Origin of the sequence: Methylomonas sp. EFPC3 (assembly GCF_029643245.1) — a bacterium.
Lineage (GTDB): Bacteria > Pseudomonadota > Gammaproteobacteria > Methylococcales > Methylomonadaceae > Methylomonas > Methylomonas koyamae_B.
This window is the reverse complement of record NZ_CP116398.1, coordinates 1,612,455-1,727,797: the sequence shown is the minus strand read 5'-3', so window position 1 is coordinate 1,727,797 and position 115,343 is coordinate 1,612,455. Positions and strand designations below refer to the sequence as shown.

Below are 115,343 nucleotides of genomic sequence, written 5' to 3'. Positions count from 1 at the left end.
TGATGCAGGAAGACCAACTCTTCGCCGGTTCGATCGCCGACAACATCTGTTTCTTCGATCCGGAACCGGACCAGGCCTGGATCGAAACCTGCGCCCAACTGGCGGCGGTACACCAGGATATCGTGGCGATGCCGATGGCATACAACACGTTGATCGGCGATATGGGCACCGTATTGTCCGGCGGCCAGAAACAACGGGTGTTGCTGGCGCGGGCCTTATACAAACGGCCGAAGATTCTGGTTTTGGACGAGGCCACCAGCCATCTGGACGTGGCGCGGGAGCGCTTGGTGAACGGCGCGATTCAGCAATTGAAGCTGACCCGCATCATCATCGCTCACCGCCCGGAGACCATCGCCTCGGTGGACCGGGTGATCGATTTGCAGGCCCTGGCCCAGCGCGGCCGCTGCGAGGCGGTATCGCAGGCAGCGTAGCAGGTTCCGGAGCGGAAGCCTTGCCCGAAGGGGGCGAGTTCCTGATCAGAACCGGTCCGGGTGTCGCTTCCGCCCCGGACCGCAACCGAGGACACACGAAATGAAGACGTGGATAACTTATCTATTGCTTGCATGCGGCGTATGCGCCAGTACCGCCGCGGTTTCGGCGCCGGCCGACATCGCCAAACTATTCGGCCGGCTGCCGACCATTACCCGGTACGAACGCAGTTGCGTGCTTAGCGCGTCGACGCCTGCGGAATTAAAGGCTTGTATCAACAATTTGCCCAATACCGAATATTACAGCCGGGAACGGACCCGCAGCCTGGGGCGGCTGGATGCCTTGAACACCATCGTCGCCGATTTGAATGCGGTGCCGGATCTAAACCCGATCGAAAAATTCTGTTTGTTCACCTCTACCCCGGCCTGCATGGAAGCCTGCATTCAAGGCTGGGTCTGTTCCGCCGATTAGCGGCGCGAGTTTGAGTAAGGGAACGGTTTTCGGCTGCGCCATCGAGCGGACGCAGCCAAAAGCCGATGCCGGGCCGGCCATAAGGATTTGGCCGGCCCGGCCAGGGACGATGCTACCCAGCCGAACTCCGAACTTCGGCCAACTTCACCTCCGCTTCACGATCCCGACATCATGGTTTCACGGCTTGGGCGCATGCTAGGCAGCGTATTCAAACCTGTGGAGAACGACGATGCGAAACAAACTATGGCAAAAAGCGGCGGCAATGGCAGTACTGACGTTGCTGTTATTGATCCCGATCGGCATGGTCAAGGACCTGGCGAACGAACGCGAGAACCGGCAACTGCAGGCGGTGAACGATATCGCCGCCAGCTCGGCCGGCCCGCAAAAGCTGTTCGGTCCGGTATTGGTGGTGCCTTATCACGAAATTTGGAGCGAAGTCTCCGAAACCATCCGCGACCGTACCGCGGTGCGCGAGGTGCTGCAACGTAGCGAGCTGCGCTATTTACATTTTCTACCCGAGCAACTGCGCCTGACCGGCGAGCTGGCCACCGAGACCAAGCGCCGCGGCCTGTTCGAGGTCCGTTCTTACGTGGTGAATCTATCCGGCAAAGGCGAGATCAAACTGCCCGGCAGTTACGGCAATCCGGCGCCGTTGCACGGCGGCCGCATCCAATTCGGCACGCCTTATATCGGCATCGCCTTGTCGGATATGCGCGGGGTGTTGGCTGCGCCGGGTGTGGAGTGGGCCGGCAAAACCTATGCCTTCGAACAAGGTTCGAATTTGCCGCTGGAGGATGCCAGCGGCATGCACGCCAATCTGGAGCCGATGCCGGTCGAATTCGGCCCGATCTCGATTCCGTTCGGCTTCGATTTGAAGCTGCGCGGCATCGAAGCACTGGAATTCGTCCCGGCCGGCAAACATACCCAAGTCGAGCTGGCCTCGGCCTGGCAGCATCCGAGCTTTTTCGGCCGGTTTTTGCCTGACCCTAGCAGTCAGCAGACCGGCAGCGACGGCTTTCGCGCGGCCTGGAGCGTGGATGCCTTGGCTTCGAATGTGGGCCGCAATCTGAGTGGAGTTCGCCATATCGCCAGCTACGACAGTTTCGGCGTGCGCCTGATCGAACCGATCAATGTCTATTCCTTGTCCGATCGCGCCGCCAAGTACGGCTTTTTATTCGTGTGTCTGACCTTCGCCGCGATTTTTCTGTTCGAACTCCTGAAAAAACTGGCGATCCATCCGGCCCAATATGCCTTGGTCGGTTTGGCGTTGGCGATGTTCTTTTTATTGCTGCTCAGCCTGTCGGAGCATTTGCCGTTTGCTGCAGCGTATTGCCTGGCCAGCGGAGCTTGCGTGCTGCTGATTGCGGTCTATCTGAGCGCGGTGTTGCTCAGCGCGGCGCGCGGCACCGCGGCCGGCGTGTTGTTGGCGGCCTTGTTCGCCAGCCTTTACGGCTTGCTGGAATCGGAAGACAACGCGCTGATGCTGGGTTCGTTGCTGTTGTTTGCGGTGTTGAGCATCGCGATGCTGGCGACGCGCAAGCTGGATTGGTACGGGTTGGCCGAAACCGGCGCCGGTGCAAGCGGGAGGGAATCATGCTGATCGCCCATTTACCGGCCGGCTACATTGTTTCGGTACTGACTTACCCATTGGCTCGCGGGCAGCAAGTCGATTGTAAAACCTATCTGCGCTGCGGCATGTTGGGTGCGGTGGCGCCGGATTTCGACATGATTTACTTTTATCTGGTGGACGGCGGCATGCACCCGCACCACAGTTATTTCAGCCACTTTCCGCTGACCTGGCTGTTGCTGGTGGCGGCGGCCGCGGTTTATTACCGGCGCAGCGCGGACCGGCGCCTGCCGATACTGGCCCTGGTATTTGCCGGCAACGGCTTCCTGCACATGCTGCTGGATTACATCGCCAGCAATATTTACTGGCTGGCGCCGTTCGTATTGAAGCCGTATTCTCTGAGCTTGGTGGATCGGGTTTATCAGCCGTGGTGGCTGAACTTTCTACTTCATCGGTCGTTTGCGGTGGAAATCGCGATTACGGCAACCGCCTGGATGATCCGGCGGCGGCGTGGGTTGGCGGCCAATCCTGAACTGCCAGCGAAGGTTCTTAGTAACGCTTTACGCAAGCCGGTTGACTATCCGCCGAATTATCGGTCGTTGGAATCCAGAGGATGGCGGACTTTGCTTCTCGCCGGCAACGATGAGCGGACGACGTGGTATAAGGCGATTGGCGTAAGCGGCGGAAAAAACCGCAAACCGCCTGTCGCCCAACCGGCTCGGCGCTGGCTCGAGCGGGCGGCAAGCGAATGGATGATGTGTTGCCGGCGGCTTGGTCAGGAATTCCCGAAACAGAATCTGAGGAGAATTTTATGCTGGAAATCGTCTTAATCCTGGTCGCCGTGGCGTTGGCGGCTTTTGCCTTTATCGCCACGCGCGAACCGGATAGCTTCAGCGTCAGCCGTTCGTTGGCGATGGCGGCACCGGCATCGCTTGTGTTTGCCCAGGTCAACGAGTTGCGTAAATGGGATGCCTGGTCGCCTTGGGCCAAGCTGGATCCGAATGCGCAAAACAGTTTCGAAGGCCCCGACGCCGGCGTCGGCGCGGCGATGCGTTGGTCGGGCAACAATAAGGTCGGGCAGGGCAGTATGACCATCGTCGACAGCCGGCCGGCCAGCTTCATCCGCTTTAGTCTGGAGTTTGTAAAGCCCTTCAAAGCCAGCAATATTGCCGAATTCAGCTTTGACAGCGCCGGTACCGAAACCGTCGTGACCTGGACCATGTCCGGGCGCAACAATTTCGTCGGTAAGGCGATGAATCTGGTGATGAACTGCGACAAGATGGTGGGCGGCCAATTCGAACAGGGTCTGGCGGCGATCAAGCGGATCGTTGAGGCAGCATCTTGATGCTGGCGGATTGGATTTTGCGGTAGTGCCCAAGCTTTGCCTGGGCACTTCGGGTTGGAAGTCTGGCTTCCGTCCGGTTAAGCCTGGCCGGCGTTAGGTCGCCAAGCCTTCGGCCTCAAGCGATACGTCTTCCAGAAAACTCAAACAACCCAATTCTCGGGCGAATTCCTGAATTTCGCCGGCCATGTGAAAGTTCAAGATCGCGTTTGTTTTCAGATCGACAACCGCGTATTCGACCAGCGGATTTTCGCTGATTAACCTTGGCTGGTATTTTTGTAATTTCTTCGATTCCTTAGCCAACTTCCGATTGATCCTGGCGGTCAGTGCCCGAATTGAAACCAATTTTTTCATGCTCAATCTCCTTACGTTGTTAGGAGAGCTGAGTATAGCCCTGTTGACTGCGAAATACACGCGCCGCCGCCAATCGGGCGCGCCCGCCGCCGGCTCGCGGAGTGCGCCAGGATTCCCGGCCGCCGGAGCTGCCGGGAAATCCGGCGTTGGCTGTCGTTATTAACCCGGCCCCTAAAAAAATCAGTTGAGCTTGCCACTGCCAGACTTTCCAGTATGGTATTTGTGTATTTGTTCGATTGGTTTTGAAAAATGGGGGTGTCATTTAGCCATAGTTGAGCAGTTCCGTCTGGACCCAAAGTGGTAGTTGGCAACGTGATTATTTAATGCGCTTAAGCGGACGCACGAGCAAAGCAAGTGCCATTTTATATAATGCGAATTATGCGGACAAAGGACGAAGCGGAAGGCGAACCCACGCTGTTTGTCCGGATAATCCCTGAAATGGTCTAATAACCCCGGACACTTCTAAAGGCAGAATTTATACTGTTAGCAGAGGTGGTCATGAGTAACGACAAAAAACACAATCGGCCAAAATACAGCCTGGAATTCAAACAAGATGCCGCCAAACTGGTTCTGGAAAAAGGCTACAGCCAACAGCAGGCAGCCGATCATTTGGGCATATCGCAAAGCGCCCTAGGACGCTGGGTACGAGCGGAACGCAAGCCTTCGGCGAACGAATCGGCGGTAAAAAAGTCTTGTCTGAATCTGGGGGACCGTGACGAATTGATCCGCTTACGGAAGGAAAATGAACAGTTGCGAATGGAGCGCGAAATCTTAAAAAAGGCCGCAGTCTTCTTTGCGAAAGAAACCGAATAAAGTACGGGTTTATTCGAGAGCAACAGAAGACCTATCCAGTCACCGTACTGTGTCGGGTCATGGGCGTTGGCACTAGTGCTTACTACGAATGGTGCACCGCCTCACAAGGCAGTGATAAAAAGCGGCAGGATCAACAGCTTACCGATAAAGTGTGTCAAATCTTTACCGACAACAAGCAGTGCTTTGGTTCGCGTCGCTTAGCGGATCGCTTGCAGAAACAGGGTTTTGCCGTCGGCCGCTTTAAAACGCGGCGGATCATGCGGGAGTTGAAGTTAAAAGTTCGCTACCCCAAACGATTTAAAGTGACCACGGACAGCAACCACAGCGAGGCCATCTCCCCAAATCGGCTGGATCGCCAATTCAAGGTCGCTCAGCCAAATCAAGTGTGGAGCACGGATATTACCTATGTCTGGACGTTACAGGGCTGGCTGTATGTCGCGGTCGTTATCGATCTATTCTCCCGCCAAGTGGTGGGCTGGGCCATTGACGACCACATGCGGACCTCGCTCTGTGTCAAGGCATTACAAATGGCCTTCTGGCGTCGCAAACCGCCACCTGGTCTGCTGCATCACTCGGATCGTGGTAGTCAGTATGCGAGTCGAGAATATCGCCAACATCTGGCCGTGATGCGCATGGAGCAAAGCATGAGCCGAAAAGGCAATTGCTGGGACAATTCGCCGACGGAACGCTTTTTCCGTAGCTTGAAGCATGAACAGCTCAACTACGAAAAATTCAAAACCCAAGAGGCGGCAAAACTGAGCGTGATCGACTATTTGGCTTTTTACAACGGCCGTCGATCGCATTCAACATTGGGCTATCAATCCCCGATCGAATTCGAGCGGGAATTTTCGAGAGACGCTGCCTAAACAAGTGTCCGGTTTTTGTTGACCATTACACCCACGCATTATGTAACTTGGCATTAGGCTAGCCCATAAGATTTGTCAGGATGCACTCCCGCAACGGTGTGGGGATGAAAAGCATTTAATTTGTTGGGGTTCGCAAGCCCACACACAACATACAATTAACCCAACGTACGCGGTTAACTTCGCCCGTTGCCACCATACGCCTGCCTTCGGCAAAAGAAAATAAATTAGGCGGAAGAATCTTGCTAATCAATAAAAAATATGAATTGCTATAATCGCAAAGCACCCAAGTTGAGTTGGTTATTTGCGCCGATTTTGACCAACACGCGCTGGCCGATACGCACGGCGTTGTCATCCAGAGAAATAACGGTATCGACCACGCGCACATCTTGCCGCTCATTTGGGTCGTCGCTTTGCTTACGCTTGCCAAACATTTCGCCGATGCGGATTACTTTGCCGCGCCATTTCTGATTTGGGTTGGTTTCAGAAATGATTTCAGAAGGCATTCCCACCTTCACCGCATCAATGAACTGCTCGTCAATGTCTGCGCGGACGATACGGGCATTTGCGGGTGCGAGCTGAAACAGTTCCGTGACGTTAAGGGTTGACAACCCCACCCCAGGCTTGGCGCTACGGCTAATAATCCGGCCAGCAAACGGCGCACGGATATTGCGAACTTCAATCTCAAATTCTGCTTGCCTTAGCTGCGCCTTGGCAACCAACCCGGCAGCTCTGGCGGCATCCAGTTCTGCTTTCTGGCTTTTGGCATCGGTGCTTTTATTATCGACAATCTGTTTAGAGACGGCCCCTTCTCTGGCGGCGTTAACGTAGCGTACTTGATCGCGTTTGGCGAATTCATAGCGGGCTTCAAGCAGACTGACTTGGGCGGTTGCGCGTTGCAACTCTGTACGTGCCAACTCCACTTGAATTTCAGCTTGCCGTGTATCTTGCTTGGCTAGGATCTGGTCTATTTTTACCTCGGTGCCTTCTTCTACTAACACTTCTTGGATAATGCCATCACGCTGGGCGGCCAGCTTGATAACCCCGCCCTCCACATCGACACGGCCTTTGGCTACGGCAACATAAGCCGGATCGTAAGCCTTGACCTGCTTTTGCCCTTCATTGCCTGGGGCTTCTTCAAACATTAAAAATGTTGCCGCAGCAACCAACACCAGCAAACCGAAAAAAAACAGTCTCTTCTTAGTGATCATACGCGTGTTCCATGGATTTGAATCTTGCCGCCATATCTTTATCAGGGTGTGTGTCGGAATGAATCATGCCATCTTCCATCGATAGTACGCGGTCGGCATGGGCGATCAGGCGCTGGTCGTGGCTTACGCACAAGACTGTCGTGCCTTTTTCGTGCGCCGTATGCTGCAGGATATCCACCACATTCTGCCCGCTGACTTTATCGAGCGCAGAAGTCGGTTCATCGGCGAATAAAATCTTGGGCTCCTTTGCAAGCACCCGTGCAATGGCAACGCGCTGTTTCTCGCCGCCGGATAATTCCGCTGGACGCAGGTGCATCCGTGGCGCAAGCCCGACATGGCTAAGCGCCTCTTTCGCTTTTTGTTCGGCGGTGTGTTCGTCCAAGCCCAAATATTGCAACGGCAAAATCACTTGTTCCAGTGCAGACAGTGAAGGGAATAGGTTGAAGCCCTGAAAAATAAACCCGGAATTTTGCAAGCGGAAATCATCCATGCCATCATCATCAAGCGCCGAAAGACGTTGCCCTAGCACACTTATATCCCCACGGTCTTGCCGATTCAAACCGGACAGTAGCGCCAGCAACGTACTTTTACCGCAACCGGAAGGGCCAATGATAAGCGTCATTTCACCCGGATAAATTTCAATCGACAAACCTTTCAGGACGGCAATCGTGATGCTGCCAGTGGTAAAAGACTTGGCTAAATCTTTAGCGATAATAGAAGCTTGCTTTTGCATATTATCTGAGCAGAGCCGCCGGATCAGCCTTTTTGAGTTGCCTAAGTGCAAGCAAGCCAGAAAACAGCGCCACTGCCATCACTGAAATAGCGACCAACAGTACCAACGAGAAATTCAAGCCAACCGGCACGTAGTTTACCTGCGCGAGCCAAATGAGCGAGAAACTCAACACAAACGAAATGATCAGGCCAATAACCCCAACCCAAAGCGATTGCTCAAGCACCACGAACTTGAGTTTGACAAACACCACGCCAAGCGCTCTGAGCGTTGCGTATTCCTTGATGGCGGCGGCAACAGCGGCCATTAATGTTTGGCTAGTAATGACCGTACCGACAACCATGGCAATGATAGTGGAAAATAAAAAACCAATGCCCGCGCCGGATTCAAACAGCCAGAATAATGTACTCATCATCGAGAATTCATCTTTTGTCCATATCTCATAGCGCTTGAGGGAGCCGGTGGGCTTCAGTTGATCGCGGACGATTTCAGCGTATGCAGGGTTTTTCAGCTTAACCACAAAATAGGCGACTTCATCGCTGCTTTTCAAGCTGGCATCCAGGTTGCGCACGGTGGTTATGGAAGCAACGACATTGACTCCGCCCAAGGCTTTAAGGTCTTGGGTAAGCGCTACAATTTTGACCCGGTTTCCGTTGATTTCTGCATAATCACCGACGGTTGCATTCAACTTCTCTTGGTCGGCTTCATCAATCAGGATGCTGTTGGGTTCGTTGAGCAATTTTTTGGCCTCTGGCGTTAATACCTCCCGCATGACCAGGGAATCGGCATGGGTGAGGACACCGATCAGGAACACAGCAACCTTGCCAAGCCCCGGTTGCCGCCACTGACCCTGCCCCCATTGGAACGCTTCGACCTGCTTAACTTCTGGGTGCATGTGCAAAAACGCCTCGACATCATCGCTCACAGGCTGGCCTTGGTCGATGGACATTGTGCCAGGAAAGCCCACCCACAAATCCGCCCCTGTTTTGTCTATGTACACGGCGGTAGTAGCGAACATACCGATCATCAGCGCCGCCTGCACCAACACCAGCAACCCAGAGAACGCCACGGCGAAAATGGCAGGCAAATAGCGCCGCCATTCATATTGCAAGGAAGCGCGCGCCAGCGAGACTTTAGCAATCTTCATCCTCACCTTGTGGGCCTGGGTTATATTCCAAAATATCGCCCGGCTGGCATTCTAAGGCTTCGCAGATACAGTTAAGCGTGGTGAACCTGATCGCACGGGCTTTGCCGGTTTTTAGAATCGAGAGGTTTTGAATTGAAATGTTGGTGCGCTCCGATAATTCGTTCAGGCGCATTTTGCGTTTGGCGAGCATGACATCTAAATTGACGATAATGGTCATCATCGCCCCCTTACACGGTCATCTCTGCGTCTTTGTGCAATTTGATGGCGTAAGCAATCACTAGTCTCAGCGCAAGTATCACCCCGCCCAGCGCCAGTAAGACCAGTTCGAGATAGAAAGAAGGGTCCCAGTCTTTGAGATCGCCGATTTTATTCAGGCTGTAAGCGACGAGGTTGTACAGCGTAATCTCAATGAAAGGCCAGGCCATCAGCACAAAAGCAATACTTTTCATGATCTCGAGCGTACTCTCGACAAACATCTCGCCTTGGCGGAATTTGCGGATCAAATGGTGGATAAACGCCAACAGCAGCGCATAAAGCACGATGTTGATGCCCAGGTAAATACTTGCGAGAACTTTACCGGGCAGCGAGAATTCTTTAATTGGATGCGCGCTGCATTCGTCGCCGGTCTCGGTGAAGTAACCAAACTCAAACACCCAATACAGCCCGTAGCAAAGGGTGATGGGAAACAGCACCCACAAGATGCGGCAGAACAGGTCCAGTCGTACAAATAGCTTTAGTTCTTGAGGTTTCAGCATGGTCATCTCCTTAATATCAACACTATAACAGTAAAAAATTAATATTTCAATAAATATTTAATGATAAACATTAATTAACTAATTATTTGCGATAAGTTTGTGGTATAAGTATGCATAACTTCACTACCCACAACAGTTGGACATTGTTATGCGTTTACTGACCCCCATCATTATTTCAGTAGCACTTACAGGTTGTTCTTTACTCCATAAGCCACTGCCTGTGCCTGATAAATCCGTGCCGGACAAATTTATCTATCGCTTACAAGCGACACAGCCACCACAAAAATCTCAAAGTTGGTTGGCTGCGTTGCATGATCCCCTGCTTGCCGACTTGATTGCCAAGGCTGAACGTCAGAATCTTGGACTAGCCGAGCTCAAAGCGCGGCTGGTTGAAGCGGAAGCGACGCAAACAATTGATACCAGCACGCTGTTGCCACGGCTTGATGGTCAGGCAAGTGCTGATATTAATCATCGCCTTGGTCGTAAGGAAACCAACATCAACCCAAGCACTACACAACAAGGACGGACCTCAGGGACTTACACACTGGCCGCCAAAGCCAGCTGGGAAGTGCCGCTGTTTGGCCGTTATCAATCGGTGGTGGACGGGGCCAAGGCAAATGTTGCCTTGGCCGAAGAAGACATCAAGGCCGCCCAGCTTATCTTACGTGCAGAAATTGCCAGCGCTTACATCCAGTTACGAACCGCGCAGCAACGCCAGCAACTCATCAAATGGATTACTGATATTCAGGATCAGCTCGTAAAGTTGACCAAAGTAAGGCTTATTAATGAGCTTGCCAGCGCGTTTGATTTGGCGCGCGCCGAGCAGTCGGCAACGCAGACCAAGGCGCAACTGCCACAAACACTAGAAGATGAAGCCCGTGCCAAGCTGCGCTTGATGGCGCTGCTGGGGCAAACCACAATGGATGCAAGGTTGGATAAGCCCGATAATTTACCTGCCCCGTCTACTGTCAACATTAATATAACGCCTGCCAATTTACTCCGTTTGCGCCCGGATGTACGCCGCGCCGAAGCCGCTGTGCTTAGGCAATCGGCAGAGCTTGGCGTCGCCAAAGCAGACGTATTCCCACGGTTGACGCTAGAAGGCAGTATTGCCCTCAACGCCAATCTCGTGGGGGTTTCCCTGGTGCCGGGCGCAGGCGGCGTCGGCAATTTCGGGCCATCATTGACCGTCCCGCTCTTCGATTGGGGCCAGCGCTTTGCCAAGGTGGATGCGCGTTACGCGGGCCTGGTAGCTGAGACAGCACGCTACCGCCAAACCGTGATTAATGCCTATGAGGAAGCGGAGGCAAGCCTCAATGCCTTGGCACAACAGCAAGCACGACTGGCGCTAGCCGCCAACTCTGCCACTCAGGCAGAACAAGCCGCCAAGCTCGCCAATGTCCAACAAAGGGAAGGGCTGATTGATTTGTTAGAACAGCTCTTAGTCCAAGAAAGGTTGCTGTCAGCCAAGCAGGAAAAATTGGATGCTGCACAATCGGCGCTCAATGCCTACATTCAACTGCATCGTGTTTTTGCGGCAGGAGAAACTTTGTATAACGGAAGCTAAACAACTTGGCTTCGGTCATTCGTTAGTTTCTTAAAACTCAAACTTAAGAAATTGTTAGGGAACCTCTGATCAATGCTGTTTTTCAAGAAAAATCGATGTGCAACCCATTGATTTTATAGGCATTGAAATTCGAGATAACGAATTAATCAGCGGTTCCTTAGGTTAAAATTTACACACATTCGGGAGAGTAGCCATTAGGCTTACGCCTAGCAGGTTGGTGAAAAACCATATTTCAGACACTAATTTTGCTCAATAGAACCAGCATTTAGTGGGAAAAACAGCCTCATCGTCACTAAATATAGAGTCAGTCAAAGGCAAAAAAGAGTTTTTCACCAACCTGCTAACGGCCCTCGCAGAACCGGACTTGGAGCGTTACACCATCCGGCTCCCGGTTCAAGTCATCCACAACGGTTTTGGATATTGATGGGGCTACACTAAACCGGACACAATTTTTAAAATATCCGAAAAAAATTGTGATCCAAAATGAGCAGAGAAAAACCCAATACCTATACGGCAGCCCGGTAGATACCGTCTTAAACCCGCTCATGCAAGGGAAAAATTAGGATCAAAAGGTTTACCGGATTTCAAGATAGCGAAAGCCAGATGAATGAGCTTACGCATGGCGGCGCAGACGGTGAGCTTGCCGTTTTTGCCGTTGGCTTTGAGCCGTTCGCATGGGACGCGGATGGCTGGATTATGTTGCCAGGCGACCAAAGCGGGTAGATAGAGCGCTTTGCGCAACCGAGCGTCACCGGTCTTGGCAATACAGGTTTTGCCTTGCCATTGTCCTGACTGACGGATGGCGGGCGCGAGTCCGGCTTGGGCCACGATTTGTTTGGCATTGACGTAGCCGTGATGAGGGCTTAGAGCCACGAGCAAATAGGCGGTCGTCGCGGGGCCGATCCCCGGAATGGAGGTCAACAGGTCGCTTTGCTGTTTGAGATCGGGATTCTTGTCGATATGGTCCTGGATGGCTTGACGGGTGGCCTTTAGTTCGGCCGCCAATGTCGCCAGCACCGTGTTGATGGAAGGGACGATGGTGGTGTCAGCCGTCTCCAACCTGTTCTGCTCCATGCGCTGCATTTCCCCCAAGTGCTCTAAGCGACGCGTGAGGGCGTGCAACTGGCGCAGATTTGCGGGTAGTGGTTTCCAGGCGACCGGGTCGGCTTGCAGGGCATAGCGGGCAATCAGCTTGGCATCGGCTTTATCGGTTTTGGCGCGACTGAGTTCGCTTTTTCCGAAGGCATGAATTTGAGCAGGATTGACCACGCTGACGAAGTAGCCTCGGTCGGCGAGAAACTCTGCCAGGGGTAGGCCGTAAGCGCCAGTGGCTTCCATGCAAAGACGCGGGTCGGTGTCGCCAAAGCCGTCTAGCCAGACGGCAAACGCGGCAAAGCCCTCGGGATTGTTGGCAAACTTAGCATGCTTGTATTTGCCTTCGGCGAGCCGGGCCACGTCGAATTTAAGCTTGGCAATATCGATGCCAATGATAATGGAAGTCATGATCGCTACCTAACTGAAATAACAAAAATCGAACGCTGGATCAGAATGGACACTCGCAAAGTTCAGCCTTATGCATACAGGGTCAAGGTTAACCAAGCCCTTAGAATACCGTTCGAACTTTAAAGTGAGTGCGGGCGATGGAGAGAACTATCTACAAGGCAGGCTTTAAAGCCTCAGGGTGGGCACGTCTTCTCCATCGCCCTCCCGATGATCAGTCGGGGATTCTGCCTCTTTTTTCGGTCAGAATCGAGATATAAGGGTGGGCACGGTTTTGTGCCCACGCGGATTAAGATGAATCTTGCGCTACAACATTACGATGGCGATGCGATAGCATTTCGGTTACACCGATATTCAGAGGTTTCATGCCATTTCGAATAACGCATTACACTCGCCCTTCGCTGGTCTTATTGTGCTGTTGGCAATGGCTGTTGATGGGGATTTGTGCAGGTTTTGCCTGCTCTGTGCAAGCCAGCAAATATCTGCCGGCTTTTGAGCTCGCCAATCCCGCTTACCAATACGACGGGCAAGGTCGGACTATCAATCACACCAGCCCGCTGGGCAACTTCGAGCAAAGTTATCTGGGCGAAACCGGGAAACTGACCGCGCAGACCTTGAGCGGTACCGCTATCGGCAGCCAATGGCAGTACGACGGCAACCCAAACGACCGGCGCCTGACCGGCATCGTCAACAGCGGCGCCTCGCGGCGTTACGACTATGTCACCACCGCCAACAATATCATCAGCCAAATCCAGGAAACCGGCCCGGCTGCCGTGCCGAAACAGACCAAACGCTGGAACTACGCTTACGATGCCGCCGACCGCCTGTTGCAAGCCGATGCCAGCGACGGCAGCCAATACCGCTACGCCTACGACGCCGGCGACAACCTGACCGACATCGCCACGCCGACGGCCGGCACCGCGCTGACCGTCAACAGCGTCAACCAGATCAGCAGCGCCAACGGCGTGGCCTGTAGCTACGACGCCAACGGCAAACTCACCGACGACGGCATTCGCACTTACCAATGGGATGCCGGCAACCGGCTGCTGAAAATCTGCTTCAAAGCGAACGCTCAAGCGACGTGGCAGGACGTGGCACACTGCGGACAACCGTTAACTTGGCGGAACGATTCGGCGGCTTTTTTGACCGCGCTGGCGCAACTGGCGATAGAGCCCAAGTAGCGAATGCTGTCCTTGGCCGGCAACAGGGTGCAGGCCGCGTTGTGAACCAGATGGTCTCCGTTTGCTTGAGCATTGATTTCGACGTAAAACTCAGCCATGGTCTTTACCTCATAAAAGTAAGTTGGATTGCAGGTTGGGCCCGAATGTCGTCGACCGGTGCATCCCGCGCCAACGGCCTGGAATGACCTGGCTGGACTCCGCTCCGACACTGTTCGGGTGCGATTGGCTCGGAGCAAGCGCCATGCCACGTCGTGGTCGCGGAGCACGGCGGGACCGGAAACGGCCGGCGCAAAGTTTGCCGATGCCCGTTGGCCGCGGCGTTCCCGGCGGAGCCGGAGAAAGAAAGCCGATTCATTTTTCGCAAAACGCGGTCCGGTCATGCCGGGATCGTCTTGTCGCATTTCCTACAAGTGAGCTGGGTTTTGTCGACCGTCAAGGCCGGCTGGGCTGGTCCAGCCGTTTAGGTCTCACGGTGAAACCCGGTCTGCACGATCTTGCTATCTGGTGTGGTTTTTGCTGGTTCCGGAGTATCTTTCACTGCCTGGAATATTGGGATGCGCTACCAACCTCACTCAGACGAAATTGCTGCCGTTCCCGAGATGTCCGATGAAGAATTGCTGGAGTATTTTTTGTACCGCGTGTTCGAGACCGACGAAGTTTGGTGTCTGAAAGACGCCGGGCAACCGGTGCTACGCGACGTGGCCGGCCGGGACACGCTGCCGGTTTGGCCGTATAAAATCTTTGCCGAGGCTGCCGCCAATGGCGACTGGGAGGGGTTGCAGCCGGTGCCGGAATCGGTGGACTATTTTACCTATCAGACCCTAAATCGCGCGGCCGGCCAGGACGTGACGCTGGAAATCCTGCCGCGCGGTCCGGCGCCGGGCTGTTTGATTGCGCCGCAACGCTTGTTCGGTATGCTGGAAAACATGATGGAAGCGCGCGACTACACGGTAGGCGATTGAGCCGGCCGAGAAGGTGGTAGCCGCAGTCGAATCTCGCTGCGGCTAACCTGGCTTGATCGCGGCGGCGGCAGCGGCAAGCTCGCTGGCCGACAAAAGCGTGAACGGATAGCGCCGAAGCTGTATAAATAAGGCTTTCGGCCATTTCGGGTTTGGGCTTATGCAAGAAATTATGTACGACGTCAGCAGTCTGCTGATTGCATTGTTGTTGTTATTGTCGATGTTGCTGGCGATAGAGATCGGCTATCGTGTGGGCCTGCGCATCATGCCGACCGTGCGCGACGACTTCAAGGCCCATGTCAATGCGACCTCGGCATCGCTGGTCGGCATCCTGGCCCTGTTGTTGGGTTTTACCTTTTCGTTGTCTTTGCAGCGTTACGATAGCCGTAGCGAGGCGGTGGTCGACGAGGCCAATGCAATCGGCACCGCCTATTTGCGCGCGCAATTGCTGGCGGAACCGCACCGCGGGCAGAGCTTGGCCTTGCTGCGCGATTACCTGGATTTGCGGGTGCAGACCGGTAACGTCGACCTGACCGAGCGGGTGCGGCGTAAAGCCTTGATCGCCGAAGCCGGCAGAATGCAGGCCAGACTATGGGAATATGCCAGCCAGGCTAACGCCGCCGCACCGAGTCCGGTGACGACCGGCTTGTTCATTCCGGCGTTGAACGAGATGATCGACAATTTCGGCAAGCGCGACGCCGAGATGAACCGGCACGTACCGGAATTCGTGCTGTTGCTACTGTACGCTACTTTCCTGATGACCGGCGCTATCGTCGGTTACGCCACCGGCTTGTCCGGCCACCGCGCTTCTTTCGTCACCCATATCATGGTCGGCTTGATCGTGGTGTTAGTGTTCATCATTCTCGATCTGGACCGGCCGCACCGCGGTTTGATTCAGGTTAGCCAGGATAGCCTGACCGGTTTGCAGGCGGCGATTCGCGGTCAGGCCGGCGCCAATCCGGCGGAGTAGAGGCATGACGCGGCGCGCTGCGAAAATATCGGAATCGACCGGCATCGCCCCACCGCCGGACCGGCTGAGGCCCAGCCTGCACTGGTTCCATCTGCTCGCGCTCGGCGTCGGCGCCATCGTCGGCACCGGCATTCTGACCTTGATCGGCGTCGGTGCCGGCAAGGCCGGTCCGGCCGTGGTGGTGTCTTTCGTGTTTGCCGGCCTGGTCTGCGCTTGCGCGGCGCTGGCTTATGCCGAAATGGCGACTGCGATGCCGCAGGCCGGCGGCGCGTACACCTATGCCCGGCTCGTAATCGGCGAGCGGATCGCCTGGCTGGTGGGCTGGAGCCTGATTCTGGAGTATTCGCTGGTGGTCAGCGCCGTCGCGGTCGGTTGGTCGGGGTATGCCGCACCGTTGCTGCACGACGCGCTGGCGATTCCGTGGCACTGGATGCAAGGCCCCGAGGCCGGCGGCAGCGCCAATCTGCCTGCCGTGGCCGTCATCGCCGCCGTGGCGGCAGCTTTGATCTACGGCACCCGGGAAAGCGCAACTTTCAACGCACTGTTGGTAGGCTTGAAACTGGTCGCCTTGCTGCTGTTCGTCGTGTTGGCGGCGCGCGAATTCGACCCGGTCAATCTGCAACCTTTCATGCCGTTCGGTTTTGCCAAACAAACCGGCGCCGACGGCGTCGAGCGCGGTGTGATGGTCGCCGCGGCCATCATCTTTTTTGCGTTTTACGGTTTCGATGCGATCGCCACCGCGGCCGAAGAAGCCCGCGATCCGGAACGGGATCTGGCGCTCGGTATCGTCGGTTCGATGTTGGTCTGCGTGGCGATTTACATTGCTGTCGCGCTGGCGGCGTTGGGGGCGCTGAGTTACGAACGGTTTGCCGCCAGTCCGGAGCCGTTGGCCTTGGTGTTGCGCGAACTGGGTCAACCATTGGCGGCGCGGTTTCTGGGCTTGTCCGCGGTTGTGGCGTTGCCGACCGTGATTCTGGCGTTCTTTTACGGCCAAAGCCGGATTTTCTATGCGCTGGCGCGGGACGGCCTGTTACCGGCCGCGCTGGCCAAAATTTCCCGGCGCGGCACGCCGGCCGGCGCCACGGCCTTTACTGCGTTGCTGGTCGGCGCCATCGCCGGCACGTTTCCGCTGGCGGAGATCGCGGCATTGGCCAATGCCGGAACCTTGCTGGCGTTTAGCGCAGTCGCCGCCAGCATGCTGATCTCCCGCCGGCAAGGTCCGCCGCCGCCGGGCCGCTTCCGCGCGCCGCTGCCCTGGCTGACCGGCCCGCTCGCCATTCTGGGCTGCGGCTATTTGTTCGTCAGCCTGCCGTGGCAAACGCAAGCCTATTTCCTGATCTGGAATGCATTGGGCGGCCTGATTTACTGGATTGCCGCCAAACGCCGCCGCTCTTGAAGCTGCCGTAACCGGTATCATCTGTTCAGCTTTCATCTCCACCGTTTCCAAAGTCCCGCTTGCCCGGTAAGGCATAAACCGGAGGACCGTCGGCACCGGTAACCCTTAGCTTAACGTTCCCCAGCTTCAGCGCCGGTTCAGCCGCCGCGAACCCGCAATCGTCTTGCGGCCATACTACGGCGCCGATTTATTTTCAAGTTTAACTGAGCCGTAACATACCTCCCTTATTCTTTATCGCGTTAATTGCATAAGGTGCTGACAAAATCCAGAAAATACCGGAAACGTGCAGGAAATAGTAACCAATTTTACGGAACGTGCCGTGATGTCGCGGGGCTGGGTTGGCTTTTGTCGCATGATTATGGCGTCTAGCGAGGCGACGCCGGGCGCAATGCGGAAACCGATGGCGCGTAACGACAACACCGCAGGCCGCGACCGCCAACAATAGCCGGTGGCGCGGCTGATTCCTGTCCCTGCTTATGCTGCTTTCGGATATGTCTGTGAACAATTTCACGTTATTTGGGATAAGTCCGTTACTGATTCAAAGTTCCAAAAAAAATATCGTAACGCTGCATCGGCTAACGCTGAATTTGCACAGCAAACAACCCCGATTCGAAACGAAGAGAGCCTTAAAGAGTGAAACCCGTGACTAGCGATTCAATTGCATCCGTGCTCGGAGCCGAGCAAAAAAATGCCGATTCCGCCGCAGCGGCGCCGGTTGCCGATTTATTGGGTTTGCTGGAACACCGTGCCGAAATCCAACCCGATTTTCCGATCTATCACTACCTGCGCGACGGCGAAGACCTGGCGGAAACGCTGTCGTTTCGAGACGTGGCCTTGAAGGCGAAAACCGTGGCCGCGGCTTTGCAAGGCATCGCCGCCGAGGGCGAGCGGGTCATGCTGTTGTATTTGCCGGGTATCGAATTCATTACCTCTTATTTCGGTTGCTTGTACGCCAAGCACATCGCGATCCCGTTACCGCCGCCGCGCCAATCGCGCATGCTGCAAACCCTGGAAAAAGTCCTGGAAATTGCCCGTTCGGCGCAACCGGTGGCAGTGTTGACGACGCAGGCGGTCAAGGAAAAAGCGGAAGAACATTTCGGCAGCCTGCCCGAATTTGCGGCGATGCGCTGGCTGGCGACCGATACCCTGGATGCCGGGCTGGCTGACGGCTGGCGTAAACCGGACGTCGCAGCCGACGATATCGCCTTCCTGCAATACACCTCGGGTTCGACCTCGTTGCCGAAGGGCGTGATCCTGACCCACGCCAACCTGATGTGCAACATGCAGTACTTCGACCGCAGTGGGGTCCACAGCGCCGAGTCCCGATTGTTGACCTGGCTGCCGCCGTTTCACGATCTGGGCCTGATTTACGGCCTGCTGACGCCGGTCTATTGCGGCATGGCCTGTTACATCCTGCCCAACGCCGCCTTCGTGCAACGGCCGGCGCGCTGGCTGGAAGCGATCAGCCGCTTCGGCATCACCCATACCATGGGGCCGAACTTCGCCTTCGACCTGTGCCTGCACGGCGTCGGCGACGAGCAATTGGCCGGGCTGGACCTGAGCCGCTGGCAACACGCGCTGAACGGCGCCGAGCCGGTCAGGATGCAGACCATGCGCGCCTTCGCCGAACGCTTCGCCGCGGCGGGCTTCGATTTCCGCGTGTTCAGTCCCAGTTGGGGATTGGCCGAAGCGGCTTGTATCGTTACCGGTCTGCACTACGCCGGTAGCGGCCAGCACCGGCAGCAGCGGCCGGCGGCGGAAGAAGTCTGGGTCCGCGCCGCCGAATTGCAACGCAACCGGCTGGTATTCGCCAGCGCCGACGAGCCGTCGGCATTGTCGCTGGCCGGTAGCGGCTACCCGATTGCCGATACCGAATTGCTGATCGTCGACCCCGATACCCTGGCGCCATGCCCGGCCGATCGGGTCGGCGAAGTCTGGGTCCGCAACGGTGCGGTATCGCCGGGTTATTGGCAAAATCCCGAGCAGACCCAGGCCACCTTTCACGCCTGTGTGGCCGGCGACGATTCCGGCCGGCGCTGGATGCGCACCGGCGACCTGGGCTTTTTATACGCCGATCAACTTTATATCACCGGCCGCTTGAAGGACGTCATCATCGTCCGCGGCCAAAACCATTATCCGCAGGATATCGAATGGACGGTGGACAAGGCCCACCCGTTATTAAAGATGGGCGGCGCCGCGGCCTTCACCGTCAGCGCCGACGGCGAGGAACGCCTGGTGGTGGTCGCCGAAACCTCGCGCCGTTTCAAGGCCGAGCAGCATGCGCAGGAATTGTTCGCGGCGATCCGCAAGGCGGTGGCCGACGGCCACGAGCTGCAAACCGCCGCCATCGCGCTGTTGCGGGAAAGTGCTATCCCGAAAACCACCAGCGGCAAAATCCAGCGCGCGGCAACCAAGCGCGGCTTTTTGCAACAGAGTCTGCAGCCGTTGGCGCAATGGATCAATCGCAATCTGGAACGGCAACTGGCGCCAACCGAATCCGGCGCCGCCGCAACCCGGCCCGACGCCGAGGCGGTGCGCGCCTGGTTGCGGCAGCGGGTAGCTGAAGTGTCCGGTCTGGAGCCGGCCGAAATCGGTTGCGATGCCGCGTTCGGCGAATTTGGTCTGGATTCCAATTTATCCGTGCGCCTGACCGACGAACTGGAAAAAGCCTTCGGCTACGGCCGCTTGCCGGCCAATTTATTGTTCGACTATCCCAGCATCGACCGGGTCGTTGAGTATTTGTGCCGCGGCGAAGCCGAGACGCTCGCCAGCGAATCCGCCGCCGAAGCAAGTGCCGACATCGCGATCGTCGGCATGGCCTGCCGCTTTCCGGGGGCGGACGACACCGCGGCGTTCTGGGATTTACTGAGCGCCGGCACCAGCGCGGTGCGACCGCTGCCCGCCGAGCGCAAGGCCTTGCTGGCCGGCTTGGTGGACGATGTCGACGCGCTCGGCGCCGCCGGCTGGCTGGACGGCATCGACCTGTTCGATCCGGCGCCGTTCCATATTTCGCCGAAAGAGGCGGAGATACTCGATCCGCAGCAGCGCTTGCTACTGACCGCGGCCTGGACCGCGCTGGAACAGGCCGGCATTTCCCGCGAGGAATTGGCCGGCTCCGCTACCGGCGTGTTCATCGGCATCAGCGGTTCGGAGTACGGGCAATTGGCCTGGCGCAGCGACAGCAGTTTGGACGGCCACGCCGGCACCGGTACCGCCGCCAGTATCGCCGCCAACCGGCTTTCTTATTTTCTGGACTTGCGTGGCCCCAGCTTAGCAGTAGATACGGCCTGTTCCTCGTCGTTGGTGGCGGTGCACCTGGCCTGCCAAAGCCTGCTGGCCGGCGAGTGCGACACCGCTCTGGTCGGCGGCGTCAATTTGATGCTGAATCCGGCCTTGACTCGCGCCCTGGGCAAGGCCGGCATGCTGTCGGTGACGGCCGCCTGCCATAGTTTCGACGCCGCAGCCGACGGTTACGTGCGCGGCGAAGGCGTCGGGCTGGTGGTGTTGCGCCGGGAAACGCTGGCGGCCGGGCGCGGCAATCGGGTGCTGGCGTACATCGCTGGCAGCGCGATCAACCAGGACGGCCACAGCTTCGGCCTGACCGCGCCGAACGGCGTCGCTCAACGCGCCTTGTTACGCCGGGCCTATGCCGCTGCCAAACTGGAGCCGAATACGGTCGATTATCTGGAAGCGCACGGTACTGGCACCGCGTTGGGTGATCCGATCGAAGCCGGTGCCCTGGCCGAGGTGGTCGGGGCCGGCCGCGAGCGGCCCTGCCTGATCGGTTCGGTCAAGGCCAACATCGGCCATCTCGAGGCCGCGGCCGGTATTGCCGGCCTGATCAAGGCCGTGTTGTGCCTGCAACACAATGCCGTACCGCCGCTGGCCGGATTCAGTGCGCTGAATCCGCACATCCGCTTCGATGCCAAGGCGCTGGCGGTCAATACCGAACTGCGCCGTTTCGCTGCAGAACAGCCGTTGCGCCACATCGGCGTGACGTCGATGGGCTTTGGTGGCAGCAACGCCCACGTCGTGCTGCGCCGGGCGGAACCGGCCGTTGCCGCCGTGAATCGGCCGCAGCGTTCGCATTACGCCTTGTTGTTGTCCGCAGAGCGGCCGGCCGATTTGGCGGCATTGGCTGCGGTATACCTGGATTTTCTGCCAGCCGGCGCCGAGCGCTGGGCCAGCCTGTGTTATCAGGCCAACCGCGGCCGCAGCGGCTTGCCTTACCGCAGCGTGTTGCATGCCGCCGACAGCGGCGAATTGCTGGCCGGCCTGGCCCGGCTGGCGCAAAGCGGTCAGGCTGGGCCGGCGGCTGTCGTCGGCACGCCGAAACCGCTGGCCCTCCTGTTTACCGGTCAGGGCAGCCAATATGCCGGCATGGCCCGCGGATTGTACGCGCATGCGCCGGTGTTCCGGGCCACGGTCGACCAATGCGATCTGTTATTGAGCGGCGCCGGAATGGCGCCGGTGGCGCCGTTGTTGTACGGCCCGGACGCGCTGGATAGCGACCATCTGGCCGAAACCGCGACCGCGCAACCGGCGTTGTTCGTGGTCGGCTATGCGCTGGCGCGCTATTTCGAAAGCTGCGGCCTGGCTCCGGCCGTCGCGGTCGGCCACAGTCTGGGCGAATACGTCGCCGCCTGCTTTGCCGGGGCGATGTCGCTGGCCGATGCCTTGCGCCTGGTGGTGTTGCGCGCGCAACTGATGCAGCGCTGTTCCGACCGCGGCGGCATGCTGGCGATGCTGACCGACAAGGCCGCCGCTCTGGAACTGATCGCCGCCGATCCGGGGCTGGCGCTGGCAGCCGACAACGGCCCGGCCCAGGTCACGGTCTCCGGTCCGCTGCCGGCGCTGGAAGCGCTGACCGAACGTGCCAAGGCTGCGGGTATCGCCGTGCTGCCGTTGAAGGTCAAGCGCGCTTTTCATAGCGCCGACATGGAACCGATACTCGAAGAATTCCGCGCCGTCGCCAATCAGGTGGCGTGGCAAGCGCCGCGGCTGCCGGTGATCGGCAACCTGCACGCGGCGCCGGTAGCGCGCTTCGACGCCGACTATTGGGTCGAACATCTGCGCCAACCGGTACGCTTTAGAGAATGCATCGCCGCCGCCGAGGCGTTAGGCGCCGGAACGTTTTTGGAGATCGGCGCGCAACCGGCATTGGCTGCAATGCTGCGCCGCTTCGACCCGGCCCCGGCCGTCGTCTCCAGCCTGGATGCGCAGCGCCCCGACTGGCTGGCGCTGAATTCGGCCCTGGCCGAGTTGTGGCGCGCCGGTTACCGAGTCGATTTCGGCGCCGCTTGGGCCGGCGAAACCTTCGACCAGCTCGATTTGCCCGGCTATCCGTTTCAACCCAGCCGTTTTTGGCTCCAACCTACCACCAGGACACCCATGACGACCGCGACCGCCACCACCACGACCGGCGAACTTGCCCGTTTACTAGCCCCGTTGCTGAAATGCGCAACCGATGACATCGACCCCAACCGCTCGTTCCTGGAACTGGGCGCCGACTCGCTGGTGCTGGTGGAGTTTCTGCGTCAGGTGCAGGGCCGTTTCGGCGTGCAAGTTGCGATTCACAGTTTATTCGAAGACTTGCGCAGCCTGCAGGCGCTGGCCGCCTGGCTGGCGGAGCAGGGCGCTACTTTGCCGGCCGGTGCCGAGGCAGAGTCGGCCGCTGCCATTGTAGAGGTCGCTAGCTGGTTGCAACGACAGCTCGGCCTGTTGCTGAAACGCCCGGCCGACGAATTGGACAACCGGCGCAGTTTCCTGGAATTGGGCGCCGACTCGCTGGTGTTGACCGAACTGTTGCGCCTGGTTAGCGAACGTTATGCGGTCGACATCGGGATGGCGCGCTTGTTTGCCGAGCTGTCCAGCATCGACACGCTGGCGCCGGCGATTGCCGCCGCCAGCCCGACACTCGACGCCGAGCCGGCCGCCGTAGCGGCATTACCGGCGGCGGCCGAATCGGAACAGGCGCCGTTACCGTCTGCCGCACCCGGCGCCGCAGCCCCAGGCGACTGGCACGGTTTGCTGGAGCGGCAACTGGATGCGTTCAACCGGCTGGTGCAAGACCAACTTGGCTTGTTGCGCGGCGGCGTCTCTTCGCCGTCGCAACCGGCACCCGCGGTGCCGGCATCCAGCCCCAGTCCGGCGCCGGCAGCGGCTCCGGCTTTGCGCCCGGCAACGCCGTTGCCGGCCACCGGTAATGCCGCGGCGGCCGGCTTGAACCCGGCGCAACAACAACATCTGCGCGAACTGGCCGCCGCCTACCAGGCCAAGCACGCCGGCTCGAAACGTTATGCCGAAACCTACCGCGAGGTGTTCGCCGATTACCGCAGTTCGCTCGGCTTCCGCCAAGCGACCAAAGCGATGATCTTCCCGCTGGTGGTCAAAACCGCGGCCGGTTCCCGGATTTACGACCTGGACGGCAACGAATTCGTCGATCTGACCATGGCCTTCGGTTCCAGCCTGCTCGGCTACAACCCGGAGTTGGTCAAGCAAGCCTTGGCCGCCCAGCTGGCGGACGGCATCCAGGTCGGACCTAAAAGCCCTCTGGTCGGCGAGGCGGCGCAGTTGGTGCGCGATCTGACCGGCTGCGAACGGGTGGCTTTCGCCAATTCCGGCACCGAAGCGGTGATGACCGCGGTGCGGCTGGCTCGTGCCGTCAGCGGCCGCACCCGCATCGTCCGCTTTGCCGGCTCTTACCACGGCCATTCCGATACCATGCTGGTCAAGGCCGGCGGCGAGGGTGGCAGCGGTTTGCCGATCGCGCCCGGTGTGCCGCTTTCGGTGGCGCAGGACGCCATCGTGCTGGCCTACGGCGACGAGGCCGCGCTGGCAACGATCCAGCGCCATGCCGGCGAACTGGCGGCCATCGTGGTCGAGCCGGTGCAAAGCCGCCGGCCCGGCCTGCAACCGCGCGAGTTTCTGCAGCGCTTGCGGGAAATCGCCAGCGCCGCCGGTTGCGCGTTGATATTCGACGAAATCATCACCGGTTTTCGTTTGGCGCCGGGCGGCGCCCAGGAATATTTCGGCGTCCGCGCCGACTTGGTGACTTACGGCAAGGTGGCCGGCGGCGGCATGCCGATCGGCATCGTCGCCGGCAACGCCCGCTTCATGAACGCGATCGACGGCGGCCCCTGGCAATTCGACGACGACTCTTATCCGGCGGCCACCGCGACTTTCTTTGCCGGCACCTTCAGCGGCCATCCGCTGACCATGGCCGCCGCCGTTGCGGTACTGCGCCAGTTGCGCGATGCCGGCCCGGCCTTGCAAGCCGGCATCACCGCCAAGACTGCGCGGCTGGTGCAGGAATTGAACGACTATTTCGCCGCCGAGGGTTTCGCGATTCGGGTCAACCACGCCGGCTCCTTGTTCCGCTTCGTGTTTTTCGACAATTACAGCGTCGAATTCCAGCCCATCGAAGCCAATCTGTTTTTCTACCACATGACGCTGCGCGGCGTGTATATCTGGGAAGGCCACACCTGCTTCCTCAGCAGCGCCCATAGCGACGCCGACGTCGACTTTATCGTCCGCGCCGGGCGCGAATCGGCGCAGGCGCTGCGCCAAGGCGGCTTCTTCCCGCCGCCGGCCGGATCGCCATTGCCGGCCAGCCGCGACGCGGCCGGCAGCGAAGCCGGCGCCCAGGCATTGAATGCGCTGGCGACCGCGTTGGCGGCTCAGGCCTTACAAGAATTGCAAGCCTTGCCGGCGCACATCGGCGGCATTTGCAAGGTCGAACGCGCCGCTGGCGCCATCGGCGTGGCACCCAAGCGCCGCCGCCTGTTCGGCCGTATGTTTGCGATGTTGAACGAAGCCGGCTGGCTGCGCGCCGTCGGCGAAGACTGGGAGTTGCTGCAATCGCTGCCGGTGGCGACCGCGGATCTGGAACGCGAGGCGCGCAGTTCGGCCGACGCCGCCGCAGTCGACTTATTGCTGCATTGCGCCGCCGCGTTGCCGGCCGTGCTGTGCGGCCGCAGTGATGCGGCGGAAGTGCTGTTCGGCGGCGAAAACTACGCCTTGCTGCAACGGCTTTACCGCCACGCCCCCGGCGCTGCCGCGGCCAATGCGGCTCTGGCGCGGGCGGCGGCGGCCGCCGCCGCCGTCGCCGACGTTTCCGGCAAAGCCGCGGTATTGGAAGTCGGCGCCGGCACCGGTTCGGCCACCGCGCAATTGTTGCCCGGCCTGAGCCGCCGTGATTTGCGCTATCTGTTTACCGATCTGTCCAGCGCCTTTTTACACCGCGCCGAGCGCGAATTCGCCGCCTACCCACAGGTCGAATACGCCACCCTGGATATCGAACGCGACCCGGCCGAGCAGGGTTTTGTCCGGCAAAGTTTCGATTTGATCGTGGCCTCCAACGTGCTGCACGCGACCGCTGATCTGGGCAAAACCCTGAACCATCTGCGCAGCCTGCTGGCGCCGAACGGTCGCCTGCTGTTGCTGGAATGCGTCGGCCGCCAGCCCTGGCTGGACTTGATCTTCGGCCTGACCGACGGCTGGTGGGCGTTTCAGGACAGCACGTTACGCGCCGATTATCCGTTGCTGCCGGCCGCCGCCTGGACTGAGTTATTGCAACGCGCCGGCTTCATCGAAGCCGCAGCCGAAGTCCATGCCGGTTATCAGGCGGTTATCACGGCGCGGCTGCCGCAGGCGCCGGCCGCGTTGCCGCTGAATGGCGCGCAGCAGGACATCCTGGTGCATCTGGAATTGAGCGAGGAAGTGCAGGCGGCGTACAACGAACTGGTGCTGTTCGAGCTGGCCGGAGCGCCGGAGCGGGACAAACTGGAGCAGGCCTTTCGCGGCGTGGTGGCCCGGCACGACTCGTTGCGCGCTGCATTGAGCGAAGATCGCAGCCAGGTCGTTATCGGCCAGGAGCCGGATACGACGCTGGTCGAAGCCGATTTTTCCGACTTGCCGGATGCACTGGCCGAAGCCAAGGCCCGGGAATGGGTGTTGGCGCGTAGCGCCGAACCTTTCGATCTGACCCGGCCGCCGCTCATTAAAGCGTTTCTGGCCCGGCTGGGTGACGACCGCTACTGGTTGCTGTTTCTGGCCCATCACATGATTATCGACGGCATTTCCTACGGCTTGCTGATCCAGGAAATCGTCGAGTTCTACCGCCACCTGAGCGACGGCAGCGCGCTGGCCCTGCCGCGGCCGGTGACGTTGGCGGAAGCCAATCGCCGGGTTGCCGCGCAACGGCCGCAGGATCGCGAATTCTGGTTGCAGCAGTTCGGCCAGGGCGTCCCGGCACTGGATTTGCCGACCGATTATCCGCGGCCGCCGGAACAGCGTTTCGCTGCGCAGCGCACCTGCCTGGTGCTGGATGCGGAGGTTGCGGCCCAATTGAAAGCGCTGACCCAACGCTGCAATGCGACGCCGTTCATGGTCATGCTGGCCGTCTACCGCTTGCTGTTGAACCGTCTGAGCGGCCAGCAGCGCTCGGTGATCGGCGTGCCGGTGTCGATGCACGGCGACCGGCCCGGCGAAAGCTTCATCGGCTTTGGGGTCAATGTCCTGCCTATCGTCGGCAACAGCGATAGCCAGGCCACCTTCGCCGACTATCTGCAACAGGCCAAGCACGTCTTTCTGCAAGCTTTCGAGCACCGCGGCTTTCCGTTCGCCGAACTGGTGCGCGCCGTCAATCCGGAACGCGATCCGAGCCGGCCGGCGCTGGTGAGCGCGGTGTTCAATTACGAGGCGGTCGGCGCGCTGGCCGGCGGCGGTTTGCGTTTCACGCCGCTGGTACCGCCCAGCGCCCACACCAAATACGAATTGACCTTGGACGTGGTGGCCGACGCCAGCCAAACCGTGCTGGTGCTGACCTACAACACCGCGCTGTTCGCGGCCGACACCGCGGAACGTTTGCTGGCGCGTTACGCCAAGCTGTTGGCGCAGCTGGCGGCGGCGCCGGACACCCGGCTCGGCAGCATCGATTTGCTGCTGGATGAAGAACGCGAGGGCTTGGGCATGAATCCGCCCATCGCCTACGACAACCGCTGCCTGCACCATTTATGCGCGGACCAGGCCAAACGCACGCCGGAACGGATTGCACTGCGTTGGCACGACACCGAATTGAGCTACCGCGAACTGGACGCACAGGCCAACCGGCTGGCGCATCTGCTGCAACAGCATGGCGTCGGTGTGGAAGACCGGGTGGCGGTATGCCTGGCGCGCGGGCCGCAATTGGTGGTGGCCTTGCTGGCGGTATTGAAGGCCGGCGCCTGCTATGTACCGGTCGACCCTAACTATCCGGCCGAACGTCGGGCCGTGATCTTGCGTTGCGCCGAAGCCAAACTGTTGCTCGCCGATACGGCCGATGCCGCCATCTCGGCCGCCGCCAACGCCGCGCCGCTGCTGAGCCCGGCCGACCCGCGTCTGGCCTCGTGCCCGGACACGGCACCGGCCAGCGCGGTCCGCCCGGAACATCTGGCCTACATCATTTTTACCTCCGGCTCCACCGGCCTGCCCAAAGGCGTGGCGATCGAACACCGCAACGCCGCGTCGATGATCGACTGGGCGGCGCAGGAATTCGCGTTACCTGCCGGCGCCGGTATGTTGGCCTCGACTTCGGTTTGCTTCGACCTGTCGGTTTACGAAATCTTTTACCCGCTGGCGCACGGCGGCAAGGTGGTGATGGTGGATAACATCCTGCACCTGCCGGAACTGGCGCGCCAGGACGATATCGCCGTGATCAACACCGTGCCGTCGGCGATGGAAGAAATTCTGCGGCAACGGGCGGTGCCGGCGTCGGTGCGCACCATCAATCTGGCCGGAGAAGCCTTGCCGTTGGCCCTGGTACAGGGCATCCAGCAGCACTATCCCGACGTGGCGGTCTACAACCTGTACGGCCCCTCGGAAGATACCACTTACAGCACCTTCGTCCGTTTCCCGGAACGGTTCCAGGGGCCGGTGACGATAGGCCGGCCGATCGCCGGCAGCCAGCTTTATCTGCTGGACCCCGATCTGAATCCGGTGCCGGCCGGTGGCAAGGGCGAAATTTATCTGGCCGGCAACGGCTTGTGCCGGGGCTATTTCGGCAACCAGGCCGGCACCGCGGCCGCGTTCCTGCCCGATCCGTTTTCGGCGACGCCGGGAGCGCGCATGTACCGCACCGGCGACCTGGGCCGGCTCAATCCGGACGGCATGGTCGAATACCTGGGCCGCTCCGATTTTCAAGTCAAGATTCGCGGTCACCGCATCGAGCTGGGCGAAATCGAAACCGTGCTGGCGCAAGTGCCGGGCGTGCAGCGGGCGGTGGTCATCGCCGACGGCGAGCCAGGCCGCCAGCGCCTGCTGGCTTTCTACAGCGCCGAGACCGAGCTGGGCGACGCGCTTAAACAAACCGCCGCGGCCAAGTTGCCGGCGTTCATGGTACCTGGCGTCTGCACCCGAGTGACGGAATTTCCGTTGAGCCCGAACGGCAAGATCGACCGGCGCCAACTGGCGCAACTGGCCCATGGCCAGGAACCGACCGAGGCCGGGCCGGGCGGACAGTTGCCGCGCAACGCGCTGGAAAGCGAAATTGCCGCGATCTGGGCCGAGCACCTGCAATTGGACAGCATCCATATCGGCGACGATTTCTTTGCCCTGGGCGGCCATTCGCTGCTGGCGACGCAAATCCTGTACGAAATCAATCGCCGCCACGGCTGCCGCTTGCGGCTGACCGACATCATGAAACACCCGACCGTGGCCGAACTGGCGGAAGCCGTATTGGAGCGCGCATTGCAGGATTCGCCGGATTTGCAGGCGCTGCTGGCGGAACTGGTGCGCGACGGCGCCGAATTGGCCGCGTCCTAAGCCAACGGGTTAACTGGAGACAACGAGATGGCAAACACACAATCATTGATCGCCGAACTGAGCAACGAACAGCGCCAGAGTCTGATGGCCAGACTGCAACAACGGTCGCAGGACGATAGGTCCCAAGCCCAAACCGACTTCTACGTGCCGAAACTGCAGCCAATGGGCGAAGCCCGCTTCGAGCCGTTTCCGCTGACCGACATTCAGCAGGCGTATTGGGTCGGCCGGCAGGCGGCATTCGATCTGGGCAATATCGCCGCCCACGGCTACATGGAAGTCGACTGCCGCGGCCTGGATCTGGCGCGGCTGGAAACGGCTTTCAACCGTTTGATCCAGCGCCACGACATGCTGCGCGCCGTCGTCAATCCCGACGGCCGCCAACAGATTTTAAAAACGGTCCCCGCATACCGCTTCGAAGTGCTGGACGCCAGTGTCGCCGGGGACGAGAGTGCCGCCAGTCTCGAGCAAGTCCGCGAGGAAATGTCGCACCAGGTGCTGGATACCGCGGTGTGGCCCTTGTTCGATATTCGCGCCAGCCTGCTGGCGGACGGCGTGGTGCGGCTGCATCTGAGCATAGACGTGCTGATTTTCGACGCCTTGAGCTTCGACATCCTCAGCGAGGAATGGCGCCGGCTGTACCAGGGCGATGAATTGCCGCCGCTGGAACTGTCCTACGCCGACTACGTCCGCGGTCTGGAATTGATGAAGCAAACCGAAGCCTACCGCGAGTCCTGCGCGTATTGGCGGGAAAAGATCAAAGATCTGCCGCCCGGCCCGGATTTTCCGCTGGCCGTGGCTCCGGAAAGCATAGCCCGCCCGCAATTCCGCCGCCTGTCCGCCAGCCTGGACGCCGCGCGCTGGGGCCAAATCAAAAGCCGCGCCCAACGTTTGGGCGTGACGCCGTCGGCGGTGCTGCTGGCCGCCTACGGCGCCGTCGTCGCCCGCTGGAGCAGCCGCAAACGTTTTACCTTGAATCTGACGCTGTTCAATCGGCTGCCGTTTCATCCGCAAGTCAACGCGCTGGTCGGCGACTTTACGTCGGTGGTGTTGCTGGAGCTGGATTATTCCCGGCCGGCGTCATTTTCGGAACGGGTCAAGTCGGTGCAGGCGCAGTTATGGCGCGACATGGACCATCGCTACGTCAGCGGCGTGCAAGTGCTGCGGGAATTGACCGAACAGCGCCGCGACGCCAACGCCTCCTTGTTCCCGGTGGTGTTTACCAGCGCGATCAAACCGAACCCGGCGGACGACACCCCGGCGGCGATGTCCTGGCTGGGCGACGTGCATTACACGATTACGCAGACGCCGCAGGTTTGGCTGGACCATCAGGTCACCGAAGACGCCGGCAAACTGGAATACGATTGGGACTCGGTGTCCGGCCTGTTTCCGGACGGCTTCCTGGAAGCGATGTTCGACGCCTACCGGCAACTGGTCGGCGGCCTGGCTCAGGACGACATGCTCTGGCAACGGCCGGAACTCGACCTGCTGCCGCGCGAGCAGCGGCAACTGATCGCAGCGGCCAACGCCACCGCGGCGCCGGTGCCGGCCGGATTGCTGCACGAACCTTTCGTACGTCAGGCCCGCGCCAATTCGGAGCGGATTGCCGTGATCGACGCCGAGGCCGAATTCAGTTACGGCGAGTTGTACCGGCTGGCCAATCGCTTGGCGCAGCGCTTGTGGCAGAGCGGTGCCGGTAGCGGCGAGCTGGTCGGCATCCTATTGCCGAAAGGCCGCTGGCAGGTGGTGGCCGCGTTGGGCATTCTCGAGGCCGGCGGCGCCTATCTGCCGATCGAACCCGGTTACGGCCCGGACCGGATCGCCCAGATTATCGAATTGTCCGGCTTGCAGCGGGTCGTGGCCGTAGATGCCGCGGCCGGGCTGCGGCTGCCGGCGGGTATCGAAGTGCTGACGGTGGCCGAATTGGCGGCGTCGGCGCAACCGGTCAAAGCGCTGCCGGTAATGCGGCAGCCGACCGATCTGGCTTACGTGATCTACACCTCCGGTTCCACCGGCACTCCGAAAGGGGTGATGATCGACCATCGCGGCGCGCTCAACACCTGCGTCGATATCAACCAGCGCTTTGAAGTCGGTCCGGACGACCGGGTATTGGGCTTGTCGGCGCTGAATTTCGACCTGTCCGTCTACGACATTTTCGGTGTGCTCGGCGCCGGCGGCGCGCTGGTGTTGCCGGATGCCGACCGCCAGCGCGACCCCGGCCATTGGGACGAGATGGTGCAGCGCCACGGCGTCACGCTCTGGAACACCGTGCCGGCTTTGATGGACATTTACACCACCTACCTGGACGAGGTGGCGCGGCGGCCGAATACCAGCCTGCGGCTGGTGATGATGAGCGGCGACTGGATTCCGTTGCCGCTGCCGGAGGCGATTCGGCGCAGTTGCCCCAACGCGCAACAGTTCAGCCTGGGCGGTGCCACCGAAGCCTCGATCTGGTCCATCATCTATCCGATCGGCGAGCTCAGCCCGGACTGGCGCAGCATTCCCTACGGCAAGGCCATGCTCAACCAAAGCTTTCACGTGCTGGACGAGCAGATGCAAGCCTGTCCGGTCTGGGTGCCGGGAGAGCTGTACATCGGCGGCATCGGCGTGGCGCTGGGCTATTGGCGCGACGCCGAGCGTAGCGCGGCCCAATTCGTCACTCATCCCCGCAGCGGCGAAAAAATGTACCGGACCGGCGACCTCGGCCGTTTGCTACCTTGCGGCAACATTGAGTTTCTCGGCCGCAAGGATTTTCAGGTCAAGATCAACGGTTTTCGGGTCGAATTGGGCGAAGTGGAAATCAATATGGCGCGCTTTGCCGGCGTCAAGGCGGCGGTATGCGCCGTCACCGGCGACAGTGGCCGGGCCCGGCAGTTGATCGCCTACTACGTGCGTGACCCGGAGGCGCCGGCCGCCGCCAAAACGGAAGACAACGACAAAATCCGCTTCCGCCTGTCGCAGCCCGGCCTGCGCCGCTTCGACGCCGCCGCCGAGGCGGTGGCGCTGGCCGCGGAGCCAGAGGCGAGCGACGCCGGCTATCGCCGCCGCTCGCAGCGGTTGTTTCCCGACACCGCCGTCGATCTCGGCAGTCTGGGCCGGCTGTTGAGCCGGTTGCGCCGCGATCCGGCTGCGGCCACCCCGAAATACCGCTACGGTTCGGCCGGTTCGCTGTATCCGGTGCAACTCTATCTCTATGCGGTACCGGGCCGGATCGCCGGCCTGGCCGGCGGCATGTATTACTACGATCCGGACCAGCACCGTCTGGTGCATTTGCCCGGTAACGGCCGGATCGACGCCGCGTACTACGGCAGTTGGAATGCGGCGATGGTCGACAGCGCCGCCTTCCACCTGTTCCTGGTCGCCAATCTGGAGGCCATCGAACCCTTGTACGGCCAGGATTCCATGCACCTGTGCCGGATCGAGAGCGGCCTGATCACGCAAATTTTGGAGCAGGACGCGCATCGCTTCGGTCTGGCCACCTGCCAGCTCGGCGGTTTCGATTTCGAACGGGCCCGGCCGCTGTTCCAGCTGGAACAGCGTTCGGCCTATCTGCACGCGCTGGTCGGCGGCGTCGAACTCGGGGACGCGGAACTGCGCGAACTGCAACTGGCGCAAGCCCGGTTCCAGCATTCCGACGCCGGTTTCGAAACCCGTTTGCGCGACTACCTGAACCAGAAACTGCCCGACTACATGGTGCCGTCGCTGTTTATCCGCCTCGACGAACTGCCGCTGTCCGCCAACGGCAAACTCGACCGCAAAGCCCTGCCGCAACCGCGCAAGGAAGTCGAGGCCGTCGCCGCCGTGGCGGTGGCCGATTCCGATCTGGCCCGGCAAATCTGCGGCGTCTGGCGCGAAGTGCTCGGCGTGGACAGCGTCGGCCCCGGCGACAACTTCTTCGACCTGGGCGGTACCTCGGTGGACATGATCAAGATCCATACCCGGTTGCGGCCCTTGTTGAGCAAGGACGTGCCGTTGCTGGACATGTTTTTCGTCTACCCGACCATCGCCGCGCTGGTCGACTACCTGCAACCGAAACCGCGCGCCGCGGCACCGTCCGCCGCGGCCGCAGACGGCGCGCGGCGGCAACGCTCCGGCCGGGCGCCGCGCCGCCGCAGCGGCGCGGAATAAGCCCGCCTGCCGCCAATTTCATCGAAACATAGACAACGGAAGCAAAGCACATGCAAGCAAATCAAGCCAACTCGGGCGCCATTGCCATCATCGGCCTTGCCGGCCGTTTTCCGGGAGCGAATTCGGTCAGCGAATTCTGGGACAATCTGGTTGCCGGCCGCGACGCGTTGCGGCATTACACTCAGGAAGAAGTGCAGCAGGGCATCGCCGCGCATGACGCCGCCTCGATTCCCTACGTGCGCAAGCAAGTGGCCGGCGGTTCCTGGGTGGCCGCCGGTTATTACCTGGACGACGTCGATAAATTCGACGCCGGTTTTTTCGGCTATACCCCGGCCGAAGCCGAGCTGCTCGATCCGCAGCAGCGCTTGTTCCTGGAGTGCGCCTGGGCGGCGCTGGAAGACGCCGGTTACATCCCGGACGACTGCCCCGGCACGGTCGGCGTCTATGCCGGCACCGCCTTGTCGCGCTATTTTTTCAATAACATTTTCCCGAACCGCGACATCATGTTCGCGTCGTCCAAGGACTTGATCGCCGGCATCGGCAACGAGCCGGATTACATCACCAACCGCACCGCCTACAAACTAAACCTGACCGGGCCGTCGATCACGGTGCAAACCGCGTGCTCGACCTCCCTGGTCGCGATCCATCTGGCCTGTCGGGCCTTGCGCGCCGGCGAATGCGACTCGGCGCTGGCCGGCGGCGCCCTGGCGACCGTGCCCGGCGGCCTGGGCTACCAATACCAGGAAGGCAGCATGGCTTCGCCGGACGGCTTGTTGCGCACCTTCGACGCCAAAGCCGAGGGCACCGTGTTCAGCGAGGGCGGCGTCGGCATCGTCGTGTTGAAACGCCTCGAAGACGCGTTGGCCGACCACGACCGGGTTTATGCGGTGATCCGCGGTACTGCGGTGACCAACGACGGTGCCTTCAAGGCCGGTTATACCGCGCCGGGTATCGACGGCCAGATGCATGTGATCGAGCGGGCCTTGGCCGATGCCGGGGTCGATCCGGACCAGATCAGCTATGTCGAAGCCCACGGCACCTCGACGCCGCTGGGTGATCCGATCGAGATTACCGCGTTGGCGCGGGCCTGGCGCAAGCGTACCGAACGCACCGGCTATTGCGCGCTGGGCTCGCTGAAAACCAATGTCGGCCATCTGGCACCGGTGGCCGGCGTCGCCTCGGTAATCAAGACCGCCCTGGCCTTGTGGCACCGCACGCTGCCGCCCAGCCTGCATTTCGGCACGCCGAATCCGCGCATCGATTTTGCCAACAGCCCGTTCTTCGTCAACGACACTCTGCGCGACTGGGATTGCGCCGGTACCCGTTACGCCGCGGTCAGCTCGTTCGGCATCGGCGGCACCAATGCCCATGCAATCATGGAAGAAGCGCCGCCGCAGCCGGTCACCCGTTCCGGCGCAAAATTGCGCAGCTTCGTGTTGTCGGCCAAATCTTCCAAGGCCTTGAGCCGGGCCGCGGAAAATCTGGACGATTTCTTGCGCCGCCAACCCGGCGTCGATTTGGACGACGTGGCTTTTACCTTGCAAGAGGGCCGCAAAGCCTTTCCGGTACGCGCCGCCGTCGCTGCCGATAGTTTGGAGACCCTGCAGCAGGGGTTGGCCGCGATTCGCGACAATCCCGCCAAAACCAAGGCGCTGCCGGCCGACGCCAAGAAAGTATTCCTGTTCACCGGCCAGGGCAGCCAGTATCTGACCATGGGGCGCGGGCTTTACCAAAATCTGCCGGTGTTCCGCCAGGTGTTCGACGACTGCTGCGACCAGCTGCGTGGCCATTTGGGGCTGGATTTGCGCGATTTCGTGCTGGCCGCCGATCCGACCGATGCGGCGCTCACTGAACAACTGGGGCAGACCCGCTTGGCACAGCCGATGCTGTTCGCCTTCGAATATGCGCTGGCGAAACAGATGCAGGCGCTCGGCATCGAGCCGGACGCGATGATCGGCCACAGTCTGGGCGAATATGTCGCGGCCTGCCTGGCCGAGGTATTCGAGCTGGACGCGGCCTTGCGGCTGGTGGCTTTGCGCGGCGCGCTGATGCAGGCCATGCCGTCCGGGGCCATGCTGTCGGTATCGCTGGACGAAACCGCGGTAGCGGCCTATGTCGGCGGCGAGGTCAGTCTGGCCGCGGTCAACAGTCCGAATGCCTGCGTGTTGTCCGGGCCGCACGCGGCAATCGCGGCGGTACGCGAGCGGTTGGAAGCGGCCGGCGCCGCCTGCCGGCCGTTGTTGACGTCGCACGCCTTTCACTCGGCAATGATGCAGCCGATGATCGCCGATTTTACCGCTGCGGTGCGGCTGGCGGCGCCCAAAACGCCGAGTCGGCCCTACGTCTCCAACCTGACCGGCGACTGGATGGCCGCCGCCGACGCCTGCGACCCGGACTACTGGGCCCGGCATTTGCTAGGCTGCGTCCGTTTTCGCCAGGGTATGGCGACTTTGTTGGCCGGCGGCGGCAGTTATTTCATTGAAATCGGCCCCGGCAACGTGTTGAGCACCTTCGCCAGACACGCGATCAATGCCGCCAAAGCGGCGGCGGCCGTGGTGCAAACCGTGCGCCACCCCAAGGAAACCAAGCCCGACGCGCTGGTATTGCGCCAGGCGCTGGGCGATTTGTGGGCGGCCGGGCTGGAGCTGGATTGGGAACGGGTCGATAGCGATAACCAGGGACGGCGGATTTCGCTGCCGACCTATCCGTTCGCCCGCGAGCGCCACTGGCTGGAACCGCCGCAAGCCGGCGCCGCCGGCACGGAAAACCCGGCGCAACGTCTGGCCGATCCGGCGCAATGGTTTTACGCGCCGTCGTGGAAACGCCAGCCCGGCCGCCTGCCGGACATCGGTGATTGGTCCGGCGAGAGGGTGTTGATCGTCGCTGAGCGTAACGGCTTGAGCCGGGCCCTGGCCGAGCGGATCGAGGCGGCCGGCGGCAGCGCGGTGATTGCTGCGCCGGGCGCCGGCTTCGCCGACGACGGCGAAAGCGGTTACAGCTTGAATATCGGCGAAGCGGCCGACTTCGAACGGCTGGCCGCGGTGTTCGCCGAGGCTCAGCCTACCGCAATCGTACATGCGCTGTGCGCCACGCCGCGCTCTGCAGCCGGACTCGACAGCGAGGACTATTGGCTGGAGCGCAGCTTTCACAGTCTGGTGTTTCTGGCGCAGCAGTTTTCGGCCGAGGCCGGCGACCGCCGCCTGCCGTTGCTGACGCTGTCCAGCGAAATCCACGATGTGTTGCCGGCCGAGCCGGTCAACCCGCTGAAGGCGGCGTTGCTTGGCGTGCATCTGTGCCTGGGCCACGAATACCGCAAATTCCTGAGCCGCAATCTTGATTTCGGCCCGGACGATCTGGTCGGCGCCGCTGCCATCGCCGCCAGCGCCGACCGCGCTGTCGGCGAGCTGGCGCGGCTGCGCGGCGAAACCAAACCGCTGCTGGCGCCGGCCGACCATTTCGCCGCCTGCCGCCACGGTTACCGTTGGGCGGCGCACTACGAACCGACCCGCATCGACCCGGCGCCGCTGGATTTCACCGCCGACGGCGCCTATCTGGTGACCGGCGGTCTGGGCGGGCTGGGTCTGGCCGTGGCCGACTACATGGCCGCCCGCGGCGCCAAACATATCGTCCTGCTCGGCCGCTCGGCCTTGCCGCCGAAAGCCGAGTGGCCGCGTTGGCTGGCCGAACACGAGGCGCAGGACCGTAGCGCCGAGCGCATCCGCAAACTGGCGGCGATCGAGGCTCGCGGCGCCGAAGTCGAAATCTGCCAGGGCGACGTGGTCGATGCCGAGCGTATGACCGAACTGGTGGCGGCGTTGCTGGACAAATACGGTCGGATCGCCGGGGTGGTGCATTCGGCCGGCGTGGCCGGCGGCGGCTTGATCCAACTGAAAACCCGCGACGCGGCCGAAGCCGTACTGCGGCCCAAGGTGCGCGGCATCCTGGCGCTGGAGCAGGCGTTCCGCGCCGCCGATACCGAGCCCGGCTTCATCGTGCTGTTTTCGTCCTTGTTTGCCGTGATCGGCGGTATCGGCCAAGTCGATTATTCCGCCGCCAACAACGTGCTGGACGCCTATGCCCGCGCCGGTTTCGGCGCCAGCAAGGTGGTGTCGTTGAACTTCGGCGGCTGGCGCGAGACCGGCATGGCGGTCGATGCCGGCTTGTACGCCCGGCGCGAACTGCCGCCGCTGCCGGCCGGCAAGACGCTGGCTCATCCTTATCTGCACTCGTGTCGGGAAAAATCGGCGCAACACGCCAGCTACGCGGCCTGGCTGCGCGAACCGGACCACTGGGCGCTGCTCGAGCACCGGATCGAAGGCGTGGCGACGATGCCCGGTACCGGCCTGGTGGAAATGGTGCGGGCGGCGTTCCAGGATTATCGCGGCGCCGAACAGGTAGCGATCGATAATTTATATTTCTTCCGGCCGCTGATGGTACCGGCTCTGGACATGGCCGAAGTGCATTGCGACTTTAACGCGTTGCCGGGCGGCGGCTACGGCTTCGAGGTCTACACCCGGGAAGCCGGGGTCAAGGCGCCGCTGCTGGCCGGCGATATTTACGCCGCCGAGCTGGCGGTGGCCCGGATCGACCCGCAGGCATTGGCGGCAAGCTGCAGCGGCGAGGTGCTGGATTTTAGCGACGGCCGGCCGCAGGCGGTGCAGGACGATTCCGGCTTCCTCAGTCTGGGGCCGCGCTGGCAAGTGCTAAGTCAGATCCGCTGCGGCGGTGACCATCTGTTGGGCCGCTTGCAGTTGCCGGCCGCTTTTGTCGACGACCTGAATCAGTTCATGCTGCATCCCAGCCTGCTGGACATGGCCAGCGGCCCGATCACCGGCCATCTGTTGCGGCGGCTGGATTTGGATATCGACGGCGAATACCTGCCGTTCGGTTACGGCCGGCTGACGATCGCCGCGCCGTTGCCGGCCGAATTTCTCAGCCACGTTTGTTTCCGCGGCCTGAGCGGCGACCGCGAATCGCTCAGTTTCGACATTGCCTTGTACGACATGGCCGGGCAGCGCCTGGCCCAAATCGACGAATTCACCTTGAAGAAAGTGCCGGCCGGCGCCTTTGCCTTGCCGCCGGCCACCGCCGCCGACAGTCACGGCGAGGACGATAGCCTGTCCACCGCCGAAGGCCTGGAGATCTTCCAACGGGCGTTGGCGTCTGCCGCCTCGCCGCAATGGGTGATCAGCCCGCAGCCGCTGGATGCCTTGCTGGAACGGATGCAGGCGCAACGCGCCGCGGAGGAAGCCGGAACAACGGCTGCCAAGCCGAAACTGCAGCGCGAGGACGCCGATGCCGCGCCGCCGACCAATCCCACCGAAGAAATCCTGGTCGGCATCATGGAGGGCGTGTTGGGCATCGAACCGGTCGGTATTTACGACAATTTCTTCGACATGGGGGTGGACTCGGTGATGGGGATACAAGTCGTGTCGCAAGCCAAGCGCTTCGGCTTGACCGTGAAACCCAACCAGTTGTTCGAACACCAGACCGTTGCCGCGTTGGCGGCCGCGATCGGTGCTTCGGCGCCGACGGCGGCCGAACCGGCCTGGCTGACTTTCGGCCAGCGCGAATTGCTGGCGGCCGGCCGGGGCTGGGACAGCCTGCAGCTGGAATTGCCTGCTGCCGTCACTACCGACGATCTGACTGCGGCGCTGGCCGCGGTGGCGGCGGACTACCCGCTGCTGCTGGCCCGGATCGAGATCAACGGCGAGGCACCGAGCTGGACACAGGCGGAAACCGTTGCAATTCTGGCGGCGGACGCGGCGGCGGAAACCGGCGGCGAAGGCGCATTTCGGGTCTTAGCCGATGGCCGTAGGCTTGTGCTGCAAGCCCGGCCGGTATTGGGTCTGGATGCGGCCGGGCTGAGCCAAATCGGCGCCGCGGTGCTAGCCCGCTTGTCGGGTAGCGCCGCTGCGGCGCCGCTCGCGCCCTGGCGCCCGGCCGCCGCCGCCGATTTGGCCGCCGCCGCCGGCGAGCGCGATGCTCAGGCCGAGAGCGCCGGCTATGCCGCGCTGCCGGACCAATCCGCCGCGCTGGCAGCGACCGGCGCTTGCGCCGCCGCGGCCGAAATCCGGATCGAGGCCGACCAACTCCAGGGCCTGGAACGCCTGCGCGCCGCGTTGAATCTGGATGCCGAGGATCTGCTGCTGGCGGCATTGGCCGCCAGCATCGGCGAATGTTTTGCGCTGGAGCCGGTCGCGGTCCGCTACGTGCAAACCCATATCGTTGCCGAATCCGGCGCCGTATTGCGCTACAGCTATCCGCTCTGTCTGGAAACGGACAGCGATGCATTGACGGCGACCACCCTGGCCAAAGCTGCCCGCAAGCAAGCGCCCAGCGCCGGTTTCGGTTTCGAATTGGCCGCTTCCGGATTGCCGTTGCCGAGCGTGCGTTTCACCTGGCTGGGCCATTACGGCAACGGCCGGTTCGAACCGGAGGCCGTGCTGGCCGCCGGCGAGGCCTTTGCCGTCAGCGCCTGTCTGGCAGCGGACGGATTGCTGTTGCGGTTGGCTGTGGATGCCGAACAGGTAGAGCAATTGCCGCGACTAAGCACGGCGTTGGAAAACACCGTGCTTGCCTACTTGGCTGCAGCCGAACAGGCTCAGGGCCGGGGATTTACCGCCGCCGATTTCGGCGACGCCGGTTTGTCCGAAGAGGACTTCGCTACCTTGTTCCAAACCATCGAATAACGAGTTGATAGAGCCATGACCATCGATCGCGCCAACATCGCCGATATTTACAAGCTGACGCCGATTCAGGAAGGGATGCTGTTCCATTCCCTGAGCAGCCCCGACTCGGGGGTGTACGTCGAACAGTTCAGCCAAACCGTGCCGTTCGGCGTCGACCCCGGCCTGTGGCAACAAGCCTGGAACCGGGTGATCGCCCACCACGACATCCTGCGTAGCGGCTTTTTTTGGGAAGGCCTGGAAAAGCCGGTGCAGGTGGTGCAGCGCCAAGCCGAAATCCGGGTCGAAGCCCTGGATTGGTCTGACCTGGCCGAGGCGGAACGCGAGCAAGGCCTGCAAGCGCTGCGCGCTGCGGACGCCAAAGCGGGCTTCGATTTGGCCAAGGCGCCGTTGCTGCGCTTGCGGGTGATTCGAACCGGGGCGGAGCAGAGCGTGTTGCTGTGGACCTACCACCACATCCTGCTCGACGGCTGGTCGGCGTTTATCGTGCTGGATCAGGCCCTTCAGGCTTACATGGCATTGGCGGACGGGCGCGAGCCTGAACTGCCGGCCAGTACGCCGTATAAAAATTACTTGCGTTGGTTGGGGCAGCAGGACCGGACCGCGGCCGAGACTTTCTGGCGCGGCTATCTGGCCGGCTTTGCTGCGCCGACGCCGCTTGGCCTGGTCGAGGGCAATCCCGGCGCCGAGCCGGACTGCGACTATGCCGTGGTCCGTCGGGCGCTGGGCCAGGAGCGGGCGGAGCGTTTGCGCGAATTCGCCCGCGCCGCGCGCTTGACGCCGAATAGCGTGATTCAGGGCGCGTACGCTTACTTGCTGGCTTTGTACAGCGGCGAGGACGACGTCGTGTTCGGCTGTACCGTGTCCGGGCGGCCGCCGGAACTGGAAAACTCGCAGCACATGGTCGGCCTGTTCATCAATACGCTGCCGTTGCGGGTGCGCATCCGCGCCGCCCAGCCGGTGGCGGCCTGGCTGCGCGATTTGCAGGACGGCTTGCTGGCCTTGCGCAGCTACGAACATAGCCCGCTGGTCGAGATTCAGGCCTGGAGCCCGATCGGACCGGGGCTGCCGTTGTTCGATTCGATGCTGGCGGTGGAATCGTTTCCGCAGTCCAGCCAGGTGCAATTGCCCGACGTCGCAGTGGCGCAAAAGACCAATTATCCATTGACGCTGGTGGTCGAACCGGCGGGCGAGATGAATATCCGCGCCATGTTCGATCCGCGCCGCTATGCGCCGGCTGTGGTCGAACGGTTGCTGGACCACTGGCAAACCGTGCTGGACCAGATGCTGCTGGACGCCGAGCGGCCGCTGGCCACGGTCAGCGCGATGGCGGAAGCCGAACGCCTGCGTCAGGCGGCCTGGAACGCAACCGCGACCGATTTTCCGCGCGAGCGGGACTTGGCGGTGTTGTTCGCCGAGCGGGCGGTATTGCATCCGGAGCGGACCGCGTTGGCGGTCGGCGACGTCCGCCTGAGTTATGCCGAACTGGAGCGGCGCGCCAATAGCCTGGCCCATTTTCTGTTGGCGCAGGGTGCCGCGGCCGGCGGCCAAATCGCGCTATTGCTGGAGCCTTCGGCGGAACTGATTATTGCGATACTGGCCGTGGTCAAAACCGGCAATGCTTACGCGCCGCTCGATCCGAAGGCGCCCGCCGCCCGGCTGGCCGGTATGTTGCAGGACCTGAGCTTTAGCCAATTGCTCAGCCACCATGGCCGCGGCGACGCGCTCGCGGCGGACGGGCTGCAGATTATCGATCTGGACCGGACGTGGGCGAATTGGAGCAGCCAGCCGGACACCGCGCCGGCCGTGGCTGTCGATACCCGACGACTGTTCTACGTGATCCATACCTCCGGTTCCACCGGTAAGCCCAAAGCCGCCGGGGTCTACCACGACAGTTTCATCAACTTCATCTTGTGGTGGAACCGCGAATTCGGTTTCGGCAGTGCCGACAAATGTCTGTTGATCAATAAAATTACCTTCGATCTGGCGCAGAAAAACGTCTGGGGCGCCTTGCTCACCGGCGGCGAATTGCATCTGGCCGTCGGCGATCATTTCGATCCGGACTACGTACGCCGCAGCGTGGCCGAGCAGGGCATTACCTGGATCAACTGCACGCCGAGCATGGGCTATGCGCTGGCCGAAGGCGAAGACGTCGATTACCGCGACTTGGCCTCGCTGCGCTACTTGCTGCTGGGCGGCGAGCCGGTAAACAAGGCCAGGCTGGCGCCGTGGCTGTTGTCGGCACACAGCCGCTGCGAATTGGTCAACACCTACGGCCCGACCGAATGCACCGACCTTTGCACCACCCATCGCTTCAGCCGGGAAGAGTTAGAGCATCCGGAGTGGCCGGTCACGGTCGGCAAAAACCTGCCCAACGTGCGCATGCTGGTATTGGACCGCTTCAACAATCCGTTGCCGGCCGGCATTGCCGGCGAGGTGATGATAGGCGGCGTTTCGCTCGGCGTCGGCTATCTCAACAATCCGGGCTTGACCGCCAGCCAGTTCATTCCGCATCCGCAGCCGGAAGTTGCCGGCGAACGCCTGTACCGCACCGGCGACTTGGGCTACTTCCGCGAGGACGGCAGCATCGTCGTCAAAGGCCGGGTGGATTTTCAAGTCAAGGTTCGCGGCTATCGGATCGAGCTGGAGGAAATCGATACGGTATTGCGCGGCCACGCCGCGGTGCAGGACGCCGTAACCGTGGTCAGCGGCGGCGACCGCCAACAACTGGTCAGTTACCTGGTGCCGGCGGCGGCTATCGCCGAGCCGGCCGAGTTCCGCGCCGAGTTGCGGGCTTATCTGGCGCAACGCCTGCCGGATTACATGGTGCCCAGCGTCTTCGTCCTGTTGGCGGCGATTCCGTTGAACGCCAACGGCAAGGCCGACCGTTCCGCGCTGCCGGCGCCGGAGGCAAGCGATGCGCTGCAGGCTGCGCTGGCGCAAGCGCCGGCCGACGCGGTGGAAGAGGCCTTGCTCGGCGTCTGGCAGAAAGTGCTGGGGCGCGACGACATCGGCGTCAACGACAATTTCTTTGCCTTGGGCGGCCATTCGTTGACGATCACTCAGGTGTTCTCCAGGATTCCGAAGCTGTTCGAGGTCAAGCTGGGCCTGTCCGAACTGTTTCAACAGCCGACCATCGCCGGGCAGGCTGCATTGATCCGCAACCGGCAAGCGGGCGGCGCGCCGGCTTATCCGGCATTGGTCCGGCAGGAACGACCCGAACCGTTGCCGCTGTCCTACGCCCAGAGCCGGCTTTGGTTCGTGCAGGAATATGCGCCGGACAATCCGGCCTATAACGTTCCCAACGCGGTGTTTCTCGACGCGCCGGCCGATGTCGAAGCCGTGCGCCGGGCACTGGCCTGGCTGACCCGCCGCCACGAATCGCTGCGCACCTGCTTCCCGGCCGTCGGCGGCGAACCGCGCCAGCAGATTTTGCCCGATTTCGTGCCGCCGCTGGTCATCGACGATCTGTCGGCGTTGGCGGAGCCGGAACGCGAGCTGCGCATGGCCGAGCTGGCCACGGCGGAAGCGCAGGCGACCTTCGATTTGGCCGCCGCGCCGCCGCTACGCTACCGACTGTTGTTGAATCCCGAAAATGCCGTGTTGTTGGCGACCTTGCACCACATCGTCACCGACGGCTGGTCCACCGATATTTTCGTGCGCGAATTTCGCCAGGCCTACGCCGCCTACCAACTTGGCACGGAGCCGGATCTACCGGAACTGGCGCTGCAGTACGCCGATTACGCGTTGTGGCAACGCCAGCTTTTGACTGGCGAGCTGCGCGAAACCCAGCTGGCCTACTGGCGCGGCGAGCTGGACGGCGCGGTGCATACCATCGGCCTGCCTTACGATTTTCCGCGGCCGGCGCAACTGTCCTGGCAGGGCGGTATGGTCCGCGACCGCTACGCGCCGGAACTGGCCCAGGGCTTGAAGGCGCTGGCGGAAAAACAGGGAGCGACGCTGTTCATGGCGCTGATGGCGGCCTTCGAATTGTTGTTGTACCGCTGGTCCGGCCAGGACGATTTCGTGCTGGGTACCCCGATCGCCAACCGCCATTTAGAAGAGACCGAGCCGGTGATCGGCTTTTTCGTCAACACTTTGCCGATCCGGGCCCGGATCGACGCCGGCCATAGCTTTAACGATTTGCTAGCGGCGGCGAAACAAACGGCGCAGGCCGCCTACGAACATCAGGATCTGCCGTTCGAAATGCTGGTCGATGAATTGAAACCGGCGCGCAGCGCGGCCTACAACCCGTTCTTCCAGGTCTGTTTCGCGTTGCGTAACGCTTACGAGGACATGTCGCTAGTCGATAGCGACGAGTGGGTGGCGCGCTGGGATTTGTATGTGGTGTTCAACGAGCAGGACGGCCTGAGCGGGCAATGGGAATTCAGCCGCGCGCTGTTCCGCCCGGAAACCGTAGAGCGGCTGGCGCAATCGTTCGCGGTGTTGTTGCCGCAACTGGTGGCCGATCCGGACCGGGCGCTGGCCGATTACGATTTGTTGGATGGCGCTGGTGCCGCCGAGATGTTGGCTTTGGGTAAAGGGCCAAACCTGGATTTGGACGGTCGCCTGTTTCCACAGATGTTCATGCAGCAGGTGAGCGACCGGCCGGAAGCTCCGGCAGTCCTGTTCCAAGATAGCGCTATCAGTTATGCCGAGTTGAATCGGCGCGCCAATCGATTGGCTCATTTCCTGATCCGGCTGGGCGTCGGCAGCGAATTGCGGGTGGGTTTGTGTCTGGAGCGCAGCCCGGACTGGATCGTGGCGATTCTGGCGGTGTTGAAATCCGGCGCGGCCTATGTGCCGCTGGACCCGAACTATCCGGCGGACCGGCAGCAATTCATGCTGGAGGATGCCGATTGCCGCTGGTTGATCGCCCACAGCCATATCGCCGAACGCATCCCGCTACCGGCCGGTATCCGTTTGCTGGCGCTGGACGGCGAATACCTGAGGGAAGCGATCGTCCGCGAATCGGTCGAAGAACCGCAGGTCGCCGGCATGCTGCCGGAGCAGTTGGCATACGTGATCTATACCTCCGGCTCGACCGGTCGGCCGAAAGGGACCTTGATCGAACACCGCAACCTGGCGCTGGTCAGCGTGGCGTTGGCGAATCGCTTCGATTTTCGCGGCGGCAGCCGCATGTTGCAGTTCGCCTCGTTCAGTTTCGACGCCTCGGTCTGGGAATGGGCGGTGGCCTTGGCCAACGGCGGTTGCCTGTGCATGGCCGCCGACGACGTGATCAAAAGTCCGGATCGGCTGGCCGACTTTGTCGCTACCGCGACGACCAGCCACGCGCTGTTGCCGCCGTCGTTATTGGCTTATCTCGACCCGGCGAAACTGGCCTGCCTCGACCATTTGCTGGTCGGCGGCGAAGGCTACCAGCAGGCGCTGGCCGAAGCCTGGAGCCCGAACCGGCGTTTTTTCAACGCTTACGGTCCCACCGAAACCACGGTGATTTGCATGGCGGCCGATTACCGGCCGGGCGACGCCAAATTGACTTTGGGCCACGCCCTGGCCAACACCGAATTGTTCATCCTCGACGGCAAACTGCGGCCGGTGCCGCTCGGCGTGCCGGGCGAATTGTGTATCGGCGGCGGCGGTGTCTGCCGCGGCTATCTGAACCGGCCCGAATTGAACGGCGAAAAATTCATCGCCCATCCGTTCCGGCCCGAAAGCGGCGAGCGCTTGTACCGCACCGGCGACCTGGTGCGCTGGCTGGCGGACGGCACCATCGAATTCCTGGGCCGGATCGACAACCAGATCAAAATCCGCGGTTTCCGTATCGAGCTGGGCGAAATCGAAGCCCGACTGATGGAACACGAGCGGGTGCGCGACGCGCTGGTGTTGGTGCGCGACATCGATGCCGGCAACCGGCAATTGGTCGGCTACGTGCTGTGCGAAGCCGGCGCCGACGGTTTGGCCGTGGAGCTGATGGCAAGGCTGCGGGAAAGCTTGCCGCATTTCATGGTGCCGATGGCGGTAATGGTATTGGCTGCCTGGCCGATGACGCCCAACGCCAAGATCGACCGCGGCGCGCTGCCGTTACCGGGCGCGGCCGACACGGCGAGCCGGGTTTGCGAACCGGCCGCAACCGAGCGCGAACGCTGGCTGGTCGAATTGTGGCAGGAGATTCTCGGCGTCGACACGGTCGGCGTCAGCGACGACTTTTTCGAACTGGGCGGCCATTCGCTGAGCGCGACCCGGTTGATGGCGCAGGTGCGGGAAGAATGCGGGCACTCGATGCCGCTGAAAGACTTTTTCGTGGCGCCGACCGTGCGCAGCATGGCGGCCTATCTGGATGCGGCCGGCGCGGAAACCCAAGCCGATGCGGAAGACACCGCAATCCTGCTGCCGCCGCGGCCGGTGGATTTGAAAGCCGAATCCGCCATCGCGCTGCCGACGCCATTGCCGCCGGCCAGCGGCAGGATGCAAAACGTGTTGCTGACCGGTGCCACCGGTTTCGTCGGCGCTTATTTGCTGGAACAAATGCTGGAACGCTGGCCGGGGACCACGGTGCACTGTCTGGTCCGGGCCGGTTCGGCCGAAGACGGTTTGCGTCGGATTCGGGCCAATCTGGAGGAATACGGCCTTTGGTGGGACGGCTATATGCCACGGATCAAAGTGGTGGTCGGCGATTTGGCCAAGCCCAACCTCGGCTTGAGCGGCGAGGTGCGCGATTACCTGGCCTCGGAAATCGACTTGATTCTGCATAACGGCTCGCATCTGAACCACGTGTTGCGCTACGGCCAACTGGCCGCGGCCAACGTCGGTTCAACCAAGGCCCTGCTGGAATTGGCTGCTTATAACCGCTTGAAACGATTTGCCTACGTCTCAACCGGCGGCGTGTTCAACACCGAAATCTCGGGGCGGAAAGTGGACGAAGACACCGATCTGGCCGGCGAAGGTTTTACCGATCTGGAAGGCTACAACGCCAGCAAATGGGTGGCGGAAGCGGCAGTCAGGCAAGCCGGACGGATGGGCCTGCCGATCCAGATTTTCCGTCTGGGCCGGGTGGCGGTGGACAGCCGCAGCGGTGCCGGCCGCGACGACGATTTCATCGGCTTGTATTTGCGCACCTGCATCCAGCTCGGGGTCTATCCGGACTATCCGCTGGTCGAAAAGGCGATTGCGGTGGATTACGCGGCGCGGGCGATTATCGCCTTGGCCGGACAGACCGGCGGCGGCGAAATATTCCATCTGATGGGCGAAGAAAGCTACGACTGGAGCAAATTGCTGTCCCAGCACGTGGCCGGCAGCGTCGGCCTGAAACGCATCCGCGCCGACCATTGGGTAGACCGGGTCAAGCAGGCTTCGACCGAAACCCCGCTGCCGTTCGCGCCCTACCTGTTTTATTGGGATACCGACCGCGGCGCGCCGGACAAGGGCCGTCTGCAGATCGGCCAGGCGAAAACCCTGCGCCGGCTGGCCGAACTGGATCTGCCGGCGCCGCAGATCGATCGCGCGGCCTGGCAACGCTACATCGAGCGCTTGTTCGTTAGCGCAGGCCGCGAAGTAGCCTTCAAACGCCGCGGCTGGTTTTAGCGAAGCGGTCGCCCGCAGGCATTGAACTTAAATTAAGAATTGGAGAATGGTCGCTATGGCTGAAGAATTGGAAACGGGTTTCGTCGTGGTCTGCAACCACGAACAGCAACACGCCTTATGGCCGGCTTTCAAGCCGGTGCCCGCCGGTTGGGAGCAGGTCAAACCGGCCGACAGCCGGGAAAACTGTCTGGACTACGTCAATCAACATTGGCCCGACATCCGGCCGTTGAGCTTGAGAACGCTATGAAACCGATGACTGCTCAGGAAGAATTCGGAACGCGGCCGCCGTCGCCGGTGGTGCGCACCGTGACATTGGGGCTGAACCTGGACCCGGACCAGCCGGAGCGCGGCGCGGAAGCGGCGCGGCGCTTTTTCGGGAAGGCCGGCAACCGTTTGGCGGAAAGCGGCCTGCGGGCGCGTTGTTTCCGGCTGGCTGGGCAACCGCTGGACCGCTTGCTGCAAGGCCGCCGCATTCGGGCCAATGCCGCGGCCGAATTTGCGGTAAGGATGGAGAATGCGTTGGGCGATATCTGGTTCTGCATGCCCGGCCCGTTTTTCGTCGATGCAGCCGACGACCCGGAATTGCTGGCGCTGGTGCCGGCCGTGATCGGCGCCACCCGCCACGTATTCATGAATACTTTGGTCAGTTCGGCGGCCGGCATGCACCGCGGCGCGTTACGCCGGGCCGCTGCGGTGGTGCGGGAACTGGCCATGCTGGACCAACAGCATCAGGCCAATTTCCGGTTTGCGGTGATGTCCAACGTCCAGGCCAGTACGCCGTTTTTTCCGGCGTCCTGGCACCAGGGCGAGGCCGGATTCAGTATCGCGCTGGAGTTGTCGGAACTGGCCAACGCCGCGTTTTCGCAGCCCTTGCCGTTTGACGAGAAACTGGCGGTATTCCGCAATCAGGTGCGGCGGGCGGCGCAGGAGGCGGCCGATTGCGCCGAGGCGCTGGCCGCCGAGACCGGGGTCGGTTTTCGCGGTATCGATTTCTCGCTGGCGCCTTACCCCGGCGAGGACACCAGCGCCGTCAGTGCGATCGAGGCGCTGGCCGGCAGTCCGGTCGGCAGTTTCCAATTCCTGTTTTCGCTGTATGCGGTGAACAATTTGCTGAAGCAGGGCTTGGCCGATTTTCCGCAGGTCGGCTACAACGGCACCATGCTGTCGGTGTTGGAAGACAGCCATCTGGCGCGGGCGGTGGGCAACGGTAGCGTCGATGTCAAGGATTTGCTGTTGTACTCTACGGTGTGCGGCTGCGGTCTGGATATGGTGCCGCTGGCGTTGGACGTCGGCGTCGGCCAGATCGCGGCCTTGATCGAAGCGATTTGCACCGAAGCCATCAAATGGAACAAGCCGTTGATTACCCGCTTGTTGCCTAGCAGCGTCGGCGCCAACGGCGAAACCAATTTCAACCATCCGTTTATCGTCAATACCCGGCCGATTGCACTGAACCGCAACGCGTTCGCGCCGGCCAACGATAGCGAGGCCTTTTTCGATCCCCGACGCTGGGCGCCGACCGCGCTGCCGGCTTGATTTGACTACTACCAAGACAGAGCAATGACTACCGACAATTGGTTTACCGATTTTAATCTGGGCGGCCGCGCGCCGTATCTGCTGGTCTGCTTTCCGTATTCCGGGGCCGGCGCCAACGTGTTTCGCAGCTGGGCCGGCGCGCTGGATAACGTAGACGTGCTGGCGGCGCAGCTGCCGGGCCGCGAACGCCGCATCGCCGAACCGGCCATCGGCGATCTGGACGCGTTGGTCGCCGGCTTGCTGCCGGCGCTGATCGCGCGGATCGACCGGCCCTATCTGCTGTTCGGCCACAGCATGGGGGCGTTGATCGCTTACCGGGTGGCGCTGGAGTTGGAGCGCCGCGGCGTGCGGCCGCCGAAACAACTGATCGTTTCCGGCTACCGTTCGCCGGAACTTGGCAGCCGCAACCGGGTGTTGCATACGCTGAGCGACAGCGAATTCATCGTCGAATTGCAACGCTACGGCGGTACCCCGGACGAGGTGTTGCAACACGAGGAAACCATGCAGTTGTTGTTGCCGATGCTGCGCGCCGATTTTCGCATCCACGAAACTTACAGCCACGTGCCGCAACCGGCGGCGCAATTCCCAATTGCAGCCTTCACCGGCATGGCCGACCATCTGGTGCCGGGCGAGGATATGGCGCCCTGGCGCGACAAAACCGCGGCCGGCTTCGAACAGCGCCTGTTCGGCGGCGGCCACTTCTTTTTACTGGAGAACCGCGACGCCGTGCTGGGCGCGCTGCAGGACATCGTCAACGAGCATATCAAGGACGATATCCTGCTGCCGATGGCGCGGACTCCTGCCGCAGCCGGTTACGAACCGGTCTTTTAAAATGACGAGACTACTAGTTATGACGCAACCGATCATCAAATTGGAACATATCACCAAGTCCTACGGCCACGGCGACGGTGCCGTCAACGTGCTGCAGGACTTGAACCTGTCGATCCAGCAGGGCGAGTTCACCTGTATCTGGGGCGCTTCCGGCAGCGGCAAATCGACGCTATTGAACCTGATGGGCCTGCTGGACCGGCCGGATCAGGGCCGAATCGCGATTAAAAACGAAGAAGTCCTGGGGCTGAACGACAATCGGCTGGCCGATTTCCGCAGCCGTCACCTGGGCTTTATCTTCCAAAGCTTCAATCTGGTGCCGGTGTTGTCGGCCCAGGAAAACACGATGCTGCCTCTGCAAATCCGCGGCGAAGCCGACGATACGGCGCGGCGCCGGGCGCGCGACCTGCTGGCGGAACTGGGGCTGGAGCGGCATTTGCACAAACGGCCGGACGAAATGAGCGGCGGCCAACGCCAGCGGGTGGCCATCGCCCGGGCCTTGATCGGCGATCCGGATATCGTGCTGGCCGACGAACCGACGGCGAATCTGGATTCGGCCAACAGCGACGCGATCATTTTGTTGATGCAAAAGCTGAATCAAAAACGCAAGGTCACCTTCGTCTTCGCCACCCACGATACCCATTTGCTGTCCTACGCGGCGCGCTCGATCCAGGTCCGCGACGGCCGGATCGTCGACGACCGCCACAATACTTATTTGAAAGAGGCTTCCTGATGTCCATGTCACTCGCAATGCGCTGCAAACTGGCGGCGCGCAACGTCATGAAAAACCGGCGCAGAAGCCTGGTCACCGTGCTGTCGGTGGCGATCGGCTTCCTGGCGCTGAGCTTGTTCGAAGGTTATTTCACCTACGTCTACCGGATTCTGAAAGACCAGGCCATCGTCGGCGAACGTCTGGGCCACTTGACCGTGGTGCGCCGCGGCTTCTTCGACCAGGGCACGCTGGACCCGGAAAAATTCCAACTCGATGCCGCCGCGCTGGACTTGGTGACCCGCACCGTCCGCGAGGTGCCGGGTGTGAAATTGGTCAGCCCGCGGCTGGCCGTCAGCGGCTTGGTCAGTAACGGCACCACCTCGCATATTTTCATCGGCGAAGCCATATCGGCGGAAGACCAGACGGCGCTGCGCGGCGCCGAATATGTCTATCTGCCCGGCAAACTGGTGCCGGGCCAGGACGATGCCGTCGTAATCGGCCAGAAGATGGCGAAGATCATGGGCTTGCAGCAGGGCAGCGACGGCGTGTTGATGGCGTCGACGCTGTCCGGCATGGTCAACGCGGTCGATTTCCGGGTCGGCGAAATCGCCAACACCGGCTCGATGGGCACCGACGACAAGTTCGCGCTGTTGCCGTTGGCCTTGGCCCGTAAGTTGTACGGCAGCGACGGCGCCGACCGGGTCGTGGTGTTGCTGGATGCGGTCGATTCGATTCCGGCCGTAAAGCCGGTATTGCTGGAAAAACTCAAGGCTGCCGGCTTCGACGCCGACATCAAGGAATGGAGCGAATTGTCGGTGTACTACACTCAAGTCAAAGGTTTGTTCGACATGATGTATCTGTTCATTATGGTGGTAGTGGTGATGGTGGCGATGACCAGCGTGGTCAATACCATGACGATGGCGATTGCCGAACGCACCCGCGAAATCGGCACCTTGCGCGCGATCGGCATGCGCTCGATGACGATTAAGAGCCTGTTCGTGATCGAAGGCGTCATCATCGTCTTCGTCGGCTCGCTGGCCGGGATGGCACTATCCTATGCCATCGGTGCCGGTATCAATCTGGCGCAGATTACTTATTCGCCGCCGGATTCTTCGGAACAAGCCGCGCTGGTGATCGAATTGTTGTTTAATAACATGTTCGGTTCTTTATTCACTCTGTCGGTGTTGGCCGCGGTCGCTTCTTATTTCCCGGCCCGCCACGCCACGCAAAAAACCATTGTCGGAGCCCTGGGCCATGTTTGAATTCGTCCGCACCCCTTTATTTGCAATATTAATGCTGGCGGCTTCTGCTGCGGCCGCAGAGCCGACGCCGCTGGAGCTTTTAAAAGCCAGCGACCGCGCCCGCGGCGGCGAGATCGGCGGTATTACCATGACCAGTACCGTCATCGCCTATCAGGACAATGTCGAGGATAAAAGCTATACGCTGAAGATCGAGGCCGACCAGGACAATTCCCTGGTGACCTTCCTGAAGCCGGCCACATCCGCCGGTAAGATGATGCTGATGCAGAACCGCAATATGTGGTTCCTATCGCCCGACGTCAGCAAGCCGGTGCCGATCTCGCCGCGGCAACGCCTGCTCGGCGAGGCCAGCAACGGCGACGTCGCCACCACCAATTACAGTCGGGATTACGACGCGACCCCGGCCGGCGAAGCGGACGTGGCCGGGCAGCCGTGTTACGTGCTGGAATTGAAAGCCAAGGACGCCAACGTGGCCTACGACAAGATTCGATATTACGTCGCCAAGGACAGCCAACTGGCATTGAAAGCCGAATACATGACGGTCTCCGACAAGCATTTCAAAACCGCATTGATGGAATACGCCAACCGGGTCGAGGTTGCCGGCAAGAGCCAGCCTTTCGTCAGCAAGATCGAGATTCAGGACGAAGTGCAGACCGGCCAGAAAACCGTATTGGTTTACGACAAAGTCGAAGCCGCGGCGGTACCGCCGAGCCGTTTCGATTTGCGGGCCTTGCTCAGCCGCTAACGGCCGATGGCTTCGGGGAATGCTCTGCGCGGCTTGCGGCCGGCGTTGCTGGCCGTATCGCTGCCGGGCATCGCCGCCGCAGCCGACAAATTCGAGTTCGAACACAGCTTCATGCTGCAAAGCTTCGGTGCAATTTACGATATTGCCAAGAACAGCAATCTGAATCCGGACAACCAGCTGGCGCAACTGGACAATTTTCAGCAGGGTACCCGGCTGCGGTCGAAATTCACCGCCCGTTACGGCGGCTTCAGCGCCAAGCTCAGCCCGCGCTTCGGTTACTTTTTGAGCAATCAGGCCGACGGCGGCAACGTCGTGGCCGGCGAGCATTATTTCCAGGATTGGCTGGCGCAATATGCGACGGACGACCTCAGCCTGTCCTATAGCCGCGAATTGCTGTATTGGGGACCGTCGTTGTTCGCGTCGCCGTCCAACCCGTTCTTCCCGAACAGCAACCAGACCAATCCCTTCATCGAACCCGGCGCCCAGGATTTCGTGCAATTGCAGTATTTTCACGATTATTCCAACACGCTGGCGCTGATCGGCAGTCTGGCTCGGGGCCGGTCGACGCTGGAAACGCCGGATTTCAAGAAAACTGTGGCGCTGAAATACGACCACCGCGGCGACGATTATTCGCTGAGCGCGATTGCCGGCTACCGCGAAAACGACGGCCTGCCGCAGGGCGGCATGTTCGGCCAGTGGACGCTGAACGATTCGACGCTGCTGTATTTCGACGTCGGCATGAAAGGCAAAAGCTATGGCTTGTATCCGCATGCATCCGACTCGCCGCTGGGCTACGAATTGGCGCCGAACGGCAACGGCCGTGGCTGGTTCGTCGACTTCCTGGCCGGCGGTTCCTATACCTTCGACAACGGCGACGTATTGAACCTGGAATACCGCCACAGCAACGAAGGTTACAGCAATGCCGACAGCGCCGCTTACCGGCGTATGGCGCAGAATGCCGCCGGGCTGCTGCTGGGGGCCGACCCCAATTTGCAAGGCCTGGCCGCCGGCACCCTGGCCCAGGCCTCGTCGGTGCAGATCCGTTCGCTGAATCAGCATTACCTGTATGCCAATTACCGGGTGCACGAAATTGTCGAAGACCTCAGCCTTAATGTGCTGTATTCGCAAAACCTGCAGGACGGCGGCGCGCAACTGGTGCCGATTGTCGAGTACAACCTGTTCGGACAGGTCAATCTGGCCGCCAACCTGGTATTCAATCTGGGCGGTAGCGATACCGAGTTCGGCGGTTATCTGAACAATATCTATTTCCTGGGTGTGAAATATTACTTCGACTGAGCGCCGGCTGATGAACATGGATAACGCAGGGTCTGGCGCTCTGCCGAATTTCGCGGAGTTAAGGCAACGGTTTCCGCCGGTTCCGCCGCCGACACAGGGGAGGGCGCAAGTCTGGCTGGCTTGGACCGAGCGTTTCGCCGATCCGGAGACGCTGGAAATCTGCCGCAATCTGCTGTCCAAGGACGAGTTGGAAAAGTGGCGGAAGTTTTATTTTGAGCGCGACCGCCAGTTGTATCTGGTGGCTCACGCCATGGTCAGATTCGTGTTGGCCACTTATCTCGATACCGAACCGGACAAGTTGCGGTTTACCGCCAATCGCTACGGCCGCCCCGAACTGGTCCGCAAACCGGGCATGGCCGATGTCCGCTTCAACCTGTCCCACGCGCGCGGATTGGCGGCGCTGGTGGTCAATTGCGGTGCGGATTGCGGAATCGACGTCGAGGCGAAGCGCGATTTGGGCGATCTGGCGGCGATGGCCGGCCAGGTACTGACCGTAGCCGAACGGGAATATCTGTGGCGTTTGCCGGCAGCGGAACGGAATTGGGCGTTTCTGAAGTTCTGGACCCTGAAGGAAGCCTACATCAAAGCCCAGGGCACCGGCCTGTCACAGGAGCTGGACCGCTTTGGTTTTGTCTTTGGCGAAGACCAAACCATCGATTTCCATCCCGGTAGCGCGGACGATTCCCGCGCTTGGCAATTCGCGCAAAGCTATCCGGGGCCGGAGCATGTTTTGGCGTTGGCTTTTGGCCGTGGCGACGGGCCGGAACTGGATACGTGCTTTTGCGAATGGCGGCCGCACCGGTTGAGCGGCGGTTGAACCGGTTGCCTACCGGCGAAGCAACCCTTACGGGTTGTAATTTAGCGATGCTTAAAAAAGTGCATATGACCCGGTAACGATCATCGAACTGGAAAAAGCGATTTTGGACGAGGTGCGGGCTGTGTTCAAATCGGTAGGTCTGAAGGATCCGACTAGGATTGAAGTTGGAGGCGGGCACGGGTATCGTGCCTGCCTTGACCAATTATTTCATTTTAAATAAGTTGCGCAGTGCTAGACCAATCAAAAAAACAGCTAATAAAGAAATACCTTTGTGCAGCATAACGAGAATTGGCAATAAAAGGCTTTGCCATCCTTCTTTTGGGAATAAGATTTCCCGTAAACTATCGCTCCATTTATCAAATCCAGGTATCGGTACGGATTGCAAGAATGAAAATTGAATTAATTTATAATTGATTTTACAGCTTACTTCCCATAAAAAGCACGGTGGCGCAGGATACAATATTATATAAAATGTTAAAAACACTATGAGTGAAAATAGCATTAATAATAACGGCCTCTTGAAGCTAAAGCCGTAATCACTAATCGTTCTGTATAAATAAAATAATAATTTTTGTTTTGGTAATGCTCGAAACTCTTCTTCAGACAATTCGAGACGAAAGAACATTTGCTCTTCACGTAGAGCTTGTTGTTGAGAAAAGGCAAGTTTAAGGGTTCTATAGGCACGAATTGCAGTATCATCATTTTTTTTCCTGACGTGGACTCAGGGAAAATTGCACCGTAAAATGATATATTCTGGTTTAATTTGCAATTAAAAAACAAAGGTGCTTTTCGAAAGACGCAAGGTTTATCTAGCACATTGTCATTTGTTAAATAAGAAAACGACGTTTTTCCTATAAAAATCCGATCAGAAAAATTAACATGATTCAGAAATTCAACGCCATTGAATGATATATCTCTAAAGTTATCCGGAGTCGCTCCATGCTCACAACTCCAGTTTTTAGCGTCTTCAATATCTTTGTAATAAGGTAAAATCAATGGCCAATCACTAGCTGTAAAATTTGCTGAACCCTTGAAAATGGAGTCATCAAATTTTATATCTGTTCCAAATTGACCACCAGAAAAGTTAGTAAAACTAAAAAATATTGTGTCGCGAAAGTCTGCACTATTACCAAACTGAGCTCCAATAAAACTTGCGTTCTTTGAAAATGAGGAGTTTCTAAAGGAAGAGTTTCTGTCGAACCTAGCTCCAATGAATCTTGATTTCCCATAAAATTTACACCCTATAAACCGTGAATTTAATCCAAAATTTGTATCATTAAAATACACATTTTCCTTAAATACAGCGCCAGTAAAATTTGTCCCTTCGCCAAATGTTGAGTTGGAAAAATCTGTTCGTATGCAAAATATTGCATTGGAAAAGTTAGCTCTTTCTCGGAAATCAAACCCCTTGAAGTCAATGTGTATTATAGTTTTTGACTCACTTTCTTCAAAATACTTGCTGAAATCAAAATCGGAAAAATCAACTGTGTTTTTTGCTATTGTGCCTTGATTAGTATCTTCGTATCGTACTGGGTGGTTTTTTGACCACGAATTCCAAGCATCTTTTCCGAGTTTTGCTAATGCGATACAGCCCGCTTTCGTTATCTCATCAGGAAGCCCATTATTTTTGTCATAGAAAATTTCGTTATAATCTATTATTTTTTTCTTTGTTGCCATGATTTAATATTGTTATGATTATATTTATGTGGCAGATTGTAAACCCTATATCTCTTAGCTCAGTGTAGCCCAGGTAGTTTCGATGAGCTCTATCTGTCGGCCACAAAGTTTACGTTAATTATCGCGAACGCCTACAACGACGTAACTGACTAAGTGTCTTTTGTCATCCCCCCTGTCAGGAGCAATTCATGTCATATGTACTAATGCTGTTCTACATTACATTTGTTGGGCCGGATCCAAACTCAATGTCTCAAACCCAGATTTCGCAGAATAAGCGCCAGGTTGGTGTCTCGATGCAGGAGTTCAGTTCAAAAGAAAAATGTGTAGATGCCCTGGAAACGGCTAAAAACTATGGCCTCGTAGGCAACTGCCTGCCGAAGTAGCCAAATTGCCGAAGACTTTAGGTCGCTTCAGAACGAGTGGCTCCGCGTGGAAAGCGTAATCTGAGGAATGAATTACTTTCCAATTGTCGCCCATCATGACGCCCACCAACATTAACCGTTTTCTTCACGATCAAGGCCTGAAGACGATTTGCGAGCCGCGGTTTTTGACACCGCTGCCGGATGCGGAAGAAGAGGCTTTACTGGCACGGCGCACGCAATTCGTAAAATTCCACCGGGAGATGTTTAGGCTAAGTGACCAGGAGATTAAAAAGCTTGCTAGAGGCTATTCTTGTACTAGGGATCGAGAACGTTGGCGAGCCTATCAACCAGAACAGTCAATACAATTCGATTTACGGTTATTAGAATATGCCATCGAGTTCCAATCGGAGATGCGCAACAATTCGCCCGTTAATATTGAGTTTCTTCAGATGTGCGCCTCTTGGTTCCGCAAATATGCGGATTTGGCAGAGGATGAGCCACATATCACCAGCGATTATTTGTTGGAGATGGTAAAGGAATGGCTACTTTGTACGGAAGAGTAGCCATCGGTTGACATTTAGACATTTTCTATCACGCTAGCAGGCTGGTGAAAAACTCCCAAAGCCAAGCAATCCGAGACCGATAACTGCTGGTACCGGTTAAAATAGGCTACCTAAATTTGGAGATGCCCCAATGCGCGGACACGATGCCATCCAACACAGCTGGTTCAGCTATGTCAGCCTGGAAGACCGTATTCCCAAACAACATCCGCTACGCCGCTTACGGCTATTGGTCGATGGCGTCTTGGCCTCAATGGATGCCGTGTTCGCCGAGCGTTACTCCCACACCGGTCGCCCGTCGATTGCCCCTGAAAAACTGCTGCGCGCCTTGCTGTTGCAAGTGCTCTATACCGTTCGCAGTGAGCGACAGTTGATGGAACAACTGGACTACAACCTGCTGTTTCGCTGGTTTGTCGGCTTGGGCATCGACGATACTGTCTGGGAACGCACGGTATTCAGCGCCAACCGCGAGCGCCTATTGTCCGAATCCCTCAGCCGCGAATTTTTCACCCGAGTGCTGGCCATAGCGGAATGGCAAAACCTGGTGTCCGACGAACACTTCAGTGTCGACGGCAGCCTGATCGAAGCCTGGGCCTCGCACAAAAGCTTCGTAAAAAAAGACGGTAGCGGTCCGGATAAGCCCGCCGGCCGCAATCCCGAGGTCGACTTCAGCGGCGAAAAGCGCAGCAACGCCACCCACCAAAGCACGACAGACCCGGAAGCCCGGCTCTACAAGAAAGGCGAATACACCGAGGCCAAACTGCGCTACATCACCCATGCCCTGTCCGAGAACCGTAACGGCCTGATTGTCGATGTCGAAACCACCCAAGCTACCGGCACCGCCGAAATCGAAGCCGCCCAAAAAATGGTCAAACGCCGCGTGCCCAAAGGCGGCAGCGTCGGTGCCGACAAAGGCTACGACCAACCGGCGTTCGTCAACCAACTCAACGCGCAAGACATCAAAGCCCATGTGGCCCGCAAAAAGACCGGCAGTGCCATCGATGGCCGCACCGCTCGCGGCAAAGGCTATGCCCAAAGCCTCAAGCGCCGCAAAATCGTCGAAGAGGCCTTCGGCTGGATCAAGACGGTCGGAGGCCTGCGCAAAACCCGCCACATGGGTTTAGCCAAAGTGGCAGGCCAAGCCTTATTTTGCTTTGCCGCGTACAACCTGACACGGCTGCTGAACTTACTGGTATTCACGCCGAAACCGGCGTGGGCTACGCCCGCCTAGGGCGAAGTGCGCCTGAAGACCGTCCAAAGACGGCGTCAGGTGGATAAAAAGGCCTCGAAACAGAGGCCTAACCGTTGAAACTCGATTTTATGACTGATTTCAACGCGAAAAAATCACGAGAACCGCGGGTAAGGGAAAATAGGCGCGAGTTTTTCACCAGCCTGCTAGGCGGCAGTATTGGGCTTATGAGCCGTTACAGCCAACCGCCGCCCAAAGCTTTATACAAATCCACCATCGCGCTGATTTGCTGTTGTTTGGTTTCGATCAGTTCCTTTTTCGCTTCCAAGGCATCGCGCTGGGTCAGCAATACTTCCAGGTAGTCGGCTCGGGCCGATATGAACAACTGGTTGGCGACTTCGATCGATTTCACCAAAGAATCCACTTGCTGGCGTTTCAATTGGTAGTTTTTTTCCAGCTTGTCGATATTGGACATTTGATTGGCGACTTCGGCGTAGGCGTTGATGATGCTTTGCTCGTAGTCGTAGGCAGCCTGTACCTGCTTGGCGTTGGCGTTTTTGTATTCGGCGGTAATCGCATTTTTGTTGACCAGCGGCGCCACCAATTCTCCCGCCACCATCGCCGCCAACGATTCAGGGGTATTGATCAGGTATTTCAATGCAAACGCTTGGAAGCCGACACCGGCCTTGATGCCGAACGACGGGTAGAAATTGGCCCTGGCCACGTCGATGTTCAAATCGGCGGCCTTTAACTCCAATTCCGCCTTGCGGATGTCGGGGCGGTTTTGCAATAGCTCGGAAGGCACACCGACACTCAAGGCTTTGGGTTTAATATCCATAAAGCCATTTGACGTGCGTTCTATCGGTTGCGGCGTTCTACCCAGCAGGGTATTGATGCGGTTCTCGACGACTGTGATTTGCTGTTCGATCTCGTATTGCCGAGCCTGGTTTTTTGCGACCTCGGCTTCGTAACGCTTAACGGCCAATGCGGTGGTTCTGGCGAAGTTTTGCAATTGTCTGACCACTAACAAGCCGTTTTGCTGAATCGCGATATTCTGCCGCAAGTTATCCAACTGGTTATCCAAGGCCAGCAATTCGTAATACGAATGTGCGACTTCGGCGACCAGGTTGGTCACCAAGAAATTCCGGCCTTCAGCGGATGCCATGTATTCGTACACCGACACCTGGGTGGCGTTTCTGAGTTTTTTCCAGATGTCGATTTCCCAGGTGGAGAATAAGCCGAACTGGTAGTCGCCGAGGAAGGCCGGGAATGACTGGCCTTTGCCGAGGGTCAGATTGTCCTCGACCGCACCGTTGCGGGTGTATTGCGCGGTCTTCTCGCCACCCGCCGAGGCGCCGAATGTCACGAAGGGCAAGTATTCGCCTTTGCGTGCCTGGATTTCGTTCTCGGCCATGCTGATCCGTTGCAGCGCGATGTTGATTTCCTTGTTATTCGCGACGGCGGTGTCAATCAAACTGCGCAGATTTGGATCGTCGAAAAACGCCTGCCATTTCACGCTGGCGGAACTGGTTTGATCGGCAAGGCCGGGTTTGAACTGCTCGGGCAAATGGGAATCCGCGGTTTTTTTGGTCATATCCGGAATACCGCAGGCTTGCAACATAGCCGTTGCCACGGCCGTTACTAGCAAAACATTGATTTTATTCGTCAGCATCTTGGGTACCGTAGTGATAGGTTTCGGTGAATGGATTGACGTCTTCGTGTTTGATCATGCGTTTGCCTTCGATCAATTTCGCGAAGATGTAATACAGCCCTGGAATCAGCACCACGCCGAACACGGTGCCGAACAGCATCCCGCCCAAGGCGGATGTGCCAATGGTGCGGTTGCCGACCGCGCCGGCGCCGGTAGCAAATGCCAGCGGCACCAGGCCGGCGATGAAGGCGAACGAGGTCATCAGAATTGGCCGGAACCGCGCTTTGGCCGCTTCGATGGCCGCTTCCCGCACCGACAAACCTTGCTCCTGGCGCTGCACAGCGTATTCGACGATCAACACCGCGTTTTTACCGAGCAAGCCGACCAGCATCACCAAGCCGACTTGGGAGTACACGTCGTTGGCCAAGCCCATGGTTTTTAATAATAGGAAGGAGCCGAAAATACCTGCCGGCAAGGAACAAATCACCACCAAAGGCAACACAAAACTTTCGTACTGGGCTGCCAACACCAGGTAGACGAACACCAATACCACGACGAAGATCACCAGCGCCTCGTTGCCGCGCGCCGCTTCGTCGAAAGACAAGCCTTCCCAGGCCACATCGAAGCCTTGCGGCAAGGTGGTTTTGGCAACCTCCTTAATCGCATTGATCGCGTCGCCGCTGGTGTAACCGGGTGCCGGTTCGGCGCGGATCGCCGCCGAGTTATACAGGTTGTAGCGGGTAAGTTCGTTCGGGCCTTGTTGCGGAACGACGGTCATGAAGGCAGAGTAGGGCACCATTTCGCCGGCGTCGTTTTTCACGTAATAGTTCAAGACGTCGGTCGGGAAGCGGCGAAACTCGGGTAAAGCCTGCACATAAACTTTGAAGAAGTTATTGAAGCGGATGAAGCCCTGTTCGTAGGTGCTGCCGATCATGATGTCCAGGTTTTCCATGGCCTTGTCGATATTCACGCCTTTTTGCATCGCCAGTTTATTGTCGATTTTCAACTCGTATTGCGGGTAGTTGGCGGCGTAAAAGGTGAACAAGCCGGTCAATTCCGGGCGTTTACGCAAGGCGGCCATGAACTCCTGGTTGAGTTTGTCGAACTGGAAGTAATCGGTGCCGGTAGTCTTGTCCAATAGGCGGAAGGCCAAGCCCGATGCGGCGCCGTAGCCGGGTACTGCCGGCGGCTGGAAGAATTCGATCACCGCGCCGAAGTCGTGGGTTTTTTCCTCCAATTGCCGAATCACGTCCTGTACCGAAACCTTGCGCTCGCTCCAGTCCTTCAGGTTAATGATGCAGGTACCGGCGTTGGAACCGCGGCCTTCGGTCAATACCTCGTAGCCGGCCAAGGACGACACCGACTGCACGCCGTCGATTTTTTCGGCAACTTCTTCCAGTTGCCGCGCTACTTTGTTGGTAACCTCGATGGTTGAACCGGGCGGCGTTTGGATGATGGCGTAGATCATGCCCTGGTCTTCGCCGGGGATGAAGCCGGCCGGCAGGGTTTTGTCGACGGTAAAGATCCCAAAACTGAATGCCGCCAAGACTGCAACGGTAACGATGCGACGGGTGACCACCACATCCAATAGTTTGACGTAACGTCCGGTGACTTTTTCGAACAGATAGTTGAAGCCGTCAATGAACAACGTGATCGGGGTTTTACGCTTCGGCTGGTCGTGGCTGTTTTTCAAGATCATCGCGCACAATACCGGCGCCAAGGACAGCGCGACGACAGCAGAAATGACGATGGATGAGGCCATCGCAATCGAGAACTGCCGGTAAAACACCCCGACTGGGCCGTTCATGAAGGCGATGGGTACAAATACCGACACCATCACCAAGGTGATCGCGACGATGGCGCCGCCGATTTCGCCCAAGACCTGCCGCGAGGCGGTATAGGGGCTGAGGTGTTCGGCTTCCATTTTGGCATGCACCGCTTCGACCACGACGATGGCATCGTCGACCACCACGCCGATCGCCAGCACCAACGCGAACAGCGTGATCAAGTTGATCGACAAACCGAAAGCGGACATCACCGCGAACGAGCCGATCAGCGACACCGGCACCGCCAGAATCGGAATCAAGGTCGAGCGCCAGTCGCCGAGGAACAGGAATACCACCAAGGTCACCAATACAAAGGCTTCGCCCAGGGTGTGCAAGACTTTATGAATCGAGGCTTCGACGAAGCGCGAGACGTCGTAGTTGATCTCGTAGTCCATGCCTTCCGGGAAGGATTTTTTCAATTCCTCCAATTTGGCCTTAACGTCTTCGATGACTTTGGTGGCGTTGGTGCCGTAGTTTTGCTTAAGGACGATGGACGCGGACGGGAAGGAGTCCTTGTCCGAATAAATGTTGTAAAACTCGCTGTCCAGATCGACCTTGGCGATGTCTTTCAGGCGCAGGATTTCGCCTTCCGAGTTGGCGCGGATAATAATGTCGGCGTACTGCTCCGGCGTGTTGTACCAGCCCTGGTAAATCAACACATATTCCTTGGATTGTGCCGCCATACCGGTACTTTGGCCGATCCGTCCGGGCCGGCCAATGATGCTTTGCTTGGCGATCGCGTCCATCACTTCTTCGGTCGAAACGCTATAGGCGCGCATCCGGTCCGGGTTCAACCATATCCGCATCGCGTATTGGCGGGCGCCGAGGATTTGTGCCTGGGCGATGCCGTAGATGCGTTGGATTTCCGGGATGACGTTGACGTAGGCGTAGTTGAACAGGAATTTCTGGTCGGCGTTCTTATCCTTACTGTAGAGGTTAACGTACATCAACATGCTGGGCTGGACGAAGTTGACCACCACACCCTCAAGTCGCACCAGATTCGGCAAGCGGCTCATCACCTGATCCACGCGAGTCTTGACGTTAACCATGGCGATATTCGGATCGACGCCTAACTCAAACAAGACCTGTATCGTCGCTTCGCCGGCGCTGGTGGCGTCCGAGACGATGTACTTCATGCCGGGTACGCCATTGATGGCGCGCTCGATGGTAATCAGCGAGGATTTGACCAGTACGTCTGCGCTGGAACCGGGGAAGGACAAGGAAATCGTTACCCGCGGCGGGGCGATATCCGGAAATTGCGAAACGGGCAGGGTACGGATTGCCAAAAAGCCCATGAACAGAAAGCTGAGCGACAACACGATCGCCATGACCGGTCTTTTAATGAATATGCTAAACATAGTAATTCCGTGGCTAAGGCATTATTCGGTGTATAACTGCAATTCGGCGAAGGCTTTTTCCGGCGGCAATAAGTTGAGTTCGACTTGATCGCCGGCATGGACTTTTCTTAAACCTTCCAACAATATTTTTTCGCCGTCTTTCAGACCGTTCTTAATAATGAATATGTGCGGTAACTCGGCTTCGATAGTAATCAATCTTTGCTCGAGTTTACCGTCGCCGTTGACGACGTAAACGTAGGTTTTATCCAGAATTTCGAAAGTGGCTTTTTGCGGGATTAATAGGGCGTTTTTATAGGGCTTTTTCATTAATATGGTGCCGGTTTCACCGTGGCGGAGTAGTTTGTCTGGGTTGGCAAAGGTGGCACGGAATTCGATATTGCCGGCGGTATTGTCGAAATCGGCTTCTATGGTTTCGATTACGCCGTCCTGGTTATAAATTTGGCCGTTAGCCATTCTTAATTTGACTTTGGCGATAGTCTCGTCGTTTTTATGGGTTTTGAAATCCAGATACTCGGCTTCCGGCACGTTGAAATAGACCCACAACTTACTAATGTCGGATAAGGTGGTGAGTAAAGCACCATCCTCGACCAAGCTGCCGTTTCGGACATTCAAATGATCCATGATGCCTTCGAATGGAGCGTTGATGTCGGTAAATCCTAAATGGGTCTCTGCCAGTTTCACTTCGGCGTTGGCCTTGTCCAATTTGGCTTTAGCGAGAGCCAATTCGTTGGGCGAAACGATTTTTTGGTCGGCTAACCCTTTAGTATTCAGATATTCGATATTCATGTTATTAGCTTCTGCCTGAGCCTTTAACAATTCGGCTTGGTAAATATTGGGCATAATCTTGAACATCGATTGGCCTTGGCGGATTAATTGGCCTTCATCAACGAAGATACTTTGGACATAGCCTCTTTCCAGCGCGCGAACTTCGATATGGCGGTAGGCGTGAATCTGGCATACGTATTCCTTGGTAACAGACGTGCTTTCCCGGATTGGAGTCGTTGCCTCCAATTTCGGTTTTTCTGCGTGAGACTCGGTATCCTCCGGCTGGCAGGCGGTTAATAGAATTGCAAGTAGGCTCAGTAAGACATGAGTTTTATTTGTCATAGGAGTTGTCTCATGGGTAATTTCGGTAAAACCTTAAAAAAATTGAATTGGCCGTACTTTTAACGGCTATACCGATACGGAAATTCGAAATAATCAATTTTTAACCATCGAATTTTTCTGCAGCGGTGGTAAATCATTGAATACCTGTCCGGGTAAACCTGTTGTCTGACGTCGATAACAGCCAAACTCATCCGGGTGGCAACACTCTTTGTTAAGGCTCTGCAAGCTTGGTGCCACATTTTTATTGTTTTAAATCAGTCTCTTGTGATTCTGTGTTTGGCGGGTGGGTAAAATTACCCAATTGCATTCGTTAATTCGGGGAATATTGCCCACTTGTCTAACAAACGGAGAGCAGGGATGTGGGTTGACACCGTCGCGATATGTTCGGTTTCTTTGATAAAGCTCCGGACTTGGATATTTGCGAGTCCGGGTTATTACCAGGCCCGGTGCGTCGTTCAGATGCTGCAATTGGCGTCCGGAGATAGGAGTCATGGCTTACCGTTTCCGGCTTTAGTAAGCGTTGGCATGGAAATAGCTGCAATGTAATCAGAGCCGAATTCGAAACTGAAATGAAAGGCTCGATTCCGTAAGCCAGTTAAAGGAGTAAGCAATGAAAAATCCAATCCACAATATAGCGAAATACATTGCCTTGATATTAATTTCGGCATTGCCGTTTTCATTGGAAGCTGCCGCTGATCCTTTTCAAGGGTATAAGCCGACGACCATGGAAAACAATTTTGACGGCGAGTTAATCGAGCCGCCGACGGTGGAGGATGAAGAAGAATAGGCGGTTTCGATCAATAGAGATTGATCGAGTGTGTCCTTACACATGGACGGAAGAATAAAATGGCAAAGTTGCCGAAGAATGATACTATCGGCTAGTCGAATTTCTAATTCCGGAGATGTTGTTATGATACTGCTGACGATCAACGACATGAGCGAATGTCTGGATTTTATTATGTGGGGCAATATCGAGTTTGCGATGCAACTTGAGTTGTACAACGCCTACCAAGTCCGAAAAGCCATTGCGCCCGCCGCGACCGGCGCTCTCGCCCACTCATTCACCATTCTCGATATGTCAACCCTTAGTCAGTTGCAAAGTATGGCTTCTGGAGAAACGCTTTATATCGTCGGACACGGTATTTCTGACTTTAGCGGCATTGCCATCCAACGAGGAACCAAACCAAACTGGGATGTCTACACTTGGTCCGATCTCGGAAAAAAGATTGGCCGATACTTACCCGCCAAAATCGAAGCCATTCACCTACTCGCTTGCTATGGCGCCCACGGACTCAAAGAATTGGGTCGAGGCTTATCTTCCAGCGGAAAGGCTGGAGTAAAACTTCGCGGTTATTACGGCCCCGCGATCAACTCCAGTGCAACAGGGCCAACGTCTGTAATTATTGACAATAAGCCTGGTTGGAGCGGAGAGCAGGACCTGTTGATTGGCAAGTACATCCCTCAATCCAAGCTAGATTCTTGGCGTAGTTCCCATTCTTCGGCTAAAGCTGTGGATATCGCAATTGAGGCGGCGGACGTGGCGTGGGATTTTTATTACCAATATGGGGTTAAGTTTGAGTCGAAAGGGTTCTTTTACGCTCCGAGCAAACGTGAATCGAAAATATACGAGCAAACATCTTGATCTTGCGCTGAAGCCCCGTCAGGTGGAATAAGCGGAAGCATTCTGACAAGTTTTAAATCCCCAGAAACCCTGCCGCTTATTCTGGCTTACCGATTCGGCCTTGCTCATAACCAACTGAGATTAGCCGCCTTCGTCTTCTTTGCCGTGCCACGACATCGCTAACAGCATCAAACAGAACAGTAGCAAGATCGGCCAGGAATAGGGGGCGAGCAGCAAAATGCCAATTGCGGAAAACCCCAATACGGCGAAAAAAATCATCATACCCATACCGAACAGCGCTATTAGCGCCAGCGCAGCGATCAGGCCCGTGACCACGAGCAGGATCGGCACCGCCGCTAGCCGGAATAAGGGGTCGGCGACCGGTTGGCCATCCACCAATAAGCTGACCCGGCCGACTTCCGGATGAAAAAAATAGATCAGGCCGGCAAACACGCTGCCGAGTAGCAAGGTTTTAATCGGTAAATGGCGGTTTTTCGGTTCCGGCATGGTCTGTTCCTCGGGATTAGGGTTGCTCTTCGATAAAACCGTCTTCGTAGAGTTTGAATTTGACCTGGCGGCCGTTGATGTCGCCGATGACATCGTAAAAATGCAGATTCACCGATTCGGTCTCGGTAACTTTGATTCCCGGATACTTCGCTTCTATGGTCTGCATTTGCGGATAACTCAGCGCGAAATAGGGCACTTCCTTGCTTAATTTCATCAATTTGCCGTTGGCGGCAACAACGATATCCCAAGTCATCAATTCCTGATTGTTCTCGGTTTTATTGGCTTCGATCTCGAACCTGAGCAGATTGTTATCGGTGATGCGGCTGATTTTACTGATCTGGGTCCGGTCGAGTATCTCCAACACCGTTTTCTGTACCGGTTCGGGTAACTGATCGAATGGGATAGCGTTGGTATCGGCTGCTAAGCAATTCGCCGCCTGCAAAAGGGTCGCCAACATCGCGGCAACATAGTGTTTGTTCTTCATCTTCATTCTCCTGTTTCTAACCGGTCGTAGTGGGGACGGTTTGCAGTTTTATATGAAATCTCCGTGCCAAGTCCGAACTCGAAGCGGATTGGAGAGCACGGATAGCAGATACATGCCGGTTGCTGGCACGGATATCGCTGGTTGACCGCACAACCAAATTAGTCAACATCAGGAGCACATCATGAACCTACCATTCAACCTGTCTCAAACGGCGGTGATTAAAAGCTTAAAAACAATACGCCTGGACTTTTATATTTTTGCGGTATTGATTTTTCTATCGATACTGGGGGTTGGTATCGCCGATGCGTTCGAGACCCCGGCACACTGGTATTGGATGGGGATGGTTCCGGTGTATTTCGCCGCCTGTATTTTCCTGGAATGGCAAGCCATTCGCCATAGCGGCAAGTCGTTGCGGGATATTCTGCTTTGGCAAACCCAGCATTGGTTGGGCGTGCTGGCCGCGTTTTTTCTGACGTTCAAGTTGCGCGAAATCGGCAGTCTGGACAATCAGGCGACCGGTTTGATCTTGTTGTTGTTACTGGCTTTAGGGACATTTCTGGCCGGTATTACCACCGGTTGGTTATTTCGGCTGCTGGGTATCTTTCTCGGCATCAACCTGATCATGGTGGCGTACATGGAGCACTACGTAGCGGTAACGATTGCCTCGGCCGCAGCGATGCTGTTGTTGTACCACTATCTGGCGAAGAGCCTGGATTTGACGATTCCCGAGCGAGGACTCGACGATGCTGCCGATTAGTCTTGTCGTATCTTCCGCAACGCTTCGTTGATCCGTCGCTGGTGGTGAATATCAACCAACACTAGCGGTAATTTTCCCCAATCGGCTCGTTGCCGTTTTGATCGATACGCTGGTAACAGTGTTATACCGGGTCGACAGGCAGCAAATGTGTTACTTCTCGGGAGCGGCATTCATCTTGCGTAACTAAACCTAAATCTCGCCGCTGCCGCCGGTTCAACTTCGAACCGAGTAATGGCGGCAGCGCAAACGCTACTTTGCGGAGGGCAGTGCATGCAGGCAGACCGGCGCGAAGCCAATCTACCGATTTGGATCACCGTGGCGTTACTGAGCGGCTTATTGATGATTTCGCTGATGATTCAATTGGCGATGGCGTGGCAGTCTTACCAGCGAATTTTGCCGCTGCCCAAGCATATCGCCCATTTGGCGCGGTTGCAGAACGCATTGTTCGATACCGAGGAAAGTCTGGCCGGAATCGATAGGCAAAACGGCCCGGTCGACCCAGCCATCCAACTTCGCTTGCAGCACTATTTGCAGGAGTTGTTGCAGTGCGGTAATCACTTGGCGGCGAACACGCCGGACGGCCTGCGCGCTGCGTCGCAAGCGCTGAACTCTTCAACACCGGAGCCGCAGCAACGCTTGTTACAGACGCTGAAAATACTACGCGGCATTTTTCGTGACGAAGCTGCCGCCCACGGCGTGTTGACGGAATCGATCGCAGCGGCGGCCAAATTCGAGGTGGAATTGGGTATCGCAATCACGCTAACCTTGCCTTTGAGCGCAGTCTTGTTGTTTTATCTGATGCGGCGGCGGATTTTTCAGCCCTTGCAACAAATGGGTTACATGATGGAATTGCTCGGCGAACGCCGCTACCAACAGATCCCGCTGGACCGGATCGATCCGACGTTTGCGCCTATCTTTGCCAACTACAACAGCATGGTGGTGCGTCTCTCGGAATTGGAGGCGGTACATATCCAAAACCGGCAGAATTTGGAAAGCTTGGTCGAGCAAGCAGCGGGCACCTTAATCGCTCAGCAACGCAATCTGGCCCAAACCGAGCGATTCGCCGCGTTGGGGGAGATCAGTGCCCGCCTGGTACACGAATTGCGCAACCCCTTGGCCGGAATCAAGATGGCTTGCATCAATCTGCAAAACCAATTGCAAAGCGGCGAGGTGCATCCCGATGCCGCCCAGCGCATCGGGCTGGTGATCAATGAAATCGAGCGCATCATCGGCACTCTTAACCACTGTTTGCAAGGCGCCAGCCACGAGCCGGAGCCGCTCAGGGCAATTTTGGTCGACCAAGCCGTCAGCGAGTTATTGATGTTGGCTCGTTACAAGCTACCGAAATCCATAAGTTTGGAATATCGGGGTTGCCCGGGTCTGGTATGCCGCTTACCCGATACCGAGTTCCGCCAAGCCTTACTGAATATGATACTGAATGCGCAGCAGGCAATGGACGGTAATAGCGGTAAAATTGGCATTTCGGCCGTGACCGACGGCCGCCGCATGAGGTTGTCGGTGTGCGACGACGGCCACGGTTTTGCCCAAGAGTTTCTGGACAACGGCATCCGCGATTTCGTCAGCCAGCGGGCGGACGGCACCGGCCTGGGGCTGTCGATGGTCAGGCGTTTCGTCCGTAACCTCGAAGGCGAAATCAAACTTTATAACCGGCAGCCACGCGGCGCCTGCGTCGAAATTATCCTCAACTGCATCACTCCACACCATGAATGACACTATTTTAATCATCGAAGACGAAGTCTTACTGGGTACGGAATTGCAGCGCTATTACGCGCGTCTGGGGTTCGAAGCGCTGTGGGTGGCCGATTGCCGGCAGGCGCGCGAGATCCTTTTCAACCCGGATCTGCGGCCGGCCTTGATCTTGTCCGACCTGAGCTTGCCGGATGGTAGCGGCTTGGACTTGTTGGAAGAGACTCGCGGCAACATTTCCGATTGCGAATGGGTGTTTCTGACCGGTTACGGTGATGTGCCGGACTCGGTGCGGGCATTGCGGCTGGGGGCATTCGACTTTTTGATTAAGCCTTGCGTCCAGGAGCAACTGGATATGGTGGTACGTAGCGCATTGCGCAGCGCCAAGGCACAGCGGCGCATATCCACCGAATCGGTCAACGCCGGCAAGCGTTACGCGCCGGAAACCTTTTTAGGCAGCAGCACGATCGCCCGGCAAACCGGCGACATGCTGCGCCAACTCAGTCAAGCGCCTTACAGCGCCTTGATTCTGACCGGCGAAACCGGCACCGGCAAAGGGCTGGCCGCCAGAATTCTGCACTACAACAGCGAGCGGGCCAAGGAACCGCTGATCGAGTTAAATTGCGCGGCGTTGCCCAAGGATTTGCTGGAGTCGGAATTGTTCGGCCACGAAGCCGGCGCATTCACCGGCGCCAAAGCCCGGCATCGCGGCTTGATCGAACAAGCGCATCGCGGCACGTTGTTTTTGGACGAAATCGGCGAAATGCCGCTGGATTTGCAGGCCAAATTGCTCAAGGTGTTGGAGGACCGTAAATTGCGCCGTCTGGGTGCCGAGAAAGAAATCAGCGTCGATATCCGCATCATTGCCGCCACCAACCGCAATTTGCAGGACGAAGTCAAAAACGGCAGTTTCCGCTCCGATCTGTACTACCGTTTAAGCGTGTTCGAATTGCGTCTGCCCAGCCTGCGCGAACGCATCGACGACCTGGACGACTTGGTGCCGGCGCTAATCGCCGAATTCAATTTGCAGGCCGGTAAAAAAGTCGGCCAGGTCTCGGCCAGAGCCTGGCAGTTGCTGAAGAGTTACAGTTGGCCCGGCAACGTCAGAGAATTGCGCAACGTTCTGGAACGGAGTGTGATTTTGTCGGCGTCCCAGAACTTGCCGGAACAGTGGCTACCCAACGAAGGCCTTTCCGGCGGCGCGGCCGCTGCCGATTTTCAGCCTAACGCTATGCCGGCCAAGCCTGATGTGGCCGAGGGCGATACGCGCCTGGATTTGCAATTCCCCACTGACGGCAGCATGGGACTGGAAGACATGGAAAGCGAGATCGTGCGCAGGATGCTGGAGATATGTAAGGGCAACGTGATGGAGGCGGCCCGTATCCTGAAAACCACGCGGGAAAAAGTTCGCTACCGGATCGAGAAATACCAACTGCGCTAATCTTGCACCCTTGGATTTGGCCGCCGCGGCACTTATTTTTATCGGCATTGTCCTTGCCGTGGCGGCTAAAAAGATTAATCTGTAGCCCTGTTGTTTGGCCTAGGCTGGAAGTTGATTTATGTCTGTGGTTTTACCCTTGTCCGGTTTGATGCGCCGCTGGTTGTCGGCGTTTTTTCTGGTGTTAGTCGCCAGCGGTTGTGCGCCGACGCTGGTGGCCCCGGTTCCGCTGGTCGGTAGCGCCCGGTTGGAGGATAACCGTTTCGTCACCGCCGACGGCGAGGCGTTGGCGTTAAGCGTCTGGCCGGCCGAGCAGCCCAAGGCAATCGTCATCGCCTTGCACGGTTTCAACGATTACCGGCGCTTCTTCGCGACCCCCGCCGAATATCTGCAAACGCAGCGGATTGCCAGTTATGCCTACGACCAGCGCGGTTTCGGCGAAAGCCGGACGCCGGGACGCTGGGCCGGTGACGATACCTATGCCGACGACCTCGGTCAATTCACCCGGCTGGTGCAGGCCCGGCATCCGGGCGTGCCGGTTTACTTGTTGGGGGAGAGCATGGGCGGTGCGGTCGTCGTCAACGCGATGACCCGGCCGGGCAAACCGGCGGTGGCCGGCGTGATCCTGGCGGCCCCTGCCGTCTGGGGCCGGGATACCATGCCCTGGTACCAGACCTCGCTGCTGTGGACGCTGTACCACACCGTGCCGTGGATGACCTTGACCGGCAAGGGCCTGAAGATCATGCCGTCGGACAATATCGAGATGTTGCGGGCTTTGGGGCGCGATCCGCTGGTGATCAAGGAAACCCGGGTCGATGCGATTTACGGTCTGACCAATCTGATGGATAACGCCCTGGGCGCTGCGGAAAAACTCGACGACGAAACGCTGCTGTTGTACGGCCAGAAAGATCAGATCGTCCCGGCGGAGCCGACCAATTTGTTCGTCGAGGGCCTATTGTCCGGCCGGCCGGACAACAAAACCGTCGCTTATTACCAAAACGGTTACCACATGTTGCTGCGCGACCTGCAGGCGCCGGTGATCTGGCGCGACATCAACGCTTGGATCGACCACACCTTGCACCGCGCCGAAGTGCAAGCCGCCAACCGGCTGTGACTCGCCGGCCGCGGCTTATTTTTTTGCGTTCAAAAGTTGAGCGAAAAAGATGATCAAGCCGATGACGAAGATGCCGGAATACACGGCCAAACCGGTTTCGTCGCGTGCGCTCGGAGTATGAGCGCGTTTCGCGGCCAGGACCGACGCCGAAGTCCGGCCATCGACCTCGTAGCCGGTTTTGGCCGCAGCCGCTACAGCCGGCGTCCCCGAGGCGACGCCGAATAGCAGCGATAGGCTGAGTAGGACTTGGGTTGGTCTGGGGAGGCGGCGTTGTTGCGGCATGACGGTTACCCCGCGGCGTAGTGTGCATGGACCGGACGATTGTGCCGAAAAACCGCGCAATTTAAAAGGCTTTAGCGGTTGCCGGCGAACTCGTAGGCACCGGCATCGATCGGGCCTTGAATCGGTCGCGGCACCAATCCTAAGGGATGGCGATATTCGAATCGCGCCGTCAAATCCACGCCGGTTGCGGAAACCCCGGCAGCGCTACCTTGGTCGATCGCGCCGGCGCCGGCTCGCAAGCGATAGTCGAAGCGGTTGCCGTTGCCGAAACGCTCGCCGTCGGCCCACAGGTTGTGTGCTTGCCGGTGCGGGCCGAGGATGGTCGCGGTCTGGCCGATCAACAGATTATTGACCAATACCGCTGCGGCGACGTTGTGATTGTGTAGAAAGTAGCTGCCGGGTTTGGCGTTGACCAGCGTGTTGTTCACCAGATACAGCGGGTGCGGCTCGGTCTGGTTATGTTCGGCGGCGAACGCCACCATCGCCGGATTCTCGCTGTCGGCGGCCTGATACAGTTGGTTGCCGATCAAATAGCTCTCGCCGCCGTCCGGCAAATCCACCAAATAGCTCGACGCCCGTTTCTCGTCGCCGATACGGTTGTAAAACAGGAAATTCTGCCGGGCGCGGGATTTGACGTTGTGGCCGATCGCGGCGTCGTGAATGTAACTGTTCCGCAACGCAAAGCGTTTGATATTGCCGATATAAATGTTGTGGCCCAATTTGCCGTACAGCCGGTAGTCGACGGTGTTGTCGCGAAATTCGGAGCCCGCTATCGTCACTTCCCGCTCGGGATTCGCGCCGGTTAACAAGCCCATCTGGTTGTCGTGGAACAGGCAGTTGCGGACGGTCAAGGAACGGCCTTCGTAGCGGATGCCGGCGCCGTTTAATGCCGGCGAGGCGGCGCCGGCAAATTCGATTTGCGCCACTTCGATCCCGTCCCCTTTCAACACCCAGATGGCCTTGGCTTCGGCGCTTTGCCCGTCGGCGTATAGTCGGGCCAGACCGCCGATACCGCGCAAGCTCAGCCGATGCTGCGGCCACACCGCCACGTCGGCCCGGTAAACGCCGGCATCGATATTGACGGTGTCGCCGTCCTGGGCCACTGCGGCCGCTTGACTGGGCCGTTGCAGCGGCCGGTTCGGCCCGACAAACCAATCTTTGGCTGCGGCATCATGCATGGCAATCAGGCATGCCAGCACCGCGCCGCGCCGTAATCGGCCGGTTACGCCACGCCTTGCCGGCAGCGGCGGTGCGAAAGACGTGTGGCAAGGGCCGGGCGGCCGATATTCGGGCATAAGGGTCTGTCCGCTGCTGGTTATGGGCGGCGCGCAGCCGGATTATCGATGCCGCCGATGCTGGCGAGTCGATGCGAAAAGGGCCGGCCGATTTTGGCCGAGTAATAATGCTGGATACCCGGCCGAATATTGATAATAATCGCTCTCGGTACAGAAGCCGATTCGGGCTTACTCAGCCGGCGCCGGCATGCTGCCGACAACAATAATAAGCGCAGGAGGTTTACCATGTTAGCCAAAATTGCGGTGGTCGATTACATGTCGACCAAAATGATAACCGTCACTCCTGAAACCGAGATTACTCAGGCCGTCAAGAAATTGTTGGACCATAAAATCACCAGTTTGCCGGTGGTGGACGAGCGCGGCAAATTGGTCGGCGTGTTTTCCGAAAAAGACGGCATGAAAGTCTTCGTTGGCTCGGCCTACAACCAGACCCTGGAAGGTACGGTTGGTGAATACATGACCAAGGACCCGCAACTCGTCAACGGCGGCGATAGTTTGGTCGATGTTGCTGCCAAGTTTCAAGAAACGTCCACCCGCAGTTTTCCGGTGATGCAAAACGGCGAACTGGCGGGCATGATCAGCCGGATAGACGTGCTGCGCGCACTACTGGCTATCCGCTAGGCCGGAAAATCCAAGAGCCGGGGCCGGTGCGGTTGCCGCAGCGGCCTGGGCCGAAGGATCCGGTACCGGCGTGTTCGCCGAAACCGAGCAAATCCCAAGCAGGCCCGGTGCGGACAGGCTTGTAGAAGCCGGCTCGGCCCAGCGCGATAAATCCGATTAACCGATAATTTAGATACTGTTATGCATGTCACTTTAGTCCACGTTCACGTCAAACCCGAACATATCGACGACTTCATCGCCGCCACTCGTTTGAACCATTTAGCGTCAGTGCAGGAAGCCGGCAACCGCCGCTTCGATGTACTGCAAGTGCCGGACAACCCCAGCCAGTTTATCTTGTACGAAGTCTATGCCACGGCCGAAGACGCGGCGGCGCACAAACAGACTGCGCATTATCTGACCTGGCGCGACACGGTCGCCGACTGGATGGCCCAGCCGCGTCAGGGAGTGCCATACAAAGCCTTGTTTCCGGAGGCTTAAGCATGCAGAGTTTCAAACCGTTTTACATCGCCCGCCTGCCGCGCATCTTGTTCGGCCGCGGCCGCCTAAACGAAGCCCCGGCTTTAATTGCCGGTTACGGCCGCAAGGCTTTGTTGGTGACCGGCAAACAGTCGTTTTTCGGCACGCCGCGTTGGCAAAGTTTTACCGAGGCGCTGGCCGGGCAAGGCGTCGAATGGCGGCACTGCACGGTGTCCGGCGAACCGTCGCCGCAATTGATCGACGACACGGTCGGCCGCTTTCGCAGTGACAATATCGAAGTCGTCGTCGCCATCGGCGGCGGCAGTGTGTTGGATGCGGCCAAAGCCATTGCCGGCCTGCTGCCCAGCGGCGACTCGGTGATGGATTATCTGGAAGGCGTCGGCCGCAACCAAACCTATCGCGGCCCCAGCACACCGTTCATCGCCGTGCCGACCACCGCCGGCACCGGCAGCGAGGCGACCAAGAATTCGGTACTCAGCGTACAAGGCCCGGACGGCTTCAAAAAATCGTTCCGCGACGAATGTCTGGTGCCGGAATACGCCATCCTCGATCCGGACTTATTGGCCACCTGTGCGCCGGAATTGATCGCCGCCGACGGCATGGATGCGCTGACCCAATTGCTGGAGTCCTACGTCTCGGCCAAGGCCAATCCCTTTACCGATGCGCTGGCCTGGAGCGGCATGGAGGCGGTTAAATCCGGCTTTTTCCCGGCCTGGCGCGGCATCGAACCGGAAGCCGGCGAGGGCAGGGCGGCAATGGCCTACGCGGCGTTATTGTCCGGCATCACGCTGGCGCAAGTCGGTCTGGGCTCGGTACACGGTCTGGCTTCGCCGCTCGGCGCCTTCTTCCCGATCCCGCACGGCGTGGTCTGCGGCACGCTGGTCGCCGCCGCCACCGCAGTCAACATCCGCGCGCTGCAAGCCCGCGAACCGGCCAATCCGGCCCTGGTCAAATACGCCCAGGTCGGCCGCCTGCTGAGCGACGAAACCGGCCTGGACGATCAACCAGCCCGCGACGCCTTGATCGCACTGCTTTCCGAATGGAGCGATACCCTGCAACTGGAACGCCTCGGCGCCTACGGCATCGCCGCAGCCGACTTCCCCCGCATCGTCGCCAACGCCCGCGGCAGCAGCATGCAGACCAATCCGATTATGCTGACGGATGAGGAGATCGAGGAGATTTTGGCGAGAAGGGTTTGATTAAAATGCGGAGTGAAATTGGTCGGCTGGTTGCGATCCTTAAATGTCAGTCGCTCTGATTTTATTAATGTCCGCGATTTGATATTAGGCCGATGCTGGGTTTGCAGAAGTAGGCCGGGTTGAATGACAATGAAACCCAGCTTCGAAGCCGAAAAGTTTTGAAGTTCAAAAAAATATTTTGGATGCAAAAAACTTGGCTATTTCAAAGCATCCGCTGGGTTTCGAGTTGCTCTACTCAGCCTACGGGCCCTGGTCCGGTAATTGGGGCGTTAATTGTAAAAAGGAGTGACAAATGTCCACTTGGGACGAAACAAAATTACAGAACGAAACGTGTTCGAATTGTGGTAAAGAATATTCTGTGAAATACCAATCTTTACCATTGAGAGATGACGATAAATTTACCTGTTCCTGTGGGGAGGTATTACGGTCTTGGCGAGAAACTGGAATGTATATGTATACCGAAGTTGTGAATAAAAATTAAGTCTGAATATCCGGCCTATTAAATGTGCAACGAAATAGTAATTGAGCACCAAGGTAAATCATATACGGCGGAATACTTTATAGTAGATGATACGTTGACCGTAACTCTACCTGATGGTAGCCAGTGTACCTCTGAACTGAGAGGACTAAAACCTGAAACTGCAGCAAAAACGCATTTAAGAAGTTATGTGCAGAAAACACTTAACAATGCAAATTAACTCGGACCGCAAAAACCGCTACGCGCTTTTTGCACCCGGTTATTTGCGGCGTTATGCATTTAAACGAGATCTGAAATGCCGAAAGCCCAGTAGGCCGGAATAAGCGTTAGCGTTTCCGGCGGGCTTGAAATCGCCAGAAACGCCGTTCGGCTTATTCTGGCCTACAGATTATGGAATTCGTTATATCCATCGGATATTGTGACGAGCCTCGTGCCCCGTACCGGCCGGCTTCAAGGCCGTAAGGCGTATTCGGAGCAGTAGCGACAGCCCCCCGGTTTTGCTATCGCGAAAACGTCCTGCGGTTCTGGAGACCAACAAGCCCGCGAAACCCTGCCATTGGACCGCCGCGGCGCCTAAGGCATCGCCGCAGCCGACTTCTCCCACGTCGTCGCCAACCAGCGGCAGCATGCAGACTAATCCGATCGTGTTGACCGATGGGGAGATTGAGCAGATTTTGCCGCGGTGGGTTTGATTCGGCTGCCGAAAGCCCAGTAGGCCGGAATAAGCGTTAGCGTTTCCGGCGGGCTTGAAATCGCCAGAAACGCCGTTCGGCTTATTCTGGCCTACAGATTATGGAATTCGTTATATCCATCGGATATTGTGACGAGCCTCGTGCCCCGTACCGGCCGGCTTCAAGGCCGTAAGGCGTATTCGGAGCAGTAGCGACAGGCCCCCCCCGGTTTTGCTATCGCGAAAACGTCCTACGGTTCTGGGCGACCAACAAGCCCGCGATACCCTGCCATTTGACCGCCGAAGCGTCTACGGCATCCCCGCAGCACACTTCTCCCACGTCGTCGCCAACCAGCGGCAGCATGCAGACTAATCCGATCGTGTTGACCGATGGGGAGATTGAGCAGGTTTTGCCGCGGCGAGTTTGATTCGGCTGCCGCAAGCCATCGTCGGTAGTCGAGGTCTGCAAATCCAGTGCACATGGTCAACGGGTTCGGGGCCGAACCCGCCTCCGGCTTTGCGGCGCTGAGCTCTCAACCTGGTTTTTCCGATTGAATTGACTAAGCAAATCGCCGCGGTAGCCTTTCGAGCATGGGGACTAGCGATCCAAAAACTTAGTCTGTCACAGCGCATACAACAACAAATCGCTAGTACCCCACCTCCACGGAAATTAACGCTTCAATCGAGGGGTGGCGATGCGTAGAGTTTTGATTGTAGGAGCCAGCAGCGGAATCGGCGCCGCTATTGCCCGCTTGGGGAAGGCGGATTTCGAGGTTCATTCCTTATCGCGCGCCGACACGGTTGCGGATGTTTTCGCCCATCACCGCTGCGACGTCTTGAACGATCCACTCCCCGATATCCACGGTCCACTGAATGGCCTGGTTTATTGTCCAGGCAGCATCAACCTGAAACCTTTTGCCCGCATCCAACCCGAGGAGTTTGTCGCCGATATGCAGCTCAATCTGATCGGGGCGGTGCGGTGTCTGCAGCGGTATCTGGCAAATCTGCAAGCGGCGGAAGCGGCGTCGGTGGTGTTGTTCAGTTCCGTGGCCGTACAAACCGGTTTTCCTTTCCATACTTCGGTGTCGGCGGTCAAAGGCGCCGTTGAAGGGTTGACTCGGGCGTTGGCGGCGGAATGGGCGCCGAAAATTCGAGTCAACGCTATAGCGCCCTCGCTGACCGACACGCCGTTGGCAGCCAATTTACTTAAAGAAGACGCCAAGAGGCAGGCCGCTGCCGGCCGCCATCCCCTGAAACGTCTGGGCGAGGCGGAGGACATTGCGCAAATGGCTTTGTTTTTGTTGTCGGATAAGGCGCGCTGGATCACCGGGCAAATCCAGCATGTCGACGGCGGCATTTCCGCCATAAAATCGTGATGATCACCCGAGGAATGGCTATGAATCTGCCGACCAAGCGGGAGGCATTATGAACAAGTCTTATCACACGGTCGTCATCGGCGGCGAAAATTGGGCAGCGCTGGAACGGTTGCTGCAAGGGGGAAGGCATAGCTTTGCGCTGATTTCTCACCGCGACGTGAAGGCAATGAGTCGGCAAGCGCTAAAAACTCGCCGGACGAGATTTGCTACCACGAGCCAGACGTGTCGCATAATCTCGAATATCGGTCGATATTGAAGAGTTTTCGCTGGCTCGGTTTTCCGGCAATGATTTGGCCCGCTATTTTTGGAACGATGCGCTGAATCAAAATGGATTGTGATAATTAGCGTTTATCAGTCAAGCGGTTGAGCTTGGCTGTATGTTTGCGCCGATATTTTTGGATGTTTAAAAAACAGGTAATAATAAATTTTCAGATACTCGACAAATTTTGTTTTCATGGAATATTAAATTGCGTCAGTCAGAACGAAATAGCCGGAGTATTTAGCGGCTTTTCATTGAAAATATGACGTTATTATTTGATACGTTTCCATCATAATTAAGAATTGCCGGGAGTGATACATGAAAACATCAATTACCCAATGCCGATTAATAAAATTGGCGGTCGCTGTTAGTTTAATAACATTGTCTTTTAATCCAATATCCGCTCAGGCTAGCGATCACGAGACGGAATGCTTCAATTCGGTTCAAGGCAAAATACCTTGGAATGACGAGAAGAATATGAATTGGGACCCAAAAAACATCAAACAACTTTGTGCCGGGACTACCAAGCCCGCCGAACCCGGCGCCTGCTATCTGAGTGTGTTGGACGGCAGAGTAAACTGGGGCAAAGGGATCAGTTGGGATTGGCAAAATATCATCAATCTATGTGCCGGCACCAATAACGCAAAAAACACCGTCGATTGTTTCCAACAAGCGGTAGGCAAGGGTTTGGACTGGCGAGATGCAATATTATTTTGTCAGCGAGCTGAAAAGTAATTACCTGTGTGCCGGATGGTTATTTTGATGCGATTGGCATAATGTCTGTCGGAGGCGGTAAGGCGGATTGGTAGCGATGACTACCATCCGCCAAAACATCGAAACCATCCGGCGTTTTACTAGCGCGAAAACGCCACGCCCTGAAATACACGATGATAATATGGATCAGTTGTTACGGTGAATAAGGTAAGGCCGATTTATGGACAATAATTCTAAGTTTACCGTCTTTACCTTTTTTGAAAACCCAGGTTTTATCTACCATTACTTCTTTTCCGGTCTTGTCGGTGACCCATACATTACCCATGGTTATGGCGACAGAGCCGTATATCTGTATACCTTCGTTATTATTGCCTGCGTTATCGTATCGAGCTTTGACCCATGGCTGAAGGGCGAAACCTTTGTCGTTAGGGTAATCAGGATCGCCACCAACAAAATAGGCCAATGCGCCTTTTTTGTTATTTCTAAATGTTTGGTCGCCGAAAGCCAAAGTAGGCTTAAAAAACACTTTTCCGTAATCGTAGTTGTAGGCGTCTGACAGAACTTTTTCGGCATACGCCTTATAATCTTCTCCTTCTTCCTTTAATTTTCCTATTTTTACCAAGGCGTCACACCAAGCTTGTTGCGCGGCATTCACTTCATCGTAGGTAATAATCGAGTTTGCACCTTCTTCGACATAGACTAAACCTAACTCGTCTATGACTTGTTGAACTGATTTGTTAGCTTTTGAATCACTTATTTGAGGCTCTTCTTTTTTAATGCCGGCGCAGGAGGTTAATAATATTGATCCTCCCAATAATAAAATGGCGTTTATTGTTTTCATGTTTTCCTACCTTTTATATTTTATTAAAATTGTAGTGTTGTTTGATAATTTTTGATATTGATGTGCTTAACTTACAAATCTGATTCTACCAGCGTATGCTCCGTTAGCAAGGCCATAATCGTAATGGCTAACGGGCGCTGTATTGTTTTCGATTACTCAAACTCATAAAAATTCCCATCGATTTCTGTCCAATTTAACAAGTAGACGTTTCGCTCAATCGATTGGTAAAAGGGCGAATATGGCTAGTGTTTAACTTGATTTACCCGGTTGTGAATTCCGGGCGGGGTGTGAGCTTTCACCGGATATTCCGGTATGTCATTTGAAGTGATATTGCGCTAAACTTTAATTCAAATTGAAATGGCATTTTGAGATTAGTCGCTATGATCGAATTTACAGGTAATCTGCTCCACGCCGAGCGTAAAACGGCCGGCACCGGTGGCATTATCAGTGTCGCAAAATACGCCAGCGCTGCCGAAAGCGAGGGTAATGTTTTCGAAATTGTTGGTTGGCTTAAGTCGCCTATTAAACGGAAAAACCTGCAGGGCCGTACCGATTATTTTCAACGTTATGAACTCGGTTTTAGCGATCAGTGGGAGTTGGCTCATCTATGGGCGCCACGCTTTGGTGACGAATCCGGTGCCGGCATTTTGTGGGCTCCGGTCGAGATGAATCAAACTTATCAAAACCATTTACTCGAAAGCTGGCTGGATATTTTACGTAGCGCGGCGGCCGGGCAGGTCAAACTACGGGCAACCGCAACCAGTTGGAATAACGCTTATCTGGCCCGATACTGTGGTTGGAGCAGCGCTAGTTTGACTCGCGCCGATTTCCTCAAACGTGTCAGTTACCAGATTATTCAATGTCCGTCGGGCATGGTTTGCCCCAAGTCGCGGGTAAAACTTTTGGGCTGCAAAATCATTTTGGAATTAACGCCGCCGAGTCCCGGCAAGGTGCCCAAGGTTAGGTTGCCTACCGTCGAATTGCCAAAATTTTGAATCGGTCCGGCAGGCTTTAAAGCGCAGGTCTGGCCTAAAGATTATGGGATTCGTTCTACCCGTTGGATATTGCGACGGGCTTCGAGCCCTGTTCAGCCGGCGTCAAACCAACGCCGCCGCATCCAATAATTTCACGCCCCGCCGCTGGCGGAAACTGACGACCGGCATCAGGCCGCGGTCCCAGAGTTGGTGGGCCTGTTTTTCGGTTAATACCGTTTCGGTCGCCGCTTGCAGCACGCTTTCGCCTTCCAGCGGGTAACTGAACGCCGGTACGTCGCCGAAAAAGCCGGTGTGTTCGTCGGTGGCGTGTTCGGCTCTGATCAGGAAGCGGGCGGCGAGAAAGGCCGGGTTGCTCCACAGTAGTTCCGTCGGATCGGGCGGCAGCACGCATTCTTCAAAATCCAGGCTTTGCAGCGGGTCGCGCTTGGCGCCGTAAGGCAGGCGTTGCAGTACGCCGGGATAGGCCAGGATCAAGCGTTCGCCGCCGACCGCCCGGCAGATCTCCGGCCATTGTTGGCTCGGCGCGGAATCCGGGTCGAGTAGGGCCGCCGCCAGTTCGTGTCCGGCACCGGCCAGAAAACTGCCGTGGCAATGTGCGGCCAGTTCGCTGCAATAACGCAGCGCCGCGCGGTCCTGGCTGTCGGCGTTGAATTGGTAATTGCCCAGTAACAGTAGCGGTTGTTCGCCGTCGGCTGTCTGCAGATGCGCCGTCAGCTTTTGTTTCAGGATCTCCGGTTCGGTTTGGGCCGCTTGCGCCAATTCGTCCTGGCCGATATCCAATAGAAACAGTTGCTGCCGTTCGGCATGGTCTTCGTTTAGCAGATCGCGCAACGCCAGCCACAGCGCTTCCAGGCCTTTAAAATCGGCGCTGTGCAACAGCGTGGCGACGAACTGCGAGACGGTCGCGGTCACCACCGACGCCAATGCCTGGTGTTCGGCGCTAACCGACTTTGCCACGTGCGGGGCGACGATGCCGCGGATCATTTGCTCCACCGAGTCGGTGGCCGCCGCGGCTTCGGGTCGTTTGCCCAGCAGGCGTTCCAACAGGTCTGCCTGGCTTTTGTCGGCGGTTTCGGTGGCGGCCGGGGCCTGGGCCGTCGCCGGGAAGAAGGCGCGGATTTTGGCGGCCGCTGCTTCGGCCGTATGCGGATTGTTCAATTCCCGCTGCAATTGTTGCAGGTCCGCCAACAGCTTGATTTTGCCGATCCAGGCGTCCGGGTGGAAATCTTCAACGGCGGTAAATTCCAAAACCGAATCGGGGCCGAGAGCGATGCTGGGCGCGATTTGCCGCATCACCTGTTCGAAGTTATCGACGTCGATTTTTCGAATCGGCCGTTGCGGCCAGGGCTGCGCGTTACGGCCGGAGAAATTGCCCAGGATATAGATCCGGTAGCCGTCGTCGCCGGAGCTTTTGCGCGGCGCGCCTCGTGTTTGAAACCCCATCGTGAAATCGATTCCGCCGGCCATAACGTCTCCTGGTTAAATTGGCTGTGTCGGGCAAAAGTAGCAGACCCGGTTCGATCCAACAAGCCGCTCCGGGTCGGCCTTATCAGCCGATTGACAATCGGGCCCGGCGGGGAGTGTCATAGTGCGGCGACATCGATTTGACCAAAACAATCCGGGAGGCGGGCGATGCAGGCGGAACAGGAGCTGGACGGGCTGAGGGCGCGGATGCGCCGATCTTACACGCTTGCGGAGGCCGAACTGGTCGCCGAGCTGCAAGCTGCGGTGGCCGATTACAGCCGGCAGACGGTCAGCGCCGATGCCGAACGCTTGATTACCGAGGTGCGTAACCGGCAAAGCGCGGCCGATCTGTTCCAGGATTTTTTGCAGGAATACGGTTTGCAGAGCAATGAAGGCTTGCAATTGATGGCCTTGGCCGAGGCATTGCTGCGCATCCCGGACCCGGCCACCCAAAACCGGTTTTTGCAGGACAAGCTGGCCGGCGGCGATTGGCGCCGGCATTGGGGACACAGCGATTCCTGGCTGATTAACCTCGCCAGCGGCGGTTTGGCACTTGGCGGCAGCATGGAGCGCTTGATTCAGCGCGCCGATTCCGAGTTAAACCTGGCCGCGGCGCTGCTGGAGCGGCTGGGGGAGCCCTTGCTGCGCGCTGCGGTCGCCCAGGCCATGCGTATTTTGACGGAACATTTCGTCATCGCCGAGGATATCGGTTCGGCCTTGGACCGGGCTTGCCAGCGTCCGCAATACCTGTATTCGTTCGATATGCTCGGCGAGGCGGCGCTGACGGACGCCGACGCCGAGCGCTATTACGCCGGCTACGCCGAGGCCATAGCCGTGCTGGCAACTGTTGCGGGCGGCAGTTTGTTGCGCAATCCGGGCATCTCGGTCAAATTGTCCGCCTTGTATCCGCGCTACGACGTGTTGCAGCAAGGCCATGCGGTCGCTGCGATCAGCGTAAAGCTGTTGAATCTGGCCAAGCAGGCCAGGGCGGCGAATATCGGTCTGACGGTCGATGCCGAAGAGGCGGAGCGTCTGGAAATGTCGTTGGACATTTTCGCTGCGGTATTTAACGACCCGGCATTGGTCGGTTGGTCGGGTTTCGGGCTGGCGGTACAGGCCTACCAAAAGCGGGCATTGGCATTGGTCGAATGGCTGGCGGCGTTGGCCGTTTGCGGCAAGCGCCGGATTCCGATCCGGTTGGTGAAAGGTGCGTATTGGGACAGCGAAATCAAACGCGCCCAAGAGGCCGGCTGGAACGATTACCCGGTGTTCACCCGTAAAGCGGCGACCGATTTGTCCTATCTGGCTTGCGCCCAGGCGATTTTGGCGCGGCCGGATTGTTTTTTCGGCCAGTTTGCCACCCATAATGCTCACAGCGTGGCGGCGATTCGGGCCTTGGCCGGCGCCGCGCATCCCGGCTATGAATTTCAACGCCTGCACGGCATGGGCGAAGCGCTGTACGACACGCTGCTCGCACAATCCGGGCCGGAATTGGCCTGCCGGGTTTACGCCCCGGTCGGGGCCCATCGCGACTTGTTACCTTATCTGGTCCGGCGTTTGTTGGAGAACGGCGCCAACAGTTCGTTCGTCAATCAGATCGAGAATCCGCAGATTCCGGCCGCGCAATTGGCCATCGATCCGGCCGAGCTTTTGCAGGTCGCGGCCGGTCCGAATTTGGTAGCGCCGCCGGACCTGTTTGCCCCGCAGCGGCGCAACTCCGCCGGTACCAATTTGAGCGATCCATCCGTACTTCAGCATCTGCGCAGCGAACTGGACCGATACACCGCAACTGTCTGGCAGGCTTGTCCGCTGGTCGACGGCAAGCGGATAAGCGGTAGCGGCCAGCCGGTTTACAGCCCGTTCGATCGGGGCGCAGTGGTCGGCCAAGTATTGGCCAGTAGCGCGGCCGAGATCGACGCGGCATTGGCCAGCGCCGAGCCGGCATTCAAGCGGTGGTGCTCACATCCCGTGGTCGAACGCGCCGCTTGCCTGCAAACGGCGGCCGATTTATTCGAGCGCCACCGCAGCGAATTGCTGGCATTATGCATCCGCGAGGGTGGCCGCACCTTGAGCGATGCCTTGGCCGAATTGCGCGAGGCGGTCGATTTGTGCCGCTACTATGCCGCCAATGCCTTAGCCTTGTTCGGCCAGGCGCAGCCGCTGCCGGGCCCGACCGGCGAGGACAATAGGCTCGGTTACCGCGGCCGCGGCGTATTCGTTTGTATCAGCCCGTGGAATTTTCCGCTGGCGATTTTCGTCGGCCAAGTTGCCGCGGCCTTGCTGGCCGGCAATAGCGTGATCGCCAAACCGGCCGAACAAACTGCGTTGACGGCCATGGCTGCGGTCAGGCTATTGCACCGGGCCGGCGTGCCGAAGCCGGTGTTGCAGTTGCTGCCGGGCGACGGCGAGGGCATCGGCCGCCAGCTACTAAGTGACCGGCGCGTGGCCGGCGTTGCCTTTACCGGGTCGGTAGAAACCGCCAGTCTGATTAACCGCCAATTGAGCCGGTGGCCGGGGCCGATTGCGACGCTGATCGCCGAAACCGGCGGACTCAACGCGATGCTGGCGGACAGTTCCGCGCATACCGAACAACTGGTGCGCGACGCGGTGCAATCGGCCTTCAATAGTGCCGGCCAGCGCTGTTCCGCGTTGCGGGTGTTGTTTCTGCCGGAGGAAACCTGTGAGGCGGTGAGTGAACGTTTGATCGGCGCGATGCGCTTGTTACGGCTGGGTTCGCCGTGGGAGTTCGAGACCGACATCGGCCCGATCATCGACGCTGCCGCCCTGGCTGCATTGCATCGACACATGCAATACCTGGCGGAGGTCGGCAGAGTGCTGTTCCAGGTGCCGCTGCCTGAACAGTGTGCGGCCGGCTATTTTTTTCCGCCGACCTTGGTGCGGATTCCAAGCCTCTCCGTGCTGGAGCGAGAGGTGTTCGGGCCGATTCTACACATTGTCAGTTACCGCAGCGGCGAGTTGGAGCAGGTGGTCGACGCCATCAACGCCAGCGGTTACGGCCTGACCTTGGGGCTGCATACCCGGCTGGAATCGACGATGCAATACGTGGCGCGGCACGCCAGAGTCGGCAATTTGTACATCAATCGCAATATGATCGGGGCGGTCGTCGGGGTGCAGCCGTTCGGCGGGATGGGTTTGTCCGGCACCGGGCCGAAGGCTGGCGGGCCGAATTACCTATTGCGGTTTGCGGTCGAGCAAACCGTCAGTATCAACACCGCCGCGATCGGCGGCAATCCCGGCTTGTTGCATAACCGCGGCTGACGGCGCCGCTTCGGTCTGGCGCTATACGGTAGCGTTTAATGTCTGCGGATCACCCTGGAAGGGTTGGAAATGAATGGTATATTTGTAGGATAACTCTTACGCACTTAGCACTAGGCATGCTCGGAAATGAACGTAACCAATCCGCAATCAGGTTCCAACGACCAGGGTGGCGTACGTGCTTTGCTGCGCGATGCGACCGGGATGCAACACGACCAGCTAAACCGGCATGCTTTATTGGCGGGATTGGTTAGACCGGACTATGCTTTAGCCACATACCAATTGTTACTGCAGGCATTATTTCGGACTTACGCCGGTTTGGAGCCTGGCCTCGCCGCATTTTCCAAGCGTCAACTTGCCGGTTTGGATTATGTGGCCAGGGTCAAACTGTCGTGGTTGCAAGCCGATTTAGATCACTTCGGGATTGACTCGGCCTTGCTGAAACCCGCCGATTTGCCGCTTCCGCAAATTGACAGCATTGGCGACTACGTCGGCGCGCTTTACGTGGTCGAAGGGTCCACGTTGGGCGGCCAAATGATTGCCAAGTGTCTCGGTCAAAATTTGGGGCTATCGGCCGATGCCGGCGCCCGTTTTTATGCCGGTTACGGCGCCGCCACCACAAGCATGTGGCGCGGCTTTATCGATTTTGCCGAATCGATTGCCGCCGACACCGCACAAGTCACAGCGGCGCAGCTTGCCGCCAAACGGATATTCGCTTTTTTTCAACAACAGTTCGATCTCGCGGTAGTGGCGGAGTTCGGGAGCGGGAGTGGCAACCATGACTAACATTACCCGCGAGCAACTGGAGCAGGCATTGCAGAAGTGTGCTTCCGAGCCCATCCACCAGATCGGCCGGATTCAGCCGCACGGTGTGCTGTTGGTGCTCGATCCGGCGTCGGCGCTGCAAATCGTCCAAGCCAGCGTGAATCTGGACCAGATTTTCGAGGTGTCTGCCGAACAGGCATTGGGTCTGACATTTGCCGATTTAGGCGGCGCCAGGGCGGCGGAGCAATTGCAGGCATTGACCGAGGTCGCACTTGGCCGCGACACCGCGGCCGGCAAACTCAGCATGGTCGTGGCCGGGGCCTCGAGGGAGCTACAGGCGCATGTCTATCTGAGCAACGGTGGTTTTGCCGTCGAATTGATGGCGGATCAGACCGATCACAAAGAAACCCGCTTGGCGGAATTGTTGTTGCAGATGCAGGACGTCCTGTTGCATATCGATACCGACCGCGAATACTTACGCTATTTCGATCAGGTGGCGATCCTGGTGCGGACGCTGTGCGGCTACGATAGTGTGATGGTTTACCGCTTCGATTCCGAATGGAACGGCGAAGTGATCAGCCAAAGCCGGATCGAAACCGCACCTTCCTATTTGGGTTTGCATTTTCCGGCCAGTGATATACCCGCTCAGGCGCGGCGTTTGTACACGCTGAATCTGGTGCGCGTCGTCGCGGATATCGAGGCGGACCCGGTGCCGTTGCTACCGGCGCTGAATCCCTTGGCGGCCGAACCGCTGGATATGACTTATTCCGCTCTGCGTTGCTTGTCGCCGATTCATATCCAATACCTGCGCAATATCGGCGTAAGCGCCTCCATGGTGGTATCGATCATGCAAAATGGCCGGCTGTGGGGACTGATTGCCTGCCATCACCACGCGCCGAAGCAGGTGTCGCTGGCCGAACGCGAGGCCGTGACCTTTATCAGCCGGATGACCTCGGCCAAGCTTTCGGGCATCGAAGCGGTAGAACAGCACCGTCATGTCACGAGCGCTAACCACTTGATCGGCGAGCTGCTGAACTACATCTTTACCAGTCAGGAAGAGACGATTTTGCAACGCTTGCTGCCGGAACTGATGCAGTTGTTGCATGCCGACGGCGTCGTTGCCTTGGTCGAAGGCAAGCGCCATTGCCACGGCCTGACGCCCGATTCCGAACAACTGGACGGCCTGTTGCAATGGTTGAGCGGCAAGTGCGGCACCAGCTCGTTCAGTTGCGACCATCTGGAGCAACATTTTCCGCCGGCGATGAACTATCGGGATATTGCCTCCGGCGTACTGTGCACCCCGTTGTCCGCAGGTGTCCGAAACGGGATTGTCTGGTTTCGGGTGGAAAAGCCGCGCACGGTGAACTGGGCCGGTCATGCCGAAAAAGGTCTGGTAGCGGACGAGGCCGGCGGTTATCGGTTGACGCCGCGCAAGTCTTTCGAAGTTTGGAGCGAGTTATGGCGCGGCCGCAGTGCGCCGTGGACTCATGTGGAGTTGGGCGTGGCGAATATGCTGGCGATAACGCTGCCCGAGGGGCTGGCCCAAAAAAGCCGGCTGGACCAGGCCTTGAAGGCGCAGCGTTTGCTGGATGCGGAGCTGCGAATCGCGGCGACGGCGTTCGAGTCGCAGGAAGGCATTTTGGTGCTGGACTCCGCGCACAATATCTTGCGGGTGAACCGGGCATTTTCCCGGATTACCGGCTACCCGGCGGAATTCGTGGTCGGTAAGAATCCGCGCGATTTGCAACTGGATATACAGCGAATTAGCGATTACGCCGCGATGTGGGATGCGGTCGAGGCCGATGGGGCCTGGGAAGGGGAAACGATTCTCCGGTCCATCGACGGCCGTTTGTTCCCGATCCATTTGGCCATCTCCGCGGTCACGGACCAGGAGGGCAATCTAAAAAACTATGTCGCCAGCTTCATCGACATCAGCCAGTTGAAAGCCGCCTCCGAAGAAATCGAACGTTTGGCGTTCTACGACGCCTTAACCGGCTTACCGAATCGGCGGTTATTGCAAGACCGCTTGAAGCACTGTTTGGCGATCAGTTCTCGCAGCGGCCGGCCGGGGGCGTTGTTGTTTATCGATCTGGATAATTTCAAGATGTTGAACGACACCCTGGGCCACGATATGGGCGATCTGCTCCTGCAACAAGTCGGCCGGCGCTTGTCGGGTTGCGTGCGCGAGGGCGATACGGTGGCCCGTCTCGGCGGCGACGAGTTTGTGGTGATGTTGAGCGAACTGGGTGACGACAAACTCGATGCTTCGGCGCAAACCGAGATCGTTGCCAACAAGATTCTGGTAAGGCTGACCAAGCCCTATTTGTTGAAAGAACACGAATACAGAAACTCGCCCAGCATCGGCGCCGTATTATTCCGCGACCACGAATTCGATATCGAGGCCTTGTTGAAGCAGGCCGATATTGCGATGTACCAAGCCAAGAAGGCCGGCAAAAACACCGTGCGCTTTTTCGATCCGCAAATGCAGGCCAATATTAACGCCAGAATGCGATTGGAAGCCGAGTTACACCGGGCCTTGGCCGAAAACCGGTTTCTGCTGCATTACCAACCCCAGGTCGGCAAAAACCATGAGGTATCCGGCGCCGAAGTGCTGATTCGTTGTCTGCATCCGGAATCCGGCTTGATTCCGCCGAAGGATTTCATCCCGTTGGCGGAGGAAATCGGTTTGATTACCCCGATCGGCCAATGGGTGTTGGAAACGGCATGCCGGCAGTTAAAACGCTGGGAAGCCAATCCCAATACCCGGCATTTGCAATTGGCGGTGAATGTCAGCCCCAGACAATTTCGCCAGGCCGATTTTGTCGGCAAGGTGGTGCGTATCGTTAGGGATGCGGCAATCAAACCCGGTCATTTGAAATTGGAATTGACTGAAAGTTTGGTATTGGACGACATCGACGACACCATCGTCAAAATGCATGCGCTACGCAATTTCGGCGTCTGCTTTGCGATGGACGATTTCGGTACCGGCAATTCGTCCTTGTCGAATCTGCGCAAGCTGCCGATTGCGCAATTGAAAATCGACCAGAGTTTTATCCGGGACATTTTAGAAAACCCCGACGATACCGTGATCGTGCAAACCATCATCGCGATGGCGAAAAATCTGGGGATGGATGTGATTGCCGAGGGGGTCGAAACCGGTGCGCAGCGTTCCTTTCTGGAGCAGCACGGTTGCGATGCGTTTCAAGGTTATTTGTTCGGCAAGCCGATGCCGATCACCGATTTCGAGGCCCTGTTGCGCGGCGGTTTGCCGCAGGCCTGAGCACAATGCCGTTAAGTTAAGGAACAAAACGGCTGGTTCACATCCTGTAGGAGCAGGCGATGCCTGCGACCGAAGCCGTTTGATCGCGGGCAGGGCCCGCTCCTACAATCCTTGACTTAACGACATTGGGCCTGTGCAGGCGCAGCGCCTGTGTCGGGAGGCGGATAGCGGACAAATTGCGATCTCGCGACTATGCTTACCCGACTTTATTAACCCTCGCCAGCCATGCCGCCGTCTTTAAATAAAAAACTGACTGTTACCTACCTGTTCTGGAAAAAGCTGTTGGTCTTGTGTTTGGGCTTGCCGGGTGCCTCAGTGTTCGTTTGGGCGGGTGTGAGCAGTAACTTCTATTTGTTTGAAGTTACTGTTGTAGTGTTCGGCGCGTATATTTTTCGAGAGTTTGCCGGGACTCTGGGCACTCGCTCGGTTACGTTCTATCCGGACAAAATCGTCAAGCTTAGTTGGTTCGGCGAATCGGCCATTCCGACCCGTGCTCTCGCACTAAAAATTAACAGACAAGAGGGCGTCGAATCTCTGCATTTTTTTCACGGTACCGAAAAAAATACTCGCGAATCTGTTTCGGTGGTGGGTTGGTGTTTGTCGGAAGAGCACCGACTGTGGCTGGATTCCTACCGCCGCAATATTTACCGGATCGGCGATTTTATGCGGGCGCCGAGCAGCAATAGCGCGGCTTGCGTCGAATTCGAAAAGGCGGTGGCCAGCTTTCGTTTCATTACCATCCTCACCATCTTGTACCTGTTGGTGTACGTCGTCTGTGCCACTTACCTGTCCTGGCATTACCCGATCTTCAACGGTTATGCACCGGCGGCGTTGATCTGGCCGATTCGGGTGGTGTTCGTCGCGCTAGCGTTGGTCGCCTATCCGCTGTTGCGTCTGCAAGCCCGGCTGCCGCTGGCCGAGCGCAATTACAACCAGCGCGTGCAACGCGGCCAAAACCAGGCCTTACGCTCGGCCTTGCTGGCGAACGGCGTAGCCTGGTTGGGTTTGCCGCTGTGCCTGTTAACCGGCAACAAACTGGATTTTTACATGCTGTTGTTGGTCGGCGGCGTTTACCATCGCGATTTCTATCCGCGGCTGTCGGATTGGGAGCAGTTGTTGCAAGTGGCCCCGGAAGGTCAAAGCGTGCCGCCGATTCCGCGCCGCTCGCTGCAGGTCTCGCTGGCTTTGCTCGGCAGCCTGTCCTTGGCCGGTTACGCCGGCCAGCCCGGCGATTTTAAAATTCGGCAGGATTGCACCGACGCCAACGGTAATCCGGTCGAATGCGACAACAGCCATAGCGGCAGCCACGGCGGCGGTTCCGGTTCCAGTTACCGCGGCGGCAGCGACGACGGCCACAGCGGCACCCGCCGCGGCGGTTTCGGCTCGTTCGGCGGTTCGCACGGCTTTTTCGGCGGCTGAGATGCAGCGCCTGGAGCGGCAAGCGCGCGCCGACTGGCGGCAACGGCTGGAAGCGGTCGGCATGAATTTCCATACCATAGACGGCGCCGTCTATTGGGACGAATCGGCCTGCTACCGTTTCAGCCGCAGCCAGATCGACGTGCTGGACGACGCCACCGCTGAACTGCATAGTCTGTGTTTGCACGCCGTCGAACAAGTGATCCGTCGCGATTGGTTCGAGCGGCTGCGGATTCCGCGTTGGGCCGCGCCCTATCTGGCCGCATCCTGGGAACGCGGCGACCCGAGTTTGTTCGGCCGCTTCGATCTGGCCTGGGACGGCAGCGGGCCGCCGAAATTGCTGGAATACAATGCCGACACGCCGACCGCGTTGCCGGAAGCGGCCGTCGTGCAATGGTTCTGGCTGAGCGATTGTTACCCGCAGGCCGACCAGTTCAATTCCATCCACGAGAAACTGATCGCCTTCTGGCAAGGCTATCGGCACAGCCACGCCGAGGTCTATTTTGCCGGCGTCGCCCACAGCGACGAGGATGCCGGCAATGTCGCCTATTTGATGGACACCGCGTTGCAGGCCGGCATTCGCCCGCATTGGCTGGCGATCGAAGACATCGGCTGGCAGGCGGCCGCGCAACAATTCGTCGATTTGCAGGATCGGCCGATTCGGAGTCTATTCAAACTGTACCCCTGGGAATGGCTGCTGCGCGAGGAATTTGGGCCTTATCTGCCCAAAGCCAATCCGAGCCTGCTGGAGCCGGCCTGGAAGCAAATCCTCAGCAACAAAGGCATTCTGCCGATCTTGTGGGAATTGTTCGAAGGCCATCCCAACTTGCTGCCGGCCAGCTTCGCCGATAAGCCCATGCTCGGCGACTTTGTACGCAAGCCGCTGTATTCGCGCGAAGGCGCCAACATCGAAATTCGCCGCGGCAGCAGCGTCGTCGAATCCGCCGGCCTGTACGGCGACGACGGCTATATCTACCAGCGTTATACGCCGCTGCCCGAGTTCGCCGGCAACTATCCGGTGATCGGTTCCTGGGTCGTCGCCGGCCAGCCGGCCGGTATCGGCATTCGCGAGGACAAAACCGAAATCACCGGCAACAATAGCCGGTTCGTACCGCATTTTTTCGTCGAGGACTGATTATGCCCACCATCGATTTAGCCGAGTTAGCGGCCGCAGCCAACGGCTTTGTTTTGCATTTTCTGGCGGCCGTCGCGCTCAGCGCGCTGTTCGGTTTTTGCTATTTGCAGATCACGCCGTATGCCGAGTTCAAATTGATCCGCGCCGGCAAAACCGCGCCGGCGCTGGCCTTCACCGGCGCCGTGCTCGGGTTTGCGCTGGCCTTGGCCGGAGCGATCGCCAACAGCGTTTCCTTTACCGACATGCTGATCTGGGCCGGCGTCGCCTTTTTCGTCCAAACCTTGGTGTTCGTCGGCGTGCGTCTGGCTTTCGCCGATTTATGCGAACGCATCGCCGGCGACGAAATCGGTCCGGCGGTGGTATTGGCCGGTTTTTCGTTGGCGGCCGGGGTACTGAATGCCGCCTGCATGAGTTACTGATGGCCGAGTCGATTGGGCCGCAGCGGATTTTGATCGTCGAGGACGAAGCGGCAATTGCCGATACCTTGATTTACGCGCTGCGCCAAAACGGTTATCAGCCCGAGCATGCCGATTTGCTGCAAACCGGCTTGGCCCGCTTGCAAGCCGAGTCGTTTGCGCTGGCGATCCTGGATGTCGGTTTGCCGGACGGCTCCGGCTTCGAGTTGTGCCGGCAATTGCGCCGGTTTTCGCAAATACCGGTGATGTTTCTGACTGCGCACGGCGACGAGATCGACCGCATCGTCGGCCTGGAAATCGGCGCCGACGACTACGTGACCAAGCCGTTCAGCCCGCGCGAAGTGGCCGCGCGGGTCGGCGCCATCCTGCGCCGGATGCAGCCGGCCCCGATCCAGCCGGGCACCGCCGATTTCGAGTTGGACGGTCAGGCCGGGCGCATCCGTTATTACGGCCGCTTGCTGGAGCTGACTCGTTACGAATATTTGTTATTGAAACTGCTGATCGAGCACCCGACGCGGATTTTTTCGCGCGAGCAACTGCTGGAACGGGTCTGGCGCGATCCGGGTGACGTGTTCGATCGCACCGTCGATACCCATATCAAAACCTTGCGCGCCAAACTGCGCGCCATCGCCGACGCCGATCCGATCCGTACCCATCGCGGCCTGGGCTACAGCCTGGAAAGCCGATGAAGTTGTCGGTGCGGCTGTTTTTGGGTTATTTCCTGCTGGTCGCGGTCACCGGGCAGTTGGTGTTGCTGCTGGTGGTCAAGCAAATTAGCCCCGGCGTGCGCATGGCCCTGGAAGCCAGTCTGGTCGACACCGCCAACCTGCTGGCCGAACTCGCGGCACCCGAACTGGCAGGGGGGCGATTGCCGACGGCCAATTCGCCGACGCGGTGCGGCGCTACAGCAAGCGGCCGGTGTCGGCGACCATATTCGGCTTTCCGAAACAAAGTCTCGATTATCGGGTGTACGTCACCGACGCCGCCGGCATCGTCCGCTTCGATTCGGCCGGCAGCGCGCTCGGCGAAAATTACGCGCGCTGGAACGACGTTTATCTGACCTTGCAAGGCCGCTACGGCGCCCGTTCCAGTCAATCGGACCCGGACGATAAGCGCAGTTCGACCATGCATGTGGCGGCGCCGGTGCGCGACGGCGAAAAATTGATCGGTGTCGTTACGGTGGCTTATCCGACCGCGTTGCTGCAACCCATCGTCGAAGCCGGCAAGGCCGCGGTACAGCGCGGTGCGCTGTGGTTGTTCGGCGGCGCGCTGTTGTTCGGCGCGGTGTTCAACTGGCGTTTGACCCGGGCAATCGATTTGTTGGTGGCTTACGCCCGCGCCGTGACCTCCGGCGGCAAGGCCACGCCGCCGAAATTGCATAGCGTGGAATTGGCGACCTTGGCCCAAACCCTGGAAACCATGCGCCGCGAGTTGGAAGGCAAGCAATACGTCGAACGCTACGTGCAAACCCTGACCCACGAAATGAAGAGCCCGCTGGCGGCAATTCGCGGTGCGGCGGAATTGCTGGAAGACCCGTTGCCCGACGCCGAGCGCCGCCGCTTTGCCGGCAACGCCCGCGAGCAGGCGGAACGGCTGGACCAATTGATCGAACGCCTGTTGGGCTTGGCGGCGTTGGAGCAGCGCCAGCAGTTGGCCGAGCCCAAGCTGCTGGATTTGGCCGTGTTGGCGCAAGCCGTCGCCGCCGAAAAAGCCGCGCCGCTGGCGCAGCGGCAGCTCGGCGTCGCTTTCGAGTGTGCCGGCGAGTTGCCGGTGGTAGGTGAGGAATTCCTGTTGCGCCAAGCCTTGTCCAATCTGCTGGATAACGCCATCGCCTTCGCCCCGGCCGGCTCGCTGATCGAAATCGATGGCCGCAGCGAAAACCAGCGCGCGCACTTGTGTATCCGCGACCACGGTCCGGGCATCCCCGACTATGCCTTGCCGCGCCTGTTCGAACGTTTTTACTCGCTGCCGAGGCCGGATACCGGCCGCAAAAGCACCGGTCTGGGCCTGGCCTTCGTCCGCGAAGTGGCCGTGTTGCACGGCGGCGAAATCAAGGTCGGCAACGCCGAGGGCGGTGGTGTAAAGGCGGTTTTGAGTTTCCCCGCGGCTTAGTGCTGCCGGTCCGGAGAATCCTTGAAAATATGTTATCCGCATCACATAATTCGCTATTATTCTCGGCCATTGCCACAGCGTATTCGGCTGGGCCTAACCCTTGCAACCCGGAAAGTCAGACCAGATGAAGCATTCCAAACTGATGTCGCAACCGAGTGGACGCGCGGACGCGCGGTCGATTGCCTTCAACGGTTCGGCGGCTGTTTGCCGCGCCAATGAATCTCCATTATTCAAAAATCCGTATCGATTGGCCGCCGTTGGGCTGTTGGTGGCCGCCACCATCCCGGCTGACGCCGCGTCGCTGGATCAACAGATTCGCGCGCTGCTGGCCAAGGACGGCAACCAACTCGGTTGCGCGCAGTTGGTGGGCAGTTCGCCGCGCCAGACCGGCGGCGGTCAGCAGCCATTGAATTTCGGTCCGCAATTGGCCAGTTTGTGCGGCACCATCCCGGCCGGGAATCCGCCGCCGGTAGGCGGTGCGCCTGGTGGCGGCGCGGCGGGGAGTTCGGCTGCCGGCGCGGCGTTTTCCGCCCTCGGCCAAGCCGATCTCGTCCTGAAAAAACGCCGCGGCCAAGCGGACGCCGGCCAGGATCTAGCCAAGGGCGGTGCTGCCGGGGACGGCGAGATGACCTTGTTACCCGGTGTGAATCTGTTTTTCAACGCCGATTACCGGGCATTGGATCGGCGCCAAACCGAATTGGAGCGGGGATATGTCTCCAACGAGGCCGGCTTCAGCTTGGGTATCGACACCATGCCGACCGACTGGGCCGTGGCCGGGTTGGCCGTCAACTATTCGCGCTGGCACGGCGACCAGTTTAACGGCGGCGGCTTCGACACCGACTCTTACGGGCCGACCTTGTTTGCCTCCTTGTTTCCCTGGCAAGGCTTTTTCGCCGACTTGTCGTTTCAATACCTGCGCAAAGACGGCAGCAACGCCAATCGCCGCGATTACCTGCGCGAAGACAACACCAATTTCGGCGGTGCGATCAGCGGCACGCCCGGTGCCGACCAATTCGAGGGCAATCTGTCTACCGGCTACGACTTGACGCTAGGCGGTTTGACTCTCGGTCCCCGCGCCACAGTCCGCTACCGCCACGCGGCGATGGACGCGTATAGCGAGCAGGGTAGCTCCGGCCTGGAACTGCGCTATCTGGCGGACCGGCTGACCTCGGTGCAATCCAGCGTCGGTGCCCAGGCATCCTACGCGATCAGTACCTCGTGGGGCGTATTGGTGCCGCAGGTCAACGCCGATTGGACCCACGAATACGACAACGGCCAGCGCACGATTTACGTGCAATTCGCGCAAGATTTCCGCGCGCTGCCGACCACGTTCGGTTTCCAAACCGACCGGCCCGACCGGGATTTTTTCCATGTCGGCGGCGGCCTGGTCGCGGTAATGCCCAACGGCTGGCAGGCTTACGCCAATTTCGACGCTTTGCTCGGCCACGCCTATTTCGACAATTACATCGGGACCATCGGCATCCGCCTGGGCTTGTAGCAAAGCGTGACACAGGCCTGGTGCTTTGCTGAAATTCAGTTCCGCTTCGAGCACTATTTCCTTGCCTTATGTGCGGTTAAATCGGTAATCTGCTGCTGGTTTTTCCGTTGGCGCCCGCAACCGGGCGTTCGGAGAGTGGCGGATTTTTCTTGGTAGAGGTGAGCGCACGATGACACAGAAAATTATTGCGGTGGCAGTGAATCAAGACGGTACGATTGCGGCACACGCCGGCCGCGCGGCGAATTGGCGGGTCTACGTCGCTTCCGAGTCCGGGGTGGAACTGGCCTGGACGCTGGATTTGACCGAATTCGGCGGCCTGCACGAATGGCACGTGCGCGGCGACGGCAACCGGCATCCGCTGCATGATGTGGACGTGGCGATCGCAGCGTCGGCCGGCGACGGCGTGATTCGCCGCTTGGCGGAACGCAATACCGAACTGCTCACCACCGGCGAAACCTCGCCGCTGCAAGCGATCGCGGCCTATCTGGCCGGAACGCTCGCCGCCGGTCTGCCGCACGACGAACAGCAATGTCTGAACGGCCATCCCTGACCACCGATACTTAGCATTGCCGGCCTGACGCCGTTCGCGTTGGCTTGAGTAATACACTTACCTTTTGCACTGTTTTATTAATCAAAACAATCAATTGAACGTAGCGTGTATTGTCGATTTGTAATGCACCGGTATAGTGAAAGCGTATTTTCATTACGACCGAATCACGGTCTGGGAGGCCACATGAAAATCGCTAATACCGGAAGTTTCGGTTTGACGATCGCGGCACTGGCTACGGCCGGTTTGGCGGGTATTTTGCCGATCGATTTTGTTGTGCCGGCAGTCTTGTTCGCGTTGTTGGTACGCGGTAGCGTTGCGTTAATTGAAAAGGCGCTCAACGGTGCCGACCAGCCTAAAGAACTGGATCGGCATTGATCGTCAAGCTTTTGTTAGCCTGGCCCTAATTCTTACTGGTATTCCGTTGCTACCCTCCGGGGGACAAAGGCGGGCGGTGTTTAAGGGCCGGGTTAATAGCAATGGTGCGGCAGACTGAAGCAGGCGTTTTCCGGCGAAGAAAAGCCGGTTAAGCCGATTGGTCTTCGATCGCCGTACCGTTCTGGTCGAAGCGCAATACCGCGATTTCGCCGTCCGCATCGGTAATTTCGGCGTCGGCCAAGACGCCGTTCGGGTGGTAGCGGTAACGATGGCGCAGTTCGATATCGCCATAGACCAGTTTTTCCAATAACAGCAGGCGTTGGTCGGCGTCGAAAAAGCCGCGGAAGTAAGTGTTGCGATTTTCCAGATGGCTTTCATCGGGCAGCTCGTTGACCGGTTTCAGCGGTAATTTGACCCCGCTATAGCTGATGAAATAGCGGCAAACACAGTTATCCAATTCCACGTCTCGTTCCTCACAAATCAAAAGTCAAATTTCCGCAAATATTGTGCCGGAATATCCGCCGCCGAATTCTCCGGGTTGCTGCCGATTAATCGCGTATTTGCTGTGGTAAATGCTGCGGCGACGGTAGGCTTTGTCGGATTTGCGACATTCGGGCTTCGCTACCGAAAGCCGGGCGCTCGGCGATACGCGCGGCGGTAACATCGGCGTCGGTGCCGATTTCCGCTGCCACGCCGGATTCAACCGGTGCTGGCGCCGATTTTGCTTGAGCGAAGTTTTAACTTGCTCAGCCTTCATGAAACTGTTTCTCGACTGGTCGTCTTACCGCAACGCCGGCATGGGCGACGCCTACGCCGATATTCCCAAGCACGGCGCCGATTTCGCCAAGGCGGTGGCGGTGTGCATCGGCAGCAAGCAATGCCAGCAGCAGGCCGACAAGGGCGTGATGTGCCCGAGTTTTCGGGTCAGCGGCAATCCGGATTTGTCGCCGGGCGGTCGGGTCAAGCTGTTGAAAGCCGCGCTCAACGCCGATAATCCTGAGGCCTTGTTCGATCCGGCATTGGTTGCCGCGATGGACTTGTGCGTGGCTTGCAAGGGTTGTAAGCGCGAATGCGAAAACGAAGTGGATATGGCGGCGATCAAGGCCGAATTCCTGGCCCAACAAGCCGCCCGCCGCGGCCTGCCGTTGCGGCGCAAATTGTGGGGGCATTTGCCGCGCTTGCTCAAATTCCCGCTGCTGCGGCGTTTGATCGCTTGGCGCAACCGCTCGCCGCTGCTGGCCAAACTGGCCGAAACCGCATTAGGCATTAGCGCCAAGGCCGAATTGCCGCTGCCGGCCGAGCAGCCATTCTATGTGCCGCAACAAACCAGCCTGGCTCTGCACCCGGAATTAAGCGACCGGCAAGTGGTGTTACTGGTCGACACTTTCAATTACTACTTCAATCCGGCCTCGGCCGAGGCAGCGAAAAAGCTGTTAAGCGCGGCTGGTTACCACGTCCACGTCGCGACACCGTCTGCCGAAGACATAGACCGGCGGCCGCTGTGCTGCGGTCGCACTTATTTCTCCAACGGTATGCTCGAACAAGCCCGCTTTGAGGCGCGCCGGATGATGGCCGCGTTAGGCGAGCACATCGATGCCGGCCGCAGCATCGTCGGCCTGGAACCGTCCTGCATTCTGAGCTTACGGGACGAATATCTGAAACTGGATCTGGGCGAATCGGCGCGGAAATTGGCCGAAAAAGTCGTGCTGCTGGAAGAATTCATCGTCCGCGAACAAAGCGCCAAGCGCTGGACTTTGGACTTTCAAGCCATTCCGGACTCATCTCGCGTGTTGCTGCACGGCCATTGCCACCAAAAAGCGGTCGGCTCGATCAAGTCGGTCCGCAAAATTCTGAAGCAAATCCCCGAGTTGTCGTTCGAATTGATCGAAGCGTCCTGCTGCGGTATGGCCGGCAACTTCGGCGTCGAAGCCGAGCATTACGCCGACGCCCAGGCAATGGCCGAACTGGCCTTGTTCCCGGCACTGCGCGCCGAGCCGGACGCGCTGCTGGTCGGCAGCGGTTTTTCCTGTCGCGAACAAATCGTTGGCGGCGGTTTCAGCAAACCGCTGCATTTATCTGAACTACTTTGTCTTGCCTTACCGTCACAGGAGTGATGCATGAAATTATCCATTGAAAAACCGCACTTGCAGCAACTGTTGGCCGCTCACCCGCGTTTGAACGGACTGAGCGAGCAACTGCGCTTCGGCAGCAAGGCACAGGTGTTTTACGACCAACTCAGCAGCGCCGAGATGGCAACCTTGGCCGGCATTTACGCCCAGCAAGGCGAGAGCCTGCAACAGCAGGCCGCGTTGCTGACCGCCTTGCAGCAAGCCTTGAGCGACGACCAGCGCCGCTACGGCCCGGACGATCTGGAAAAACTGCTGCCCGACATCGCCAGCTACTTGCTCGACGGCGCGATTCGCGGCTGGTTGTTTCATGTCGAACACGGCGGTAGGACGCTGGCCTATTTGATCACCCGGGTCGATTACACGCCGCCCGGCGAGGAAGAGGCCGGCCGTATCCTGATCGAATTAAAAGCCAACAGCAAGGGCAAGATCGCGATCGAAACCCTGATCATCCGCGGCAAGGACCTGGACCATAAAACCATCCCGGAAATCTTCGCCGGCAAGGGCTATTTAAAGGAAACCGCCGATTTGATCGCCAGCTACGACGAAGCCGCCGGCCGTTATTTCGACTGGCGCGGCCGTTACGGCGAGCAATTCTCCGGCTGGGGCACCGGCATCTACGCCGAAGATCCGACTGCCAGCCACCGCAGCAACGACTGGACCCGCAAGAATACCGTGGTGCTGTCGTCCGGCGGCGGCGCCTGTCGCCTGGTTAACGACGAAAACATCCTCAGCGACCGGGCGCTGACTTTGGAGGCCTCCGGCGACATTTTCGGCACCTATCTGCGCAAGGCCGGCAAAAGCATGCGCTACGACAGCAAAACCGAGAGCCAGATGGAAAAAGCCAAGGCCGAGGTCGGCAAGGGCTTGTTCACCGAATTGCCGGTACACGGCTACATCCTGCTGTTTCATCTGGAATTGCACCACCACGTTTGGGTCCACGTCGACGACATACAGCCCTACGTCTACCAGCCGGAACTGAAGCAAAAGCTGATTCTGCCGCCCGAACAAACCGATTTGATCGACATCCTCACCGCCGAAATGGACATGCTGATGGACGACATTGTCGAAGGCAAATCCGGCGGCACCACGGTGCTATGCGCCGGACCGGCCGGTGTCGGCAAGACGCTGACTGCCGAGGTCTATTCGGAGATCATCAAAAGGCCGCTGTACCGGGTGCATTCCGGCCAGCTCGGTTTGAACGTCGCCGAAATGGAGAAAACCCTGAAGGAAACCCTGATCCGCGCCCAGCGCTGGGGTGCGGTGATGCTGATCGACGAGGCCGACGTCTATATTAAAAAGCGCGCCGACAATCTGGCCTCCAACGCCGTGGTCGGCGTATTTTTAAGGGTGCTGGAGTACTTCAACGGCCTGCTGTTCCTGACCACCAACCGGGTCGACGATATCGACGAAGCCATCATCTCCCGCTGCATCGCGATGATCCGCTACCACTCGCCCAACAGCGCCGACCGCCGCAAAATCTGGAAAGTGATGACCGAACAGTTCGCGTTGCCGGTCGCGGACGAATTGATCGAACAACTGGTGGACCTGTTCCCCGGCGCCTCCGGCCGCGACATCAAGGGCCTGACCAAACTGGTCGCCAAGTTCTGCCTGCAAAAGCAACTGGCGCCGACGCTGGACGTGTTTATTCGTTGTTCGGTGTTTAGAGGGCTGGAGTTGGTGGATCAGGCGGCTTAATTACGGTTTAGCGTACTCGCCAGCGTTGATAGAGCGTCGTGCCTTTTCGCAGCGGCGCGTTGCGAACCGGTGGCATTCGACATCCGGCTGGCTGCCAGCCCGCTGCTTGAAGCCTTATTGAGTACGCCCTTGGATAGGTTCAGAAGCCATAGGCCATAAAGGCGACCGGGGTAGCCAAGGGACGAGTTACTAATTCAGCTTCTCCAACAGCGCCGGTTTGATTTGATCCAGCCAATCCAGAATCCGCGATTTGGTCATCTCGGGTTGATTGTGGTGGTCCAGAACCAAGCCGACAAATTTGCCGTCCACCACCGAATTGGAATGGGTAAAGTGATAACCGGCCGTGCTCCAGGCGCCGACCACCTCGGCGCCGTAGCCGGCCACGTAGTGGTACAAATGAATCAAGGAACCGGCGAAGCGATCGTAGTATTTTTGCTGATTGCCCAAGCCAAACAAGGCGATACGCTTGCCGGACAGATCGGCTTCGTCCAGCCGGAACAAAAACTCTTCCCAATTGCCTTCTTCGCTACCGGTGGTGCGGCCGGGGATTTCGCCGACCCCGTAGCTGGGCATCCCCAGAATCAAGGCCTTGTAGCTTAACAGCTGGGCGACCGACGCCCGATTCACATTGATCGGTTCGCTGGCGATATCGTCGCCCAGCACGCGATACATGACTTGAGCCATCATCTCGGTCATGCCTTCTTCGGTTCCGTAGAAAATGCCAATTTTGTTCATGGTTTAACCTCGGATTACGGTGTCCATTTAACGAAGCAAAATGTAAACCACTCGCTGTTTTGGAACGGCGGCGATGCGGGCCGGGCGCGGGAAAGCTTTCCGGATACCGGCAAGCGTTGAAATTCGGCCGGTTTTGTCAATGCCGATTCGCTGCCGGCTTAAAAAGCAGCCGAGTGATCTGGGCCTTGCGGGCTGCCGCTTGGTGATTTTGCCGACAATCCGGCCGACAGAGGGATGAGTTTGCGACAAAGGGCTTGGTCCAGCGTTAAGCGTTTGAGTGGGGGTGGCGCATAAACGCTTGCCCTGATCTTTTCGCCCCCAGTTTGGGAATAGGCTAACCGGGCCGACCACATTGACGTCCTGTTACATCGCGATGATTCGCTACCTCACACGGAACGGCACCGACGGTCGCAAAATATGGAAAGTGATGACCGAACAATTCGTACTGCCGGTGGCGGACGAATTGATCGAGCAATTGGTGGATGTGTTTATCCGCCGCTCAGTGCTTAGAGGACTGGAGTTGGTGGACCGGGCGGCGTGAAACGCTAAAGCGAGTCGATCCCGATCCGGACCCTCTGGTTCCCAAGCTCCAGCTTGGGAGCCCACCGCCCGGAAGCTCCAGCCTCCCGACCCAATCACCAGTCCCGAACCACCTCTATCAAACCTTCCAACCCAGCATAATTTCGCGCGCTGGAATAGCGCCAATGCTCCGGCAAATCCACATAACCCCGCTCCACCGGATTGCGGTGAATGTAATCCAGCTTCTGCCGCATCACTGCCTCGCTTGAGATCAACTGCGGATGACTACCTTCCTCCCAGACCTGATACTCGCTTTCGATCTTATGCGGCCGCTTCAGCAACGCCAATAGCTCCAACATCCGACCCGAGCTGCTTTGCTGCAGATAGGCAATGATTTGCTTGGCGGTATAAGCCTTAAACCGCTGCATATCCCGGCTCAAATCCGGCGACGCGGCAATCAGGTGCAAGTGGTTTTCCAGGATCACATAACCCTTTAGTTTAACGCCGCTGTCGCGCTGCAAAAAAGCCAGGAATCCAGCACGATATTCACCGTCGCCGGGCGGGTGAACAGCGGCAGCCACTGATTGGTCGTCGCGGTCAGGAAGTGGGGCTGGGGTTTTGCAGGACGCGGTGGCGGCTGCGGGTCATGGGCTATGGGAGTTATTCATGGAACAGAAACTGAGGCTTTGGAACCAGCAAAATACAAATCAGCTTATAGTATGTGCCGACGTAAGGAGGCGCATCTGTCGCGAACGATGCGCTTCACGTTGTTCAGCACATATATGGACTCCTCCCCAATTGCAAGCCAAGTGTTATCAAAATTGATGTTTCCAACAGAGATCAAGATTGCAGCCATATATTCGGTCTCTTGATGAAGGTACTTGATAGGCCTTCGGACCCTGATGAATCTATCCGCGCGCTTTTTCCACTATCATCCTAACGGTTTCTTAAGAACCTATGCGCGGAACGGGATTTAAAAGCACCGGTCTGACCTGTTGAATGTCATCACTTTTGAGTTACTTGCCTCCGCAATCTGTTGAACTCTGTTTGTCTTGCCCTACACCGGATTGAGGGTTATCCACGCTTTGCCCGACGCCGGAGCCCTTCCCTCGCGTGGAGGCGTTGGGCAAAGGGTGGATAACCCGGCATCGAACGGTGGTTATGCCCCCGCTCGGTATGCTTTGCCCTGCGTCGCCATCGCCCAGAGTATCCGGGCATTCTTGTTGGCCAGCGCCACGGCGGCTTTGTTGAAGCCTCGTCGTTCGATCAGACCTTGCAGCCAGCGACTCAGCGGATCGGTCTTGCCGCTGCACACTTTTAGCACTGATCGCGCACCGTGGATCAACAAGGTGCGCAAGTAGCGGTTGCCGCGTTTGCTAATCCCCAGTAATACCTGTTTGTCGCCACTACTGTGTTGTCTGGGCACCACGCCCAGACTGGCGGCGTAATCACGTGCTCGGGTATAGCCCTTGCCGTCGCCAATGTCCGAAGCCAGGATGGTGGCGGTGATCGGCCCAACACCCGGCACGTCCCGAAATCGTTTACTCAGCGCATTTTGCTCGCATAAGCGGCTGATACGTTGCTCGTGGGCCTTAATGTCAGCGTCGATGGCTACCAGACGCTGATACTGTTCGGCAAACAATTCGCGGCCCGTGGACGTCAGTGCATTGTCGGCGTCTTCCAGAATCAGCGGTAAGGCTTTGCGCACGCTGTTAAGGCCTGTTGCCAGCACGATGCCGCGCTCGGCCAGAAAACCGCGCATCTGGTTGGCCAGCGCCGTGCGCTCGGCTACCCGTTCTTGGCGCAAGCGGTGAAGCATCTGCATATCTTGTTGAGCATCGTCTTTCACCGCTACCTTACGTTTGTTGGGCCGGGTGACCGCCGTGAAAATGGCTTCGGCATCGTTAAAGTCGTTCTTGTTGCCGACTACAAAAGCCTTCACAAACTTGGCATTCAGCAGCACGACTTCATGACCGAGTTTGGTCAGCTCCCGCGCCCAGTAGTGAGCGCCGCCACAAGCTTCTAGGCCAATCAGACTAACCGGCAAGTTGGCGAAATAGCTCAGCATCTCTGCCCGTCTCAGTTTCTTTTTCACCGGCCTGTCGTTCGCCGCCTGGCTGTACAGATGAAAAATGCTTTTTGCCGTATCCAGACCCACCACGTTACTATTCATTTCGCACTCCTCGTCGCTCCGTTTAAATTCTCTGGCGCAGTATGACACGGCGTGGGGTGGGGAGGAGTCCATGCCATCATCCTACGGTCCTGTCACCGGTCAGGGTAAACAGCGGCAGTCATGGGTGATCGTCGCGGTCAGGATATGTGGGTAAGGGCGTTAGGACTCCATAGCGGGTTGTGGGACCGGGTATGAAAGTTGGAGAGATTCCCAGAGTCGGGATTTCCAAGCTCCGGTTTGGGAGCCGACCCAGTCGACAGCTCCGAGCCATATTCGTGCGAGCAGAAATATCCGCGCCCAAACTGCAGAATTTAAGAGCTTAAGCGATAAGGTAGGGCAGTTTTTCCGTATATCCACTTAACATGGAATAGACAAGGCCATTATTCTTTAACAAGCTGTCGACCGTTGTTTGGCTCACTTGGAAATGGTCGGCGGCTTCTTCAATTGCTGTTTCCGAATAATCGCCTTCCAAGAAGCCTTTCAGCGCATCGATCGGACAAAGAAATTCAGCGGCGAATGCGCGTTGATATTTTTGTCTTGCCGTGGATAAATCAGTGCTTGTTAGCCAATGGTGGTTGGCACTGCTTGTCAACACAAAATCGCCCAATAGGCGTGCCAATTCAAAGCGTTTTGCCTGAGGATGTTTTTTTCGTGGCACAAACTTGAAGTGCTCACCGTTTGCAGGTATCGCAATAGTGGCACTGCTACGCGCAAGAGGCACCCAACTCTCAACGTTATCTTCCGACAGGCCTAGCAAGCCGTAAAGCTGTTTGTTGTCGATGGCGCCTTCTTCGTTACTTAAACATTGGCGCAATTCCTTTGCCGCTGCTACAGCTCGTTGCCACGGCAAACCGGTTGCGGATTTAGATTTGGTTAACTGCGGCATGTCCGGCTTTCCGGTTAAACCTTTACCATCGATCAAGTCGTCAATGGCTTTCAGAGGTTCGTCGCTGGCTGTTCTGCCATATACCGGAGCCAATTCGGTTAGCGCTTCGGCCCCCATGCGTTGTTCGAGCTTTTGAGCCTTGGCCATTAATCTTTCCGGGCATTCGTCCGGATCGTAGCCTAATTCGGCTTCCAGCTTTCGGTAGTCGGCAATTTGATGGTCGGCCGTTTCTTCCTGAATTAATTGCCATAGCTTATATAAGTCGCTGTGTTTGCAGTCGACGGCTTCCAGGTGGGTTATTACGGATTCGACAAACCTGGTTACGCTACGCTGAAATTCGGCCAATTTGACGGATGCATGACCATCCAACCCGTTCAAATATTTGACAGACTGAGCGATAGTGGCGCTGGATGATTCCGCCCAAATTTGCATGACCTCGCAGTCGGATGCGAACACGACTTTCGGCCATACGAAGCTGTGGTTGGCGGCACCGATTTCGTGCGCCATTCGCCAATCTACAGCAGGCGGTTTTCCATGGGCAGGTAAAGGCTCGAAATTGAGCCGCCACCATGACGAGGCCAACCACATTGCCAAAGGGTAAGCAGATACTAAAACTGAATCGCGTACCGATTTGGCCCAAATGTCATCGTTTCGGGTTAGGTTGACATTGCCGACATGCAACGCCAATTCGGCCATAGTATTGGCGAGTTCCGGAACATCATGTCCGGCAGCAGCCCATTCGAGGTCAAATTTAAGCTCGGCCATGAGAAAGCTTCCAGCGTTTAATTACTTCGCTTGCCAGAGGATCCGATTCCGGCATGGGGTAGCCGTGATAGGTGCCTTGTTCTTTGTTATCGAGTTGCGCTTCCAATGCTTCGCCCTTTTCTGTAACTGACCAGATATTTTGCGGCCAATCGCCGTTATAACGTTCGCTGACCAATCCGTTTCGCAAACCAGATTCCAGCAACGATTGCGCTATACGTTTGGAAAAAATATTGACGGCATCACACAGAGATTTCCCCGGACGCGCTCCGCTAGGCGGTGTAAGTCCAAAGTCACCGGGGTTTTGTTTATGTTCCGGATTGCCGACGTACTTGACTTGTTTTGCAAGCTCTTCGCATTGTTGGCGTTCGGGATCCGTTAGCTCTTTGATTACGCGCTTGTTGTTGAACTGCTGGAATCTTCTTTTCATTTTATGCAGTTAACTTGATTTCTGAAATCGAACGTTTACTTCTACTAGAAAGATATTTGAATGGAATATACCAAACCTCAGGTGTAGTTAAAAACTTTTGTTCGCAAGGCTTTAGCTCTTTCGCTCTCGCTAACCCAGTAACATTATCTTGTAATGTTTTGCCCTCCAATCCACAACTAGAATGGAAGCAGGAGCTGTCAAGACCGTGGTTCCCAAGCCGGAGCTTGGGAACCAGAAGCCGGATCGACCAGCAGGGCTATGGCTCAATCCGAGTCTTCATCCACCCCCAACGCCCGCATCTCCAAGCCTTCGATCTCCTGCAAGGACTTGCCGGCGATGCCTTGCAAATCGCCGTACATGCCGACCGTGGCGTTCATGACCCGCTCGATTTGCGCTTCGCGTTTGGCCCATTGCTTGAGGATGGCTTTGCGTTCCTTGTCCAGGTCTTCCTGCATGGTCGAGAAGGCTTCGACGATGGCTTCGACCCGTTGCCGAAAACGCGGGCCGGTCAGATATTGGTAAACCATCTCGGTTTTGCCGTGCTGGCCTTCGGCGGCGAGGCGGGCCAGGCCGATTTCCAACAGGGTATGGCGAAGTATGGTCGCGACCGGCAACGCGGCGCGCGGGCCGGTGACCCAGACGCCGTCGATGACGTCGAAGGTTTCCACGTCTTTGGGCAGGGTCTGGCTGACGATTACCGCCAGTTCGGCCTTGGCGGTGCGCTGGTCTTCGCGCAGTTTCACCAGCCAGCCGTCGCTCCAGTTTTTGGTGCGTTTGGATTCCCACAAGATGCTGCCGGCCGGGGTGCCCGAAGGGCCGGCGACGCGCTGTAACACGTCGCCGCCGAATTCGCCTTTGGCGACCGGTTCGATGCTGTCGAACGGGAACTTGGCACGCAACAGGTTTTCCAGCTCCAGCTCTTGGACTTCGCCTTGCAGTTGCTGCGAGCCTTGTTCGGCTTTTTGTTTGAGTTCCTCGATTTTTTGCTGCATCGCGGCGATGGTCTGGTCTTTTTCCAGCACTCGCAGTTTCAATCCTTCCTCGGCTTCGCGTTTGGCCTGATCGCGGACTTGGCTCAGGTTGTCCTGCACCCGTTTTTCGACGGTCAGTTCCAGTTCGCGTTTGGCGTCATCGAGTTCGCGTTGCTTTTTAATCAGTTCGGCCTGGGCTTGTTGGGCTTCGGCCAGTTTGGCGTCGCGGACTTTCAATACTTCGGTCAGGTCGGCCAGTTCGCGGTTTTTATGCTCCAGCTCGGCGGCGGCGGCCAGTTTGGCCTTGCGGCTTTCTTCTTCGATGACGCGTTGGCGTTCGGTTTGTAGCTGTTTCTCGACTTGTTGTTTGACCTGATTTTCCAGTTCGCGTTGGGCGTCCTGTAATTGCTGTTGCTGCTGTTTCAGGCCTTGCTCGCGCTGGGCGATGTCGGCGTCTTTTTGTTTGATCTGTTCCTCGAACTGTTTGCGTGTCGCGGCGATCAGCGGCGCGGCCAGTGATTCGGTCAGCGGCACGGCGGTGCTGCAATTGGGGCAGGTGATGGTAGCTTCGGTCATGGGCGATTTTGCGGTTTGGCGGAGGGGGCATGATAAAGCCGAATCGGCGCTGCGTCTAACGCCGAAGCTTGCGATGCGGAGCGCCGCGGCGGGTTAGATCGTTCTAATTACGTTGAGTAATCGGCCCGATGCCTGGCGCATGCTGCCAAGCCGTTTCTTATATTGGCCGAACATTTCACAGCAGCAGTGAATAAATCGGCGTCGATGTTGTGTGGCAAAGCCGACAATGTGAGGTATGACATTGGAGTTGTGACTGATTTTAAAAGGGTTTTTATTGGCATAAGGCTTGCTGTCGGCTACTGAGGGCAGCCTGCAACCCTTCGATTGTCCGGCAGTAGGTTTGCTGCAACGGTATTCAAGCCAGCGAAGGGCTGAATTTTAATCGGCGACCCGTTTAATCCCAGCCTTAAATTTTGGAGCAGCCCATGCCAGCGACTTTCGAACTGAAAACCAACGACGACAACCAGTATTTCTTTCATTTTTTGAACGGTAAAGGCGAGCTGATTTTGATGAGCGCCGATTACGGCAACAAGGACGAAGCGCTAAAGGCAATTAAGGAAGTCCGGACCGGCTCGCTGATGAGCCAGCAGATCGCCGCCGGCAAGGTGCCCGAGGGCGATACCTTCTTCGTCATCAAAGATACCAAGGGTGACATCATCGTCAAAAGCGTTTTATACAGCTCGGCCATGGTGTTCGATAACGCGCTGCACACCGTCAAAGACAACGCCTGCGTTGCCGAAATCGTCGATTTGACCGCCTGACGCGCCAGGGCGCGGCATGCATCGGCTTTATTCAGATAGCGGAATCGGGTAACGGCACTATGGCAATCGAACTTAAATTAACCAAGGAACTGGCCACGGTTTGCGTCACGGCAAGCGAGTTGGCTGCAATTGAAACGCTGATCAAGGGCGAATTGGCCAAACCCGCCTTCGTCGAGCAACTCGACAAAATAGGCAATGCGATACGCGATTGCTTCGCCGAAACGGCTGCCGTTTTAGCGCCTTGGCTGGAAATAGACAACGAGACCGAGTTTTGCAATCGGTACGATGCTGCCTATGCCGATTACAAAGCCAGCTACCTCGGCATCACCAATCGGCCGCGGCTGACGTCCGAGCGGGCGTACGTGGACTATATGCTGCTGCGGGAATTCAAGGAAACTCAAACCGCATACCCGTTGTTGAAGACGACTTTCGCCCGGTTGGACGAGTTTATCGACAAATGGATCACCAACGACGCCTGGCTGGCGATGACGATCGAGAATTTCGTCAAAATGCTGTACCGGTTTCTGACTGAAATCGCCGAGCTGAAACAGAAAGACCCGACCGATGCTTTTACGCTTTACCGAGCGTTGATGATCGCTTTACACCCGTATTACGCCATGCTGCAAAATTACCGGAAAGTGGTCGAAGAACCGGTTTGAGCAGGATCAAAGCGGAGGGTCATCGACGGGCGTCAGGCTGACCTTGGACTCAATGAGTAGGGTTTCTCGACGTAAACGAACAATAAAGCCGATGGCACTAATGTCAGGCAAAACGCTGCCGGCAGAAATACCCAAAATAAAAAGGCGTGATCGTTGATCGGCGGATAGGTATGCGTGGCAATCAGGAATATGAATTTTAGCGCCAGTCCGTGCATGAGATAGTATGAATAACTCATATTGCCCAGCCAGCGAATAGGGTCCAAAGAAAACAACCTTGCGCTGAAATTAGGCGGGCTGAAACATTCCAAGCAAAAAATATAAAAAAGAACGAATAGAATCGGGTAGCGCCAATAGTCGTCGATATTTAGTTTTTGCAAGATCGCAACGGAGCCGAGCGCCATAATCAGTGCTGGCAGGCCCAGGTATAGCGGCTTTCGCAGCGGATAGTGGCTCACCGTTTCGTAAAGCAGTATCCCGGAAATAAACATCAGCAGACGTATATGCCTGGGATAATGGCTGAAGTAAACGAACATTAAAACGCTGACGAACAAAAATAACAGGACCCGAAACTTGTGGGGCCAAGATCTGAGATTGAAGCAAAAAATAACTAAAGGCGTGATTAAATAATAAAAAAATTCGTAACTTAAGGACCAGGCAACGGTTATTATGGGTTGGATGTTGAACAGACCGGGCAACAATAAGTAGTTTTTAATAACGTAAATCGTACCGTGGACCGGGCTGGACGGTATTTTGGATTCGTTTGGAAAAACGATCGACAGCGCTAGATAAATAATAAATACTGCGGTAAACGTTGGGTAAATTCTCTGAATTCTCCGCCTGACATAGTTTAAAAAAGGCTTTCTTTTTTTAATCAGCATTCCGTAAATCAGGAAACCGCTCAACACGAAAAATAAGTCGACGCCGATATTGCCTACGCTTTGTAAATAGGCTGCAACCGCGTAAGTGAAACTGCCGGGATTGATCCAGGGTTTTGCCAGCGTCGTGTAATGCACGACAAAAACCAAAAATACCGCAAAGCCGCGAATGCCTTCCATTGAAACGATCGTATTATGGTCGGCGTGGGTAATCTGGAACGGGTTATTGGGCCACTTCATCAGTTCGGTATTAATTGCGACTAGGTTTTCTAAAGATCAGGTCCGCCTATTGTTTGGCTTTATGGGCTAACAGGTTGGTGAAAAACCATATTTGAGACGCTAATTTTGCTCAATCGAACCAGCATTTAGTAGGAAATCGGCTTCATCGCCACTAAATATAGAGTCATTCAAAGCCAAAAAAGAGTTTTTCACCAACCTGCTAAAGCCTGCGGCGCTACCGCGCCGAGCCTGACCAAATCCAATTCATCGGATGCTTCTGACTATAGCAGAAGGGCAGGGGGACGAGAATGCTGTAGCCAAAGGCAGTGCGTCGGCTAGTATTCGGCAAACCCTGGCAGCTTGCCGGGAGTGATCGATTCGTCAGGCCGAACCGCTGTTATCGGGAATTCGCACGGAGAGTCTCCGGTTTCCGCAGGAAAGCGGTGGCTGCGGGGAGGCTCGGGCCGGCAGGCATGCCGGCCTGCTGTTGCGGGTTTTCGAGCCTGCTTAGATTTGTTTGACGTTGATATTCAAGGTTTGGATCCGGTAAGCGATTTGCCGCGGCGTCATGTCCAGCAAGCGGGCCGCCTTGGCTTGTACCCAGCCGCTTTGCTCCAGCGCGGCAATCACCCGTTCCCGCTCGTCCATGCTCTCGTCGTGCAGATCGATATGCTTGATCGATTGCGGCGTGCGGCTGATGCCGATTTCGTTTTCCAGACCGGTGCTGGCAATCACGTCGCGGTCGATAGTGCCGTCGGCGCTCATGATCGCGGCGCGTTCCAGCCGGTTTTCCAGTTCGCGGACGTTGCCGGGCCAGTCGTGTTTCATCAGGATGCGGATTGCACTTTCCTTGATTTCCAGGGGCCGGCCGCCCTGTTGTTTGGAGATCCGGTTCAATAAAAAGGCCGACAGTTCCGGGATGTCCTCGATCCGCTCCCGCAACGGCGGCATGTTGATCGGCATGACGTTGAGCCGGTAATACAAGTCCTCGCGGAAATTACCGTCGGCCACTTCCTGCTCCAGATTGCGATTGGTCGCGGCGATGATGCGGACGTTGACTTTCAGCGTGCGCACGCCGCCGACCCGTTCGAACTCGCCTTCCTGCAGTACTCGCAGCAACTTGGCCTGGAACGACGCCGAGATCTCGCCGATTTCGTCCAGGAACAGCGTGCCGCCGTCGGCCAACTCGAAGCGGCCTTTGCGTTGGCCGATCGCGCCGCTGAAGGCGCCTTTTTCATGGCCGAACAATTCCGATTCCAGCAAGGTGTCCGGCAGCGCGGCGCAGTTCAGCTTCAGAAACGGGCCGTTGGCGCAGGCCGAATTGAAATGGATCGAGCTGGCGACCACTTCCTTACCGGTGCCGGATTCGCCGCGGATCAGCACTGTGGTATGCCATTTCGCCACCTGACGAATGATGTCGAACACCTTCAACATCGGTTCGGAGTGGCCGATGATGTTTTCGAAGCGATAGTTTTTGACCAGGGTCTGCTTCAGATAATCGCGTTCATTCAACAGCTCGTTTTGTTTGCGTTCCATCACCCGCAGCATGTTGACGCTATGCGCGATCAGGTTGGCGACCATTTCCATGAAGCGGGCACGTTCGCCCAGAAACGTGGCGTCGCAGGGTTGGGCGGCCAGAATCCCGACCACTTCACCTTGTTCCACCGCCAGCGGCGAGCCGATGAAGGGTAGGTCCGGATCGTAAAGCCCCAAGCGGCTCAGGAACCGCGGTTCGTCGGCGATGCGTTCGACTACAATCGTGCTGCCTTCATCCAAAATCGCCCCGACCAGGCCTTCGCCGGGCTGGTAACGTACCGAGCGGTCGATGCCTTCGCCGTATATCTCGCAGATGCCCATGCTGTCGTCTTCGATGTCGCGCAGGGTGATCATGCCGAAGCGCAAGCCGCTACGTTTGTGCAAAATCTCCAGAATGCCTTTGAGTTTGCTGCGTAACTCGTGGGTGCTGTTCAGCAACTGGCTGACCATGTAGAGCGTATCCAGCTCCGATTCGACCAGTAATAATCGTTCAGTCATGGATGCTCACCATGGCGGAATTTTTTTGACAGGGAAAGCCGAGTTTGAAACTGCAGCCGTTTTGGTAATCGGGATCGATTTCGATCATACCGCTGTGCTGATTGACGATTTCCTTGACCATCACCAGACCCATGCCGGCCTGTGCGCTCTTCAGGTTTTGCGAGGTGGTGAAAAACGGCTCGAACACCTTGCTGCGCTGGTTGGCCGGAATCCCCGGCCCGCTGTCGGAAATAGTGACGTTGACCCAGTCGCGGTCGGTCGCCGTCGTGATTTTGATCAGCCGTTCGCGGCTACCGGCGCGGTTCATCGCATCCACTGCGTTATCGATCAGTTGTTTGAACAGCATGCGCAATTTGTTTTCGGAGCCGAGAACATTGGGCAATACCGGATTCGGCAGCCAGTCGACCACGACGCCGTTGGCCAGGAATTTATTGCTGTGTAACAGCATGACTTCGTGCAGCAGTTGGTTCAGATTGACCGGTACCACCGCCGCTTCCGGGATTTCCGGCACGCAACGTTGCAGCGTTTCCAGGGTTTCTTCACCCATTTTTTGCACTTGGCCGAGTAATTCGCGTAACGGGCCGTTGCTGGCGTCGTTACGTTGGCCCATGATTTGAATCGCTGCATTGATTTGATTCAAGGGCTGGCGAATTTGGTGCATCGCGCCCAGCAAGGTCTCGCGTATGCTGCGGATATGTTCCTCTTCGGCAAGCAAAGTCCGTAACGACTGAATCTGTAACTTTTCTTGTTGCCGGCGCAAGGTGGTGATGTCGTTGAGCGTCAACAACAAATAATCCTTGGACTGGCGGGCAAAAAAACTGTCGGCGCAGACGTCGTTTTCGATGAACCAGTTGCCGGAGCAGGAAAACCAGCGAGCCCCGCGCAAGCCGCTGCCTTCGATCCGGATTTCCCGGTTGGCGAAACCTTGGTGGCGGTTGATGTCGGCGCTCCACAAGTCGCCCATTTCTTGCTCCAACGCATCCAGAAAAAACAGGGCCGGCTCGTCTTTGTCCAATTCGCTGATCAGCATCTTGTACATTTGGTTGTCCAGCACTACGCGTTTGTCGCTGTCCAGCACCGCCATCGCTACCGGCGAAGCGTTCAATACCGATTCAATCAGTTGCTTCTGGTTGTTGACCTGTTGTTCGGCGTAGTGGGCTTGGGTCACGTCGCGGTGCATGCCGATGTAATGGCTGATCGCTCCTCTTTCGTCCAGCATCGGCGCGATGGTCAAATCGGCCAGATAACGTTGTCCCATCTTTTGCCGGTTGACTAATTGCCCATGCCAGACCTGTTTACGGGATATGGTGTGCCACAAGTCGTAATAGATTTGTCTGGGGGTGGACTTGTCGGACAGTTGCGATTCGTTTTTACCGAGAATTTCCGCCGCGTTGTAGCCGGTCACTTCGGTGAATGCGTCGTTGATATAAAGAATGTTGGCTTTCTTGTCGGTAATCGAAATCGCCACCGGCGCCTGCTCGACGGCCTTAACGAACAACGAAAACGGCAGCGTTTTGCTCGGCGTTTTGGCAACGGCTACTGCCGGACTGCTTCCGGGCGCGGCCGTTAGCAGTTCGGCGGTTTCGCTATCGATCTGGCTTTGCAGAAAGTCTGGAGTCGATTTGCTCATGCGCATAGATCTCGTCTGATTGATGAAGTCCACAAAACACATGCAATTTGGGCGCCAAATACGAATTTGCCTGCCTACGCTCGATAAATCCTGACGATTTGTGCGGTTTGCGACAATTTTAAACCCGGTTGTTTTGCCTCTGTGTTTTTTGACACAGAAATTTGTGGGGCCGATTTTGCGGTTTTTGCACTAAAACGGTGAGCTGACGGGCCTTTGCAGCGTTGGCACAATTGATGCTGATTACATTGCAAAACACCAGGTTTAAGGCGATGAGCGAATACTTACTTCTGATATTGGGTACGGCGTTGGTCAATAACGTCGTGCTGGTCAAGTTTCTCGGATTATGCCCGTTCATGGGCGTGTCCAATAAGCTCGACACGGCACTGGGTATGGGTTTGGCAACCACCTTCGTGTTGACGCTGGCATCCGCCGCCAGCTGGGTGTTGGAACACCGCTTGCTGATACCGTTCGATATCGGCTTTTTGCGAGTGCTGGGATTTATATTGGTGATCGCCGCCGTGGTGCAATTTACCGAAATGGTGATTCACAAGACCAGCCCGGTCATGTACCAGGTGCTGGGGATTTTCTTACCGCTGATTACGACGAATTGCGCGGTGCTGGGTGTGGCCTTGCTCAACATCCAGGAGAAATACGATTTCGTGCAAAGCCTGCTGTTCGGCTTTGGCTCGGCAATGGGTTTTACCCTGGTGATGGTGCTCTTCGCCGGTCTGCGTGAACGCTTGGCGCTCATGGCGGTACCGGCGCTTTTTTCGGGGACGCCTATCGCTTTTATTACCGCCGGCATTTTATCGCTGGCATTTATGGGGTTTGCGG

82 protein-coding genes (2 of these 82 cut by a window edge) are annotated in these 115,343 nt (G+C 57.9%); 55 read left to right on the top strand and 27 right to left on the bottom strand.

Translation table 11 applies throughout. From position 1 onward, the window contains the following. The 5 genes from PL263_RS07715 to PL263_RS07695 form a co-directional block, all read left to right on the top strand. Positions 1-431, top strand: the 3' portion of a protein-coding gene (locus PL263_RS07715) for a peptidase domain-containing ABC transporter (RefSeq protein ID WP_278212440.1). Its footprint begins 1,690 nt before the window's first position; 431 of the gene's 2,121 nt are visible here — the last part of the coding sequence; its start codon lies off the left edge, out of view; the stop codon is at positions 429-431. A gap of 100 nt (positions 432-531) precedes the next feature. Continuing rightward, entirely contained in the window at positions 532-900 is a 369-nt protein-coding gene (locus PL263_RS07710) for a hypothetical protein (RefSeq protein ID WP_278212439.1), read from the top strand. A 229-nt stretch (positions 901-1,129) separates the two neighbouring features. Further along, positions 1,130-2,500, top strand: coding sequence for a cell envelope integrity protein CreD (gene creD, locus PL263_RS07705; RefSeq protein WP_278212438.1), 1,371 nt, complete (start codon positions 1,130-1,132; stop codon positions 2,498-2,500). Further along, positions 2,494-3,297, top strand: a complete 804-nt coding sequence (locus PL263_RS07700; protein WP_278212437.1) for a metal-dependent hydrolase — start codon at positions 2,494-2,496, stop codon at positions 3,295-3,297. Before creD ends, PL263_RS07700 begins: the two co-directional genes overlap by 7 nt. Continuing rightward, positions 3,279-3,812 (top strand): SRPBCC family protein, encoded by a 534-nt coding sequence (locus PL263_RS07695; protein WP_278212436.1) that lies wholly within the window; start codon positions 3,279-3,281, stop codon positions 3,810-3,812. Before PL263_RS07700 ends, PL263_RS07695 begins: the two co-directional genes overlap by 19 nt. 93 nt (positions 3,813-3,905) lie before the next feature. Here the strand turns inward: PL263_RS07695 and PL263_RS07690 are convergent, their stop codons facing one another. Beyond that, complete coding sequence (locus PL263_RS07690) at positions 3,906-4,163, bottom strand: hypothetical protein (protein WP_278212435.1); 258 nt, start codon at positions 4,161-4,163, stop codon at positions 3,906-3,908. A 498-nt stretch (positions 4,164-4,661) separates the two neighbouring features. On the opposite strand from PL263_RS07690, the gene PL263_RS07685 reads away from it, so the two are divergent. Both PL263_RS07685 and PL263_RS07680 read left to right on the top strand, forming a co-directional pair. Then, positions 4,662-4,976, top strand: coding sequence for a transposase (locus PL263_RS07685; protein WP_278209330.1), 315 nt, complete (start codon positions 4,662-4,664; stop codon positions 4,974-4,976). Further along, positions 4,973-5,842 carry an IS3 family transposase gene (locus PL263_RS07680; RefSeq protein ID WP_347568950.1) on the top strand — a complete coding sequence of 290 codons (870 nt, stop codon included), beginning with the start codon at positions 4,973-4,975 and terminating at the stop codon, positions 5,840-5,842. The genes PL263_RS07685 and PL263_RS07680 overlap by 4 nt, the downstream gene beginning before the upstream one ends. Before the next feature lie 266 nt (positions 5,843-6,108). Here the strand turns inward: PL263_RS07680 and PL263_RS07675 are convergent, their stop codons facing one another. Genes PL263_RS07675 through PL263_RS07655 form a run of 5 tightly spaced genes read right to left on the bottom strand, consistent with a single transcriptional unit; the run spans position 6,109 to position 9,682 of the window. Continuing rightward, the gene (locus PL263_RS07675; RefSeq protein ID WP_278212434.1) at positions 6,109-7,050 is read right to left on the bottom strand and encodes an HlyD family efflux transporter periplasmic adaptor subunit; all 942 of its coding nucleotides are present in this window, start codon (positions 7,048-7,050) and stop codon (positions 6,109-6,111) included. After that, the gene (locus PL263_RS07670; RefSeq protein WP_278212433.1) at positions 7,040-7,783 is read right to left on the bottom strand and encodes an ABC transporter ATP-binding protein; all 744 of its coding nucleotides are present in this window, start codon (positions 7,781-7,783) and stop codon (positions 7,040-7,042) included. Before PL263_RS07670 ends, PL263_RS07675 begins: the two co-directional genes overlap by 11 nt. Before the next feature lies 1 nt (position 7,784). Continuing rightward, entirely contained in the window at positions 7,785-8,927 is a 1,143-nt protein-coding gene (locus tag PL263_RS07665; RefSeq protein ID WP_278212432.1) for an ABC transporter permease, read from the bottom strand. Continuing rightward, positions 8,914-9,144: a helix-turn-helix transcriptional regulator gene (locus tag PL263_RS07660; RefSeq protein ID WP_278212860.1), complete on the bottom strand. Its 231-nt coding sequence runs from the start codon at positions 9,142-9,144 to the stop codon at positions 8,914-8,916. Before PL263_RS07660 ends, PL263_RS07665 begins: the two co-directional genes overlap by 14 nt. A 10-nt stretch (positions 9,145-9,154) precedes the next feature. After that, positions 9,155-9,682, bottom strand: coding sequence for a DUF2975 domain-containing protein (locus tag PL263_RS07655; RefSeq protein ID WP_278212431.1), 528 nt, complete (start codon positions 9,680-9,682; stop codon positions 9,155-9,157). 148 nt (positions 9,683-9,830) lie between these two features. Here PL263_RS07655 and PL263_RS07650 point away from each other — a divergent pair, with 148 nt between their 5' ends. Beyond that, complete coding sequence (locus PL263_RS07650) at positions 9,831-11,249, top strand: efflux transporter outer membrane subunit (protein ID WP_278212430.1); 1,419 nt, start codon at positions 9,831-9,833, stop codon at positions 11,247-11,249. Between the two features lie 543 nt (positions 11,250-11,792). On the opposite strand, the gene PL263_RS07645 is transcribed toward PL263_RS07650, so the two are convergent. Continuing rightward, complete coding sequence (locus tag PL263_RS07645) at positions 11,793-12,752, bottom strand: IS110 family transposase (RefSeq protein ID WP_278212429.1); 960 nt, start codon at positions 12,750-12,752, stop codon at positions 11,793-11,795. A gap of 362 nt (positions 12,753-13,114) precedes the next feature. Between PL263_RS07645 and PL263_RS07640 the strand changes: the two genes are divergently transcribed. The 16 genes from PL263_RS07640 (at position 13,115) to PL263_RS07565 (ending at position 54,603) form a co-directional block, all read left to right on the top strand. Continuing rightward, the gene (locus PL263_RS07640) at positions 13,115-13,930 is read left to right on the top strand and encodes a hypothetical protein (RefSeq protein ID WP_278212428.1); all 816 of its coding nucleotides are present in this window, start codon (positions 13,115-13,117) and stop codon (positions 13,928-13,930) included. A gap of 554 nt (positions 13,931-14,484) precedes the next feature. Further along, complete coding sequence (locus PL263_RS07635; RefSeq protein WP_260839284.1) at positions 14,485-14,892, top strand: DUF2750 domain-containing protein; 408 nt, start codon at positions 14,485-14,487, stop codon at positions 14,890-14,892. Positions 14,893-15,049: 157 nt separating this feature from the next. Beyond that, on the top strand, positions 15,050-15,859 hold the full coding sequence (locus tag PL263_RS07630) for a hypothetical protein (protein ID WP_278212427.1): 810 nt from the start codon (positions 15,050-15,052) through the stop codon (positions 15,857-15,859). A 4-nt stretch (positions 15,860-15,863) separates the two neighbouring features. After that, entirely contained in the window at positions 15,864-17,255 is a 1,392-nt protein-coding gene (locus PL263_RS07625) for an amino acid permease (RefSeq protein ID WP_278212426.1), read from the top strand. A 642-nt stretch (positions 17,256-17,897) separates the two neighbouring features. Continuing rightward, a complete protein-coding gene (locus tag PL263_RS07620; protein ID WP_278212425.1) occupies positions 17,898-29,057 on the top strand; it encodes a non-ribosomal peptide synthetase/type I polyketide synthase in 11,160 nt (3,719 codons plus the stop codon). A gap of 27 nt (positions 29,058-29,084) precedes the next feature. Then, complete coding sequence (locus tag PL263_RS07615) at positions 29,085-33,182, top strand: amino acid adenylation domain-containing protein (protein WP_278212424.1); 4,098 nt, start codon at positions 29,085-29,087, stop codon at positions 33,180-33,182. A gap of 50 nt (positions 33,183-33,232) precedes the next feature. After that, positions 33,233-39,874, top strand: a complete 6,642-nt coding sequence (locus PL263_RS07610; RefSeq protein WP_278212423.1) for a type I polyketide synthase — start codon at positions 33,233-33,235, stop codon at positions 39,872-39,874. Positions 39,875-39,889: 15 nt separating this feature from the next. After that, positions 39,890-47,413, top strand: coding sequence for a non-ribosomal peptide synthetase (locus tag PL263_RS07605; RefSeq protein WP_278212422.1), 7,524 nt, complete (start codon positions 39,890-39,892; stop codon positions 47,411-47,413). A 55-nt stretch (positions 47,414-47,468) separates the two neighbouring features. After that, complete coding sequence (locus PL263_RS07600; RefSeq protein WP_278212421.1) at positions 47,469-47,660, top strand: MbtH family NRPS accessory protein; 192 nt, start codon at positions 47,469-47,471, stop codon at positions 47,658-47,660. Further along, the gene (locus PL263_RS07595) at positions 47,657-48,946 is read left to right on the top strand and encodes a DUF711 family protein (protein WP_278212420.1); all 1,290 of its coding nucleotides are present in this window, start codon (positions 47,657-47,659) and stop codon (positions 48,944-48,946) included. Before PL263_RS07600 ends, PL263_RS07595 begins: the two co-directional genes overlap by 4 nt. 24 nt (positions 48,947-48,970) lie before the next feature. After that, positions 48,971-49,777, top strand: a complete 807-nt coding sequence (locus tag PL263_RS07590) for an alpha/beta fold hydrolase (RefSeq protein WP_278212419.1) — start codon at positions 48,971-48,973, stop codon at positions 49,775-49,777. A gap of 19 nt (positions 49,778-49,796) precedes the next feature. Next, entirely contained in the window at positions 49,797-50,507 is a 711-nt protein-coding gene (locus tag PL263_RS07585) for an ABC transporter ATP-binding protein (RefSeq protein WP_140912270.1), read from the top strand. Continuing rightward, positions 50,507-51,748: an FtsX-like permease family protein gene (locus PL263_RS07580; RefSeq protein WP_278212418.1), complete on the top strand. Its 1,242-nt coding sequence runs from the start codon at positions 50,507-50,509 to the stop codon at positions 51,746-51,748. Before PL263_RS07585 ends, PL263_RS07580 begins: the two co-directional genes overlap by 1 nt. After that, positions 51,741-52,490, top strand: a complete 750-nt coding sequence (locus tag PL263_RS07575) for an outer membrane lipoprotein-sorting protein (RefSeq protein ID WP_278212417.1) — start codon at positions 51,741-51,743, stop codon at positions 52,488-52,490. The genes PL263_RS07580 and PL263_RS07575 overlap by 8 nt, the downstream gene beginning before the upstream one ends. Before the next feature lie 6 nt (positions 52,491-52,496). Continuing rightward, complete coding sequence (locus PL263_RS07570) at positions 52,497-53,786, top strand: hypothetical protein (RefSeq protein ID WP_278212416.1); 1,290 nt, start codon at positions 52,497-52,499, stop codon at positions 53,784-53,786. 10 nt (positions 53,787-53,796) lie between these two features. Next, complete coding sequence (locus PL263_RS07565; RefSeq protein WP_278212415.1) at positions 53,797-54,603, top strand: 4'-phosphopantetheinyl transferase superfamily protein; 807 nt, start codon at positions 53,797-53,799, stop codon at positions 54,601-54,603. Between the two features lie 501 nt (positions 54,604-55,104). Here PL263_RS07565 and PL263_RS07560 read toward each other — a convergent pair. Next, positions 55,105-56,280, bottom strand: a complete 1,176-nt coding sequence (locus PL263_RS07560) for a pentapeptide repeat-containing protein (protein WP_278212414.1) — start codon at positions 56,278-56,280, stop codon at positions 55,105-55,107. A gap of 188 nt (positions 56,281-56,468) precedes the next feature. On the opposite strand from PL263_RS07560, the gene PL263_RS07555 reads away from it, so the two are divergent. From PL263_RS07555 to PL263_RS07545, 3 genes are all read left to right on the top strand, one after another. Next, the gene (locus PL263_RS07555) at positions 56,469-56,663 is read left to right on the top strand and encodes a hypothetical protein (protein ID WP_278212413.1); all 195 of its coding nucleotides are present in this window, start codon (positions 56,469-56,471) and stop codon (positions 56,661-56,663) included. A 95-nt stretch (positions 56,664-56,758) separates the two neighbouring features. Next, positions 56,759-57,205, top strand: coding sequence for a hypothetical protein (locus PL263_RS07550; protein ID WP_278212412.1), 447 nt, complete (start codon positions 56,759-56,761; stop codon positions 57,203-57,205). Positions 57,206-57,335: 130 nt separating this feature from the next. Next, positions 57,336-58,433, top strand: coding sequence for an IS5 family transposase (locus tag PL263_RS07545; RefSeq protein ID WP_278209942.1), 1,098 nt, complete (start codon positions 57,336-57,338; stop codon positions 58,431-58,433). 193 nt (positions 58,434-58,626) lie between these two features. On the opposite strand, the gene PL263_RS07540 is transcribed toward PL263_RS07545, so the two are convergent. The 3 genes from PL263_RS07540 to PL263_RS07530 are packed head-to-tail and all read right to left on the bottom strand — an operon-like array spanning position 58,627 to position 64,333. Beyond that, the gene (locus PL263_RS07540) at positions 58,627-60,063 is read right to left on the bottom strand and encodes a TolC family protein (RefSeq protein WP_278212411.1); all 1,437 of its coding nucleotides are present in this window, start codon (positions 60,061-60,063) and stop codon (positions 58,627-58,629) included. Continuing rightward, entirely contained in the window at positions 60,050-63,226 is a 3,177-nt protein-coding gene (locus PL263_RS07535) for an efflux RND transporter permease subunit (RefSeq protein ID WP_278212410.1), read from the bottom strand. Before PL263_RS07535 ends, PL263_RS07540 begins: the two co-directional genes overlap by 14 nt. Before the next feature lie 21 nt (positions 63,227-63,247). After that, positions 63,248-64,333 (bottom strand): efflux RND transporter periplasmic adaptor subunit, encoded by a 1,086-nt coding sequence (locus PL263_RS07530; RefSeq protein ID WP_278212409.1) that lies wholly within the window; start codon positions 64,331-64,333, stop codon positions 63,248-63,250. A 610-nt stretch (positions 64,334-64,943) separates the two neighbouring features. Here PL263_RS07530 and PL263_RS07525 point away from each other — a divergent pair. Next, on the top strand, positions 64,944-65,120 hold the full coding sequence (locus tag PL263_RS07525) for a hypothetical protein (RefSeq protein ID WP_278212408.1): 177 nt from the start codon (positions 64,944-64,946) through the stop codon (positions 65,118-65,120). Positions 65,121-65,243: 123 nt separating this feature from the next. Further along, positions 65,244-65,975, top strand: coding sequence for a hypothetical protein (locus PL263_RS07520; RefSeq protein WP_278212407.1), 732 nt, complete (start codon positions 65,244-65,246; stop codon positions 65,973-65,975). 120 nt (positions 65,976-66,095) lie between these two features. Here PL263_RS07520 and PL263_RS07515 read toward each other — a convergent pair whose 3' ends face one another. Continuing rightward, positions 66,096-66,461, bottom strand: coding sequence for a hypothetical protein (locus PL263_RS07515; RefSeq protein WP_278212406.1), 366 nt, complete (start codon positions 66,459-66,461; stop codon positions 66,096-66,098). A gap of 16 nt (positions 66,462-66,477) precedes the next feature. Continuing rightward, the gene (locus tag PL263_RS07510; protein ID WP_278212405.1) at positions 66,478-66,945 is read right to left on the bottom strand and encodes a hypothetical protein; all 468 of its coding nucleotides are present in this window, start codon (positions 66,943-66,945) and stop codon (positions 66,478-66,480) included. A gap of 181 nt (positions 66,946-67,126) precedes the next feature. Here PL263_RS07510 and PL263_RS07505 point away from each other — a divergent pair, with 181 nt between their 5' ends. The 4 genes from PL263_RS07505 (at position 67,127) to PL263_RS07490 (ending at position 71,961) form a co-directional block, all read left to right on the top strand. After that, positions 67,127-67,702 carry a hypothetical protein gene (locus PL263_RS07505; RefSeq protein WP_278212404.1) on the top strand — a complete coding sequence of 192 codons (576 nt, stop codon included), beginning with the start codon at positions 67,127-67,129 and terminating at the stop codon, positions 67,700-67,702. A 270-nt stretch (positions 67,703-67,972) separates the two neighbouring features. Further along, complete coding sequence (locus PL263_RS07500; protein ID WP_278212403.1) at positions 67,973-69,433, top strand: ATP-binding protein; 1,461 nt, start codon at positions 67,973-67,975, stop codon at positions 69,431-69,433. Further along, entirely contained in the window at positions 69,426-70,850 is a 1,425-nt protein-coding gene (locus PL263_RS07495) for a sigma-54 dependent transcriptional regulator (protein WP_278212402.1), read from the top strand. Before PL263_RS07500 ends, PL263_RS07495 begins: the two co-directional genes overlap by 8 nt. Positions 70,851-70,968: 118 nt before the next feature. Continuing rightward, on the top strand, positions 70,969-71,961 hold the full coding sequence (locus tag PL263_RS07490) for an alpha/beta hydrolase (protein ID WP_278212401.1): 993 nt from the start codon (positions 70,969-70,971) through the stop codon (positions 71,959-71,961). A 15-nt stretch (positions 71,962-71,976) separates the two neighbouring features. Here the strand turns inward: PL263_RS07490 and PL263_RS07485 are convergent, their stop codons facing one another. Next, complete coding sequence (locus PL263_RS07485; RefSeq protein ID WP_278212400.1) at positions 71,977-72,243, bottom strand: hypothetical protein; 267 nt, start codon at positions 72,241-72,243, stop codon at positions 71,977-71,979. Between the two features lie 71 nt (positions 72,244-72,314). After that, positions 72,315-73,538: a right-handed parallel beta-helix repeat-containing protein gene (locus PL263_RS07480; RefSeq protein WP_278212399.1), complete on the bottom strand. Its 1,224-nt coding sequence runs from the start codon at positions 73,536-73,538 to the stop codon at positions 72,315-72,317. Positions 73,539-73,763: 225 nt separating this feature from the next. On the opposite strand from PL263_RS07480, the gene PL263_RS07475 reads away from it, so the two are divergent. The 5 genes from PL263_RS07475 (at position 73,764) to PL263_RS07455 (ending at position 79,353) form a co-directional block, all read left to right on the top strand. After that, positions 73,764-74,159: a CBS domain-containing protein gene (locus tag PL263_RS07475; RefSeq protein ID WP_278212398.1), complete on the top strand. Its 396-nt coding sequence runs from the start codon at positions 73,764-73,766 to the stop codon at positions 74,157-74,159. Between the two features lie 180 nt (positions 74,160-74,339). Then, positions 74,340-74,636, top strand: coding sequence for an antibiotic biosynthesis monooxygenase (locus PL263_RS07470; protein ID WP_278212397.1), 297 nt, complete (start codon positions 74,340-74,342; stop codon positions 74,634-74,636). A gap of 2 nt (positions 74,637-74,638) precedes the next feature. After that, entirely contained in the window at positions 74,639-75,835 is a 1,197-nt protein-coding gene (locus PL263_RS07465) for an iron-containing alcohol dehydrogenase (RefSeq protein WP_278212396.1), read from the top strand. Between the two features lie 1,843 nt (positions 75,836-77,678). Further along, on the top strand, positions 77,679-78,359 hold the full coding sequence (locus PL263_RS07460) for an SDR family oxidoreductase (protein WP_278212395.1): 681 nt from the start codon (positions 77,679-77,681) through the stop codon (positions 78,357-78,359). 577 nt (positions 78,360-78,936) lie between these two features. Further along, complete coding sequence (locus PL263_RS07455; RefSeq protein WP_278212394.1) at positions 78,937-79,353, top strand: hypothetical protein; 417 nt, start codon at positions 78,937-78,939, stop codon at positions 79,351-79,353. A gap of 172 nt (positions 79,354-79,525) precedes the next feature. Here the strand turns inward: PL263_RS07455 and PL263_RS07450 are convergent, their stop codons facing one another. After that, positions 79,526-80,173, bottom strand: a complete 648-nt coding sequence (locus PL263_RS07450; protein ID WP_278212393.1) for a hypothetical protein — start codon at positions 80,171-80,173, stop codon at positions 79,526-79,528. Between the two features lie 380 nt (positions 80,174-80,553). Between PL263_RS07450 and PL263_RS07445 the strand changes: the two genes are divergently transcribed. After that, entirely contained in the window at positions 80,554-81,168 is a 615-nt protein-coding gene (locus tag PL263_RS07445; protein ID WP_278212392.1) for a polymorphic toxin type 4 domain-containing protein, read from the top strand. 102 nt (positions 81,169-81,270) lie between these two features. On the opposite strand, the gene PL263_RS07440 is transcribed toward PL263_RS07445, so the two are convergent. Next, complete coding sequence (locus PL263_RS07440; RefSeq protein ID WP_278212391.1) at positions 81,271-82,635, bottom strand: type VI secretion system contractile sheath large subunit; 1,365 nt, start codon at positions 82,633-82,635, stop codon at positions 81,271-81,273. A 165-nt stretch (positions 82,636-82,800) separates the two neighbouring features. Between PL263_RS07440 and putA the strand changes: the two genes are divergently transcribed. The 11 genes from putA (at position 82,801) to PL263_RS07385 (ending at position 97,455) form a co-directional block, all read left to right on the top strand. Then, positions 82,801-85,911 (top strand): bifunctional proline dehydrogenase/L-glutamate gamma-semialdehyde dehydrogenase PutA, encoded by a 3,111-nt coding sequence (putA, locus tag PL263_RS07435; RefSeq protein WP_278212390.1) that lies wholly within the window; start codon positions 82,801-82,803, stop codon positions 85,909-85,911. A gap of 126 nt (positions 85,912-86,037) precedes the next feature. Continuing rightward, positions 86,038-86,694: a biliverdin-producing heme oxygenase gene (locus PL263_RS07430; protein WP_278212389.1), complete on the top strand. Its 657-nt coding sequence runs from the start codon at positions 86,038-86,040 to the stop codon at positions 86,692-86,694. Further along, positions 86,687-89,953: an EAL domain-containing protein gene (locus PL263_RS07425; RefSeq protein ID WP_278212388.1), complete on the top strand. Its 3,267-nt coding sequence runs from the start codon at positions 86,687-86,689 to the stop codon at positions 89,951-89,953. The genes PL263_RS07430 and PL263_RS07425 overlap by 8 nt, the downstream gene beginning before the upstream one ends. A gap of 225 nt (positions 89,954-90,178) precedes the next feature. Continuing rightward, complete coding sequence (locus tag PL263_RS07420) at positions 90,179-91,372, top strand: hypothetical protein (RefSeq protein ID WP_278212387.1); 1,194 nt, start codon at positions 90,179-90,181, stop codon at positions 91,370-91,372. Position 91,373: 1 nt separating this feature from the next. Then, positions 91,374-92,504 (top strand): glutathionylspermidine synthase family protein, encoded by a 1,131-nt coding sequence (locus PL263_RS07415; RefSeq protein WP_278212386.1) that lies wholly within the window; start codon positions 91,374-91,376, stop codon positions 92,502-92,504. A 2-nt stretch (positions 92,505-92,506) separates the two neighbouring features. Continuing rightward, positions 92,507-92,923 (top strand): DUF350 domain-containing protein, encoded by a 417-nt coding sequence (locus PL263_RS07410; RefSeq protein WP_278212385.1) that lies wholly within the window; start codon positions 92,507-92,509, stop codon positions 92,921-92,923. Beyond that, a complete protein-coding gene (gene creB / locus PL263_RS07405; RefSeq protein ID WP_278212384.1) occupies positions 92,923-93,609 on the top strand; it encodes a two-component system response regulator CreB in 687 nt (228 codons plus the stop codon). The genes PL263_RS07410 and creB overlap by 1 nt, the downstream gene beginning before the upstream one ends. A gap of 229 nt (positions 93,610-93,838) precedes the next feature. After that, a complete protein-coding gene (gene creC / locus PL263_RS07400) occupies positions 93,839-95,032 on the top strand; it encodes a two-component system sensor histidine kinase CreC (protein WP_278212383.1) in 1,194 nt (397 codons plus the stop codon). A 124-nt stretch (positions 95,033-95,156) separates the two neighbouring features. Continuing rightward, positions 95,157-96,530 (top strand): autotransporter outer membrane beta-barrel domain-containing protein, encoded by a 1,374-nt coding sequence (locus PL263_RS07395; RefSeq protein ID WP_278212382.1) that lies wholly within the window; start codon positions 95,157-95,159, stop codon positions 96,528-96,530. Between the two features lie 169 nt (positions 96,531-96,699). After that, entirely contained in the window at positions 96,700-97,080 is a 381-nt protein-coding gene (locus tag PL263_RS07390) for a nitrogen fixation protein (protein WP_278212381.1), read from the top strand. 183 nt (positions 97,081-97,263) lie between these two features. Beyond that, positions 97,264-97,455 (top strand): hypothetical protein, encoded by a 192-nt coding sequence (locus PL263_RS07385; protein WP_140912231.1) that lies wholly within the window; start codon positions 97,264-97,266, stop codon positions 97,453-97,455. Between the two features lie 148 nt (positions 97,456-97,603). Here PL263_RS07385 and PL263_RS07380 read toward each other — a convergent pair whose 3' ends face one another. Further along, positions 97,604-97,918, bottom strand: a complete 315-nt coding sequence (locus PL263_RS07380; protein WP_278212380.1) for a DUF6156 family protein — start codon at positions 97,916-97,918, stop codon at positions 97,604-97,606. A 292-nt stretch (positions 97,919-98,210) separates the two neighbouring features. Between PL263_RS07380 and PL263_RS07375 the strand changes: the two genes are divergently transcribed. Next, on the top strand, positions 98,211-99,569 hold the full coding sequence (locus PL263_RS07375; protein ID WP_278212379.1) for a (Fe-S)-binding protein: 1,359 nt from the start codon (positions 98,211-98,213) through the stop codon (positions 99,567-99,569). Between the two features lie 3 nt (positions 99,570-99,572). Then, positions 99,573-101,279 carry an ATP-binding protein gene (locus PL263_RS07370; RefSeq protein ID WP_256610498.1) on the top strand — a complete coding sequence of 569 codons (1,707 nt, stop codon included), beginning with the start codon at positions 99,573-99,575 and terminating at the stop codon, positions 101,277-101,279. 189 nt (positions 101,280-101,468) lie between these two features. Here PL263_RS07370 and PL263_RS07365 read toward each other — a convergent pair whose 3' ends face one another. From PL263_RS07365 to PL263_RS07340, 6 genes are all read right to left on the bottom strand, one after another. After that, a complete protein-coding gene (locus PL263_RS07365) occupies positions 101,469-102,014 on the bottom strand; it encodes a flavodoxin (RefSeq protein ID WP_278212378.1) in 546 nt (181 codons plus the stop codon). Positions 102,015-102,649: 635 nt separating this feature from the next. Beyond that, positions 102,650-103,114 carry a transposase gene (locus tag PL263_RS07360; RefSeq protein ID WP_347568944.1) on the bottom strand — a complete coding sequence of 155 codons (465 nt, stop codon included), beginning with the start codon at positions 103,112-103,114 and terminating at the stop codon, positions 102,650-102,652. Between the two features lie 578 nt (positions 103,115-103,692). After that, complete coding sequence (locus PL263_RS07355) at positions 103,693-104,706, bottom strand: IS110 family transposase (RefSeq protein ID WP_278209869.1); 1,014 nt, start codon at positions 104,704-104,706, stop codon at positions 103,693-103,695. Positions 104,707-105,025: 319 nt separating this feature from the next. Continuing rightward, positions 105,026-106,357: a hypothetical protein gene (locus PL263_RS07350; RefSeq protein ID WP_278212377.1), complete on the bottom strand. Its 1,332-nt coding sequence runs from the start codon at positions 106,355-106,357 to the stop codon at positions 105,026-105,028. Next, positions 106,344-106,784, bottom strand: coding sequence for a hypothetical protein (locus tag PL263_RS07345; RefSeq protein WP_278212376.1), 441 nt, complete (start codon positions 106,782-106,784; stop codon positions 106,344-106,346). Before PL263_RS07345 ends, PL263_RS07350 begins: the two co-directional genes overlap by 14 nt. 263 nt (positions 106,785-107,047) lie before the next feature. Further along, a complete protein-coding gene (locus tag PL263_RS07340) occupies positions 107,048-108,331 on the bottom strand; it encodes a DUF2130 domain-containing protein (RefSeq protein WP_278212375.1) in 1,284 nt (427 codons plus the stop codon). Positions 108,332-108,756: 425 nt separating this feature from the next. Between PL263_RS07340 and PL263_RS07335 the strand changes: the two genes are divergently transcribed. Together PL263_RS07335 and PL263_RS07330 are read left to right on the top strand one after the other, a co-directional pair. Continuing rightward, the gene (locus PL263_RS07335; RefSeq protein ID WP_278212374.1) at positions 108,757-109,092 is read left to right on the top strand and encodes a DUF1508 domain-containing protein; all 336 of its coding nucleotides are present in this window, start codon (positions 108,757-108,759) and stop codon (positions 109,090-109,092) included. Positions 109,093-109,151: 59 nt separating this feature from the next. Further along, positions 109,152-109,751 carry a hypothetical protein gene (locus PL263_RS07330; protein ID WP_278212373.1) on the top strand — a complete coding sequence of 200 codons (600 nt, stop codon included), beginning with the start codon at positions 109,152-109,154 and terminating at the stop codon, positions 109,749-109,751. A gap of 32 nt (positions 109,752-109,783) precedes the next feature. Here PL263_RS07330 and PL263_RS07325 read toward each other — a convergent pair whose 3' ends face one another. From PL263_RS07325 to nifL, 3 genes are all read right to left on the bottom strand, one after another. Continuing rightward, positions 109,784-110,806: an acyltransferase gene (locus PL263_RS07325; protein WP_278212372.1), complete on the bottom strand. Its 1,023-nt coding sequence runs from the start codon at positions 110,804-110,806 to the stop codon at positions 109,784-109,786. 546 nt (positions 110,807-111,352) lie between these two features. Next, positions 111,353-112,879, bottom strand: coding sequence for a nif-specific transcriptional activator NifA (nifA, locus tag PL263_RS07320; protein ID WP_140912220.1), 1,527 nt, complete (start codon positions 112,877-112,879; stop codon positions 111,353-111,355). Next, positions 112,872-114,509 (bottom strand): nitrogen fixation negative regulator NifL, encoded by a 1,638-nt coding sequence (nifL, locus tag PL263_RS07315; protein ID WP_140912219.1) that lies wholly within the window; start codon positions 114,507-114,509, stop codon positions 112,872-112,874. Before nifL ends, nifA begins: the two co-directional genes overlap by 8 nt. A 269-nt stretch (positions 114,510-114,778) precedes the next feature. On the opposite strand from nifL, the gene rsxA reads away from it, so the two are divergent. Further along, positions 114,779-115,343, top strand: partial view of an electron transport complex subunit RsxA gene (gene rsxA, locus PL263_RS07310; protein WP_064023544.1) — the 5' portion only. It continues 17 nt past the right edge of the window; 565 of the gene's 582 nt are visible here — the first part of the coding sequence; it begins with the start codon at positions 114,779-114,781; its stop codon lies beyond the right edge, outside the window.

Excerpts from the sequence above, each read along its gene's own strand:
- PL263_RS07710 (WP_278212439.1), top strand. The coding sequence starts at position 532 with ATGAAGACGTGGATAACTTATCTATTGCTTGCATGCGGCGTATGCGCC.
- creD (WP_278212438.1), top strand. The coding sequence starts at position 1,130 with ATGCGAAACAAACTATGGCAAAAAGCGGCGGCAATGGCAGTACTGACG.
- PL263_RS07700 (WP_278212437.1), top strand. The coding sequence starts at position 2,494 with ATGCTGATCGCCCATTTACCGGCCGGCTACATTGTTTCGGTACTGACT.
- PL263_RS07695 (WP_278212436.1), top strand. The coding sequence starts at position 3,279 with ATGCTGGAAATCGTCTTAATCCTGGTCGCCGTGGCGTTGGCGGCTTTT.
- PL263_RS07690 (WP_278212435.1), bottom strand. The coding sequence starts at position 4,163 with ATGAAAAAATTGGTTTCAATTCGGGCACTGACCGCCAGGATCAATCGG.
- PL263_RS07685 (WP_278209330.1), top strand. The coding sequence starts at position 4,662 with ATGAGTAACGACAAAAAACACAATCGGCCAAAATACAGCCTGGAATTC.
- PL263_RS07675 (WP_278212434.1), bottom strand. The coding sequence starts at position 7,050 with ATGATCACTAAGAAGAGACTGTTTTTTTTCGGTTTGCTGGTGTTGGTT.
- PL263_RS07670 (WP_278212433.1), bottom strand. The coding sequence starts at position 7,783 with ATGCAAAAGCAAGCTTCTATTATCGCTAAAGATTTAGCCAAGTCTTTT.
- PL263_RS07665 (WP_278212432.1), bottom strand. The coding sequence starts at position 8,927 with ATGAAGATTGCTAAAGTCTCGCTGGCGCGCGCTTCCTTGCAATATGAA.
- PL263_RS07660 (WP_278212860.1), bottom strand. The coding sequence starts at position 9,144 with ATGACCATTATCGTCAATTTAGATGTCATGCTCGCCAAACGCAAAATG.
- PL263_RS07655 (WP_278212431.1), bottom strand. The coding sequence starts at position 9,682 with ATGCTGAAACCTCAAGAACTAAAGCTATTTGTACGACTGGACCTGTTC.
- PL263_RS07650 (WP_278212430.1), top strand. The coding sequence starts at position 9,831 with ATGCGTTTACTGACCCCCATCATTATTTCAGTAGCACTTACAGGTTGT.
- PL263_RS07645 (WP_278212429.1), bottom strand. The coding sequence starts at position 12,752 with ATGACTTCCATTATCATTGGCATCGATATTGCCAAGCTTAAATTCGAC.
- PL263_RS07640 (WP_278212428.1), top strand. The coding sequence starts at position 13,115 with ATGCCATTTCGAATAACGCATTACACTCGCCCTTCGCTGGTCTTATTG.
- PL263_RS07635 (WP_260839284.1), top strand. The coding sequence starts at position 14,485 with ATGCGCTACCAACCTCACTCAGACGAAATTGCTGCCGTTCCCGAGATG.
- PL263_RS07630 (WP_278212427.1), top strand. The coding sequence starts at position 15,050 with ATGCAAGAAATTATGTACGACGTCAGCAGTCTGCTGATTGCATTGTTG.
- PL263_RS07625 (WP_278212426.1), top strand. The coding sequence starts at position 15,864 with ATGACGCGGCGCGCTGCGAAAATATCGGAATCGACCGGCATCGCCCCA.
- PL263_RS07615 (WP_278212424.1), top strand. The coding sequence starts at position 29,085 with ATGGCAAACACACAATCATTGATCGCCGAACTGAGCAACGAACAGCGC.
- PL263_RS07610 (WP_278212423.1), top strand. The coding sequence starts at position 33,233 with ATGCAAGCAAATCAAGCCAACTCGGGCGCCATTGCCATCATCGGCCTT.
- PL263_RS07605 (WP_278212422.1), top strand. The coding sequence starts at position 39,890 with ATGACCATCGATCGCGCCAACATCGCCGATATTTACAAGCTGACGCCG.
- PL263_RS07600 (WP_278212421.1), top strand. The coding sequence starts at position 47,469 with ATGGCTGAAGAATTGGAAACGGGTTTCGTCGTGGTCTGCAACCACGAA.
- PL263_RS07595 (WP_278212420.1), top strand. The coding sequence starts at position 47,657 with ATGAAACCGATGACTGCTCAGGAAGAATTCGGAACGCGGCCGCCGTCG.
- PL263_RS07590 (WP_278212419.1), top strand. The coding sequence starts at position 48,971 with ATGACTACCGACAATTGGTTTACCGATTTTAATCTGGGCGGCCGCGCG.
- PL263_RS07585 (WP_140912270.1), top strand. The coding sequence starts at position 49,797 with ATGACGCAACCGATCATCAAATTGGAACATATCACCAAGTCCTACGGC.
- PL263_RS07580 (WP_278212418.1), top strand. The coding sequence starts at position 50,507 with ATGTCCATGTCACTCGCAATGCGCTGCAAACTGGCGGCGCGCAACGTC.
- PL263_RS07575 (WP_278212417.1), top strand. The coding sequence starts at position 51,741 with ATGTTTGAATTCGTCCGCACCCCTTTATTTGCAATATTAATGCTGGCG.
- PL263_RS07570 (WP_278212416.1), top strand. The coding sequence starts at position 52,497 with ATGGCTTCGGGGAATGCTCTGCGCGGCTTGCGGCCGGCGTTGCTGGCC.
- PL263_RS07565 (WP_278212415.1), top strand. The coding sequence starts at position 53,797 with ATGAACATGGATAACGCAGGGTCTGGCGCTCTGCCGAATTTCGCGGAG.
- PL263_RS07560 (WP_278212414.1), bottom strand. The coding sequence starts at position 56,280 with ATGGCAACAAAGAAAAAAATAATAGATTATAACGAAATTTTCTATGAC.
- PL263_RS07555 (WP_278212413.1), top strand. The coding sequence starts at position 56,469 with ATGTCATATGTACTAATGCTGTTCTACATTACATTTGTTGGGCCGGAT.
- PL263_RS07550 (WP_278212412.1), top strand. The coding sequence starts at position 56,759 with ATGACGCCCACCAACATTAACCGTTTTCTTCACGATCAAGGCCTGAAG.
- PL263_RS07545 (WP_278209942.1), top strand. The coding sequence starts at position 57,336 with ATGCGCGGACACGATGCCATCCAACACAGCTGGTTCAGCTATGTCAGC.
- PL263_RS07540 (WP_278212411.1), bottom strand. The coding sequence starts at position 60,063 with ATGCTGACGAATAAAATCAATGTTTTGCTAGTAACGGCCGTGGCAACG.
- PL263_RS07535 (WP_278212410.1), bottom strand. The coding sequence starts at position 63,226 with ATGTTTAGCATATTCATTAAAAGACCGGTCATGGCGATCGTGTTGTCG.
- PL263_RS07530 (WP_278212409.1), bottom strand. The coding sequence starts at position 64,333 with ATGACAAATAAAACTCATGTCTTACTGAGCCTACTTGCAATTCTATTA.
- PL263_RS07525 (WP_278212408.1), top strand. The coding sequence starts at position 64,944 with ATGAAAAATCCAATCCACAATATAGCGAAATACATTGCCTTGATATTA.
- PL263_RS07520 (WP_278212407.1), top strand. The coding sequence starts at position 65,244 with ATGATACTGCTGACGATCAACGACATGAGCGAATGTCTGGATTTTATT.
- PL263_RS07515 (WP_278212406.1), bottom strand. The coding sequence starts at position 66,461 with ATGCCGGAACCGAAAAACCGCCATTTACCGATTAAAACCTTGCTACTC.
- PL263_RS07510 (WP_278212405.1), bottom strand. The coding sequence starts at position 66,945 with ATGAAGAACAAACACTATGTTGCCGCGATGTTGGCGACCCTTTTGCAG.
- PL263_RS07505 (WP_278212404.1), top strand. The coding sequence starts at position 67,127 with ATGAACCTACCATTCAACCTGTCTCAAACGGCGGTGATTAAAAGCTTA.
- PL263_RS07500 (WP_278212403.1), top strand. The coding sequence starts at position 67,973 with ATGCAGGCAGACCGGCGCGAAGCCAATCTACCGATTTGGATCACCGTG.
- PL263_RS07495 (WP_278212402.1), top strand. The coding sequence starts at position 69,426 with ATGAATGACACTATTTTAATCATCGAAGACGAAGTCTTACTGGGTACG.
- PL263_RS07490 (WP_278212401.1), top strand. The coding sequence starts at position 70,969 with ATGTCTGTGGTTTTACCCTTGTCCGGTTTGATGCGCCGCTGGTTGTCG.
- PL263_RS07485 (WP_278212400.1), bottom strand. The coding sequence starts at position 72,243 with ATGCCGCAACAACGCCGCCTCCCCAGACCAACCCAAGTCCTACTCAGC.
- PL263_RS07480 (WP_278212399.1), bottom strand. The coding sequence starts at position 73,538 with ATGCCCGAATATCGGCCGCCCGGCCCTTGCCACACGTCTTTCGCACCG.
- PL263_RS07475 (WP_278212398.1), top strand. The coding sequence starts at position 73,764 with ATGTTAGCCAAAATTGCGGTGGTCGATTACATGTCGACCAAAATGATA.
- PL263_RS07470 (WP_278212397.1), top strand. The coding sequence starts at position 74,340 with ATGCATGTCACTTTAGTCCACGTTCACGTCAAACCCGAACATATCGAC.
- PL263_RS07465 (WP_278212396.1), top strand. The coding sequence starts at position 74,639 with ATGCAGAGTTTCAAACCGTTTTACATCGCCCGCCTGCCGCGCATCTTG.
- PL263_RS07460 (WP_278212395.1), top strand. The coding sequence starts at position 77,679 with ATGCGTAGAGTTTTGATTGTAGGAGCCAGCAGCGGAATCGGCGCCGCT.
- PL263_RS07455 (WP_278212394.1), top strand. The coding sequence starts at position 78,937 with ATGAAAACATCAATTACCCAATGCCGATTAATAAAATTGGCGGTCGCT.
- PL263_RS07450 (WP_278212393.1), bottom strand. The coding sequence starts at position 80,173 with ATGAAAACAATAAACGCCATTTTATTATTGGGAGGATCAATATTATTA.
- PL263_RS07445 (WP_278212392.1), top strand. The coding sequence starts at position 80,554 with ATGATCGAATTTACAGGTAATCTGCTCCACGCCGAGCGTAAAACGGCC.
- PL263_RS07440 (WP_278212391.1), bottom strand. The coding sequence starts at position 82,635 with ATGGCCGGCGGAATCGATTTCACGATGGGGTTTCAAACACGAGGCGCG.
- putA (WP_278212390.1), top strand. The coding sequence starts at position 82,801 with ATGCAGGCGGAACAGGAGCTGGACGGGCTGAGGGCGCGGATGCGCCGA.
- PL263_RS07430 (WP_278212389.1), top strand. The coding sequence starts at position 86,038 with ATGAACGTAACCAATCCGCAATCAGGTTCCAACGACCAGGGTGGCGTA.
- PL263_RS07425 (WP_278212388.1), top strand. The coding sequence starts at position 86,687 with ATGACTAACATTACCCGCGAGCAACTGGAGCAGGCATTGCAGAAGTGT.
- PL263_RS07420 (WP_278212387.1), top strand. The coding sequence starts at position 90,179 with ATGCCGCCGTCTTTAAATAAAAAACTGACTGTTACCTACCTGTTCTGG.
- PL263_RS07415 (WP_278212386.1), top strand. The coding sequence starts at position 91,374 with ATGCAGCGCCTGGAGCGGCAAGCGCGCGCCGACTGGCGGCAACGGCTG.
- PL263_RS07410 (WP_278212385.1), top strand. The coding sequence starts at position 92,507 with ATGCCCACCATCGATTTAGCCGAGTTAGCGGCCGCAGCCAACGGCTTT.
- creB (WP_278212384.1), top strand. The coding sequence starts at position 92,923 with ATGGCCGAGTCGATTGGGCCGCAGCGGATTTTGATCGTCGAGGACGAA.
- PL263_RS07395 (WP_278212382.1), top strand. The coding sequence starts at position 95,157 with ATGAAGCATTCCAAACTGATGTCGCAACCGAGTGGACGCGCGGACGCG.
- PL263_RS07390 (WP_278212381.1), top strand. The coding sequence starts at position 96,700 with ATGACACAGAAAATTATTGCGGTGGCAGTGAATCAAGACGGTACGATT.
- PL263_RS07385 (WP_140912231.1), top strand. The coding sequence starts at position 97,264 with ATGAAAATCGCTAATACCGGAAGTTTCGGTTTGACGATCGCGGCACTG.
- PL263_RS07375 (WP_278212379.1), top strand. The coding sequence starts at position 98,211 with ATGAAACTGTTTCTCGACTGGTCGTCTTACCGCAACGCCGGCATGGGC.
- PL263_RS07370 (WP_256610498.1), top strand. The coding sequence starts at position 99,573 with ATGAAATTATCCATTGAAAAACCGCACTTGCAGCAACTGTTGGCCGCT.
- PL263_RS07365 (WP_278212378.1), bottom strand. The coding sequence starts at position 102,014 with ATGAACAAAATTGGCATTTTCTACGGAACCGAAGAAGGCATGACCGAG.
- PL263_RS07355 (WP_278209869.1), bottom strand. The coding sequence starts at position 104,706 with ATGAATAGTAACGTGGTGGGTCTGGATACGGCAAAAAGCATTTTTCAT.
- PL263_RS07350 (WP_278212377.1), bottom strand. The coding sequence starts at position 106,357 with ATGGCCGAGCTTAAATTTGACCTCGAATGGGCTGCTGCCGGACATGAT.
- PL263_RS07345 (WP_278212376.1), bottom strand. The coding sequence starts at position 106,784 with ATGAAAAGAAGATTCCAGCAGTTCAACAACAAGCGCGTAATCAAAGAG.
- PL263_RS07340 (WP_278212375.1), bottom strand. The coding sequence starts at position 108,331 with ATGACCGAAGCTACCATCACCTGCCCCAATTGCAGCACCGCCGTGCCG.
- PL263_RS07335 (WP_278212374.1), top strand. The coding sequence starts at position 108,757 with ATGCCAGCGACTTTCGAACTGAAAACCAACGACGACAACCAGTATTTC.
- PL263_RS07330 (WP_278212373.1), top strand. The coding sequence starts at position 109,152 with ATGGCAATCGAACTTAAATTAACCAAGGAACTGGCCACGGTTTGCGTC.
- PL263_RS07325 (WP_278212372.1), bottom strand. The coding sequence starts at position 110,806 with ATGGAAGGCATTCGCGGCTTTGCGGTATTTTTGGTTTTTGTCGTGCAT.
- nifA (WP_140912220.1), bottom strand. The coding sequence starts at position 112,879 with ATGACTGAACGATTATTACTGGTCGAATCGGAGCTGGATACGCTCTAC.
- nifL (WP_140912219.1), bottom strand. The coding sequence starts at position 114,509 with ATGAGCAAATCGACTCCAGACTTTCTGCAAAGCCAGATCGATAGCGAA.